This is a genomic window from Burkholderia sp. Bp9090 (genome assembly GCF_003857985.1).
In the GTDB taxonomy this organism is placed as follows: Bacteria; Pseudomonadota; Gammaproteobacteria; order Burkholderiales; family Burkholderiaceae; genus Burkholderia.
In genome coordinates, this window is sequence record NZ_QTPV01000024.1 from 1 (window position 1) to 108,753 (window position 108,753).

Genomic DNA, 108,753 nt, shown 5'->3' on the forward strand with positions numbered 1-108,753 from the left:
CGTCGCGGCGGCCGGGCGCGGCGTGACCGCGGTGCGCGGCGCGGCCGGTTGCTTCAGCGCGGCTGCGGCCGGTCGCGCGGCGGTCGGTTGCGGTCGAACGGGCTCGAACCCGGCCGGCAGCGGGGCCGGACTGGGGCGCGGCACCTGGCTGTTCGCGGCGGCGCGCGCGAGGCTGGCGGTGCTGCCGGTCGTCGGGGGCGGCATGGCGCTCGTCGCGCCCGGTGCGGGCGGCGGCATGCGATTGGCCGACGTCGGCTTCAGCCAGCCCGTCGGCGCGACCGGCTCGGCGAGCGGACGCGGCGCGGGCTTGCTGCGCGGCTTCGGCCGCGCCTGCGGATCGGGCTTCCACAACGTCGGGCGCGAATACCGGCCGTTCTGCCGCGGCGCCATCGAGTTGACGGTGTGGGCGGTGGTCGGCTGCACGATGTCGTCGTCGCGATGCAGCGCGCTGCGCGGCAGGTCGGCAACGCCGCGCACGTCGTCGTCGTCGACGTCGCGCGCGAGCTTGACGCCGAACGACGTGTCGACCCACGCGGCGAACTGCCGCCAGCCGATGCCGGTCAGCCACGGCAGGCCCGCGAAGAACAGCACGACCATCGCGACCGGCGTGCCGATCGGGCCGAGCACATGCGCGAAGCCGTTCGAGAACGCGTGGCCGAGCGCATTCGAGTCGGGGCCCGACAGCGGGCTCGTCAGCGCGCAGCTCGCGACAAACACGGCCGCGAAGCCGAGCCACAGGCGAATCGAGCCGCGGCCGGCGAGTCCGCCGCCGCCGGGCAGCATCGCCTGAACGAGACGCCAGATGAGAAGGAGGAACCAGACGGCGGAGATGCCGAACCAGCCGAAGACAACCGTGTGCATGCTTTGATGAAACAGGAAGAGGGCGGGGAGCGCGGTGCGCGACCCGCCGAGTTTAACCGGCCGACGAACAGGACTCTAAGGCAGTTTGAAGGCGTCGAAGCGCTTCCAGGCCGCGGGACGCATGCGTCCGGGATCCGCGCGCGGCGAAGGCGGCCGATCAGCCTTCGCCCGCGCGCTGCATCAGGGGCTCCGGCGCGTGAAGGTCAGCGTCGCGCCGGCTTCGGTCACGATCTGCAACTGCTGCGGCTCGCGCATCTGCACGCCGGTCTTCCCGATGTGCGCGAGCGCATCGAGGTACGCGTGCTCGAGCTGGCCGCCGAGCGTGTTCGTGCATGCCATGCGCGTGCCGGCGAGCGGCCCGAAGCTCAGCAGGCCGTTCTTCAGCGCATAGGTTCCCGTATAGCGGTTGCAGCCCGAAAAGCCGCTGGCGCGCCGGACGCCCGCTTCGGTGGACAGCGCGAGCTTGATCGGCTCGCCGTTGTCGCCGTGCGGAATCGTGCGCGGCGTGCCGTCGGCGTTCACCCAGCTCGTGAGCTCCCAGCTCGTGTCGTCGAGCAGCTGGACGGCGGCGGGGTTGTACGGGTCGGGTGCGGGGGCGGCGGAATCGGGGTGGGTCGGCATCGCGCAGGCGGCGAGAAGCGTGGCAAGCGTCAACGCGCAGAGCGGCGCGCGCAGCGGGCGAAGCAGGCCGGTGCGTGCGCGTGCGGCGGCGGACAGGTGGGACATGAGCCTCGTTCCTCATCGGATTCTGATCAAGGCGTAAGAGTAACGCACCCGCCCCGCGCGAGGCGAGCCGACACTTCGCGCGTGAAAACGTTCGCAATCCGCCCGCGAGCCTCGCGCTGCGGGGGGCGATGCGACGAAACCGGCCGGACCGGCGCGGGTGCGCGTGAGGTGTGCGTCGGGTGTGCGTGTTAACATCGAAGCCGTTTTCGTCCTCCAACAGAACCAGCGGGAAATCACATGCAGATCGGTCAGCGGCTCGGTACGCCGCTCTCACCCTCGGCCACGCGCGTCATGCTGCTCGGCGCGGGCGAACTCGGCAAGGAAGTCATCATCGCGTTGCAGCGGCTCGGCGTCGAAGTCGTCGCGGTCGACCGCTATCCGGACGCACCGGGCCACCAGGTCGCGCATCGCGCGCACGTGATCGACATGACCGACGCCGCCGCGCTGCGCGCGGTCGTCGAGGCCGAGCGTCCGCACCTGATCGTGCCGGAGATCGAGGCGATCGCAACCGATGCGCTCGCGGCGATCGAGGCGGCCGGCCTGGCCGAGGTGATCCCGACCGCACGCGCGACGCAGCTCACGATGAACCGAGAAGGCATCCGCCGTCTCGCGGCCGAGGAACTCGGGCTGGCAACTTCGCCGTACGCGTTCGCCGATTCGTTCGACGCGTTCAGCGCGGCCGTCGCGAAGATCGGCATGCCGTGCGTCGTGAAGCCGGTGATGTCGTCGTCGGGCAAGGGACAGTCGGTCGTGCGGACCGAGGCCGACGTGAAGCCCGCCTGGGACTACGCGATGGCGGGCGGCCGCGTGAACCACGGCCGCGTGATCGTCGAGGGCTTCGTCGATTTCGACTACGAGATCACGCAGCTGACCGTGCGCGCGATCGACCCCGCGACGCTCGAGACGCGCACCTACTTCTGCGAGCCGGTCGGGCACGTGCAGGTGGCGGGCGACTACGTCGAATCGTGGCAGCCGCAGCCGATGAGCGCCGTCGCGCTGGAAAAGTCGCGCGAGATCGCGCACAAGGTGACCGAGGCGCTCGGCGGGCGCGGGCTGTTCGGCGTCGAGCTGTTCGTGCGCGGCGACGAAGTCTGGTTCTCCGAGGTGAGCCCGCGGCCGCACGACACCGGCCTCGTCACGCTCGCGTCGCAGCGCCAGTCGGAGTTCGAACTGCACGCGCGCGCGATTCTCGGGCTGCCGGTCGATCCGGCGCTCGGCTCGCCGGCCGCGTCCGCGGTGATCTACGGCGGGCTCGACGAGCGCGGTATCGCGTTCGAGGGCGTGCGCGACGCGCTGGCCGTGCCGGGCGCCGACCTGCGCCTGTTCGGCAAACCGGAAAGCTTCGCGAAGCGGCGCATGGGCGTCGCGCTCGCGACCGGCGCGACCGTCGACGAAGCCCGCGAACGCGCGAAGCGCGCCGCGGCGGCCGTGCGGCCCGTGTCGGCACGCTGACCGGACCAGGAGAGCGCGATGGCGTCGACATGGCAGCGGATCGGACGGCTCGGCAAGCTGGGCGCCGCGCTGGCGCTGGTCGCGAGTCTCGCGGGGTGCGGCCTCGCGGCCGCGCCGTGCCGGGTCGCATCGGCCGGGCTGAAGATCGTGCCGCTCGTCGGCCACGTCGCGGCCGCGCCGACCGACGCGTGCGCCGACGTCATCGATCCCTGACGGGCGAACCCTCGATCCCTAACCAACGACAATCGCGCGTCCCGCGAGGGCGCGCTTCCACCCGTCTCGTGAGAGGAACTGCATGATTCGCCACACCCTTGCCGCGCTCGCGCTGGCCGGCACCGCCGTTTCCGTCGCGCAGGCCGCGCAACTGACCGTCGAGGAGATCGACGCCGATGCGCGCGTGCAGACCCTCTATCAGTGCGCGAACCAGAAGCAGCCCGTACGCGTGTCGTACTGGCGCGCGGGCAACGGCCAGAGCTTCGCGCTGGTGCCGGTCAACGGGCAGCAGCTGCTGTTCGTCGATACCGTTTCGGCGTCGGGCGCGCGTTACCAGGCCGGACGCTATACCTGGTGGACGAAGGGCAAGGAAGGGACGCTGCGCGACGAGATCGCCGACCAGAACGCGGCACCGCTGCTGGGCGACTGCGTGCAGGTCGAGAAGAAGAAAAAGAAGAAGGGTTGAACGCGGCGCGCGATCGGCTACGCCGCGCGGGCGTGCCGGTTGCCGCGATCGATGCGGGCAGCCGGGTTCGACCTCGGACCGGAACGTGGCGCCGGCGGCGCCCGGGCTCGCTGGCCGCCGGCTGATTCCTCGCGGCAGATGCCCCGCGGCAGATGCCCGAGATTCGACCCCGTATTTCCACCATCAGCCGATCGAGATAGCCCGATCGCACGACGCATCCGCCCCGCGCCGGCCTGTCGGCGCACGCCGCGAGCCGCCGCCGGGGCCGTTCGCGGCGTTGTCACGGACAGATTGCTGCGCAGTGCTACAATACGCCCCTTTCCGCCGGCATTCGCGCCGAACGGAGTCCGCACGGCCTGTGGCGCCCGATGTTCGAATTGAACCGGTCCCAAGCGCCAGAGCGGCGCCGCGCGGCGCGCCGCGGCTCCGTCTACTTCCGAAATGTGATGAGCGCAGGCCCGGCCGGCCTGACGCACGAAGTCCCCGCCGCGCCTTTTGAGCGAAACGCCACCATGTCCGATTCTGTCGCCAAGCCAGTCGACGCAACCTTCGATCAATTCGGCCTTGCCGCCGATATCCTGAAAGCCATTGCGGAGCAGGGCTATACGACGCCGACGCCGATCCAGGCGCAGGCCATTCCGGTCGTGCTCGCCGGCCGCGACGTCATGGGCGCCGCGCAAACGGGCACCGGCAAGACCGCGAGTTTCTCGCTGCCGATCCTCCAGCGCCTGCTGCCGCAGGCCAACACGAGCGCATCACCCGCGCGCCACCCGGTGCGCGCGCTGATCCTCACGCCGACCCGCGAACTCGCCGATCAGGTCGCCGCGAACGTGCATGCATACGGCAAGCACACGCCGTTGCGCAGCGCGGTCGTGTTCGGCGGCGTCGACATGAACCCGCAGATGGCCGAGTTGCGCCGCGGCGTCGAGATCCTGATCGCGACGCCGGGCCGCCTGCTCGACCACGTGCAGCAGAAGACCGCGAACCTCGGGCAGGTGCAGATGCTCGTGCTCGACGAGGCCGACCGGATGCTCGACATGGGCTTCCTGCCGGACCTGCAGCGCATCCTGAACCTGCTGCCGAAGGAACGCCAGACGCTGCTGTTCTCGGCCACCTTCTCGCCGGAAATCAAGAAGCTCGCGTCGACCTACCTGCGCAACCCGCAGACGATCGAGGTCGCGCGCAGCAACTCGACCAACGCGAACGTCACGCAGATCGTCTACGACGTCGCCGAAGGCGACAAGCAGGCCGCCGTCGTGCAGCTGCTGCGCGATCGCGGGCTCAAGCAGGTGATCGTGTTCTGCAACAGCAAGATCGGCGCGAGCCGGCTGGCCCGCAACCTCGAGCGCGACGGCGTGGTCGCGTCGGCGATCCACGGCGACAAGACGCAGATCGAGCGGATGCAGGCCCTCGACGCGTTCAAGCGCGGCGAGATCGAGGCGCTGGTCGCGACCGACGTGGCCGCGCGCGGCCTCGACATCGCCGAACTGCCGGCCGTGATCAATTTCGACCTGCCGTTCAACGCGGAAGACTACGTGCACCGGATCGGCCGCACGGGCCGCGCGGGTGCGACGGGCGATGCGCTGTCGCTGTGCAGCCCGAACGAGCGCAAGCAGCTCGCCGATATCGAAAAACTGATCAAGCGTCCGCTCGAGGTGCAGACGCTCGCGCTCGACAAGCCGGCGCGCCATCGTCACGACGATCGTGGCGGCGAGCGCGGGGGCGACCGTAGTGAGCGCGGTGATCGCGGCAGCCGTCGCGATCGCGACGAGCATCGCGGCGCGTCGGGGCGTCGTCCGGGCGGGTCCGAGCGCGGCCATCACCGTCGTCACGAGGCGCCGGTCGACGACTTCTTCCTGAAGCCGTACGAACCGTCGGCGCCGGCGAAGCAGCCGGAAGAGACGAAGTCCGCGCAGCAGCCCGAGAAGAAGGGGCCGAAGCGTCAGGTCGCCGCGCTGCTGGGCGGCTTCGGGATGCCGCGCAAGCCGTCGGCGTAAGCGGGCGGTTCACGCGGTCGGTGCGGCGCGCGAGCGCTGCCGCGGAAACGGGTGCATGCGATGAGCATGTGCCCGTTTTTCATTGGGCGAGACGATTCGTGAAGGAGCGGGCGGGATGGGCGGCGACTTGCCGCGTGGGGCGGGGGCAGCCTGCGGGACTACTCCGATGCCGTGTCGCCGGCGGGCGTTCCGTTCAGGCTGCCATCACGCTTGCATGCGACCGGACTCACCGCTGACGGACGCAGGAACGCGGTCGACACGAACGGGTGTCCCGCGAGCGCCTCAACCGGCGCGTGGCCCGAAGCGACGCGCCCACGCATCGGTCGCGGCCGCGTAGAACGCATCGAGCGTATCGATCGACGGATCGCCATTGGCCGACAGGCCGAGATGCTCGGCGGCGGCGCGCAGCGCCGGCAGCGGATCGTCGCGCTCGAGCGCGATCGCACCCGTCTGCTTGCTGAGCTTTTCACCGTTCGCGTCGACGACGACGGGCACGTGCAGGTACGCCGGCGTCGGCACGCCGAGACAGCGCTGCAGGTAGATCTGGCGCGCGGTCGAGTCGAGCAGGTCGGCGCCGCGCACGACGTGCGTGATGCCCGCGTCGGCATCGTCGACCACGACCGCGAGCTGATACGCCCATTGGCCGTCGGCGCGCTTCAGCACGAAATCGCCGACCTCGGTCGCGAGGTTTTGCGCTTGCGTGTGCTGCCAGCGGTCGTCGAACGTGACGAGCGCCGCGTCGCCGTCCGGCACGCGCAGCCGCCACGCGCGGGCGGGCTTGCCGTGCAGGCCGGTGCGGCAGGTGCCCGGGTAGGCGAGCGTCGTGTGGCGCTCGTGCGCGGCACGCAGCGAATCGGCGATTTCCTTGCGCGTGCAGCCGCACGGATAGACGAGCCCCGCGGCGACGAGCCGTTCGAGCGCGGCCGCATAGTCGGCCTCGCGCGTGCTTTGCCACACGGGCGGCTCGTCGGGCGTCATGCCGAAATGCGCGAGCGTCGCGAGGATGTCGTCGGCGGCGCCGGGCACCGTGCGCGGGCCGTCGATGTCCTCGATGCGCACGAGCCATGCGCCACCGTGCGCGCGCGCGTCGAGCCAGCTCGCGAGCGCGCCGACCAGCGAGCCGAAATGCAGCGGGCCGGTGGGCGACGGTGCGAAGCGGCCGCGGTAGCCGTTCATCGGGACGCGGTGCGACGCGCGCTTACGCGGCGCTGGCTGCCTGCGCGCAGGCCGGGCACGACTTGCCGGGCACGTAGCTCGGCGCTTGCTGGGCTTCCGGCGTGACGACCGCGCGGCACGCGAAGCACGTGACGTTCTCGGTCGGCTGCAGTTGCGGGTTCAGCGCGGTGCGGTAGTCGAACACGAAGCAGTCGCCGTGATAGTGCGCGCCGCCGACTTCCTCGAAGTACTTCAGGATCCCGCCCTCGAGCTGGTACACGTTCTCGATGCCGATTTCCTTCATGTGGATCGCCGCCTTCTCGCAGCGGATGCCGCCGGTGCAGAACGACACGACCGTCTTGCCCTCGAGATCGGCGCGGTTCGCGTCGATCACTTCCGGGAACTCGCTGAACTTGTCGATCCGGTAGTCGAGCGCGTCGTCGAACGTGCCGACGTCCACTTCGAACGCGTTGCGCGTGTCGAGCATCACGACCGGGCGGCCGGCGTCGTCGTGGCCGCGGTCGAGCCACGCCTTCAGCGTGTGCGCGTCGACCGACGGCGCGCGGCCGAGCTCCGGCTTGATCGCGGGCTTCTTCATCGTGATGATCTCGCGCTTCAGGCGCACGAGCATCCGGCGGAACGGCTGCGAGTCGGACAGGCTCTCCTTGAACTGCAGCGTCGCGAACTTGCCTTCGAACAGCGGATCGTGGCGGAGGTAGTCGATGAAAGCGTCGGTCGCGTCGCGCGGGCCGGCGATGAACAGGTTGATGCCTTCCGGCGCGAGCAGGATCGTGCCGCGCAGGCCGAGTTCGTTGCAGCGGGCGGTGACGAGCGGGCGCCATTGCTCGATCGCGTCGAGCGACACGAAGTGGTAGGCGGCAAGGTTGACGATGGTCATGGTGGTCCGACGGGAAAACGGCCGCGGCCGTGCGGCGGGCGCACGGCGGCCCCGCAAAAAAGGGTGCGAAGCCGGGGCGGTGATTCGAAAACCCGTATTATCCCGCAAACTGCACGTCTGCCGGCACCCGGCCGTTCGGCCGGCGTCGCGCGCATCGGCCGAACGGCCGGGCGCGGGGATTTTTTGGGCAGCCTGCGCGGCGACGCGGCTACAATAACGCCCATGTCAGATCCCCGCTTCGTCCATCTTCGCGTTCACTCCGAATTCTCGATTGCCGACGGCATCGTGCGTCTCGACGACATCGTCAAGGCGGCGGCCGCAGACGGCCAGGGCGCGCTCGCCCTCACCGATCTCGGCAACGCGTTCGGCCTCGTCCGTTTCTACCAGGAAGCCCGCGGCAAGGGCATCAAGCCGATCGCCGGCTGCGACGTCTGGATCACCAATCCGGACGATCGCGACAAACCGTCGCGCCTGCTGCTGCTGGTAAAGGACAAGACCGGCTACCTGAACCTGTGCGAGCTGCTGTCGAAGGCGTGGCTCACGAACCAGTACCGCGGCCGCGCGGAGCTCGACGCGAGCTGGCTCGACGGCGAGCTGTCGCAAGGGCTGCTCGCGCTGTCGGGCGCGCAGCAGGGCGACATCGGGCTCGCGTTCGCGGCCGGTAACGAGGAGGCCGCGCGCCGGCACGCCGAGCGCTGGGCGAAAGTGTTCCCGGGCGGCTTCTACATCGAGCTGCAGCGTTACGGCCAGCCGGGCGCCGAGGCGTACATCCAGCAGGCCGCGACGCTCGCCGCGTCGCTGAAGCTGCCGGTCGTCGCGACGCATCCGACGCAGTTCATGACCGACGACGATTTCACCGCGCACGAAGCGCGCGTGTGCATCTCGGAAGGCGACATGCTCGCGAATCCGCGGCGCCAGAAGCGCTTCACGACCGATCAGTACTTCCGCACGCAGGACGAGATGGTCGCGCTGTTCGCCGACCTGCCGTCGGCGGTCGCGAACACGGTCGAGATCGCGAAGCGCTGCAACCTGAAGCTCGAACTCGGCAAGCCGAAGCTGCCGCTGTTCCCGACGCCGGACGGCATGTCGCTCGACGATTACCTCGTCCAGCTGTCGAAGGAGGGGCTCGAGAAGCGCCTCGAACAGCTGTATCCGGATGCGGCGGAGCGCGACGCGCAGCGCGACACGTACTACAAGCGGCTCGAATTCGAGTGCGGGACCATCACGAAGATGGGCTTCCCGGGCTACTTCCTGATCGTGGCCGACTTCATCAACTGGGCGAAGAACAACGGCGTGCCGGTCGGTCCGGGCCGCGGCTCGGGTGCCGGTTCGCTGGTCGCGTACGCGCTCGGCATTACCGATCTGGACCCGCTGCGCTACAACCTGCTGTTCGAGCGATTCCTGAATCCGGAACGCGTGTCGATGCCCGACTTCGACATCGACTTCTGCCAGCACGGCCGCGATCGCGTGATCCAGTACGTGAAGGAAAAATACGGCGCGGATGCCGTGTCGCAGATCGCCACCTTCGGCACGATGGCCGCGAAGGCGGCCGTGCGCGACATCGGCCGCGTGCTCGATCTCGGCTACATGTTCACCGACGGCGTCGCGAAGCTGATCCCGTTCAAGCCGGGCAAGCACGTGACCATCGCCGACGCGATGAAGGAAGAGCCGCAGCTGCAGGAGCGCTACGACCACGAGGACGAAGTGCACCAGCTGCTCGACCTCGCGCAGCGCGTCGAGGGCCTGACGCGTAACGTCGGGATGCACGCGGGCGGCGTGCTGATCGCGCCCGGCAAGCTGACCGATTTCTGCCCGCTGTACACGCAGGGCGACGACGGCGGCGTCGTCAGCCAGTACGACAAGGACGACGTCGAAGCCGTCGGCCTCGTGAAGTTCGACTTTCTGGGTCTCACGACGCTGACGATCCTCGACTGGGCCGAGCGCTACATTCGCCGCCTCGATGCGTCGAAGGCCGACTGGTCGCTCGCGCAGGTGCCGCTCGACGATCCGGCGTCGTTCCAGATCCTGAAGAAGGCCAACACGGTCGCCGTGTTCCAGCTGGAAAGCCGCGGGATGCAGGGCATGCTGAAGGATGCGCAGCCCGACCGCTTCGAGGACATCATCGCGCTCGTGTCGTTGTACCGTCCGGGCCCGATGGACCTGATCCCGAGCTTCTGCGCACGGAAGCACGGCCGCGAGAAGGTCGACTATCCGGATCCGCGCGTCGAACCCGTCCTGAAAGAGACCTACGGCATCATGGTCTATCAGGAGCAGGTGATGCAGATGGCGCAGATCATCGGCGGCTACTCGCTCGGCGGCGCCGATCTGTTGCGTCGCGCGATGGGCAAGAAGAAGCCCGAGGAGATGGCCAAGCACCGCGAGATCTTCGCCGAGGGTGCGGCGAAGAACGGCCTGACGCGCGAGAAGTCCGACGAGATCTTCGACTTGATGGAGAAGTTCGCGGGCTACGGCTTCAACAAGTCGCACGCGGCCGCCTATGCGCTGCTCGCGTATTACACCGCGTGGCTGAAGGCGCACCATCCGGCCGAATTCATGGCGGCCAACATGACGCTCGCGATGGACGACACCGACAAGGTGAAGATCCTGTACGACGACTGCGTCGTGAACAACCTCGCCGTGCTGCCGCCGGACATCAACGCGTCGCATTACCGGTTCGAGCCGGTCGCCGAAGCCGACGGCAAGCGCTCGCGCACGATCCGCTACGGTCTCGGCGCGGTGAAGGGCAGCGGCCAGAACGCGATCGAGGAGATCCTGCGCGCCCGCGACGAAAAGCCGTTCACCGACCTGTTCGACTTCTGCGAGCGGATCGACCGGCGCGTCGTCAACCGCCGCACGGTCGAGGCGCTGATCCGCGCCGGCGCGTTCGATTCGCTGAACGCGAACCGCGCGCAGCTGATCGCGTCGGTGCCGCTCGCGATGGAAGCGGCCGACCAGGCCGAAGCGAACGCGATGCAGGCCGGGCTGTTCGACATGGGCGCCGAGTCGCCGCACGCGCATGCGCTCGTCGACGAACCCGCGTGGGACGACAAGCGCCGCCTGCAGGAAGAGAAGGGCGCACTCGGCTTCTACCTGTCCGGCCACCTGTTCGACGCGTATCGCGACGAAGTGCGCCGGTTCGTGCGGCAGAAGGTCGGCGACCTGAAGGAAGGGCGCGACAAGCTCGTCGCGGGCATCATCGCATCGCTGCGCACGCAGATGACCCAGCGCGGCAAGATGCTGATCGCGCTGCTCGACGACGGCTCGGGCCAGTGCGAGATCACGATCTTCAACGAGCAGTTCGAGGCGAACAAGGCGCTGTTCAAGGAAGACGAACTGCTGATCGTGCAGGGGCAGGCGCGCAACGATGCGTTCACCGGCGGCATCCGCTTCACGGCCGACACGGTGATGGATCTCGAACGCGCGCGTAGCCGCTACGCGCAGGCGGTGCGGCTCACGATGAACGGCAATGCGGATGCGGCGGCGCTGCGCCGCGTGCTCGAGCCGCACGTGTCGAAGGACGATTCGGCCGCGCCCGCGGTCGAGGTACCCGCGCCGCGCGGCGGCGGGCGCGACGGCGGGCGTCGCCCGCAGGCGCCGCTGCCGAACGGGCTCGCGGTCCAGGTTCACTACAGCAACGCGCGCGCGCAAGGGGAAATGCGTCTCGGTGACGCGTGGCGCGTGAAGCCGAGCGACACGCTGCTCGCGGAGTTGCGCGCGACGTTCGACGGCAGCATCGTCGAAATCACTTACTGACGGTCCCCGCCGGACGGTCGTTGCCTGCGCGGCCCGTCGCATCGCCATCGTGCGGTGCGGCGGGCCGTTTTCATGTCGGCGGATGCTTGGGGCCGTCATCCGGACGCTATACAATCCGTCGCGCGACGCCGATACGGCGCCGGTTGCGGTCTGTCCGCCGGCCGGCGGCGACATCGCGCGCGCGAATCAGACGGGGACGGTTCCGCGCGGCACGCGATGCGTCGCGGTGCCGCGAGCGACCACGCGACGAAGCCGGCACGGTAAAGAACGCCAGGATGCCGGCTGGTGCGCGACGATAAAAAATCGACAGCATCACAACAACGATGGCCAACGGGAAACCGACGGGGCGGATCCTCGTGATCCGGATTGATTTTCTGGGCGACATGCTGTGCACGACCGCTTTTCTCGGCGCGCTGAAACAGCGCTGGCCGGGCAAGGAGCTGCACGTGGTCGCGAACCGCTACAACGCGGCCGCGCTGGCCGGCAACCCGGACGTGCACACGGTCCATACCTACGTGTACAGCCGTCAGTGCGAGCGCAACGACCGCCCCGGACGGATGCGCGCGTTCTTCGACCGGCTGCGGCTCGTGCGCCGGCTGCGCCGCCTGCGGTTCGACCTCGTGGTCGTGCCGAACGGCGGCATGCATCGCAGCAGCATCCGGTTCGCGCGGCAGCTCGGCGTGAAGGATTGCCGCTGGCACGATGCCGATTCCGAATTCGACGACCGCAAGCCCGACCATGTCGCGTCGCGGCCGATTTGCCATGAAGCGCTGTCGGGATTCCGGCTCGTGCCCGAACTCGGCCGCGCCGATCTCGACGGTCTCGTGCTGTCCGTCCACCCGGACCGTGCGCTGCAGGACACGTGGTATCGGCTGCTCGGGCCTCGCACGAAACCGCGCGTCGGGCTGTTCGTGTCGAACAAGGCGGCCGAGCGGCGCTGGCCGGCCGAGCGATGGCGCGACCTCGGCCGGCGGCTCGCACCGTTCGCCGACGTGATCGTGTTCCGCGATTCCGCCGTGTCGGCCGAGGCCGCCGCCGACCGCGACGCGTGGCGGGACGTCAACGCCCGGCATGTCGCGCCGTCGTCGGTCGTCGAACTGGTGGCCGCCGCGAGCCTGCTCGACGCGATCGTGTCGGCCGACAGCGCCCCCGTGCATCTCGCGTCGGCGCTCGGCGTGCCGGTCGCCGCGCTGTTCGAGGACCGCCCCGAGAAATACCGGCGCTGGCATCCGCTCGGCGTGCCGCACATGATCCTGCGGGCCGGCGCGACGGTCGACGCGATCGGCATCGACGCGCTCGAGCGCGCGGTGCTTCATCTGTTGACGCAGGCCGGACAGCTCGACGACGCGATGGGGGGTGCGATGCCGCTCCCGGCCGCGACGCTCGCGGCACCCGCGGTCGGCGCGATCGTTTCGTAGCCCCCGGAAGGCCGGCGGCGCCTGCATTGCCGGCACCGTCATCGGACGCGCAAACGGGGCCAGGCGGCGCGGCGGCGGCAGGCCCCGCCGTGCGTCGTTGCCTGCGGTGTTGCCAACCGCCTGCCACCGGCTGCCGCTCACCGCCCACTGCCCACTGCTCACCGCTCACCGCTCACCGCTCACCGCTCACCGCCAACCGCCAACCGCGGCACTTCGCCGACGCCCGCACCCGACGCCACGCCACCGGCCGCAAAATCCTGTACATTGCGAGCCTTGTCCAGCCAGCTAGACGGAACGATCGCCGTGGCCCTGTTTTCTTCCGCCCGCCCGCCCCGAACCATCCTCGTCGCGGCCCCGCGCCGTATCGGCGACGTGCTGCTGACGACGCCGCTCGTGCGTTCGCTGAAGGCGCGCTGGCCCGATGCGCAGATCGACATGCTGGTGTTTCGCGGCACCGAGGGCGTGCTGGAGCACAACCCCGACGTGCGGCGCGTGATCGTCGTCGCGCAGCGCGCGGGGTTCCGCGAGCGGCTGCGCGATGCGCTGTCGATGTGGCGCCGCTACGATCTCGCATGCGCGGCACTGAGCTCCGACCGGCCGCGCTTCTACAGCTGGTTCGCCGGCCGCAAGCGCGTCGGTCTCGTCGATCCGAACCGCGTCACGTGGCTGACTCGAATGATGCTGAACGGCATCGCGATCAATCATCACGAGTCCGCGCATACGGTCGTCAGCACGCTTGCACTCGCGCCGGTGATCGGCATCGAGCCGGTATCCGAGGTGGTCGCGCCGGGCATCGGCGACGATCCCGCGCGGCGCGCGCGTTTCGACGCGTGGCTCGCCGAATCGCCCGCGATCCGCGACGGCAAGCCGCTCGTCGTGCTGCATCCGTATCCGATGTTCCGCTACAAGCAGTGGCGGCTCGAAGGCTGGGTCGAGATGATCGAATGGCTGCGCGCGCAGGGGTTTGCGATCGCGCTGTCGGGCGGCCCGGCCGATCGCGAGCGCGAGTACGCGGAGCAGGTCGCGGCCGAGGCGGGCGGCGACGTGCTGAACCTGGTCGGCCGCCTCACGTTCGGCGAAAGCGCGGAGCTGGTGCGGCGCGCGCGGCTGTTCATCGGGCCCGATACGGGCGCGACGCACGTTGCGGCCGCGACGGGCACCGACACGATCGCGCTGTTCGGTCCGTCCGATCCGGTGCGCTGGGGGCCGTGGCCGCAGCACTGGCCGGCGACCGAGAACCCGTGGGCGCTGCGCGGCTCCGCGCGGCACGGCAACGTATGGCTGCTGCAGGGCGAGGGCGATTGCGTGCCGTGCCGGCACGAAGGCTGCGAGCGCCATGTCGACAGCCACAGCGACTGTCTCGTCAATCTCGGCACGCAGCGCGTGAAGGCGGCGGCCGCCGAGATGCTCGGACTGAATCCGCCGGGCGCCGCCGACGCGGTCGTCGACACGTCGCGACTGCACCGCGCGCGCCCGGACTGACGCGCGAAAGCCGTACGTTTCCTGAGTCGAAAAGTGGGGAGTGGCGACGCGGCGCCGCCGCGCGGCCGTGCTTCCGACAAGCGGCACGCATGCGCCGCCACTGAAGCCACTGAAGCCGTAGAAGCCGTAGCAGCCGTAGCAGCCGTAGCAGCCGAACCGGCGGCAGGCGGCAACCCGCGCTGCCCGCCAGAGCGTCACATGATGCGTTACGCGCTGCGCCGGATCGCCGACGTTTCGCGCGGCAGCGCTTCCGTGCGCGTGCCGCAGCCGAGCAGGATCCCGGCAAGCAGCACCAGCAGGTGACCTTCGGCGAAATCGAGCAGCAGCGAATTCGCAAGGCTGCCGATCGCGAAGATCGCGAGCCACCCGAGCAGCACATGCCGCGAGCGCGGGTCGAGCGCGCGGCTGCCGCGCGCGATCTGCACGATCAGGTTCACGAACAGCAATACGCCGAGCGTGCCGAGCTGCACGGCCATCAGCAGGTATTCGTTATGCGGATTCGACGTGAGCTGGCCTTCGGCAGCCGTCTTGCCGGCCGTGAGCTTCTCGAACTCGAACTCGAGGCCGCCGGCGCCGTAGCCGATCACCGGGCGCTGGCGATACAGCTCGAGCCCCTTCTTGTACCACTCGAGACGCAGCCCGGTCGACGTGACCGCATCGGTCTGCCGATACTGCTGCACTTCCGACACGACCTTCACGAGCCGGCCGTTGTGCACCGTGCACGCGGCGACGACGAGCGCGACGCCGGCCAGGACCAGCGCCCCGGCGGCGAGCCCCGCGCGCAGCGCCGACTGGCGGCGCAGCAGCAGCACGAAGCGCACCGCGACGACAAGGATCAGCAGCAGCGCGATGACCTGCCCGGTGCGTCCCTGCAGCATCACGAACACGTTGATCAGCGACCATGCGGCCACGGTGGCATACGCGGCACGCGACAGCGCGGTGCGGGCCGACAGCGCGAGGTCGGCCGCCTGGTAGAACAGCAGCGCGCCGAACATGCCGGCCGCGATGTGGTTCTTGAACACCCAGGCGCGCGACAGCGGCAGTTCGCTCGAATGCGCGGGCCCGATCGCGGTCAGCCCGAGATAGTTGGTGGTCGACAGCAGCAGGATCACGCACAGCGTGCCGAACCAGGCGCGCCGCACGATCGGCGCCCAGTTCGAATGGCGGAAGGCCAGCACGGCAAACGGCAGCAGCAACAGCTTGTCGTACTTGGCGACCCAGTTCCACGCCTTCGGGTGCGGCGCGACCGTATAGGTGACGCTCGCGGCCAGTGCCGCGAGGATCAGGAGCGCCGCGAGCGACGCCGGTTCGGCGACGAACGTGCGCAGGTCGCGCCAGAATTCGGGGGAGATGACGAGCGCGGCCGCGAACAGCCCGCAGAACACGTTGGTCAGCGCGGTCGAGACGGGCACCATGCAGAGCGCGACGACGGCGAAGGCGCGGGCGGCGGTCAGGCGCCGCGAGGCGGGAGCGGAAAACGAAAGCATCGGAACCTGTCGAATGGACGAATGCGGCATGCGGGCACCGTGCTGCGCGCCGCGCGTCCCGGCGGCACCGCGCGGGACGAAGCGCGCAGTATACGCGAAGCCGCGGGCGTTTCCGTGCCGTTTCCGGGGTCGGGTCAGCTGAACGCGCGCTTGATCCGCGAGCGCAGCAGCGCACGCTTCAGGCGCCCTTCGACGGCCGGCGTGTCGAGCGCGACACGCGCGCCGGCCGGCTCGCCGCGATGCAGGTAATAGCGGTCGAACGTGGCCTGCGTCATGCCCCATTTGTTGAGGAACTGGCGGCGGCCGTCGTTCTTGACGATCTTGCCGGTGCTCTTCTGCTGGAAGTGATAGACGAGGCTGTCGCCCACGCCGAGGAAGATCCGGCAGCCGGCGTCCCAGAATTTCATCGAGAAGTCGTTGTCGCTGCTCATCCCCGGCGACAGCTCGCTGCTGTAGCCGCCGATGCGGTTCCACCAGTCGCGGTGCACGAGCGTCGGCGGCCAGGTCGAGCCGAGCCAGTCCGCGCGCGCGAGCCGCGGCGTGGCCGCGACGAGGCCGGCCGCGTCGAACTGTTCGGCGTCGCGGCCGAAGTTGCTGACGACGACGCACGGGTTGCGCGTGTCGACCGGCTCGACCATCGTGCCGGACAGCATGAACAGGTCGGTCGGCATCTGCTCGATGCGCCGCACGAGCGCCGCGTCCCAGCCCGGGCAGCAGTACATGTCGTCGTTCATGTAGACGACGTAGTCGCGCGTCGCGCGGGCGGCGGCCAGGTTCACCGCGTGGCAGATGCCGATGTTGGCCGGCGACGCGGTGTGCTCGATGCCTTCGCTGCGCACCCAGTCGAGCGTGCCGTCCGCGCCGTCGTTCACGTGCACGATGATCTGGTGGTCGTACGCCGAATGACGGCGCAGGCTGTCGACGACGAGCTTGAGGTACGGCAGGTTGTTCCAGGTCGGGATGATGATGGAGAACATGGCGGTCGGATTCGGTGGTCGTCGTATCGGCGGCGCGCAGCGCTGCGCCGTGTGCTCGGGCGCGCATGGCGCGCGGGCAGCCCGGCATTGTAACGCCGGGCCGGCCGCATGCCGGCGGCGTCAGGGTGGCGGCAGGGCGGGCGCGCTCAGCGGGCCGCTTCGTGGCCGAGCTTCAGGAACCGGTAGTAGACGGTTTCCGCGTTGAACACGGCGATCATGAAGCCCGCGCGGCCGTCGAGAAACCCGCGCCGCAGCACGTAGGTCCGCACGAACGCCCATGCGCCGCGCGCGAGCGCCTTGCCGAAGCCGCCGCGCTGGCCGGCCGCGCGGCGCTGGCGCGCGCCGGCCGTCGAATACGCATCGAGCTTGCGCACGACGGTTTCGAAATCCTCGTATGAATAGTGCATCAGCTTGCCCGGCAGCCGCTGCGCAGGGGTGTCGAAGACGAGCCGCTCGTGCACCAGGTCGTCGGAGAAGCGGGCGGTGCCGCGCCGGAACAGGCGCGGCACCCAGTCCGGATACCAGCCGCTATGGCGGATCCACTGGCCGCAGAAGCTCGATAGCCGGTCGAGCGCGTAGACCTGCGCGGCCGGCGTGCGGATGGCCGTGCGGATCGACTGCGCGAGTTCCGGGCTGACTACCTCGTCGGTGTCGAGCGACAGGATCCAGTCGGTGTCGAGCGCGTCGAGCGCGCGGTTCTTCTGCGGGCCGAAGCCCGGCCAGTCGCGCTCGACGATCACGCGCGCGCCGTGCGCGCGGGCGATCTCGACCGTATCGTCGGTGCTGCCGCCGTCGATCACGACGACGTCGTCGGCGAAGGTCAGCGCGTCGAGGCACTGCGCGAGCCGCGCGGCCGCGTTGAGGGCGATGAGGGCGACGCCGAGGGTGGGTTCTGCCATGAAATCGTCGAAAAGGCGGAGAAAACGGTGAGCGGCAGTATACCCGCGCGCAGGCAGGAGGCCGCTTCGGCGACGGCCATGCCGGCGGGGGCGGTCCAGCTATAATGTTGGGCCTTTTTCGGCACCCGCCGGACGGGGCGAATTCCGGGCAGTCACGCCCCGGGCGCCGCGTCGCGGCTCAAGAAGGATTGCCTTGGAAACCCAGAACACTCTTCGCAAACCGATGGACGGCACCGGTACCTCGCCGCTCACGGTCCTCAAGCGCCTGTGGCCGTACATCCGGCCGCTCATCGGCATCGTGCTGCTCGCCGTGATGACGATGGGCGTCGTCGCGGCCACGGAAGCCGGGATCCCGGCGCTGCTCAAGCCGCTGCTCGACCACGGCTTCGGCTCGCACGGCAGCGACAGCGCGAAATGGTACGTGCCGATCGCGGTGATCGGCCTCGCGCTCGTGCGCGGCGTGTCGCAGTACACGTCGAATTACCTGCTCAACTACGTATCGAACCGCATCCTGCTGCAGCTGCGGCTCGAGATGTTCCAGCGGATGCTCCACACCGGCGCGTCGTTCTTCCAGCGCGAGACCGCGAGCACGGTGATCAACGCGATCGTGTTCGAGGTCAACCAGATCCTGTCGGTGCTGACCGGCGTGATGGTCACGCTCGTGCGCGACTCGCTGACCGTGGTGTTCCTGCTCGGCTACCTGTTCTACCTGAACTGGCGGCTCACGCTGATCGTCGCGGTGATCCTGCCGGGCATCGGCTGGCTCGTCAGCAAGATCAACCGCCGCCTGCGCCGCCTGAACCGCGAGCACCAGACGCTGACCAACGAGCTGTCGTACATCGTCGAGGAGACGGTCGGCGGCTACAAGGTCGTCAAGGTGCACAACGGCGAAGCGTACGAGATGGACCGCTTCACGACGATGAGCAAGCGCCTGCGCGGCTACGCGATGCGCATGACGATCTCGGGCGGGCTCGCGCAGCCGCTGACGCAGTTCCTCGCGTCGATCGCGCTCGCGGTCGTGATCACGATCGCGGTCGTGCAGTCGACCAACGACCAGACGACGGTCGGCGGTTTCGTCGCGTTCGTCACGTCGATGCTGCTGGTGATTTCGCCGCTCAAGCACCTGATCGACGTCAACCAGCCGCTGCAGCGCGGGATGACGGCCGCCGAGCTGATCTTCGGGCTGATCGACGAGCCCGCCGAGCCACAGGGCGGCGGCCGGGCGCTCGCGCACGCGCGCGGCGAGATCGAATTCCGCGACGTGTCGTTCGACTATGGCGCCTCCGAGCGGCCGACGCTCGACCGCATTTCGTTCAAGGTCGCGCCGGGCGAGATGATCGCGCTCGCGGGGCCGTCCGGCAGCGGCAAGACGACCCTCGTGAACCTGCTGCCGCGCTTCTTCGATCCGACGGGCGGCGCGATCCTGGTCGACGGCGTGCCGGTGGCCGACTACGACATCCACGCGCTGCGCGGCCAGATGGCGATGGTCAGCCAGGACGTCGTGCTGTTCAACGACACGATCGCCGCGAACGTCGCGTACGGGCAGACGCCCGACCGCGCACGCGTGCAGGCGGCGCTCGAGGCCGCGAACCTCGCCGACGCGGTCGCCGCGATGCCCGACGGGCTCGACACGCTGGTCGGCGGCAACGGGATGCGACTGTCGGGCGGTCAACGGCAGCGGCTCGCGATCGCGCGCGCGATCTACAAGGACGCGCCGATCCTGATCCTCGACGAGGCGACTTCCGCGCTCGATTCGGAATCCGAGCGTCACGTGCAGGCCGCGCTCGAGCGGTTGATGGAAGGGCGCACGACGCTCGTGATCGCGCACCGGCTGTCGACGATCGAGCGCGCGGACCGGATCCTCGTGCTCGAAGCCGGCAAGATCGTCGAAGAGGGCAGCCACGAAGAACTTCTGCGCCACGGCGGGCTGTACGCGCACCTGCACCGGATCCAGTACCAGCAGCAGGCGGCGTGACACAAAGTCGGGTCGCACCCGTGTGCTAGTCTTGATCGGGCAAGTCCAGTTGTTTCCGGTTCGACGTGACAACACGGAGGGAAGGACGATGAGGAAGATGCACGGGATGATGCTGGCCGCGCTGGTTGCGGCGAGTTTCGCCGCGCCGGTCGCGATGGCGCAGGGGCACGGCAACGACGACAACCACGGTGACCACGGCAATCACGGCATGCACCGCGGCCACGGCCCGAAGCACATGCCGCCCGGCCAGGCGATGCATCGCGACGACGACGTACCGCCGCGCTGGGCCGACCAGCCGCGCCGCGACTGGCACAAGGGCGACCGGCTCCCGGACGAATTCCGCGATCGCCAGTACGTGGTCGACGACTGGCGCGGCTATCGGCTGAGCCCGCCGCCGCGCGGCTATCACTGGGTCGGCGTCGGCGGCGACTATCTGCTCGTGCAGATCGGCTCGGGCATCGTGCTGCGGGTCGGTCCGTAACACCGGCCACACCTGCCGCCGCTCATCGCTTCATCCGGATGCCGGGGCGTGCGTCCCGGCATCCGCGTCACTTGTCCTGGTCCGACTTCACCGCCCGGCGGAACCAGCGTCGCTCGATCCGCGACATTGCCCAGCACACCGCCAGCGCGCAGACGGTGCCGAGCGCGACTTCCCCGAGCCGCATCAGCGGAATGTCCCACAGCGGGCCGTTACCCGGAAACAGCAGCACGATCGTCGCGGTGACGCCGCCGAGACGCGCCGCGCTGCCGACGTTCAGGCACCAGCAGCCGACGATCGTGATCGCGACCGCGATCGCATAGGCGACGAGGCGATCGCCGCCGAGCGCGGCCCCCGCGAAGCCGACCACGCCGCCGATCATCGCGCCGATGAACTGGTCGCGCGACAGCGACATCGTGTCCGAATAGTTGTGCTGCGTGACGGCGATCGCGGTGATCGCCGCCCACACGGCCTGCTCGGTGTGCAACGCGCGGCCGATCGCGTATGCGAGGCACGCGCCGCACACGGCCTGCAGCGCCATCAGCGCGCCTTGCGTGAGGCGTTCGCCGAAAGTCAGCCCCTTGAACAGATCGAAGATCGACTGCTGGATCTGTTGGCGGGCTTCGTTGAGGGTCCTGATCGTATCCATCGTGTCGGCCAAGAAGCGGGGCGGCGGTGCGTGTGTCAGTGCGCCTGTTCGGACGAGGCGGCGGCCGGCGTGCCCTCGGGTGCGTCGCCGTTCTCGACGCGCGTTTCGGGCATCGCGAGCCAGACGAGCAGCACCGCGAGCGCGCCGGCAGCGGCGAGCCCGAAGAAGCTGATCGCATTGCCGAAGTGATCGGCGACATAGCCGGCCACGGCCGTGCTGAGCGTCGCGCCGATCCCGGCCGCGAGCCCGAACAGCCCGATGCACAGGTTGTAGCGGCCCTTGCCGCCCGCGACGTCGGCCGCGATCAGCGGCAGCATCACGCCGAACACGGCCGCGCTGATGCCGTCGAGCATCTGCACCGGCACGAGCAGGTACGGGCTGCTCACGCCGGCGAACAGCAGCGCGCGCACCGGCAGCGCGGAGAAGCCGAGCAGCAGGATCGGCCGGCGTCCCCAGCGTTGCGAGGAACGGCCGACCCACGGCGACAGCATCGCGACGATCGCCTGCGGCACGATGATGCACGCGGCGATCACGAGCTGCACGTTCTCGCCCATCCCGGCCGTCACTTCGCCGGCCGCGAGGTTGAGCATCGCCGCGTTCGACAGGTGGAACAGCACGACGCACGCCGCGAAGATCAGCATCCGGCGATCGCGCAGCAGTTCGAGCAGCGTCTCGCGGTGCTCGCCTTCGTCGTGATCGTCGGGTTTCGACGATTGCGGGATCACTTCGTGGGTCGGCTGGATCATCGCGAGCGCGAACAGCGCGGGCAATGCCAGCACGGCGGTCAGCCAGAACACCGCGCGCGCGGAGAAATACTCGCCGGTGAGCCCCATCAGGCCCGCCGCGACCGCGCTGCCGATCGACGCCCAGCGTGCGTTGCGGCCGAGCCGGTCGCCGAGATCGGCACGGCCGACCAGCGAGAACGAGATCGCGGCCATCGCCGGCACGAGCATGCAGCTCGCGAAGCCGTGGAACACCTCGGCCGCGATCACCGGCACGATCGTCGGGCTCGACGCGAGCAGCACCGCGGACAGGATGATGGCCGCGATCGCCCACGCGGCCGCGCCTTTCTTGTTCTTCAGCGCATCGACGGCCGCGCCGCCCGGCACCTGGCTGACCATCGCGCTGATCGTGCCGATCGACAGCACCATGCCGATCTCGCCCTGCGTCCACTTGTGCGACGCGAGGTAGGACGCGATGAACGGACCGAACCCGGTTTGAACGTTTGCAACGAAAAAGTTGAGCCAGTCGAGGGACCGCAGACTGCGCACGCTGACGGAATGCTTGATCGTCATCGGGTGGCACTCGCAGACGAAGCCGGCACCGGTGCCGGGGCAACGGGCGGGAAGACCGCGATGATCGGCTTGTCGGCCGCGTAGGGCGGCGACGCCTTGATCTGCGCATCGTTCAGGTCGAGCTGCGGATGCAGCGCCTTGTCGCGCGTGACGAAGCGCAGCGCGCCCCAGCTCGCGGCGATCGAGCGGCGGTCGGTGTTGACGAGCCCGCCGAGGTCGAGCACGACCGCCTGCGGCTGCGCGGCGCGGTCGATCAGCACGTCGACGATGCGGCCGATCTTCGTGCCGTTCGGGCGCTCGACATCGCTGTCGAGCATCGGCAGTCGCGTCGCGGGCGACGCCGCGGCCGAACCCGACAGCGGCACGGCCTTCGGCCGCGCGGCCGGAGGCAGGTCGCCCGACGGCACGTCGAGCACGATCGGCTCCTGTTTGCCGCCCGGCGTGAAGCGGAACACGTTCCACGGGAAGATGACCTTGCGGTCGCCGACACCCATGAAGCCCTGCAGGTTGACGATCATCTCGCGCGGCTTGCCGCTCGCGTCGGCCACCATGTCGACCGCGCGGCCGATCACCTTGCCGTTGCGGCGCGCGACCTCGCTGTCGAGCAGCGCATGGATCTGCGTGCGGTCGAGCGGGCGCGTCGCGACGATCGGGGCGGGCGGTGGTGGCGGAGGCGTCGGTGTTTCGGGGCGCTGCACGGGTTTCGGCCGCGTCACTTCGCGGTGCGGTTTCTTCGGTGCTTCCGGCGCTTCCGGCTGCGTCGGCGCCGGCACGGGCGGCATCGTCAGCGGTTCGCCGGCGGTTTCCTCGACGGGCTCGACGAGCGCTTCGCTGATCGGCGCGGGCGGATTCTGCGTCGGCAGCAGCCCGCAGCCGGACAGCAGCGCGGCGGCGAGAACGAGGAAGACCGTCGAGGACGGGAACGACATGCGGGATGCGGGAAACGGAAATCCGCCGCTCATTGACACTCACTCCATGGGTCGGGGGCCGGGCCCGGAGGCGCGCGGCTGGCGATGGATGGCGGGTGCGGGCGGCGCACCACGCGAGGTGAGAGTTTAACGTGTCTTCCTTTCAGGGCCGATTTCGATGGCTTGCTGGAGGCGGACTGTCGGGGAAAGGTAGGGATCGGCGGCCGTCGCGTCGCAGTCGGGCGACGGGGAAGGCCGGCGGATGAGGGGCGGCTCACACGGGTGCCGCCCCGGCCCGCCGCCGTCATGGCGGGCAGGCGCGGGCGCTGCATGAAGCAGGGAGAAAACGGAGCGTCAGGCGTCCGGATACCACGCGTCGGTGAATTCGCTGACCCGGACGTCGGTCAGCTCCGGACGTGCGGCCAGCCACGCCCGCACGTTCTCGCGGTCGGCGTCGGTGGTCGTGCCGCGCGGCGCGCCGGAGATCACGTAGGCGCCGATCCCTTCGTCAGCGGAGGCGACGGTCAGCAGCCCGTTCGCTTCGACGAAATCGATGAATGCATCGATCAGCTGGCCACGTTCGAGGTCGGACAGCTCGTTGCGGTATTGCGCGGCCGCGTTGAACGCGAGTTCCTGGAACTCGGCGATGTGGAGTTTCTTGCGCTGGCGGCGGTTGTGGCGTTGGCTCATGGTGTGTGGTGAGTGAATGTGAGGTGGGAAAGGATAGCGCGGCGGCCGCTGCGGGCACTGTCCCGACGTGCCGCGCGGTCCGGCCGGTCGCGAAAGGGGCGAGCGTTGCGTCGTCGCGATATCGTGCTGTCGCGCGGCCGATCAGAAAACCATCGTTGAACAATCGATCGACTTGGCTTTCGCGGTGCGGCTCGGCCGGCGGCTGATTGCACGCGTGACCGAATGATACAGGGATGGCGAGCGTCTTCGGCTTTGCCAGGGCCGGCGGCTTCGAGTCGAGCGATACGAACCAGCGAATCGGCGAAATGCAAAAAGCCCGCTTGCTGTCGCAAAGCGGGCTTCGATGTTTGGTTGCGGGGATAGGATTTGAACCTATGACCTTCGGGTTATGAGCCCGACGAGCTGCCAGACTGCTCCACCCCGCGGCGCGAATTATAGTGACACTGCTGCGGTGCGTCAAATGCTCAGTGACCAAAGTTGATATCAAGCGGCCGTGCTTCGCTCGCCAGCGGGCGCTTACGTTGCCCGAGCCCTCGAAGCTCGGCGTGCCAACTGATATTTTTGCTCGATGCCCGCGGCAAGGGGGGCGATCTCCCGATTCGGAGATCGCCGCGCATGACCTTACATCAGCACGATATCGTACTGTTCCTGGCTCAGGTTCGACTCGACCTGCAGCGACACCGGCTTGCCGATGAAGTCGATCAGCATCGCGAGATGCTGCGACTCCTCGTCGAGGAACAGGTCGATTACCTGTTGCGCGGCGATCACGCGGAATTCGCGCGGATTGAACTGGCGCGACTCGCGCAGGATCTCGCGCAGGATGTCGTAGCACACCGTGCGCGACGTCTTCACCTGGCCCTTGCCCTGGCAGGTCGGGCACGGCTCGCACAGCACGTGCGCGAGCGATTCGCGCGTGCGCTTGCGCGTCATCTCGACGAGCCCGAGCTGCGAGAAGCCGTTGACCGTCACGCGCGTGCGGTCGCGCGACAGCGCCTTCTTCAACTCGGACAGCACCGCGTCGCGATGCTCGGCGTTCTCCATGTCGATGAAGTCGATGATGATGATCCCGCCGAGGTTGCGCAGCCGCAGCTGCCGCGCGATCGTATGCGCGGCCTCGAGGTTGGTCTTGAAGATCGTGTCGTCGAAGTTGCGCGCGCCGACGTAGCCGCCGGTGTTCACGTCGATCGTCGTCATCGCCTCGGTCTGGTCGATCATCAGGTAGCCGCCCGACTTCAGGTCGACGCGGCGCGACAGCGCGCGCTGGATCTCCGTCTCGATGTTGTACAGGTCGAACAGCGGCCGCTCGCCGGTGTAGTGATGCAGCTTCGGGCTCACCGCCGGCGTGAATTCGTTCGCGAATTCCGCGAGGCGCTGGTATGTCTCGCGCGAATCGACCTGGATGCGCGTCGTGTCGTCGTTCGCGAAATCGCGCAGCACGCGCTGCGCGAGATCGAGATCCTGGTACAGCAGGCTCGTCGCCGGCAGCCGCTGCGCCTGGGCCACGATGGTCGTCCAGGTCTTGCGCAGGTAGGCGACGTCGCCGGCCAGTTCGTCGGAGGTCGCGTCCTCGGCGATCGTGCGCACGATGTAGCCGCCTTTCTCGTCCGGCGGGATCACGGCGGTCAGCCGCGCACGCACGGCCTCGCGCTCGGCCTCGCTCTCGATCTTCTGCGAGATGCCGATGTGCGGCTCCTGCGGCAGGTAGACGAGCGTGCGGCCCGCGATGCTGACCTGCGTCGACAGTCGGGCGCCCTTCGTGCCGATCGGATCCTTGATCACCTGGACCATCAGCGTCTGGCCTTCGAACACGGTCTTCTCGATCGGCTGGTGCGGCGCGCCCGACTGCGGCTCGCCCGCGAGGCGCGGATGCCAGATGTCGGCGACGTGCAGGAACGCCGCGCGCTCGAGACCGATGTCGATGAACGCCGACTGCATGCCGGGCAGCACGCGCACGACCTTGCCGAGGTAGATGTTGCCGACCCGCCCGCGCGACAGCGTGCGCTCGACGTGAAGCTCCTGCACCGCGCCTTGCTGGACGAGTGCGACCCGCGTTTCCTGCGGCGTGAGGTTGATCAGGATTTCTTCGTTCATGGTGCGATTCAGAAGGCGACGCGCGCGGTGCGCAGCAACGCGGCAGTCTCAAAAAGGGGCAGACCCATGATACCCGAATGGGAACCGTCGATTCGCTCGATGAATTCGGCCGCGCGTCCCTGGATCGCGTAGGCGCCCGCCTTGCCGAACGGTTCGCGGGTGTCGACGTAGCGCTCGAACGCGTCGCGCGGCGCGGCCGAAAAGCGCACCGACGAGCGCGACAGCGCGGGCGGCAGCAGTTCGCCGTCGGCGCCGACCACCGCGACGGCGGTCAGCACCTCGTGTTCGCGGCCTGCGAGGCGGGTCAGCATCGCGAGCGCGTCGTCGGCATCGGCCGGCTTGCCGAGGATCGCGCCGTCGATGGTCACCGTGGTGTCCGCAACCAGCACCGGCGCGGCCGGCTTGCCGCTCGCGACGAGACGCGCCCGCGCGGCCTCCGCCTTCGCGACGGTCACGCGCTGCACGTACGCATCGGCGGCTTCGCCGGGCAGCTCGGCTTCGAGCGCCTCCGCGTCCTCGTCGGGGCGCGGCAGCAGCAATTCGAAGCGCACGCCGATCTGCTGCAGCAGCTCCTGGCGGCGCGGGCTTTGCGAAGCGAGGTAAAGGGTCGGGAAAAGGGCAGGGGGCGTGCTGGACGGCATGGTGTCGTTATCTCGTTGAGCGCGCGCGGCGCGCGTCCCGAGGACGGCACGTCATGCGCGATGGTAGGGGTGATTCTGCGTGATGCTCCACGCGCGGTAAAGCTGTTCGGCGAGCAGCACGCGCACCATCCCGTGCGGCAGCGTCATGCTCGAGATGCGCAGCAGCAGGTCGGCGCGCGCCTTGAGTTCCGGATCGAGCCCGTCGGCACCGCCGATCACGAACGCGACGTCACGGCCGTCCTGCTGCCAGCCGGGCAGCGCCTGCGCGAGCTGCATGGTGGTCCAGTCGCGGCCGCGCTCGTCGAGCGCGACGATGCGCGCGCCCTTCGGCAGCGCGGCCTCGATCTTCTGCCGCTCGGCCGCCATCACGCTTTCCGCGCTGCGGCCGCCCGAACGCAGTTCGGGCTTGATCTCGCGCAGTTCGATGCGCAGCTCGGGCGGCATCCGCTTCGTGTATTCGTCGAAGCCGGACGCGATCCAGCCGGGCATCTTGTGGCCGACCGCGAGGATGAAAAGCTTCATCGGGACGACTCGCTGCGGCTCAGCGGCGGCGGGCAGCCGTCTTGCGCGCCGGGCGTGCGGGCGCTTCTTCCTCGTCGTCCTCTTCTTCGCTGGCGGTAGCGAGACCGTTCGGACCCTTGCCGCCGCCGAGCTTCATCCGCACGGGCTTGTCGCCCCAGATTTCCTCGAGGTTGTAGTACTGGCGCAGCGCCGGTTGCAGGATGTGCACGATCGCGTCGCCGCAGTCGACCAGCACCCATTCGCCGGTGTCTTCGCCCTCGGAGCTGACGATGTCGCCGCCGGCTTCCTTGACCTTGTCGCGCACGCTCGACGCGAGCGCCTTGGTCTGGCGGTTCGACGTGCCCGACGCGACGATCACGCGGTCGAACAGTTCGGTCAGGTGGCTGGTGTTGAACACCTTGATGTCTTGCGCCTTGATGTCTTCGAGAGCGTCGACGATCACGCGCTGCAGTTTGCGGATATCCATGGAATCAGGAATGGTAGAGACGATGTTGAAGAATATAGGCCCAGACGGCGGCCGGCACATGCTCGGCCGACGCATCGGGCATTTGCGCGCGACGCGCGATGCATTCGCGCAGGTGTGCGCGGATGTCGGTTGCGGCGATATCGAACGCCAGCGTCGTGTCGATCAGCAGGTGGCCGGCCGGCGTCGCTTTCAGCACGTCGGCACCGGCCTGCCGCCGCGCGATTTCCTGCGCGACGTCCGGCGGCGCCGCGCCGAGGTCGAAGCCCGGGCGCGTCGACGCGCACACGTGCGCGTAGTCGAACAGCTTGCGCCAGTCGCGCCACGTGTCGAGCCGCACCAGCTGGTCGGCGCCGATCAGCAGCGCCAGCGACGCATCGGGGCCGATCCGCTCGCGCCAGCGTGCGAGCGTCTCGACCGTATAGGTCGGCCCCGCGTGCTCGATCTCGTCGGTCGCGACGGTGACCGTCACGCCGGGCAGCGACAGCGAGCCGGCAGCGGCGCGCGTCATCGCGAGCCGATGTTCGGCGGCCGACACGTCGCGCTTCTGGTACGGCTGCCCGGCGGGCAGCAGCGCGAGTTCGGTCAGGCCGAGCACGTCGGCGAACCGGCGCGCGAGCGCGAGGTGGCCGTCGTGGATCGGGTCGAACGTGCCGCCCAGCAGGCCGATACGACGTGACAGCGGCTGCGGGGCGGGGCGGGTGGTGGTGTCCAGAAAAACGTGTCCTGTTCTTGAGGCGGCGGGGCGCGGCGGGCTCAGACCCAGTCGCGCGGCACGAGGAACTCGCTCAGGCGCGCTTCCGGCGAGCCCGGCTCGGGCTGCCAGTCGTAACGCCAGTGCGCGACCGGCGGCATCGACATCAGGATCGACTCGGTCCGGCCGCCGCTTTGCAGCCCGAACAGCGTGCCGCGGTCGAACACGAGGTTGAATTCGACGTAGCGGCCGCGCCGGTAAGCCTGGAAGTCGCGTTCGCGCTCGCCGTACGGCAGCGCGACACGGCGTTCGACGATCGGCAGGTACGCGTTCAGGAACGCGTCGCCGACGCTTTGCATCATCTCAAACGAGCGTTCGAATCCGGGCTCGGAGAAATCGTCGAAGAAGATCCCGCCGATGCCGCGCGTCTCGTTGCGGTGCTTCAGGAAGAAATACTCGTCGCACCACGTCTTGAAGCGCGGGTAGAGCTCGGCGCCGAACGGATCGAGCGCGTCCTTGCAGGTCTGGTGGAAATGCCGCGCGTCGTCCTCGAACGGATAAACCGGTGTCAGATCCATGCCGCCGCCGAACCAGAAGATCGGCGCCTCGCCGGGCTTCGTCGCGATCAGCATCCGCACGTTCATGTGCACGGTCGGGCAGTACGGGTTGCGCGGATGCAGCACGAGCGACACGCCGAGCGCCTCGAAGCCGCGGCCGGCCAGCTGCGGGCGCGCGGCGCTCGCCGACGGCGGCAGCGCATCGCCGGCGACGTCGGAAAAACCGATCCCCGCGCGCTCGAACACGCGGCCGCCTTCGAGAATCCGCGTGCAGCCGCCGCCGCGCAGGCGTTCCTCGGGCCCGCGCTGCCACGCGTCGGTCGCGAGCGGCGTGCCGTCGAGCGCGCCGAGCGCGTCGGCGATGCGTGTCTGCAGGCCCTGGAGATACGTGCGCACGCGCGCCACGTCGTAGGTCGAATCGGTCATGTCTGGACTGGCTGCCCCCGCGCGAAGCGGGGGCCGTAAAAAAGGCATCTGCCGGGCATTCTATCGAACCCCGGCAGAGGAGGCCGCCGTTTGCGACGGCAAAGCGGCGGTCAGGGTGTTACGTGCTCTTGCGATTCAGCGCGCGGAAGCCGATGTCGCGGCGGTACTGCATGCCTTCGAAATTGATCTGGTTGATCGTGTCGTACGCATGCTGCTGCGCTTCGCGCACCGAATCGGCGAGGCCGACCACGCACAGCACACGGCCGCCGGACGTCGTCAGCTTGTCGCCGTCGAGCGTCGTGCCCGCATGGAACGTCACGGCCTGCTCGGTCTCGGCCGGGATCCCGTTGATGCGGTCGCCCTTGCGCGGCGCGTCCGGATAGCCGTGCGCGGCCAGCACGACGCCGAGCGCGGTGCGGCGGTCCCAGTCGAGCTCGACCGTGTCGAGCGTGCCCGCGATCGCCTGTTCGACGACCTTCGAGAAATCGCTCTTCAGGCGGGCCATGATCGGCTGCGTCTCGGGGTCGCCCATCCGGCAGTTGAATTCCAGCGTGCGCGGATTGCCTTCCTTGTCGATCATCAGGCCCGCATACAGGAAGCCCGTGAAGCGGATGCCGTCCTTCTCCATCCCGCGCACCGTCGGCATGATGATTTCGCGCATCACGCGTGCGTGCATCTGCGGCGTGACGATCGGCGCGGGCGAGTAGGCGCCCATGCCGCCCGTGTTCGGGCCGCGGTCCTCGTCGAGCAGGCGTTTGTGGTCCTGGCTCGAGGCCAGCGCCAGCGCGTGCTTGCCGTCGACCATCACGATGAAGCTCGCTTCCTCGCCATCGAGGAATTCCTCGATCACGACGCGCGCGCCGGCGTCGCCCAGCTTGTTGCCCGACAGCATCATGTCGACCGCGGCATGCGCTTCTTCCAGCGTCATCGCGACGACGACGCCCTTGCCGGCCGCGAGGCCGTCGGCCTTCACGACGATCGGCGCGCCTTTCGCGTCGAGGTACGCGTGCGCGGCGGCCGCGTCGGAGAAGGTTTCGTAGTCGGCGGTCGGGATGCCGTGGCGCTTCATGAACGCCTTCGCGAAATCCTTCGAGCTTTCGAGTTGCGCGGCTTCGCGGGTCGGGCCGAATACCTTGAGGCCGCGCGCGCGGAACAGGTTGACGATGCCGGCCGCGAGCGGCGCTTCCGGCCCGACGAGCGTGAACGCGACGCCTTCGCTTTCCGCGAAATCGGCCAGCGCGTCGAGCGACGTGATGTCGACGTTCTTCAGACGCTCGTCCTGCGCCGTGCCGCCATTGCCGGGCGCGACGTAGACCATCTGGACGCGCGGCGACTGCGCGAGCTTCCACGCCAGTGCATGTTCGCGACCGCCGGAACCGACGACGAGTAGTTTCATGGGATTCCCCGCAGACTAGAAAACAGGGCGGCCGGCACGCTCAGGCGCGCCGGCCGCGAAATCGGTCGGGCCGCCGTCGCAACGCTGCGCACGGCGGCCGGCATCTCATTCCTCGACGATGACGGCGTTCGTATACACCTCCTGCACGTCGTCGAGGTTCTCGAGCGCGTCCAGGAGCTTCTGCATCTTCGCCGCATCGTCGCCGGTAAATTCGACTTCGTTCTGCGGCTTCATCGTCACTTCGGCGAGTTCGGCCTTGAAGCCCGCGGCTTCGAGCGCGTCCTTCACTGCCGAGAACGCCTGCCAGTCGCACAGCACTTCGATCGAGCCGTCGTCGTTCGTGCTGACGTCGTCCGCGCCGGCTTCGAGCGCCGCTTCCATCAGCGCGTCTTCCGACGTGCCGGGCGCGAACAGGAACTGGCCGACGTGATCGAACATGAACGCGACCGAACCGTCGGTGCCCATGTTGCCGCCGAACTTCGAGAATGCGTGACGGACTTCCGCGACCGTGCGGGTGCGGTTGTCGGTCAGCGTGTCGACGATGATCGCCGCGCCGCTGATGCCGTAGCCTTCATAACGGATTTCTTCGTAGTTCGCGCCGTCCGCGCCGCCGACGCCGCGGTCGATCGCGCGCTTGACGTTGTCCTTCGGCATGTTCGCGTCGGCCGCCTTGTCGACCGCGAGACGCAGGCGCGGGTTCGAACTCGCGTCGCCGCCGCCGAGGCGGGCCGCGACCTGGATTTCCTTGATCAGTCGGGTCCAGATCTTGCCGCGCTTCGCGTCGGCTGCTGCCTTCTTATGCTTGATGTTGGCCCATTTCGAATGACCAGCCATACCTTTCTCCGTGCCCGGGCGCGCTGCGCGGGCGATTGTGCCAATGTGTCGTTGAATCGGCGGCCGTCTGGGCGGGCATGAAGCCGCGGGGCCGCGCGTGTCGAGTGGAACGTGATTTTATCACGCGGCGACCGTCGCTTCGGGGCCGCCGCGCATGGCCGAACGGCCGGGCGGGCCGTTGCGGCGTGCCGGGCCGCGCGGCCCGGCGTCGTCGTATGTCAGTTCTTGGTGCCGAACAGGCGGTCGCCCGCGTCGCCCAGGCCCGGTACGATGTACGCATGCTCGTTCAGGTGCGAGTCGAGCGACGCGACGAACAGCTTCACGTCCGGGTGCGCGTCCTGGAACACCTGCACGCCCTCGGGCGCGGCGACCAGCGCGACGAACATGATGTTCGCGGCCGGCACGTTGCGGCGCTTGAGCACGTCGACCGCGTGCACGGCCGAATAGCCGGTCGCGACCATCGGGTCGCACAGGATGAAGATGCGATCCTCGAGATCGGGCAGGCGCACCAGGTATTCGACCGGGCGGTGATCTTCGGCGCGGTACACGCCGATGTGGCCGACGCGCGCGGACGGCACCAGGTCGAGCAGGCCGTCCGACATCCCGATGCCGGCGCGCAGCACGGGCACGATCGCGAGCTTCTTGCCCGCGATCACCGGCGCGTCGACCGCCACCAGCGGGGTTTCGACCCGCTTGGTCGTGATCGGCAGGTTGCGGGTGATCTCGTAACCCATCAGCAGCGTGATCTCGCGCAGCAGTTCGCGGAACGTGCGCGTCGACGTGTCCTTGTCGCGCATGTGGGTCAGCTTGTGCTGGATCAGCGGATGATCGGTGATGAAGAGATTCGGGAAACGGCTGTCCTGTTTCATGACGGGGTGCCTTGGCGGCAAAAGGGGATCGGGGGCGGCGCCGGCGCCAGGCCGGCCGCCGCTCATGGCCGCAATTTTACCAAGGCGCGCCACGTGATCCGGATATTATCGACGTCTCACGACAATCCGCGCGCCGTGTTCGCCCGCTCGCGACCGTTCGCGACCGTTCGCCCGCCCGGCGAACCGGCCTGCGACCCGTCGGCGACCGGCCCGTCCGGCGCGCGTCGCCATAAAGGAATCGACGATGGATCTCGGCATCGCAGGAAAGACCGCGCTCGTGTGCGCGGCGAGCAAGGGGCTCGGGCGCGGCTGCGCGGAAGCGCTGGCCGCCGAGGGCGTGAACCTCGTGATCGTCGCGCGCACGCGCGACACGCTGGAGGAAACCGCGGAGGAGATCCGCGCCGGGTCGAACGTGTCGATCACCGCCGTCGCCTGCGACATCACGACGCCCGACGGCCGCGCGGCCGCGCTCGCCGCGTGCCCGCAGCCGGACATTCTCGTGACGAATGCCGGCGGGCCGCCGCCCGGCGATTTCCGCGATTTCTCGCACGACGACTGGATCCGCGCGCTCGAGTCGAACATGCTGACGCCGATCGAGCTGATCCGCGCGACCGTCGACGGGATGATCGGCCGCGGCTTCGGCCGGATCGTCAACATCACGAGTTCGGCCGTGAAGGCGCCGATCGACGTGCTCGCGCTGTCGAACGGCGCGCGCTCGGGGTTGACCGGCTTCGTCGCGGGGCTGTCGCGCAAGGTCGCGGGGCAGGGCGTGACGATCAACAACCTGCTGCCCGGGCTGTTCGACACCGACCGGATCGCGACGACGCTCGCCGCGTCGGCGAAGGCGCAGGGCGTGAGCGTCGACGAGATGCGCGCGCGGCGCGCGAAGGAAATCCCGGCCGGGCGCCTCGGCACGCGCGCCGAATTCGGCGCGGCGTGCGCGTTCCTCTGCAGCGTGCATGCAGGCTATATCACCGGGCAGAACTGGCTGCTCGACGGCGGCGCGTATCCGGGCACGTTCTGACGCGCGCACCGCCGTTCACATATACGACAACAATCGACCCACGAAGGAAACGGAGATGAGCAAACCCCGCATCGCACTGATTGCGCACGACGCGAAGAAGGACGAGATCGTCGCGCTCGCGGGCCAGTACCGCGCGACGCTCGCGCAATGCCGGCTGGTCGCGACGGGCACGACGGGCGGCCGCATCGCCGCCGCGCACGGGCTCGAGGTCGAGCGCAAGCTGTCGGGGCCGCAAGGCGGCGACCTGCAGATCGGTGCGGAGCTGGCCGAAGGCCGCGTCGACATCGTCGTGTTCCTGCGCGACCCGATGACCGCGCAGCCGCACGACCCGGACATCACCGCGCTGGTGCGCGCATGCGACGTGCACGACGTGCCGGTCGCGACCAACGTCGCGACCGCGCGGATGCTGCTCGACGATCTGGCGCGCAACATGCAGGACGTTTGCTAGGCGTTCGGCACGCGTGAGTGTGCGTGCTTGCCGCCATCTGTCGTGTGGATGACATGTGACGGATGGCGGTGAGCGTTGATAGCGCCGAAACAGGCGCGGATTGCGATGCCCGAGATCGCGGCCGGTCGCTCATCGTAACGACCAGAACCACACGGTCGATGCAGCCCAGTAGCAATCCGAACTGCAGAGGGCGCGGGCGCCATCGATCAGGTCGATGTGTCCGCCGCGGCCGTTCATGTATCCGGGGATGTTCCAGAAGGCCACGATGCCCTTTCTGGCGGCAATGCCGGTCGTCGCATCGTCTCGCCGGAACACTTCAGCCTTGCCGAAATAGGCCGGCTCCGCCAGCATGTTGGCCAGCCTCACCTGGCCGGCTTCAATTCGCCGTCCGCGGTGCGCCCCTTCTGAATGACGAGGCCGCCGCGCAATGTCATTCCGCTCTTGACGAGTGCCAGGCTGATCCGAATGGCGCACGTATTTGCATACGCCGGATTGGCGACCAGGTCTTGCCAGCCGAGCTCCTCGTATAGCGCTTCCCTGGATACCGTCCTGTTGTCCGGATAGTGGCTGTTCAGTAATGAGAAGTGTGGTTTCAAGCAGATCGTCCCCGATCAACGGCACGGATATTTCTGCTGCAGGATGCGGGTGATCAGGCCTGCTGCGTTTGTGCGCAGCGCATCGTTCGGCAGTTTTCGAAGACCGCCGATCACTTCCGAATCGATCTCTCCGGATTTGAGGCGCCCGTTGTCGCACCAGTCCTTGCCTTCGGTCATGTCGGCCACGCCGGCCAGATAACCGGTCATGACGTGGCGCTCGGCGTCGGCGTACGGATTGTTGTCCGTACGGCTGATGCCGTTGAGCAGCCGCGCACCGTCGACGCGTGGGAGCGCGGCTCCGTTCACGATGCCGATACCTGCCGACAACGATGCGAAAACAAATGCATGGCGGATGCAAAGGGCGTTCATGGCATGGGGTTCGTGAATTCGGTGCAAAGCAAAATAGCACGCTCACCGTCCCGGGAATCTCCATGGACCGCATGATTTCGCGGGGGACCGCACGGTGCAATGGGTGGCGACGCTTTGCCATCGCTGAATGGACAGCCATTCGTCCGACCCGAAGATGATTCCTTGAACGTGGCGAAATGTTGCACGTGGGGCACGCACCGCACGCGAGACGAGCGCAAGGTCGCGACGGATCGGATGGCGCACCATCCGCCGGAATGCACGTCACGTGCCGATCGTCTTTCGCGAAGACCCTACGGTCGTGAAGGGATTGCCGCGGCGTGCAGCACGAGCGCGCGCGACGCGCGAAAATCACGCGCAGTGTCCCGCGTCTGCCCGCCTCGCCGTTCGGGGGCAGCGACGTATTTGCCGAACCGAATTTCCAGACAAGCGAGGAGCGAAACGATGCCGAAAGCAATCCGATACGACCAGGCAGGCGGCCCGGACGTGATGAAGTGGGTCGACGTCGAGGTCAGCGAGCCGCAGGCGGGCCAGGTCCGCGTCAAGCAGCATGCGGTCGGGCTCAACTATATCGACGTGTATTTCCGCACCGGCCTCTATCCGCAGCCGTTGCCCGCCGGGCTCGGGATGGAGGCGGCCGGCGAGGTGACGGCGGTCGGCGATGACGTGACCGCGTTCAAGCCCGGCGACCGCGTCGCCTATGTGTGGTCGTCGCCCGGCGCGTACGCGCAGGAGCGCGTGCTGCCCGCCGACCGCCTCGTCAAGCTGCCGGACGGCATCAGCTACGACGCAGCGGCGTCGGTGATGCTGCAGGGCCTGACCGCGCACTACCTGCTGCGCCGCACGTATCCGGTCAAGGCCGGCGACACGATCCTGATCCATGCCGCGGCGGGCGGCGTCGGCCTGCTGGTCTGCCAGTGGGCGAAGGCGCTCGGCGCAACGGTGATCGGCACGGTCGGCTCCGACGAGAAGGCCGAACTCGCGAAAGCGCACGGCTGCGACCACCCGATCGTCTACACGCGCGAGAATTTCACGCAGCGCGTGAGGGCGATCACGAACGATGCGCTCGTGCCGGTCGTCTACGATTCGATCGGCAAGGACACCTACATCGGTTCGCTCGACTGCCTCGCGCCGCTCGGGCTGTTCGTCAGCTTCGGCAACGCGTCGGGCCCGCTGCCGCCGATCGACTCGAAGGAGCTCTCGTCGCGCGGTTCGCTGTTCTTCACGCGGCCGACGCTGTTCTCGTACATCGCGAAGCGCGCCGATCTCGAAGCCGCGGCCGCCGAGCTGTTCGACGTGATCCTGTCGGGCAAGGTGAAGACGAGCATCAACCAGCGCTATCCGCTCGCGGAAGTCGGCCGCGCGCATGCCGACCTCGAGTCGCGCAAGACGACCGGCTCGACGATCCTAATTCCCTGACGCATCCCGTCGCGCCGGCACCACGCCGGCGCGCACCCTGGCGGGCGGCGACGGTCGCCGTCGGTCCAGTCTTCGTCTCGACCGACGTTCGGTCCGCTGTTCCGCCCGCTGTCCCGCCGCCGTTCCACCCGCCGTCCCCCGCCGTCCGCCGCCGTCCGCCGCCGTCCGCCGCCGCACGCGTTTACGCGTTTTTTATACTGGCCCGATGACCTTTGACCCGTCCTTTACGCGCGTTCCCATAAGGTTCTAGTCGTCCGATTTCGACGACGGAGAACACAAAAATGGATGGGGTTTTCATCGGCGCACTGGTGCTGTTCACAGCGCTGATCCTCGGTTTGCTTGCCGGTTGCGAGAAGCTCGCGCAATACGGCCGCGGGGGGCGCGCATGACCTGGATGCTTTGGCTGGCGGGTGCCTCGACGGCCCTGCTGTTCGCGTATCTCGTCTTTGCGCTGCTGCGCGCGGAGGACATCGAATGAACGCGAACAACCTGTTGCAGACGCTGCTGTTCATCGTCGTGCTGCTTGCGGCGGCCGTGCCGGTCGCGCGCTACCTGACGGCCGTGATGGACGGCAGCTCGCGCGTCGTGCGCGTGTTCGGACCGCTCGAGCGCGTGCTGTACCGCATCGCCGGCGTCGACGCCGGCACCGAGATGAACTGGAAGCGCTACGCGATCGCGACGATCGCATTCAACGCGCTCGGCGCGCTGTTTCTCTACGGCCTGCTGCGCCTGCAGGGTTTCCTTCCCGGCAATCCGCAGCAGTTCGGCGCGATGACGACTGACGGCGCATTCAACACGGCCGTCAGCTTCGTCACCAACACGAACTGGCAGGACTACACGCCCGAGCAGACCGTCAGCTACCTGACGCAGATGCTCGGCCTGACGGTGCAGAACTTCCTGTCGGCCGCGACCGGCATCGTCGTCGTGATCGCGCTGATCCGCGGCTTTGCGCGTCACACCGCGCAGACGATCGGCAACTTCTGGGTCGACCTCACGCGCGTGACGCTGTACGTGCTCGTGCCGATGGCGGCGCTCGTCGCCGCGCTGTTGATGAGCCAGGGCGTGATTCAGAACATGAAGTCCTACCAGGACGTGCCGGTGCTGCAGACGAGCACCTATGCTGCGCCGAAGCTCGACGCGCAGGGCAACCCGGTGAAGGACGACAAGGGTAACGCGGTCACGGTGCCGACGCAGCTGACGAAGCAGACACTCGCGATGGGCCCGGTCGCGTCGCAGGAAGCGATCAAGATGCTCGGCACCAACGGTGGCGGCTTCTTCAACGCGAACTCCGCGCATCCGTACGAGAACCCGACGCCGTTCGCCAACTTCATCCAGATCTTCGCGATCCTGATCATTCCGGCCGCGCTGTGCCTCGTGTTCGGCCGGATGATCGGCGACCGCCGGCAGGGCATCGCGGTGCTCGCGGCGATGACGGTCGCGTTTGCGGTCGCGATCGGCGTCGAGGTGAGCGCCGAGCAGGCCGGCAACCCGGCGCTCGCCGCGCTGCACGTCGACCAGTCGACGAGCACGCTGCAGCCGGGCGGCAACATGGAAGGCAAGGAAACGCGCTTCGGCATCGCGCAGACCGGCATCTTCACGGTCGCGACGACGGCCGCGTCGTGCGGCGCGGTCGACACGATGCACGATTCGCTGACGCCGCTCGGCGGTCTCGTGCCGATGCTGCTGATGCAGCTCGGCGAGGTGATCTACGGCGGTGTCGGGTCCGGTCTCTACGGGATGCTGGTGTTCGCGCTGCTCGCGGTGTTCGTCGCGGGCCTGATGATCGGCCGCACGCCGGAATACGTCGGCAAGAAGATCGAGTCGTACGAGATGAAGATGGTGTCGATCGTCGTGCTGCTCACGCCGCTGCTCGTCTTGGTCGGCACGTCGATCGCGGTGCTGGCCGACGCGGGCCGTGCCGGCATCGCGAACCCGGGCCCGCACGGCTTCTCGGAAATCCTGTACGCGTTCAGCTCGGCCGCGAACAACAACGGCAGCGCGTTCGCGGGCCTGACGGTCGGCACGCCGTTCTACAACTGGATGACCGCGATCGCGATGTGGTTCGGCCGCTTCGGCACGATCGTGCCGGTGCTGGCGATCGCCGGCTCGCTCGCCGCGAAGAAGCGCATCGCGGTGACGAGCGGCACGCTGCCGACCCACGGCCCGCTGTTCGTCGTGCTGCTGCTCGGCACCGTGATGCTGGTGGGCGCGCTGACCTACGTGCCGGCGCTCGCGCTCGGCCCGGGCGTCGAGCATCTGATGATGTGGCTGGGCGCATGACGCACGAGCGCATGGCGACACCTTGCAAAGACTGAAGAGATTGAAGAGATCGCAATGACTCAACATTCCGCAACACGGTCCATGTTCGATCCGGCGCTGCTGCGCCCGGCGATCGTGGATTCGTTCAAGAAACTCACGCCGCGCACGCAGTTCCGCAACCCGGTGATGTTCTGCGTGTACGTCGGCAGCATCCTGACCACGATCCTGTGGATCGCGGCGCTCGCCGGCCAGGCCGAGGCGCCGGCGGGCTTCATCCTCGCGATCGCGCTGTGGCTGTGGTTCACCGTGCTGTTCGCGAACTTCGCCGAAGCGCTCGCCGAAGGGCGCTCGAAGGCTCAGGCCGCGTCGCTGCGCAGCGCGAAGAAGGACGTGATGGCGAAGAAGCTCAACGAGCCGCATCCGAAGTCGCCGATCCGCATCACGACCGCGTCGGACCTGCGTAAAGGCGACGTCGTGCTGGTCGAGGCCGGCGACGTGATTCCGGCCGACGGCGAAGTCGTCGACGGCGTCGCGTCGGTCGACGAATCGGCGATCACCGGCGAATCCGCGCCGGTGATCCGCGAATCGGGCGGCGACTTCTCGTCGGTGACCGGCGGCACGCGCGTGCTGTCCGACTGGATCGTCGTGACGGTCACCGCGAACCCCGGCGAGGCGTTCCTCGACCGGATGATCGCGATGGTCGAGGGCGCGAAGCGCAAGAAGACGCCGAACGAGGTCGCGCTGACGATCCTGCTCGTCGCGCTGACGATCGTGATGCTGCTCGCGACCGCGACGCTGCTGCCGTTCTCGATGTTTTCGGTCGACGCGATGAAGGCCGGCCACGTGGTGACGATCACCGCGCTCGTCGCGCTGCTGGTGTGCCTGATCCCGACGACGATCGGCGGGCTGCTGTCGGCGATCGGCGTGGCCGGGATGAGCCGGATGATGCAGGCGAACGTGATCGCGACGTCGGGCCGCGCGGTGGAAGCGGCCGGCGACGTCGACGTGCTGTTGCTCGACAAGACCGGCACGATCACGCTCGGCAACCGCCAGGCGTCGATGTTCGTGCCCGCGCCGGGCGTGAGCGAGGAGGCGCTGGCCGATGCGGCGCAGCTGTCGTCGCTCGCCGACGAGACGCCGGAAGGCCGCAGCATCGTCGTGCTCGCGAAGGAACGCTTCAACATCCGCCAGCGCGACATGGCGCAGCTGCATGCGACCTTCCTCGGCTTCTCCGCGCAGACGCGGATGAGCGGCGTCGATCTCCCGGGTCGCGAGATCCGCAAGGGTGCGGCCGATGCGATCCGCCGCTACGTCGAGACGCACGGCAGCCGCTTCCCGGATGAAGTGCGCCGCGCGGTCGACGACGTCGCGCGCCGCGGCAGCACGCCGCTCGTCGTGGCCGACCTGCACGACGGCGTGGCGCGCGTGCTCGGCGTGATCGAGCTGAAGGACATCGTGAAGGGCGGCATCAAGGAGCGCTTCGCGGAACTGCGCAAGATGGGCATCAAGACCGTGATGGTGACGGGCGACAACCGGCTGACGGCCGCGGCGATCGCGGCGGAAGCGGGCGTCGACGACTTCCTCGCGGAAGCGACGCCGGAAACCAAGCTCGCGACGATCCGCGAGCACCAGGCGGCGGGGCGCCTCGTCGCGATGACGGGCGACGGCACCAACGACGCGCCGGCGCTCGCGCAGGCCGACGTGGCGGTGGCGATGAACACCGGCACGCAGGCGGCGAAGGAAGCCGGCAACATGGTCGACCTCGATTCGAACCCGACGAAGCTGATCGAGATCGTCGAGATCGGCAAGCAGATGCTGATGACGCGCGGGTCGCTGACGACGTTCTCGATCGCGAACGACATCGCGAAGTACTTCGCGATCATCCCGGCCGCGTTCGTGACGACGTACCCGCAACTGCGCGTGCTCGACATCATGCATTTGACGTCGCCGGCCTCCGCGATCCTGTCCGCGGTGATCTTCAACGCGCTGATCATCGTCGCGCTGATCCCGCTCGCGCTGAAGGGCGTCACCTACCGGCCGCTCGGCGCCGCGTCGCTGCTGCGCCGCAACCTGCTGGTGTACGGTCTCGGCGGCGTGCTGCTGCCGTTCCCGTTCATCAAGCTGATCGACATGACGCTCGCCGCGCTCGGCTGGGCCTGATGTGCCGCATTTGAAGGAACCCTCATGAAAACGTTGATTCGCCCGCTCCTCGTGATCTTTGTCGTCCTGACCGCCGTGACGGGGCTCGCCTATCCGGCCGTGATGACCGTGTTCGGCCAGGCCGTGTTTCCGTCGCAGGCGAACGGCAGCCTGATCGAGCAGGGCGGCCGCGCGGTCGGCTCCGCGCTGATCGGCCAGCAGTTCGACGCGCCGAAGTATTTCTGGGGCCGCCTGTCGGCCACGTCGCCGATGCCGTACAACGCGACCGGCTCCGGCGGCTCGAACCTCGGCCCGCTGAACCCGTCGCTCGCCGACCAGGTGAAGGCGCGCATCGCCGCGCTGCGCGACGCCGGCACCGACATGTCGAAGCCCGTGCCGGTCGACCTCGTGACGGCGTCGGCGAGCGGCCTCGATCCGGAGATCACGCCGGCCGCCGCCGCGTACCAGGTCGAGCGCGTCGCGAAGGCGCGCAACCTGACCGCCGACGCGGTCGCGCAGCTCGTCGCCGCGAACACGGCGGGCCGCCAGTTCGGCGTGCTCGGCGAGCCGCGCGTGAACGTGCTGAAGCTGAACCTCGCGCTCGACGCGGCGCAGGCCGCGCACTGAACGCGCGGCCGGGCTCCCGGCGCGGCAACCGGCGTGCGGCGCGGCCCGATCCGCGCCGCACGCGCTTGTCCGACGGCGCATGCGCCGTCTTTGCCTTTTGCGGCGATTTGGAACCACAATGACAGTACTCGTTCGCCATCCCGCGTTTCGCCTTCCTGACGCATGAACCGCCCCGATCCCGACCAACTCCTCGACAAGCTGCAGCGCGACGAAGAAAAGCAGCGGCGCGGCCAGCTGAAGATCTTCTTCGGCGCGTCCGCCGGCGTCGGCAAGACCTATGCGATGCTGCAGGCCGCGCGCCAGCGGCTGCAGGACGGCGTCGACGTCGTCGTCGGCATCGTCGAGACCCACGGCCGCGGCGAAACCGCCGCACTGCTCGACGGCCTCGACGTGCTGCCGCTCGCGCGCATCGAGTATCGCGGCCGCACGCTCGCCGAATTCGATCTCGACGGCGCGCTCGCGCGCGCGCCGCAATTGATCCTCGTCGACGAACTCGCGCATTCGAACGTGCAGGGCGCGCGCCACCTGAAGCGCTGGCAGGACGTCTACGAACTGCTCGACGCGGGCATCGACGTGTACACCACCGTCAACGTGCAGCACCTCGAAAGCCTGAACGACGTGGTCGGCGCGATTACCGGCATCCGCGTGTGGGAAACCGTGCCCGACCGCGTGTTCGACGCGGCCGACGAAGTCACGCTGGTCGACCTGCCGGCCGAGGAACTGCTCGAGCGGATGCGCGACGGCAAGGTCTATCTCGCGCAGCAGGCCGAGCGCGCGGTGCGCAACTTCTTCCGCAAGGGCAACCTGATCGCGCTGCGCGAGCTGGCGCTGCGGCGCACGGCCGATCGCGTCGACGCGCAGATGCGCGAGTACCGCGCCGACCGTTCGATCCAGCGCATCTGGCAGGCGCGCGAGCGGCTGCTCGTGTGCGTCGGGCCGGGCCCCGAGGCGCCGACGCTCGTGCGCGCGGCCGCGCGGCTCGCGGCGAGCCTGAAGGCCGACTGGATCGCCGTGTACGTCGAGACGCCGCGGCTGCAGCGGCTGCCCGACGCGCGGCGGCAGCGCACGCTCGACGCGTTGAAACTCGCGGCCGAGCTCGGCGCGGAGACGGCCACGCTCGCGGGCGACGACGCGGTTGCCGCGCTGATCGGCTATGCGAAGGTGCGCAACGTGTCGAAGCTCGTCGCGGGCGGCTCGCCGAAGGTCGGGCTCGCGCGCCGCTTCGCGCGGCCGTTCGGCGAACAGCTCGCCGAACGCGCGGGCGACGTCGACCTGATGCTGATCCGCGCGTCGGCGAGCGACGAGGTGCGCGCGGCGCCGCTCGACGCGCGCGCACGCGACTGGCGCGACGCGTTCGCGCAATTCGGGTTGCGGCGTTCGCCGCCGCGCCACTACCTGTACGCCGCCGCGATCTGCGCGGCGATCACCGGTGTCGCGAGCGTCGTGTCCGAGCGGCTCGACCTCACGAACCTCGTGATGCTGTACCTGCTCGGCGTCGTGTTCTCGGCCGTGCGGCTCGGGCGCGGCCCGGGCGTGCTGCAGTCGTTCTTGTCGGTCGCCGCGTTCGATTTCTTCTTCGTGCCGCCGCGCATGTCGTTCTCGGTCAGCGACACGCAGTACCTGCTGACCTTCTTCGGGATGCTGCTGACGTCGCTCGTGATCAGTCACCTGACGTCGACGCTGACGCGCCAGGCGAGCATCGCGCAGCGCCGCGAGCGCCGCACCGGCGCGATCTACGCGATGGCGCGCGAGCTCGGCGCGGCGCTGACGACCGAGCAGATCGTCGAGATCGGCAGCCGCCACGTGGGCGAGGTGTTCCGCGCGCGCGTCGCGTTCCTGCTGCCCGACAGCGCGGACCAGGTGCGGCAGAAGATCGAGGAACCCGACGCGGCCGTCACGCTGACGGGCGCGGATCTCGACAGCGACGTCGGCCAGTGGGTGTACGACCAGCAGAAGCCGGCCGGCCGCGGCACCGACACGCTGCCCGCCGCCGCCGCGCTGTACCTGCCGCTGAAGGCGCCGATGCGCACGCGCGGCGTGCTCGCGGTCGCGTCGCGCGAGCCGCGCGAACTCGAGGTGCCCGAGCAGCAGCGGATGCTCGACGCGTTCGCCGCGCAGATCGCGCTTGCGCTCGAACGCGTGCACTACGTCGAGATCGCGCGCGACGCGCTCGTCAACATGGAATCCGAGCGGCTGCGCAACTCGCTGCTGTCGGCGATCTCGCATGACCTGCGCACGCCGCTCACGACGATCGTCGGCTTTTCGTCGATGCTCGCGAACGGTCGCGCGGCCGCGCAGGACGGCGACGCCGCGGCGGCCGAACGCTTCGCGCAGCGCGAGGGCGAGCTGGTCGACGCGATCCACGACGAGGCGCTGCGGATGACGGGCATCGTCACCAACCTGCTCGACATGGCGCGGCTGCAGGCCGGCAGCCTGCAGCTCAAGCGCCAGTGGTCGCTGCTCGAGGAAACCGTCGGCGCCGCGCTCGCCGCGTGCAAGCGCGTGCTCGCGCGGCATCCGGCGCGCGTGTCGCTGCCGGCCGACCTGCCGCTCCTGCAGATGGACGCGGTGCTGATGGAGCGGCTGTTCACCAACCTGTTCGAGAACGCGGCGAAATACACACCGGCCGACGCGCCGATCGACATCGGCGCCGAACGCGTGACCGACGACGGCCAGCCCTTCGTGCGCGTGCACGTCGACGATCACGGCCCGGGCCTGCCGGCCGGGATGGAAACGCGGATCTTCGACAAGTTCACGCGCGGCGAGAAGGAATCGGCGACGCCGGGCATCGGGCTCGGCCTCGCAATCTGCCGCGCGATCGTCGAAGCGCATGGCGGTCGAATCGGCGCGCTCAACCGTACCGCGCCCGACGGCCGCGTGACGGGCGCGCGCTTCTGGTTCACGCTGCCGGTCGACACGCCGCCGGCCGTGCCTGCCGTACCCGACGACGAAATCGACGTGCCCGGCGCGTCGTCTCCCTCCGAGCCATTGCCAGACCATGAGTGAACCGAGCCTGACCGTCGTCCTGATCGAGGACGAAAAACAGATCCGCCGCTTCGTGCGCGCCGCGCTCGAAGAGGAGGACATCGCCGTGTTCGAGGCGGAGACGGGCAAGCAGGGATTGATCGACGCGGCGACCCGCAAGCCCGATCTCGTGATCGTCGACCTCGGCCTGCCCGACACCGACGGCCTCGACGTGATCCGCGAGCTGCGCGGCTGGTCCGAGGTGCCGGTGATCGTGCTGTCCGCGCGCACCCAGGAGGAGGAGAAGGTCGCCGCGCTCGATGCCGGCGCCGACGACTACCTGACCAAGCCGTTCGGCGTGTCCGAGCTGCGCGCGCGGATCCGCGCGCAACTGCGCCGGCGCAACCAGGGCGGCGCGAACGAGTCGCCGAAGGTGAGCTTCGGCACGGTGAGCGTCGATCTCGCGCTGCGCCAGGTGTGGCGCGACGGCGAGATCGTGCACCTGACGCCGCTCGAGTACCGGCTGCTCGCGACGCTCGTGCGGCACGCGGGGCGCGTGCTCACGCATCGCCAGCTGCTGCGCGACGTGTGGGGGCCGTCGCACGTCGAGAGCCATCACTATCTGCGCATCTACATGGCGCACCTGCGCCAGAAGCTCGAGCGCGATCCCGCGCAGCCCGAGCATATCGTCACCGAAACGGGCGTCGGCTACCGGCTCGTCGGCGCCGCGTGACGTCCGCGGCGCGCCGCGCGATGCGGCCGGAATGCAAGGCCGCACGCCGGTGAAGTTGCATCGGCGCGACATTGCCGCCGCATGCGCCGGCCGCGCACACCGGCCACGGATTCCCCGCTATGCTGACCGTTCCGCGAACGAAATCGAGGAGCGTGCAATGTCCGTCCGTCTGGTCGTCATCTGTGCGCTGGCGCTCGCTGCGCCCGGCGCGTTTGCCCAGCCGCTGCCGCCCGGGCAGCAGCCTTCGGCGCCGCAACAGGCGCTCGCCAATCCCGCGTCGGTCAACTGCGAGAAGCTCGGCGGCCGCCACGTGATCCGCAACCTGTCGAGCGGGCAGGTCGGCATGTGCGTGTTCAAGGACGGCCGGGTGTGCGACGAATGGGCGCTGTACCGCGACGACCGCTGCGTGGGCGGCGGCGGCGCCAAACGCGTGTCGAACTGAGACCGGGCGCGGCCGGGCGGCGGCGCGCGGGCCATGCGTCGCAGCGATCCCCCCGTTCGCCCCCGGCCGGCGCATCCGGCATGCCCGTAAGCGTCTTGTTATACTCGGCGCCGCCCGGGGACGACCCCGGGCCATTCGCTTCAACGGGGACGGCCCCATCCGATCCGGAGTACGTCGAGATGGCGTGGGTATGGTTGTTGATCGCCGGTTTGCTGGAAGTGGCCTGGGCGGCCGGCATGAAATCGTCCGAGGGTTTCACGAAGCTCGGACCGTCGGTGGTGACGATCGTGGCGGCGCTCGCCAGCTTCGGGCTGCTCGCGGTCGCGATGCGCCAGTTGCCGCTCGGCACCGCGTATGCGGTATGGACGGGCATCGGCGCGGTCGGCGCGTTCGTGTTCGGGATCGTGATGATGGGCGAGGCGCTCACCGCCGCCCGCGTCGCGAGCGCGTCGCTGATCGTGCTCGGGCTGATCGGCCTGAAGTTGTCGTCGGCTGCGTGACGCCGCCGCGCCGGCCGGCGCCCGCGCCCGGCCGTGACGCACTGCGGAATTGCGGCGGCCCGCCTGCCAGCCTGTCTATAATGGAACGCATTCGGGCCTGAATGCCGCTGCGCCGTTCCCGGCAGGCGGCACCGGTTGCCACGCGCCGCGCGGCCGGTCATACCGACTCGATCCGATCAATCGGCAAAGCGCACGGAAAGTGCAAGGAGAGGGCCATGATCGAAGCCATTTCGCTCGGCGCGGGGCTCGCGTGGGCGAGCGGGCTGCGCCTTTACCTGACGGTGCTGATCGCCGGCGTGCTCGCGCGGGTCGGCTGGCTCCATCTGCCCGACACGCTGGCGGTCCTGACGTCGCCGTGGGTCATCGGCGCCGCCGCCGTGCTCGCCGTCACCGAATTCCTTGCCGACAAGATTCCCGCGTTCGATTCGCTGTGGGACGCGGTCCACACCTTCATCCGCATTCCGGCCGGCGCGGTGCTGGCCGCCGGTGCGCTCGGCCATGCCGACCCGACCGTGCTCGCGGTCGCCGGGCTGGCCGGCGGCTCGCTCGCCGGTGCCGCGCACGTCGCGAAGGCCGGCACGCGCGCGCTGATCAACCTGTCTCCCGAGCCGATCTCGAACTGGGTCGCATCGTCCACCGAAGACGGCCTCGTGTTCGGCGGCCTCGCACTCGCGTTCTTCGTTCCGCTTGCGTTCCTCGTGCTGCTCGCGGCGTTCATCGCGGCATCGGCCTGGGCGCTGCCGCGTCTGTGGCGCGGCGTGTCGGGCGGCTTCCGCGGGATGGCGAACCACATGGTGTCGCGGCTCAACTCGATCGGGGGCAAGCGCGATTGAAGGCGCCGTCAACCGCCGAGCGGCAGCGTCCTGACCTTTCGCCGGCCGGGCGGCCCGGCCATGCCGGCCGCTTCGGCTGGCACGACCTGATCCGCCAGGCCGCACGGATGACCGCACGCGACTGGCGTGCCGGCGAACTGACGCTGCTGGTGCTCGCGCTGGTGCTCGCGGTCGCCGCGCTGACGAGCGTCGGTTTCCTCGCCGACCGGTTGCGCCAGGGGCTTGAGCGCGACGCGCGCCAGATGCTCGGCGCCGATTTCGTCGTGCGTGCCGACCATCCCGTCGATCCGTCGTTCGATCGCGAGGCGCGCGCACTCGGCCTGCGCACCGCGACGACCGCGATCTTCCCGAGCATGATCGCGTCGGCCGCCGGCCGGCAGGCGAGCGACGCGGCGCCCGCGCGCCTCGCGGCCGTGAAGGCCGTGTCGCCCGGCTATCCGCTGCGCGGCGCGGTCGAGATCGTGCCGGCCGGCACCGCCGCCGCGCACAAGGCGGCCGCGATTCCCGCGCCCGGCACCGTGTGGGCCGATCCCGCGCTGCTCGATGCTTTGCATCTGAAGGCGGGGGATACCGTGCGTGTCGGGTTGCGCACGTTCACGGTCGCCGCGTCGATCTCCCGCGAACTCGATCGCGGCTTCTCGTTCGTCAATTTCTCGCCGCGGCTGATGATGCGCGCGGACGAGCTTGCCGCGACCGGGCTCACCGGCTACGGCAGCCGCGTCACGTACCGGCTGCTGGTCGCCGGCGACCCGGCGGCCGTCGCGCGCTTCGAGGCCTATGCGCACGGGCGCGTCGACGGCGGCAAGCTGCGCGGCGTCGGTCTCGAATCGCTGCAGGAAGGCCAGCCGCAGGTGCGCCAGACGCTCGATCGCGCGCGCCATTTCCTGACGCTCGTCGCGCTCCTGACCGCATTGCTCGCGGCGGTCGCGATCGCGATGGCCGCGCAGCGCTACATGCGGCGCCATCTGGACGGCTGCGCGACGATGCGCTGCCTCGGCGTGAGCCGGCGCACGCTCGGCGCGCTGTTCGCGCTCGAATTCGCCGGCCTCGGCATCGTCTCGGGCGTCGCCGGCGCGGTGCTCGGCTACGGCGGCCACTGGGCGCTCCTGGCGGCGCTCGGCCGCCTGATCGACGTCGCGCTGCCGCCGCCGACGCTGTGGCCCGCGCTCGTCGGCATCGGCACCGCGCTCGTGCTGCTGCTCGGCTTCGCGTTGCCGCCGCTCGCGCCGCTCACGCGCGTGCCGCCGGTGCGCGTGTTGCGGCGCGACTGGGGGGACGCGTCGCGCACCGCGTGGGCCGCGTATGCGCTCGGTGTCGTGCTGTTCGCGGGGCTGCTGATCGTCGCGGCGGGCAACCTGAAGCTCGGGCTGATCGTCACGGGCGGGTTCGCCGGCGCCCTGGTCGGTTTCTCGCTGATCGCGCGGCTCGTGCTGTACGCGGCGGCGCACGCGGTGCGCGATGCGCGCGTGGCGGCGGGCATCGGCTGGCGCTATGCGCTCGCGTCGCTGCACCGGCGCGGCACGGCGAGCGCGCTTCAGATCACCGCGCTCGCGCTGGGCCTGATGTGCCTGCTGCTGATCGCGATCACGCGCAACGATCTCGTCGCCGGCTGGCGGCAGTCGATGCCGCCCGATGCACCGAACCAGTTCCTGATCGACATCCAGCCCGACCAGCGCGACGACGTCGCGGCGTGGCTCGCCGCGCACGGCGTGCGCGATGCGGTGCCCGCGCCGACGGTGCGCGGCCGGCTCGTCGCGATCAACGGCAAGCCGGTGAACCCGCAAGCGTATCCGTCCGACGAGGCGCGCCGGCTCGTCGATCGCGAGTTCAACCTGTCGTATACGACCGAGCTGCCGCCCGACAACCGGATCGTCGCAGGCGACTGGTTCGGCAATTCGGCCAGCCCGCAGATCTCGATCGAGGCCGGGCTGGCGCAGACGCTGAACGTGAAGCCGGGCGACACGCTGCGCTTCGACGTGACGGGGCTGACGGTCGATGCGCCGATCACCAGCGTGCGCAAGCTCGACTGGGGCACGTTCCGCGTCAACTTCTTCGTGCTGATGCCGCCTCCGGTGCTGAAGGATTTCCCGGCCGTCTACCTGACGAGCTTCCACCAGCCGGCCGAGCAGGCGGCGCTGCTCGATCCGCTGATCGCGCGCTACCCGAACCTGACCGCGATCGACATCGCGCCGATCCTCGCGCAGCTGCAACGGATGATGCTGCAGGTGGTCGGCGCGGTGCAGTTCCTGTTTGCGTTCACGCTCGCGGCGGGCGTGCTGGTGCTGTACACGGCGCTGGCGGGCTCGCGCGACGAGCGCGTGCGCGAGGCCGCGCTGCTGCGCGCGCTCGGCGCGTCGCGCGCGCAGGTCAATGCGGTGCAGCGCGCGGAATTCATCGTCGTCGGCGCGCTGGCCGGCGCACTGGCTGCGGCGGGGGCGATCGCGGTCGGCTGGGTGCTCGCGTCGCGCGTGTTCGAGTTCCGGCTCGCCGTCAATCCGTGGCTCGTGCCGGCCGGCATCGCGGCCGGCGTCGCGTGCGCCGGTGCGGCCGGCTGGCTGAGCCTGCATAATGTGTTGCGGCGCCCGGCGCTGCAGTCGCTGCGCGACGCTTGAGCGTCGCCGGCGGCCCCGACTATCCCGTTTCCGATTATCCGTATGACCGATGTGAATGATGAAGCGCCGTCGCAGCCGACGGCGTTCGAGCTCGTGGGCGGCGAAGCCCGCGTGCGCGAGATGGTGGACCGTTTTTACGACCTGATGGACCTCGAGCCCGAGTTCGCGGAGATTCGCGCGCTGCATCCGGCGTCGCTCGACGGCTCGCGCGACAAGCTGTTCTGGTTCCTGTGCGGCTGGCTCGGCGGCCCCGATCACTACATCAGCCGGTTCGGCCATCCGCGGCTGCGCGCCCGGCACCTGCCGTTCCCGATCGCGTCGGTCGAGCGCGATCAGTGGCTGCGCTGCATGGCGTGGGCGATGGAGGACGTCGGGTTGCCCGAGCCGCTGCGCGAACGGCTCATGCATTCGTTCTACGACACGGCCGACTGGATGCGCAACCGGCCCGGTTGATCGACCGGTACGCCGCAGTCCGGACGCCGGGCGAACTGCGTCTGGGCGGCCGGCGCGGTGCGGCGCGACACTGGTCGTTTCCCCATCGATACGAGGTTCGCCCGATGATGACCCAGGCCCTGTTTCGCGACGATGCCTATCTGACGCAGTGCGAGGCCGTCGTCGCGGCCGTCGGCGAAGACGGCATCCGGCTCGACCGCACCGTGTTCTATCCGCTCGGCGGCGGGCAGGCCGGCGACAGCGGCACGCTGACGCTGCCCGACGGCAGCACGATCGCGATCGTCGACACGCGCAAGGCGAAGTTCGAAGGCGCAACGCCCGACGATGCCGTGCACGTGCCCGAGGCGGGCCAGGAAGCGCGCGTCGCGGCGCTCGCACCCGGCGCGCGCGTGGTCGCGGACATCGACTGGCTGCGCCGCTACCGGCGCATGCGATTGCATACGGCCGCCCACCTGATGTGCGCGGTGCTGCCTTACCCGGTCGACGGCTGCAGCGTGACGGCCGACTACGTGCGGCTCGATTTCGCGACGTCGGACACGATCGACCGCGTCGACGTCGAGCGCCGTCTCGCGGAACTGGTCCACGGCGCGCATGCGGTCACGACCGAATGGATCACCGACGCGGAGATGGCCGAGCGCCCCGAACTCGTGCGCACGATGAGCGTGAAGCCGCCGCTGGGGCTGGGCCGCGTACGGCTGCTGCGCATCGAAGGTGTCGATCTGCAGCCGTGCGGCGGCACGCATGTGCGCAATACGTCGGAAATCGGCGACCTGCGGGTCGCCAGACTTGAAAAGAAGAGTGCGCGGACACGGCGCCTCGTGCTGGAGTTTGCATGACGATCGACAACCTGACGGACAGCGCCGCGGCGCTCGATCCGCAAGCGCGCGAGATTCTCGATTTCTGGTTCGGCGAACCGGATTCGGCGGCGTTCGGCCATGCGCGCAAGGTGTGGTTCAACGGCGGCGCGGCGTTCGACGACGTGCTTCGTACGCGCTACGGTGCGTTGCTCGACGCCGCGTGCGACGGCGCCTGCGATCACTGGGCCGACACGCCGCTCGGCGCGCTCGCGCTGATCGTGGTCCTCGACCAGTTCTCGCGCAACATTCACCGCGGCACGCCGCGCGCGTTCGCCGCCGATCCGAGAGCGCTGGCGCTCGCGCGGCGCGTCGTCGCGGCCGGGTGGGACGCGCAGTTGCCGAGCGGCCATCACCGCGCGTTTGCGTACCTGCCGTTCGAACATGACGAGTCGGACGCGAGCCAGCGCGAGGCCGTGCGCCTGTGCGCTGGCATTCGCGGCGAGGCCGGGTGTGCGAGCTATCACGACTTCGCGTTGCGTCATGCGGCCGTGATCGGGCGTTTCGGCCGTTTTCCGCACCGGAACGCGATTCTCGGCCGTGCATCGACCGATGCGGAGGCGGCATTCCTGCGCGAGCCCGGCTCGTCGTTTTGACGGGCGGGGGGGCGGGATGGCGGGCATGAAGCCGCGCTCGCGCGCCGCTTGCGCTGGTCTTCCGGACATGACGACGGCGCCGTTTTGCGGCGCCGCCTTGCATTACTTCGTTTCGTGCGCTTCGGGCGTGCGCACGTAGACGCGCAGCAGCTCCTCGTCGTCGCCCGGGCGGGCGCCGGTCCAGAACAGTTTCCATTCGCTGCCCGGTGCCGGATCGACGGCCCGCACGCCCTGGACGATCATCCACGTGCAGCGCGTCGTCTTCGCGTCGTCGATCGGCGTGTGCTGGATACCGGAGAAGTAGTACATCATCGGCGCTTCCGATTCGCCGAGCCCGTGCAGGCTCGCCATGCAGTCGCCGTCGCTCCACTCGAGCGCGAGATGCGCGTTCAGGTCGTCGAACACCGACCGGTAGCTCTTCGCGACGTCGAGCCACGGCAGCAGCAGCGTATAAACGAGACCCCACGCGACCAGCGCGCCGGCGCCCCACGACAGCGCACCGCGCCACAGGCCGGTCGTGCGCAGCTTCGGCAGCAGCGACAGCCAGCCGACCGTCAGCGCGAGCGCACCGATCACGAGCCCGGGCACGATCGGCATGGTCCAGTCGAGCGGCAGCCAGCGGCCGAGCACCGCGAGGTTCGCACGCGATGCACCGGGATCGGCCATGACCGCCCAGATCATCCACGCGAGCGCGACGACGGTGCCGAACAGCAGGCGGCTCAGGTAGTCCCATGCGAGATGCAGCCCGCGCGGCAGGCGGTCGATCGCCTGCGCGGCGACCAGCGCGAGCGGCGCGAAGAACGGCAGGATGTAGAGCTGGCGCGAGGTCGCGGACACTTGCAGCACCGCGAGGCCGATCCCGGCGAACAGCACGGGCAGCGCGATGCGCGGCGTGCGCCAGTCGCGCCATGCGCCTCGCGCCAGCGCGGCGATCGCGAGCGGCGCGACCGGGAAGCCGAGCAGCAGGAACGCACGCAGGATGAAGAACGGCTTGTCGTTTTCCGCGCCGAGTTCCGGCACCGAGAATCCGAAGAAGCGGCCGACATTGTTGTCCCAGAACCACGTCATGAACAACGTCTCGGAACGCAGGAACAGCGCGGTTGGCCAGATGAGCGCGAACGGTGCGAACACCAGCGCGGCGACGCCGAGCGAGCGTGCGAACGCGCGCGTACGGCAGGCGGGGTAGAGCACCAGCGCGCCCGTGAGCGTGGCCGCGAACACGAGCGGCACGAACAGCCCCTTCGCCATCAGCGCGATGCCGACGCCCGCGCCGAAGAGCGGCGCGGCCCAGCGGCCGGACGGCCGCACCGGCAGCCCGTGCCGCATCTGCCGCGCCTGCGCGACGTGCCGCATCACGAGCTCGAGCAGCCCGCAGAAGCCCATTGCGGTGCCGGCGAACAGCGCGACGTCCGTCATCATGTCGTGCACGTGCTTGATCACGACGAGCGTGCCCGCGCTCAGCACGACGGGGCCGATCACGCGCAGGTCGAGCCAGCTGTCGGCCCGGCCGGCACTGCGGGCCGCGCGAGCGATGAAGCCGAACGCGAGCGCCGCGAACAGCGCGCTCGCGAGCCGTGCCGCGTCGTGCAGCGGCATTACCCGCTGCAGCAGCCACGCGAGGCTCGTCGCGACCCATGCGTAGAGCGGCGGCTTTTCCATGAACGGCTGGCCGGCGCTGGTCGGCACGACGAAGTCGCCCGTCTCGAGCATGTGCTGGATGATGCCGAACGTATAGGTTTCGTCCTGCTTCCACGGATCGTGGCCGAGCACGCCCGGCAGCGTATACGCGCACACCAGCGCGGCAACCAGCAGCCAGACGCGCCAGCCGAGCCGGAGGACGCGATCGCGGGTGGCGTTCGGTGCGGCGGCGCCGGCCACGGCAGGCGTGCCGGCGCCATCGAGTGTCGCGCTGAGGTTGGGATCGGCGGCTGAGCGTGCGTGCGCGGCCGAAGCGGGCACGGCCGTGCGTCGCCGGCCGGGCGCTGCGGTTCCTGGCATGGAAAAGATCTCGGTCGGGTCAAGCCGGTCCGGCGACATGGGCCGGGACCAATAAGGGTCGCATCGAGGCGAAATGACAGCCGGATGACCGGCCGTTTTTGGCTTGGCGCTAGTAGAACACGGAACCGTTACGGATGTTTACTGAAACAGCCGCGATATTGTGGAGATTTGTGGTGTCGTGACCACGGACGCCCCTGGTCGGCCGTTTTTCCGCCTTTTGGGGCGGGATTACCGGCCGCCGCCGACGTCGAGCAGGGCGCCCGTCGTGTAAGACGCCGCGTCGCCGAGCAGCCAGACGATCGCTTCCGCGATCTCCTGCGCTTCGCCCGCGCGGCCGAGCGGCGTCTGCGCGCCGAGGCGTGCCGCGCGGCCCGGCTGGCCGCCGCTCGCGTGGATTTCCGTCTCGATCAGGCCGGGGCGCACCGCGTTGACGCGTACGCCGTGCGGGCCGAGTTCCTTCGCGAGGCCGATCGTCAGCGAATCGACCGCGCCCTTCGAGCCCGCGTAGTCGACGTACTCGTTCGGCGAGCCGAGCCGGGACGCGATCGACGACACGTTGACGATCGCGCCGCCGCGCCCGCCGCGATCGGTGGACAGCCGGCGCGCGGCTTCGCGCGCGCACAGGTAGGCGCCGAGCACGTTGGTGTCGAACATCCGCCGCAGCCGTTCGACCGGCATGTCGGCGAGCGGCAGCGACGGCGCGACGATCCCCGCATTGTTGACGAGCGCGTCGAGGCGACCGAACGCGGTCGCGACCGTATCGAACATCGCGATGACGTCCGCTTCGTTCGCGACGTCGCCGGCGACGACGCACGCGCGGGCGCCGGCGTCGCGAACGGCTTGCGCGGTCAGTTCGGCTGCCGCCGCGTCGCGCGCGTAGTTGATGCCGACGTCCCAGCCGCGCCCGGCCGCGAGCACGGCGGTCGCGCGGCCGATGCCGCGGCTCGCGCCGGTGATGAGGACGGCCTTGCGCTCGGACGGTGCGGGCATCGCGTGCGGCTCCTGATGAACGTTACTTGGCCGCGTCGGTTGCCCATTTGTCCTGGGCGAGCGGCTGGTAGCGGCGCAGCTGTTCGATCAGCGCGACCGGTTCGGCGTCGATGCACAGCGCGTCGAAGTAGGCCGGGCGCATGAAGCCCTCGTCGACCGTATGGCGCAGCAGCGCGATCAACGGATCGTAGAACGAATCGATGTTGTACAGCGCGACGGGTTTGCGGTGATAACCGAGCTGCGCCCACGTATAGACCTCGAAGAATTCCTCGAGCGTGCCGGCGCCGCCGGGCATCGCGACGAACGCGTCGGACAGGTCGGCCATCATCTTCTTGCGGTGGTGCATGTCGGGTACGACGTGCAGCTCGGACAGCCCGGTATGGCCGACTTCCTTGTCGACGAGCAACTCGGGGATCACGCCGACCGCACGGCCGCCGGCCGCCATCACTTCATCGGCGATCACGCCCATCAAACCGACGCGGCCGCCGCCGTAGACGAGCGTGAGGCCCGCATTGACGAGCGCGCGGCCGAATGCGCGCGCGGCGTCCGCATAGACGGGCCGCACGCCGGACGACGAGCCGCAGTAAACACAGACTGCCTTCATTGTTTCGTATCCTTCGCGGCGGGCTTGGCGGCGACCGGGCTGCCCGCGGGGCGGGGCGAACCGTCGCGCGGCGGCAGGTAGTCGGTGAACTGGCGCTTGGGCAGCTTGCCGGAGACGAGATCGTCGAACAGCTGGCGCGAACGGCCGCGCAGGTACGGGGCCATGATCGAGATCACGTGCATGCTCACCTGGTGCAGCTCTTCGCGGATCGCGTCCTGGTCGTTGTACTTGCGCGGGTGCATCACGTACTGATACGACAGCCAGTACGTCGAGATCACCGCCATGTTGGTGGCGATGACTTCGATCTCGGCGGGCGTCGCGACCATTTCGGCGTCGGACACGAGCAGTTCGCACATCTCGTGCGCGAAGCGCACCTTGTGGCTGATGATCTGCTTGAAGTGCGTCTCGAGCGTGCGGTTGCGCGCGAGCAGGTCGTTGAGGTCGCGATACAGGAACCGGTAGGTCCACATGAAATCGGCCATGTACTGCAGGTACGACCAGGTCTCGTCGATCGTCGGACGGTGATCTTCGGGGAAGCGCAGCCGCCGTTCGATCTGCTGCTCGAACTGCGCGAAGATGCTGTTGATGATGTCGTCCTTGTTGCGGAAATGGTAGTACAGGTTGCCTGGACTGATTTCCATTTCCTCGGCGATCGTCGTGGTCGTGACGTTCGGCTCGCCGATCTCGTTGAAGAGTTTCAACGACAACTCGAGAATCCGTTCGCGGGTGCGGCGGGGAGGTTTCGCTTCCATGTCGTCCGGCCCTGTGTGTGCCGGACTGGCGGGCGCTGCAATCGATGCTGCGGGATTCGTCCGGCGCGGGTTGCTGTTCTAAGTCTGGCGGACGATTATAAACCGCGGTTTCCTTGCATCGGGCGCATTTCGTGATCGCGATGCGTTCCGCGCATGGTGCGCCGCCGCACGCGGGCGGCGTCGCGGGGGGGGGGGCTAGAAGCCGAGCCAGCGGGCGATCACCGGCCCGAGCACGAAGCCCCACGTCGTCACGCACGCGAACAGCGCGACCGTGACCGCCGCGCTGCCGAGATCCTTCGCGCGCTTCGACAATTCGTGGCGCTCGAGCGAGATGCGGTCGATCGCGGCCTCGACGCTCGAGTTCAGCAGCTCGACGATCAGCACGAGCAGCACCGACGCGATCAGCAGCGCGCGCGATGCGGCGGGGACCGGTGAGAACGCACCGATCGGCAGCATCAGCGCGGCGAGCGTGAGCTCCTGGCGAAACGCGCTCTCCTCGCGGATCGCGACGCGAAACCCGTTCAGCGAATGCTTGAGCGCGTACCACGCGCGCGTGATGCCGCGGTGGCGCTTGTACGGGTTCGGCGGCAGCGGCGCCAGGCGATCGTCGGGGCCGAGCGGTTCGTGCGGGTGCACGTCCGCGTCGGCGTGCGGCTCTTCTTCGTCGAACGGACGATGCAGTGGCGCCGTGATGGCAGGGGACGGGGTCTTGTCGTTCAGGTCTCGTTTCAAACGGCGGCACCTTCGGCGGGCGAGTACGCAGTCTTCGGCAGCGGCTTCAGATGCGACGCGAACTGCTCGGACGCCGCGCGCCACGAGAAGCGTTCGGCCCACGCGCGGGCCGTCTCGCGTTCGATCTTCAGCGCCTCCAGGCAGGCTTCCTGCAGGTCTTCGTGCATCGCGCCGGCATCGCCCCCGCCCAGCACGTCGATCGGGCCCGTGACGGGGTAGGCGGCGACCGGCGTGCCGCACGCGAGCGCCTCCAGCAGCACGAGGCCGAACGTGTCGGTGCGACTCGGGAACACGAACACGTCGGCCGCAGCATACACCTTGGCGAGCTCGGCTTGCGACAGTACGCCAAGATAGTTCGCTTCCGGGTAGCGCGACTTCAGCTCGGCGAGCGCCGGACCTTCGCCCGCGACCCACTTCGAGCCGGGCAGGTCGAGGCGCAGGAACGCCTCGACGTTCTTCTCGATCGCGACGCGGCCCACGTACAGGAAGATCGGCCGGGCGGTGTTGAGTACCTTCGACTCCATCGGCCGGAAGATGTCGAGATCGACGCCGCGCGTCCACAGCACGACGTTCGTGAAGCCGAACTTCTCGAGGTCCTGCTTCACGACCGGGGTCGGCGCCATCACCGCGAGCGACGGCCCGTGGAACCAGTGCAGGAACTTGTAGGTCGCCGACAGCGGAATCCCGAAGCGCGCCTGCACGTATTCCGGAAAGCGCGTGTGATACGCGGTCGTGTACGGCAGCTTGCGCGCGCGTGCATAGCGTCGCGCGGCGAGGCCGAGCGGGCCTTCGGTCGCGATGTGCAGCGCGTCGGGTGCGAACGCATCGATCCGCGCGCGCAGCTTGCGGTACGGCAGGATCGACAGGCGGATCTCGGGGTAGGTCGGGCAGGGCACCGTGCGGAATTCCAGCGGCGTCAGCATTTCGACCCGGTGGCCGAGCGCGGTGAGTTCGCGGGTGGTGCTCTTCAGCGTGCGCACGACGCCGTTGACCTGCGGTTCCCACGCGTCGGTGACGATCATGATCTTCATCGCGGCATGTGTCCTGTAAGTGGAGTTGTGTCAGGCAGTGGCCTTGGCCTTGCGCGACGGGGCAGCGGACGGCGCGGTGCGCATCGCCGTCCAGTAGACGACCTTCAGTTCGCCTTCCATCGTCTCGACGAGCGCGGACAGGCTCTCGACCCAGTCGCCGTCGTTGCAGTACAGCACGCCGTCGATGTCGCGGATCTCCGCCTTGTGGATATGCCCGCACACGACGCCGTCGCAGCCGCGGCGGCGCGCCTCGTCGGTCATCACGGTCTCGAACTGCGAGATGAAGTTCACCGCGTTCTTCACCTGGTGCTTCAGGTACTGCGACAGCGACCAGTACTGGAACCCCAGCCGGCTGCGGATCCGGTTGAACCAGCGGTTCAGCACGAGGATCAGCGTGTAGAGCGTGTCGCCGAGATACGCGAGCCATTTCGCGTGCTGGATCACGCCGTCGAACAGGTCGCCGTGCACGATCCACAAACGTTTGCCGGCGAGCGTCGTGTGGAACGCCTCGCCGCGCACCTGGATGTCGCCGAATGCGAGGTCGCAGAACTGCCGCGCGCCTTCGTCGTGGTTGCCCGGGATGTAGACGACCTGCGTGCCCTTGCGCGCCTTGCGCAGTACCTTCTGCACGACGTCGTTGTGCGCCTGCGGCCAGTACCAGCCCTTCTTCAGCTGCCAGCCGTCGATGATGTCGCCGACGAGGTACAGGTATTCCGAATCGTTGTGGCGCAGGAAATCGAGCAGGTACGGCGCCTGGCAGCCGCTCGAGCCGAGATGGATGTCGGACAGCCAGATCGTGCGGTAGCGATGCGTGGACGGCTCGGGGTCGTCGCGCTGCGTGACGTGTGCGGCCGCCGGTTCGTGCGGCGAAAGGGCATCGGTCGCGGCCGAGCCGGACAGGAAGGCGGTGACGGCGCGGGCGCCGAGCGGTTGACGGAACAGGGAGGTCGCGGACGTTTTCTGGCCCATGCATGACTCGCGCCGGTTGACATTACCGGCATTGCGCCATGCGGGCGTGACCATGCCGTGACAGTCACGAGACGTTCTTATTACTGTCGTCGCGGCGTGTTTAGCAGTGAATGTGGCGGTGTTGCGTAATCTGCCGAACCGACTGGCCTGCGGTTACCGTGCATGCCTCGCGGGGCGGGCGTGTGGGCGGTTTCGAGTGGTTTTGTCTGATGAATGCGCGGATGCGCGGAGCCGTCCCGCGATCACGCGAACCGCGCGGTCAGCGCGGAATCGCGACGACGCGCGTGCGGGCGATGCGGTCGTGCGGAAACTGGCGATCGCTATGCAGGCGGGCGGCGCCGGCCCAGACGACGATCCATGCGGCGGCGAGCGCGAGCGTGACGGGCACCGACAGGCCGAGGAGCGGATGCAGTGCGAGCGGCGGCAGGAACCACAGCCAGCCGAGCGCGTAGCGGACGACCGCGTGGCCGGCGTTCAGCGGCCGGCCGCTCGACGATTCGAGCCGCAGCCGCCAGGTCTTCATCGGCAGCGTCTGGCCGCCATGGGTCCAGAACCAGACGAAGTACGCGCCGACGACGAGTGCGATCCACGCGGCGAGCAGGTTGTGATGGACGAGGCCGTTGCGCTGCTGCGTCGCGAGGCTGAAGGCGAGGGCGGCGAAGAATACGACGCCGAACAGCAGCACGGCTTCGTACAGCATCGCCGCGAGGCGCCGCCGCACGGACGGCGCGGCGGCGACGGCCGGGGCCTCGGGTGCGGGGGCGCTTGCCACGGCGGGTCAGGAACCCTTGAACATCGACGGCGCGTCGGCCGGCGACACGGGCGTGACGGTCGCGGGTGCGGGGGCGGTGCCGGACGTGGCCGATGCGGTCACCGGCGGCGCGCCGGCGCCGATCGATGCGGGCGCCGGTGCCGCAACAGGGTTGCTCGCCGGATGTTCGTGCGAATTGACGAGGCGGCGCACGTCGCGGTCGGCGACGGTCGGCGGCGCGCTGACGACGCTCGGCCGGCGCCGGCGCTCGGTCGCGGCGAGGCGCTGCTTCTGTTCTTCGGGCAGTTGCTGGTAGGCCTTCCATGCGCGCTCGCGCGCCTGCGCGGAAAGCTCCTTCGCGCTCTGGTAATTCTCGCGCGCGACGCGGCGCTGCTCGGGCGTCATCCGCGCCCACTCGGACATCCTGTCCTGCAGGTGCTTCTGCTCATCGGGCGTCAATTTCGCGAAACGGGACGCGATCTTCAGCCATTTGCGCTTGCGCGCATCGCTGAAGCCATCCCACTGATCGGCGAACGGCGCGAGTGCCGCGCGTTGCGCGGGCGTCAGGCGCGCCCACGAGAGCGGGCCGTTGGCGGCCGGCAGCGGCAGGGGCAGCGGGGCGAGTTCGGTGGTCAGGCCGGCCGCGGCCGAGGTCGGCGCGGGCGCGCTGCTGGCCGCGGCGGAGACCGTCGCGGGGGGCGGGTTGAATCGGGAATAGGTGGCGACGTAGGAAATGGCGATCGCGATCACGCATCCGAAAAATACGGCCAGGCCGCGTTTCTGACTCACCCGTGCGATCCCCTCGTTATTGTCTGTTTGTTAGCGTGTGTGCGAAAGATACGCGTTGAACCCGTGATCGAGATACGCGTTGAGCGGCAGGTCGTCGCTGAGCATCGCCGCGTCGATGTCGGCGAGTTCGGCGGTGCGCTGCATGTCTTCCCAGTACGCGATGCCGACGAGCCCCGCGAGCAGCAGCGCGAGCGGCCACGCGCGCAGCAGGCGGCGCGCGAACGACGTCTGCGGACGGCTCGCGGGCGGCGTGCCGTATGCGGCGGCGGCACCGGCGAAGGCGGGCACGAACACCGGCGCGGTGGCGGCTTCCGGCTTCTTGCGCGCGAGCGCGGCCCGGCGCGCGACGGCCAGACGATCGGTGGTCGCGGCAGGCAGCGCCGCGGCACGTTCGTCCAGTGCGCGGCGGACCTTCAGCGCGAATTCGTGTTCTCGATTTACGGGAGCGGAGCTCATAGCGTGATTCCTTTGGCCTTGAGCGCTTGCGCCAGGGCATGGGTGGCTCGCGAGCAGTGCGTCTTGACGCTGCCTTCGGAGCACCCCATTGCGGCGGCAGTCTCGGCGACATCCATATCTTCCCAATAACGCATCAGGAACGCTTCCCGTTGACGCGTCGGAAGTTTCTGGATTTCTTCGTCGATCAGGGCCAGAACCTGCTCCCGCTCGAGGCGGTGCTCGGTGCTCTCGACACCTGCATTGTCGTCCGCTGACTCGAGCGTTTCCAGTGGATCGAAGTCCTCGTCGTCCGTATTGTTGAGCGACGAGAACAGCGTGACCCAGGTATTGCGGACCTTCTGCCGGCGGAACCAGTCGTGGATCGCGTTCTGCAGGATCCGCTGGAACAGCAGCGGCAGTTCGGCCGCCGGCCGGTCGCCGTATTTCTCCGCCAGCTTGATCATCGCGTCCTGCACGATGTCGAGCGACGCATCGTCGTCACGCACGGCGTACGCAGCCTGCTTGAACGCGCGCCTTTCGACGCCCGCCAGAAAGTCGGCGAGTTCCTTGTCTGATGCCATTCCGTAAAGGTATGCGCTGCGGACTGCGGCGTGTGAAAGGTCGAAAAATTTCGTAAAACCCGCGGATGCTAACAAATTTTCGCGCGACTTGGCACCGGTTGCGGCTCGCCCCGTTGCATGCGAGCCGCGTCCGCGGCCCGCCGGGCGGGGCGCATGATGCGCTGCGGGATATTTTGCTTGACGACCCAATCATGACCCGCTATCGTCAGCGATTCGCAACATGAAGTGATGGTCTCATTTGAGGCTGGCCCAAGAAGCCCGCCCTTCAAACTGGACGCGCCGCTTGAACCCGAGCCACAAGCCCGGCAGAGAGCACCCGATCAATTTTTTGCCGAAAATTCGAAAGGTCAAAATGAACATGCCCAGCGCGGAATTCTCCACGTCGGAACCCCTTTCCCCTCCCGATAGCGACTCCATCGGCGCCACCGTGCTCATGAAGGCACTGGCCGACGAGAACGTCGAATTCATCTGGGGCTACCCCGGCGGCTCGGTACTCTACATCTACGACGAGCTTTACAAGCAGGACAAGATTCAGCACGTGCTGGTGCGCCACGAACAGGCGGCCGTGCACGCAGCCGATGCGTATGCGCGTTCCACCGGCAATGTCGGCGTCTGTCTCGTGACGTCCGGCCCCGGTGTCACCAATGCGGTGACCGGCATCGCGACGGCCTACATGGATTCGATCCCGATGGTCGTGATCAGCGGCCAGGTGCCGACTGCCGCGATCGGCCAGGACGCGTTCCAGGAATGCGATACGGTCGGCATCACGCGTCCGTGCGTGAAGCACAACTTCCTCGTGAAGGACGTGCGCGACCTCGCGGAAACCGTCAAGAAGGCGTTCTACATCGCCCGCACCGGGCGTCCGGGCCCGGTGCTGATCGACATCCCGAAGGACATCTCGAAGACGCCGTGCCAGTACGAGCCGGTCAAGAGCGTGTCGCTGCGCTCGTACAACCCCGTCACGAAGGGCCATTCGGGCCAGATCCGCAAGGCCGTGTCGCTGCTGCTGTCGGCGAAGCGTCCCTATATCTACACGGGCGGCGGCATCATCCTCGCCGATGCGGCACGCGAACTGAACCAGTTCGCCGACCTGCTCGGCTACCCGGTCACGAACACGCTGATGGGCCTCGGCGGCTATCGCGCGTCGGACAAGAAATTCCTCGGCATGCTCGGCATGCACGGCACCTACGAAGCGAACATGGCGATGCAGCACTGTGACGTGCTGATCGCGATCGGCGCGCGCTTCGACGACCGCGTGATCGGCGACCCGGCGCACTTTGCGTCGCGTCCGCGCAAGATCATCCACATCGACATCGACCCGTCGTCGATCTCGAAGCGCGTGAAGGTCGACATCCCGATCGTCGGCGACGTGAAGGAAGTGCTGAAGGAACTGATCGAGCAGTTGCAGACGGCCGAGCACGGTCCCGACACCGACGCGCTCGCGCAATGGTGGAAGGACATCGAAAGCTGGCGCGCGAAAGACTGCCTGAAGTTCGACCGCGACAGCGAGATCATCAAGCCGCAGTACGTGGTCGAGAAGGCGTGGGAGCTGACGGACGGCAACGCGTTCGTGTGCTCGGACGTCGGCCAGCACCAGATGTGGGCCGCGCAGTTCTACCGTTTCAACAAGCCGCGTCGCTGGATCAACTCCGGCGGCCTCGGCACGATGGGCTTCGGCCTGCCGGCAGCGATGGGCGTCAAGATGGCGCACCCGGACGACGACGTGCTGTGCATCACGGGCGAAGGCTCGATCCAGATGTGCATCCAGGAACTGTCGACCTGCCTGCAGTACGACACGCCCGTGAAGATCATTTCGCTGAACAACCGCTATCTGGGCATGGTCCGCCAGTGGCAGCAGATCGAATACAGCAAGCGCTATTCGCATTCGTACATGGATGCGCTGCCCGATTTCGTGAAGCTCGCCGAAGCGTACGGCCATGTCGGCATGCGGATCGAAAAGACCTCGGATGTGGAGCCGGCGCTGAAGGAAGCGCTGCGCCTGAAGGACCGCACCGTGTTTCTCGACTTCCAGACCGATCCGACCGAAAACGTCTGGCCGATGGTACAGGCCGGCAAGGGCATCACCGAGATGCTGCTCGGATCGGAAGATCTGTAACGGCGCGACGCGCGTCCAGGCCGGGAGCGGCCGCCTTCACGAAGGGCGGTGCGGCACCGGGCGGCGCGCGGCGCGAGTGAATCGACACGGACACATTCTGGAAGAAGCGAACATGAGACACATCATTTCCGTCCTGCTGGAAAACGAACCGGGCGCGCTGTCGCGCGTGGTCGGTCTGTTTTCCGCACGCGGCTACAACATCGAAACCTTGACGGTGGCGCCGACCGAAGACCAATCGCTGTCGCGGCTCACCATCGTTTCCATTGGCTCCGACGACGTGATCGAACAGATCACGAAGCATCTGAACCGCCTGATCGAGGTGGTGAAAGTGGTGGACCTGACCGACGGTGCACACATCGAACGCGAGCTGATGCTGATCAAGGTACGTGCAGTGGGCAAGGAGCGCGAAGAAATGAAGCGGATGTCGGACATTTTCCGCGGCCGCATCATCGACGTGACCGAAAAGACCTACACGATCGAATTGACGGGCGCGAGCGACAAGCTCGACGCATTCATCCAGGGGCTGGACGCCACCGCGATCCTAGAGACCGTGCGTACCGGCAGCTCCGGCATCGGACGCGGCGAGCGCATCCTGAAGGTGTGATGCCGAAATTGCCAAAGAGGCACGCCGGGTGCGCCGTCATGTCCCGGCCCGCAGTACTCCATCTGAACGAATTGTTGAATTTTTGAATTAGCGAAGGAACCATCATGAACGTTTTCTACGACAAAGACGCTGACCTCTCCCTCATCAAGGGCAAGCAAGTCACGATCATCGGCTACGGCTCGCAAGGCCATGCACACGCACTGAACCTGAAGGACAGCGGCGTGAACGTGACGGTCGGCCTTCGCAAGGACGGCGCGTCGTGGAGCAAGGCTGAAAACGCAGGCCTCGCGGTCAAGGAAGTCGCGGAAGCGGTGAAGGGCGCGGACGTCGTCATGATGCTGCTGCCGGACGAGCAGATCGCCGACGTGTACGCGAAGGAAGTGCACGCGAACATCAAGCAGGGCGCCGCACTGGCATTCGCGCACGGCTTCAACGTCCACTACGGCCAGGTGATCCCGCGCGCCGACCTCGACGTGATCATGATCGCGCCGAAGGCCCCGGGCCACACCGTGCGCGGCACGTACTCGCAAGGTGGCGGCGTGCCGCACCTGATCGCGGTTGCGCAGAACAAGTCGGGCGCGGCACGCGACATCGCGCTGTCGTACGCGGCAGCGAACGGCGGCGGCCGTGCCGGCATCATCGAGACGAACTTCCGTGAAGAGACCGAAACCGACCTGTTCGGCGAGCAGGCCGTGCTGTGCGGCGGTACCGTCGAGCTGATCAAGGCAGGTTTCGAGACGCTGGTCGAAGCCGGCTACGCGCCGGAAATGGCGTACTTCGAGTGCCTGCACGAACTGAAGCTGATCGTCGACCTGATCTACGAAGGCGGCATCGCGAACATGAACTACTCGATCTCGAACAACGCCGAGTACGGCGAGTACGTGACGGGCCCGCGCGTCGTCACGGAAGAGACGAAGAAGGCGATGAAGCAGTGCCTGACCGACATCCAGACGGGCGAGTACGCCAAGAGCTTCATCCTCGAGAACAAGGCAGGCGCCCCGACGCTGCAGTCGCGCCGCCGCCTGACGGCCGAGCACCAGATCGAGCAGGTCGGTGCGAAGCTGCGCGCGATGATGCCGTGGATCGCGAAGAACAAGCTCGTCGACCAGACGAAGAACTAAGCACCGCGTGCTGCTCCGGCCCTTCGAGTGGAGGGTCGGTTTCAAAAAGCCGTCCGAAGGCAGCAGTGCCCCGGGCGGCTTTTGCTATCCTACGGGCTTTGCAATTCACCGAACACCGAACGAACCCATGAACTATCCTCATCCGATCATCGCGCGCGAAGGCTGGCCGTTCATCGCGATTGCAGCCGTCATCGCGTTGTTGATCCACGCCGTCGGGGGCTTCGGCTTCGCGTGGCCGTTCTGGCTGCTGCTCGTCTTCGTCGTCCAGTTCTTCCGCGATCCGCAGCGCCCGATCCCGGCGCAGCCGAATGCGGTGCTGTGCCCGGCCGACGGCCGCATCGTCGCGGTCGAGACCACGCAGGATCCGTACGCGAACCGCGAAGCGCTGAAGATCAGCGTGTTCATGAATGTCTTCAACGTTCACTCGCAGCGTTCGCCGGTCGACGGCGCGATCTCCAAGGTCGAGTACTTCCCGGGCGCGTTCCTGAACGCGGCGATCGACAAGGCGTCGACCGAGAACGAGCGCAATGCGGTCGTGATCCAGACGGCGAGCGGCAAGACCGTCACCGCCGTGCAGATCGCCGGCCTCGTCGCCCGCCGGATCCTCTGCTACGTGCGCGCCGGCGAGCCGCTGTCGCGCGGCCAGCGCTATGGTTTCATCCGCTTCGGTTCGCGCGTCGACGTGTATCTGCCGCTCGGCAGCCGCGCGAAGGTGTCGATCGGCGAGAAGGTCTACGCGTCGTCGACGATCCTCGCCGAGCTCGAACAGTAAGCGGCGGGGCGCACGATGGCCGCATTCAAACCGCGTCGGCCGCGTAACGGCTCCGGCCAGACGCCACGTCCGTTCCGCCGCAACAAGGGAATGGCGCCCGATCCCGCGCCGCTCGAGAGCCGCCGCGCCGCGCGCCAGCGGTTCCTGAAGACGCGCGGCATCTACCTGCTGCCGAACGCATTCACGACCGCCGCGCTGTTCTGCGGCTTCTTCGCGGTCGTGCAGGCGATGAACGTGCGCTTCGAGATCGCCGCGATCGCGATCTTCGTCGCGATGGTGCTCGACGGGATGGACGGGCGCGTCGCGCGCATGACGCATACGCAAAGCGCGTTCGGCGAACAGTTCGACAGCCTGTCGGACATGGTGTCGTTCGGCGTCGCGCCCGCGCTCGTGATGTACGAGTGGGTGCTGAAGGATCTCGGTCGCTGGGGCTGGCTCGCCGCGTTCGTCTATTGCTCGGGCGCCGCGCTGCGTCTCGCGCGTTTCAACACGAACATCGGCAGCGTCGACAAGCGCTTCTTCCAGGGGCTGCCGAGCCCGGCCGCCGCCGCGCTGATCGCCGGCTTCGTCTGGCTCGCGACCGACAACCGCGTGCCGATGAAGCTCGGCTGGCTGCCGTGGGTCGCGTTCGCACTGACGATCTATGCGGGCGTGACGATGGTGTCGAACGCGCCGTTCTACAGCGGCAAGGCGCTCGACGTGCGGCACCGCGTGCCGTTCGCGGCGATCCTGCTGGTCGTCGTCGCGTTCGTGCTCGTGTCGTCCGATCCGCCGCTGATGCTGTTCTGCCTGTTCGTGCTGTACGGGCTGTCCGGCTACGTGTTCTGGGCCTACATGGCCGTGCGCGGACGGGCGAATCCCGCGCGCTCGTCGCAACGCGACCACTGACGCGCAACCTGTCCGGAAACGGCGGCCTCCGAGATGATTCCGGGCCGCCGTTTTCATTTGCCCCTTTTTCGTGCGTCGGAGCCCGGTATCCCGGGTGCCGTCCGATTGCGCACCCGGCGGAATGTCGCTATAGTCTTCGGCATGACTGCATTTCCCCGCCTCTCCCTCCTTCTAGCCGGTGCGCCGCTACGCGCGCTAGCTTTGGCGCGCCTGCCGCGCTGACCGTTCTCGCCCTCCGTCAAGCCTCGTCTGTTGTTGAGCGTCGCCAGCGGTGGCGCGATCTCATTACGTTCGATTCCCGTATAAAGAGCCCTGGAGCCCCCCATGACAGACAAGCTGATCATTTTCGATACGACGTTGCGTGACGGTGAACAATCGCCCGGCGCGTCGATGACGAAGGAAGAGAAAATCCGCATCGCGAAGCATCTCGAGCGGATGAAGGTCGACGTGATCGAGGCCGGTTTCGCGGCCAGCTCGAACGGCGACTTCGACGCGATCCACACGATCGCCGGTCTCGTGAAGGACAGCACGATCTGCTCGCTGGCGCGCGCCAACGACAAGGACATCCAGCGTGCGGCCGACGCGCTGAAGCCGGCCAACAGCTCGCGGATCCACACGTTCATCGCGACGTCGCCGCTGCACATGGAAAAGAAGCTGCGCATGACGCCGGACCAGGTGTTCGAGCAGGCGCGCCTCGCGGTGCGCTTCGCGCGCAAGTTCACCGACAACGTCGAATTCTCGCCGGAAGACGGCAGCCGTTCGGATCTCGACTTCCTGTGCCGCGTGCTGGAAGCGGTGATCGCCGAGGGGGCGACGACGATCAACATCGCCGACACGGTCGGCTACGGCGTGCCGGAGCTCTACGGCAACCTCGTGAAGACGCTGCGCGAACGCATTCCGAACTCGGACAAGGCGATCTTCTCCGTGCATTGCCACAACGATCTCGGGATGGCGGTGGCCAACTCGCTCGCCGGCGTGAAGATCGGCGGCGCGCGCCAGGTCGAGTGCACGATCAACGGTCTCGGCGAGCGCGCGGGCAACACGTCGCTCGAGGAAATCGTGATGGCCGTGAAGACCCGCAAGGACTACTTCGGCCTCGACGTCGGCATCGACACGACGCAGATCGTGCCGACCTCGAAGCTCGTGTCGCAGATCACCGGTTTCGTCGTGCAGCCGAACAAGGCGGTGGTCGGCGCCAACGCGTTCGCGCACGCGTCGGGCATCCACCAGGACGGCGTGCTGAAGGCGCGCGACACGTACGAAATCATGCGCGCGGAAGACGTGGGCTGGACCGCGAACAAGATCGTGCTCGGCAAGCTGTCGGGCCGCAACGCGTTCAAGCAGCGCCTGCAGGAGCTCGGCGTGTCGCTCGACAGCGAAGCCGAACTGAACGCCGCGTTCATGCGCTTCAAGGACCTCGCCGACCGCAAGGCCGAGATCTTCGACGAAGACATCATCGCGATCGTCTCGGAAGAATCGGCGCTCGCGCACGAGCAGGAGCACTTCAAGTTCGTGTCGCTGTCGCAGCGTTCGGAGACGGGCGAGCAGCCGCAGGCGAAGATCGTGTTCGCGGTCGAAGGCAAGGAAGTGACCGGCGAGGCACGCGGCAACGGGCCGGTCGACGCGACGTTCAATGCGATCGAGGGTGAAGTCGGCAGCGGTTCCGAACTGCTGCTGTACTCGGTGAACGCGATCACGACCGGCACGCAGGCGCAGGGCGAAGTGACGGTCCGGCTGTCGAAGAGCGGGCGGATCGTCAACGGTGTCGGCACCGATCCGGACATCGTCGCCGCGTCCGCGAAGGCGTACATCTCGGCGCTGAACAAGCTGCATTCGAAGGACGACAAGGTCAACCCGCAGCGCGCGTAAGCGCTGCGCGTCGAGCGCCCGAAGCACACGAAACGCCCCGAGCGGCCTCGCGCCGCGCGGGGCGTTTTTCATGCGCCGCTCATTCGGCGGCCGGCGCGCGGAACGACCAGCGGCGCGCGGCCGGGCGGGGCGCCGGGCTGCGGCGGCGGAATTCGACCGCGATCCCGCGCCGCGGCGCATCGGCGATGAACGCGTCGAGCAGTTCGAGCACGTCGTGGTCGATGTAGTCGGCGCGCGTCGCGTCGATGATCACGGCCGCGCGGTCCGGAATGTGCCGCAGGTGATGCTTGACCTGCACCTTGCCGAGGAACGACACGTCCTTGCGGAACGACAGCAGGAAGTGGTCGTCGTGCTGCGCGAGCGTGACGGGGCTCTTCAGGTTCGCCACCGCGACCGCCAGCACGCTGCAGGCGAGGCCGAGCGCGATGCCGAACAGCAGGTCGACCGCCAGCACGCCCGCGATCGTCGCGGCGAACGGCACGAACGCGGCCGGGCCCTGCTTCAGCACCGAGCGGAACAGCGCCGGTTTGGCGAGCTTGAAGCCGGTGTGGATCAGTATCGCCGCGAGGCTCGCGAGCGGGATCAGGTTGATCAGCCCGGTGAGCGCGAACACGCTGGCGAGCAGCAGGATCCCGTGCACGATCGCCGACATCCGGCTTTGGGCACCCGCGTTCACGTTGACCGAACTGCGCACGATCACCGACGTGATCGGCAGCCCGCCGACCGCGCCCGCGACGAGATTGCCGACGCCCTGGGCCTTGAGTTCGCGGTCCGGCTGGGTCGGCCGGCGCTTCGGATCGATCTGTTCTACCGCCTCCAGGCTCAGCAGCGTCTCGAGGCTCGCGACGACCGCGAGCGTGATCGCGACGCGCCACACGTCCGGATTGACGAGTTGCGCGAAGTTCGGGCCGAGCTCGGCATGCTTCAGCGATGCCGCGAGCGCCGCGAACGATTCGAGCTCCGGCAGCGTGACGCGATGCGCGGCGCCCGGCGCGACCGACGGTGCAACGACGCCGAGCACCAGCGTCGCGCCGATGCCGAACACGACGACCGCGAGCGGCGCAGGCACCGCGCGTACCCAGCCGAAGCGCTTGAGCGCGGGCGTGTCCCACGCGACCAGCAGCGCGAGCGAGATGAGCGCGATGGCCGTTGCGGCCCAGGCGGTCGGCAGGCCGGGCCATGATGCAAACGATTGCGCGGCCGGCCCGCCGATGCCGAATGCGAACGGAATCTGCTTCACGACCAGCAGCAGGCCGATCGCCGCGAGCATGCCCTTGATGACGGGCGACGGTACGTACGCGGCGAAGCGGCCGGCGCGCAGCATGCCGAAGCCGAACTGCAGCACGCCGGACAGCAGCACAGCGAGCAGGAACGCGGAAAAGCTGCCGAGTTGCGCGATCCCTTCGACGACGATCACGACGAGGCCGGCGGCCGGCCCGCTGACCGACAGTGACGAGCCGCTCAACAGCGCGACGATGATCCCGCCGACGATGCCGGACACGAGCCCGGCGAACGGCTCGACGCCGGACGCATTGGCGATGCCGAGACATAACGGCAGCGCGACGAGGAACACGACGATGCCGGCGACGATGTCGCGCGGCAGGGTGGACAGGCGGTCGTTCAGTTTCATGGTTGGGGTGATTTCATTGGCGTAGGGAGGGGCGGATCAGCCGAGAGCGACGGCCATGGCGGCATGCTCCGGTTCGGCTTCGGCCGGCGCTGTCGTGTAGCCGGAATCGAGTTCCTTCAGGCGGCCGTCGGCGAGCGAAAAGATCCAGCCGTGCACGAGCGGCGGCCGCTGCCGGCCATGCACGATCGGCGAAGCGCGCAGCAGCCGCACCTGTTCGAGCACGTTGAGTTCCGCCAGGCGGTCGGCGGCGGCCGTGTCGTCGAGTCCGTCGAGCGTGTCGCGATGGCGCCGTGCAAGCGCGCACAGCGGCGCGATGCGGCGCGCGACGTGCGGCAGGTCGGCCGGCGGCGGCAGCAGCGACGCGCGCACCCCGCCGCATCCGTAGTGGCCGCACACGATCACGTGGTCGACTTCGAGCACGCGCACGGCGTACTCGAGCACGCTCGCGGAATTGTCGTCGTCGGGATGGAACAGGTTCGCGATGTTGCGATGGACGAACAGCTCGCCGGGCACGCAGTGCGTGATGGTTTCGGCTGGCACCCGGCTGTCGGCGCAGCCGATCCACAGCACGCGCGGATTCTGGCCGCGCGCGAGTGCGTCGAAGAAACCGGGCGTGTGCTCGTGCGTCTCGCGGGCCCAGGCGATGTTGGCAACCAGCATGCTCTTGGGGCGATTCATGAGGACTCCTTTCTGATAAGGACAAACAAATACCGGACGAAGTGGAGCAATAGGATGCTTTCTAAATTGAAAGGTTCAATTTCATCCGATATTAGGGGTATGCCCTAACATCCGGTGCCAATGATACAAATTGTTTCAACTCGATCTGGCGAGGTGCACCGAATGCACCAATGCAACGCATGACATGTATCGTACATGCCTGTTTCCTCCTGGCGGCCGCGTGGCGCGGGGCTCACCGCGATGCTTTGGGCGCATATTCGATCGGAAAGGATTGCTGCTTCAATTCGAAATTAATCGAATATGACGGAAAAAATGAAATGGCCATTCACGCAGCAATTCGTGAATGGCCATTGTGAAAATTTCGCGTAAATGCGCAATCGATCCGATCAGAACAGATTGCGGCGGTCGGGATCGTGCAGCGGGTCCGGTGTTTTCTGCGTGGTGCGCAGGATGCCCTGCGGGTCGAAGTAGAAGCTGTACATCATGTACCAGACGTTGTCTTCGAGATAGCGGTAGGTCCATACCTCGCGCTTCATCAGCGGGAAGTAGGACGTCTCGACCGGGCGGCCGAAATTGACGAGCACGTCGGTCTTGGTCCACTTGCCGATATCCGCGCGATAGAACTCGCTCGGCTGCAGCACCTGGCGCACGTTGACGATCCGGTGGGCCGCGTCGACGTCGGCCGCGATGGTGATCTCGCCCATCGGCTGGGTCGGCCACATCAGGCGCTTGCCGCCGCCGGGCAGGTCGTAGATCTCGCGCGGCGGGCCCATGCGCGCGACGATCGCCGACTCGTCCTGGCCGGCCTGGTATTGCTGCCACGGTTGCGCACAGCCGGCGAGCAGCGCCGCCGCACAGGCGACCAGCACCGGCAGGCGCGCGGGAATGCGAATGCGCATGGGATCCTCCAGAACGCTCTAACCGTTCAGTTGTATCACGGACGGCGCGCGCCGGCGCATCGTGCCGAAAAAATCGGTGCGGATCGCCGGCCGGGTGTCGTCGGGCTATCGTTGCGCGCCGGGCTTGCGGCCGGCGCCGTCCGCGTCCTATGATCCGCGCTTCTCGGACGGGTTGAAGGGCAGGGAGCCGATGCAGCTGTGGAAACGGTACGCGCTCGCATGGAGCGCCGGGTGGATGCTGGCGTCGTCCGCGTTCGCGGCAGGCGAGCCGGTGCGGATCGCGCTGATCGAAGGGATGTCGGGCCCGTTCGCGAACGCGGGCGCGGCCGTCGAGCGCAACCTGCGCTTCGGCGTCGAGCGGGTCAACGCGGCGGGCGGCGTGAAGCTGCGTGACGGCGCGCACCCGCTCGAACTCGTCGTGCTCGACAGCAAGGGCAGCCCGGAGGAGGCGCTGGTGCAGTTGCGCGCGGCGGCGGACCGGCACATCGGTTTCGTCGCGCAGGGCAACAGCTCGGCGGTCGCGGCCGCGCTCGTCGCGGCGCTCGACAAGCTGAACGCGCGCAATCCGGACAGCCGGATGCTGTTCCTCAACTATTCGGCCGACGATCCGGCGCTGACCGGTGCGCGCTGCAGCTTCTGGCATTTCCGCTTCGACGCGCACGCGGGGATGCGGATGGCCGCGCTGGCGGACGTGATGGCGCGCGACCGCCCGCTGCGCAAGGTCTACCTGCTGAACCAGGACTACAGCTTCGGCCACGACGTCAGCGCGCTGGCGCGGCAGGCGCTGGCCGAGCGGCGCCCCGACGTGACGATCGCCGGCGACGAATTCCACCCGATCGGCCGCATCAAGGATTTCTCGCCGTACATCGCGAAGATCCGCGCAAGCGGCGCGGACGCCGTCGTGACCGGCAACTGGGGCAACGACCTCACGCTGCTCGTGAAGGCGGCGCGCGAGCAGGGGCTGAACGCGAAGTTCTATACGTTCTATGGCAACAGCCTCGGCGCGCCGGCCGCGCTCGGCGATGCGGGCGTCGGCCGGGTGGTCGCCGTCGCGGACTGGCATCCGAACGCGGGCGGCGCGCAATCGGACGGGTTCTACCGCGCGTACCGGACCCGTTTTCCCGCTGCCCCGGACGACTATCCGGTGCGACGGATGAGCCTGATGATCGAGATGCTCGCGGCGGCGATGAATCGCGCCGGCTCGTCCGACCCCGTCGCAGTGGCGCGCGCGCTCGAAGGGCTGTCGCTCGACGACGGCTTCCACGCGTCGTCGATGCGGGCGCAGGATCACCAGTTGATCCAGCCCCTTTATGTGATGGAAATGGACAAGGCCGGCACGCCGGGCGTGCGCTTCGACAACGAGGGCTCGGGATACGGTTTCCGGACCGTCCTCGCGGTGCCCGCGCAGCGCACGCAGATGCCGTCGACCTGCTCGATGACGCGCCCGTGACAGGAGGCGATGGAACGGCGTGCAGTTGTGCTACAATGCCCGCCGGTTGTAAGTCACGGCACGGCCATTCTTCCGTGTCCGCCTGTTAGTTAGCCAGTAGGAAACAAAGGAAATCTCATGTCTGTTGCAGATATCAAGAAGTCGGAAGTCGTTGCTCAGTTCGCCCGCGGTACCAACGACACGGGTTCGCCCGAAGTCCAGGTCGCACTGCTGACCGCACGTATCGTCGAACTGACGGGTCACTTCAAGACCCACGCGAAGGATCACCACAGCCGCCGCGGCCTGCTGCGCATGGTGAGCCGCCGCCGCAAGCTGCTCGACTACCTCAAGGGCAAGGATGCCGACCGTTACCGCGCGCTGATCGAGAAGCTGGGTCTGCGTAAGTAATCGAGGCGATTGCCGCCAGCAAGATGCCTGTGTCAGTCCGCTGATGCAGGCATTTTGTTTTTGCGCGGTGCGTAGCGTCACGCGCACCGCAGGTCGTCCGGCACGTGGGTGCCGGGCTGCCGGAACGGCTGATACCGGGGTCGGGATTTGTGTCATTCCAGCGCGCCGCTCGTCGAGCGGCGTGCTGGAATGGCATAAAAAACACACCTTGCTCCGGGTGATTCGGTCGGGACGCCGCCGCGCGGGATGGCCCGCACGGCGAATGAAATGAATGAATTCAAAGGAGCAACCATGTCCATGTTCAACAAGGTCGTGAAGGAATTCCAGTGGGGCCAGCACAAGGTGCGCCTCGAAACCGGTGAAGTCGCCCGCCAGGCGAGCGGTGCCGTGATCGTCGACGTGGAAGACACCGTCGTGCTGGCCACCGTCGTCGGCGCGAAGTCGGCGAAGCCGGGTCAGGACTTCTTCCCGCTGACCGTCGACTACCTCGAGAAGACCTACTCGGCCGGCAAGATCCCGGGCGGCTTCTTCCGTCGCGAAGGCCGTCCGTCGGAACACGAGACGCTGACGTCGCGCCTGATCGACCGTCCGCTGCGCCCGCTGTTCCCGGAAGGCTTCTACAACGAAGTCCAGGTCGTGATCCACGTGCTGTCCGTGAACCCGGAAATCCCGGCGGACATCCCCGCGCTGATCGGCGCATCGGCCGCGCTCGCCGTGTCGGGCCTGCCGTTCAACGGTCCGGTCGGTGCCGCGCGCGTCGCGTACATCGACAACGCCTACGTGCTGAACCCGACGCGTGACCAGATCAAGGCATCGAGCCTCGACCTCGTCGTCGCCGGTACGGAGCGTGCGGTGCTGATGGTCGAATCGGAAGCCGACCAGCTGCCGGAAGACGTGATGCTGGGCGCGGTCGTGTTCGGCCACGAGCAGATGCAGACGGCGATCGACGCGATCCACGAACTCGTGCGCGAAGGCGGCAAGCCCGAGTGGGACTGGCAGCCGGCACCGAAGAACGAAGCGCTGAACGCGCGCGTGACGGAACTGGCGCACGGCGACCTGCTCGCCGCTTACCAGCTGCGCGACAAGCAAGCGCGTTCGACGAAGCTGAAGGAAGTCTACGCGGCAACCTCGGCGAAGCTCGAGGAAGACGCGCTGGCGGCCGGCACGGTCGCGGCCGACAAGGCGACCGTCGGCAACATCCTGTTCGACATCGAAGCGAAGATCGTCCGTTCGCAGATCCTGAACGGCGAGCCGCGCATCGACGGTCGCGACACGCGCACCGTGCGTCCGATCGAGATCCGCACCGGCGTGCTGCCGCGCACCCACGGTTCGGCGCTGTTCACGCGTGGCGAAACGCAGGCGCTCGTCGTCGCGACGCTCGGCACGAAGGGTGACGAGCAGATCATCGACGCGCTCGAAGGCGAATACCGCGAGCGCTTCATGCTCCACTACAACATGCCCCCGTTCGCGACCGGCGAAACGGGCCGCGTCGGCTCGCCGAAGCGTCGTGAAATCGGCCACGGCCGTCTCGCGAAGCGCGCGCTGGTCAAGTGCCTGCCGAGCGCCGACGAATTCGGCTACTCGATCCGCGTCGTGTCGGAAATCACCGAATCGAACGGTTCGTCGTCGATGGCGTCGGTGTGCGGCGGCTGCCTCGCGCTGATGGACGCCGGCGTGCCGATGAAGGCGCACGTCGCGGGCATCGCGATGGGCCTGATCCTCGAGGGCAACAAGTTCGCGGTGCTGACCGACATCCTCGGCGACGAAGATCACCTTGGCGACATGGACTTCAAGGTGGCCGGCACGGAGCAAGGCGTGACGGCACTGCAGATGGACATCAAGATCCAGGGCATCACGAAGGAAATCATGCAGGTCGCGCTCGCGCAGGCGAAGGAAGGCCGCATGCACATCCTCGGCAAGATGACCTCGGCGGTCTCGGGTGCGAACACGCAACTGTCGGAATTCGCGCCGCGCATGATCACGATCAAGATCAACCCGGAAAAGATCCGCGACGTGATCGGCAAGGGCGGTTCGGTGATCCGCGCGCTGACCGAAGAAACCGGCACGACCATCGACATCTCCGATGACGGCGTCGTGACGATCGCGAGCACGAACAGCGAAGGCATGGCCGAAGCGAAGAAGCGCATCGAGCAGATCACGGCTGAAATCGAAGTCGGCCAGGTGTACGAAGGCACGGTGCTCAAGCTGCTCGATTTCGGCGCGATCGTGAACCTGCTGCCGGGCAAGGACGGCCTGCTGCACATCTCGGAAATCGTCAACGAGCGCGTGAAGGACATCAACGACTACCTGAAGGAAGGCCAGCAGGTGAAGGTCAAGGTGATCCAGACGGACGAGAAGGGTCGCGTGCGTCTGTCGGCGAAGGCGCTGCTGAACGAAGCAGCGGCGGCGTCGCATTCGGATACGCCGCCGCAGCAGTAAGCGGACAGGCGTGAGAACGGCCGGCAGTGCGAAAGCGTGCCGGCCGTTTTTTCTGTAGCATCGTTGTGCGGCGCAGCAGCGCCGGCGAGGCGCCCGTGCCGCGCACGGGTGCGCCACCCGATTCCGATCCTGGAGCGACCACCATGCAAGCCATCGAAATCACCGAATTCGGCGCCCCCGACGTGCTGAAGCTCGCGGAGCGTCCGCGCCCCGAACCGAAGCGCGGCGAAGTGCTGATCAAGGTGGCGGCTTCCGGCGTGAACCGGCCCGACGTATTCCAGCGCAAGGGCGCCTATGCGCCGCCGCCGGGGGCATCGGATCTGCCGGGCCTCGAGGTCGCGGGCGAGATCGTCGGCGGCGACCTGTCGGATGCGGCGCTGAACCCGTTCGGCCTGAAGCTGGGCGATCGCGTCTGCGCGCTGCTCGCGGGCGGCGGCTACGCCGAGTACGCGGTCGCGCCGCTGCCGCAATGCCTGCCGGTTCCCGATGGGCTGACCGACATCGAAGCCGCATCGCTGCCTGAAACGTTCTTCACGGTGTGGAGCAACGTGTTCGACCGCGCGCTGCTCGGCGCGGGCGAGGGCGGCGAGCAGGAAACGCTGCTCGTGCAGGGCGGCTCGAGCGGGATCGGCGTGACGGCGATCCAGATCGCGCACGCGCTCGGCTATCGCGTGTTCGCGACGGCCGGGAATGCCGACAAATGCCGGGCATGCGAGGCGCTCGGCGCCGAACGTGCAATCAACTACAAGACCGAGGACTTCGTCGAGGTCGTCAAGTCGCTGACGCACGATCGTGGCGTCGACGTGATCCTCGACATGGTCGCAGGCTCGTACGTGCCGCGCGAACTGTCCGCGCTCGCGGATGGCGGCCGCCTCGTGCTGATCGCGCTGCTCGGCGGGGCGAAGGCCGAGGTCAACCTGAACGAGATCCTGCGCCGCCGGCTGACGGTGACGGGCTCGACACTGCGTCCGCGTCCGGTCGAATTCAAGGCGCGCATCGCCGCACAGCTGAAGGCGCGCGTCTGGCCGCTGCTCGCGGACGGCCGCATCAAGCCCGTGATCTACCGCGTGCTGCCGGCCGGCGAGGCCGCGCAGGCGCATGCGCTGATGGAAAGCGGCGAGCACATCGGCAAGATCGTGCTCGATTGGGGTACGACCACCTGACGGCCGTGCGGCCGGACTTGACATGTGCGGTTTGACCGGTTCAAGCCGCGCGCAGTAAAATCGCGGGTTTGCTTCGCCAGATCCAACCTGACGGCCGGTTTCCGGTGCGTTAATGACAAGATAGTGACGAGACAGACACGATGTCGAAACAACGAACGAAGCGAGTGATCGGCAACTGGAAGATGCACGGCCGGCTGGCCGGCAACCAGGCATTGCTGAACGAAGTGGTGCAGGGCGCAGGCGCGGTGGCGGCCGAGACGTCGATCGGCGTGTGCGTGCCGTTCCCGTATCTCGCGCAGGTTCAGGCGCAGCTCGCCGGCGGCCGTGTCGCGTTCGGCGCGCAGGACGTGTCCGCGCACGAGCAGGGCGCGTTCACCGGTGAAGTGGCGGCCGCGATGGTGGCGGAGTTCGGCGCGCAGTATGCGATCGTCGGTCACTCGGAGCGCCGCGCGTATCACGGCGAGCGAAGCGAAACCGTCGCTGCGAAGACGCAGCGCGCGCTCGCGGCAGGCCTCACGCCCGTCGTGTGCGTCGGTGAAACGCTCGACGAGCGCGAAGCGGGTGCGACCGAGCAGGTGGTCGGTGCGCAGCTCGACGCCGTGCTGGCCGTGCTGACGGCCGACGAGGCGGCGCGCATCGTCGTCGCGTACGAGCCGGTCTGGGCGATCGGCACGGGCAAGAGCGCGACGTCGGCGCAGGCGCAGGACGTACACGCATTCCTGCGTGCGCGTCTCGCGGCAAAGGGGGCGGCGGACGTATCGGTGCTGTACGGCGGCAGCGTGAAGCCGGACAACGCGGAAGAGCTGTTCGCGCAGCCGGACATCGACGGCGGCCTGATCGGCGGCGCGTCGCTGAAGGCGGAAGATTTCCTGGCGATCTGCCGGGCCGCGCGTTGAGCGGTCCGGGGTCGAATTGAACCATGATGGCGGCCGGTCGGTCCGGTCGCCTGATCCAATCGGGTGGGTGTGATGCTGTTATTCAAGACGCTGATTATTGTCGTGCAGGTACTGTCTGCACTGGGTGTGATCGGGCTGGTGCTGCTGCAGCACGGCAAGGGTGCCGACATGGGCGCTGCATTCGGGAGCGGCGCGTCGGGGAGCCTGTTCGGGGCGACCGGCTCCGCGAACTTTCTGTCGCGCACGACGGGCATTCTCGCGACGATCTTTTTCGTCGCGACGCTCGCACTGACGTATCTCGGTTCGTACAAGTCGACGCCGTCGGCCGGCGTGCTCGGCACGGCAGCGACCGCGCCGGCATCGGCACCTGCAGCATCGGCACCGGCAGTCGCGGCGTCCGCCGCGGTTGCGGGGTCGGCCGCAAGCGCGCCGGGCCAGGACGTCCCGAAATAAAAAGTTAAATTTTTTGCGGTTGTGCGTTGAACAAATCTGGAACTCGGGTTAGAATTTAATTCTTGAAGCGATTCGCGGGAAACGAGCAGTACAACCCGAGTTGCATGCAGTGCCGACGTGGTGAAATTGGTAGACACGCTATCTTGAGGGGGTAGTGGCGAAAGCTGTGCGAGTTCGAGTCTCGCCGTCGGCACCAAAGTTACTCAATGCCAGCCGCTTCTAGTGGCTGGCATTTTTCATTTGTGGGGTGTGCCTTGCGATTGTCTTGTGATTGCACGCACTCCGAAATGATTCCTTCCGCCGGAAGTGGTATTCTCCGGACGCTCAGAACCAACCGATAGAGGATTGCCTTGAACCTCGCAGCCTATTACCCCGTCTTGTTGTTCCTCCTCGTGGGCACTGGTTTAGGTATAGCGCTGGTCAGCATCGGCAAGCTCCTTGGTCCCAACAAGCCGGACGTCGAGAAGAACGCACCGTACGAGTGCGGCTTCGAAGCCTTTGAAGACGCCCGGATGAAATTCGACGTCCGGTACTACCTCGTCGCCATCCTGTTCATCATCTTCGATCTCGAAACCGCATTCCTGTTTCCGTGGGGCGTCGCGCTCCGGGACATCGGCTGGCCGGGTTTCATCGCAATGATGATTTTTCTGCTCGAATTCCTGCTGGGCTTTGCCTATATCTGGAAGAAAGGCGGCCTCGACTGGGAGTGATGGGTTAATCGCCGGTTTGCATGGGCGGCCACGCTGGGCCGCTCGTCTGGAGTGGAAAGCAAATGAGTATCGAAGGGGTCTTGAAGGAAGGGTTTGTCACCACGACGGCTGACAAGCTGATCAACTGGACGCGTACCGGCTCGCTGTGGCCGATGACGTTCGGGCTCGCGTGTTGCGCCGTCGAGATGATGCATGCGGGCGCGGCCCGTTACGACCTGGACCGGTTCGGGGTCGTGTTCCGTCCGAGCCCGCGTCAGTCGGACGTGATGATCGTCGCCGGCACGCTGTGCAACAAGATGGCGCCCGCGCTGCGCCGCGTGTACGACCAGATGGCCGAGCCGCGCTGGGTGATCTCGATGGGGTCGTGCGCGAACGGTGGTGGCTACTACCACTACTCGTATTCGGTGGTCCGCGGTTGCGACCGGATCGTGCCGGTCGACGTCTACGTGCCGGGCTGTCCGCCCACGGCCGAGGCGCTGGTCTACGGCGTGATCCAGCTTCAGGCGAAGATCCGCCGCACCAACACCATCGCCCGTCAATAAAGCCCCGAGCGTCCCCTCAATATGGCAAGCAAAATCGAGACCCTCAAGGCCAACCTCGAAGCCGCGCTCGGCGCGCGCGTGGTGAGCCTCACCGAAGCGATCGGTGAACTGACGCTCGTCGTGAAGGCGAGCGATTACCTCGAAGTCGCAAAGACGCTGCGCGACGATCCGAAGCTCCGTTTCGAGCAGCTGATCGACCTGTGCGGCATCGACTATCAAACGTACGGCGACGGCGCCTACGACGGCCCGCGTTTCGCGGCCGTGTCGCAGCTGCTGTCGGTCACGAACAACTGGCGCCTGCGCCTGCGCGTGTTCGCGCCGGACGACGATCTGCCGATCGTGGCGTCGCTCGTCGACATCTGGACCTCCGCAAACTGGTACGAGCGCGAAGCGTTCGACCTGTACGGCCTCGTGTTCGAGGGTCACCCCGACCTGCGCCGCATCCTCACCGACTACGGCTTCATCGGCCATCCGTTCCGCAAGGACTTCCCGGTGTCGGGCTATGTCGAAATGCGTTACGACCCGGAAGAGAAGCGGGTCGTCTACCAGCCGGTGACGATCGAGCCGCGCGAAATCACGCCGCGCGTGATCCGCGAGGATCGCTATGGCGGTCTGAAACATTAAGGGGGCGTCATGGCAGAAATCAAGAACTACACCCTCAACTTCGGCCCGCAGCACCCGGCAGCGCACGGCGTGCTGCGCCTGGTGCTCGAGCTCGACGGCGAAGTCATCCAGCGTGCCGATCCGCACATCGGCCTGCTGCACCGCGCGACCGAAAAGCTCGCGGAAAGCAAGACCTTCATCCAGTCCGTGCCGTACATGGACCGTCTCGACTACGTGTCGATGATGGTCAACGAGCACGGCTACGTGCTCGCGATCGAGCGCCTGCTCGGCATCGACGTGCCGGAGCGCGCGCAGTACATCCGCGTGCTGTTCGACGAGATCACCCGCGTGCTGAACCACCTGATGTGGATCGGCGCGCACGCACTCGACGTCGGCGCGATGGCCGTGTTCCTGTACGCATTCCGCGAGCGCGAAGACCTGATGGACGTGTACGAAGCGGTGTCCGGTGCCCGGATGCACGCGGCGTACTACCGTCCGGGCGGCGTCTATCGCGACCTGCCTGACGCAATGCCGCAATACAAGGCGTCGAAGATTCGCAACGAGAAGGCGCTCGCGAAGATGAACGAAGCGCGCAGCGGCTCGGTGCTCGACTTCATCGACGACTTCTTCACGCGCTTCCCGAAGTGCGTCGACGAATACGAAACGCTGCTGACCGACAACCGGATCTGGAAGCAGCGTCTGGTCGGGATCGGCGTCGTCAGCCCGGAGCGTGCGCTGCAGATGGGCCTGACGGGCCCGATGCTGCGCGGCTCGGGCATCGCCTGGGACCTGCGCAAGAAGCAGCCGTACGAAGTGTACGACCGCATGGATTTCGACGTGCCGGTCGGCGTGAACGGCGATTGCTACGACCGCTATCTGGTGCGCGTGGAAGAAATGCGCCAGTCGGTCCGTATCGCGAAACAGTGTATTGAGTGGCTCCGCAAGAATCCGGGCCCGGTGATGACCGACAATCACAAGGTTGCGCCGCCGTCGCGCGTCGGCATGAAGACCAACATGGAAGACTTGATTCACCACTTCAAGCTCTTCACCGAAGGTTTTCACGTGCCGGAAGGCGAGGCGTACGCGGCAGTCGAGCATCCGAAGGGCGAGTTCGGCATCTACCTCGTGTCGGACGGTGCCAACAAGCCGTATCGCCTCAAGATCCGCGCACCGGGCTTCGCGCACCTCGCGTCGCTCGACGAAATGGCGCGCGGTCACATGATTGCCGACGCCGTCACGATCATCGGTACGCAGGACATCGTGTTCGGCGAAATCGATCGCTAATGGTTGCGCCGCTTGCGCGAGCGGGCGGCGAGCAGTCAGTCACACGCGAAGTCACATGCGGTATGCGCCGAGCCGGCGCGGCTTCGCAAGCTGTCAACAGTGAGCGCCAGGTCTGCCGTCCATGCACAGCAGTGCGGCAGGTTGTTCGTTCGGTAGGAATTGAAAGAGTCGTGTCTGAAAATGATCTCAGCTGAAGGCCTGAAGGAAATCGATCGAGCGTTGACGAAGTATCCCGCCGATCAGAAACAGTCCGCCGTGATGTCGGCGTTGGCCGTCGCTCAGGAAGAGCACGGCTGGCTGTCGCCCGAACTGATGCAGTTCGTCGCGGACTATCTCGGCATGCCGGCCGTCGCCGTGCAGGAAGTCGCGACGTTCTACACGATGTACGAGCTCAAACCGGTCGGCAAGCACAAGATCACGCTCTGCACGAACCTGCCGTGCCAGCTTGGCCCGCACGGCGGCGCGGAAGCGACGGCCGACTACCTGAAACAGAAGCTGGGCATCGGCTTCGGCGAGACCACGCCCGACGGCAAGTTCACGCTGAAGGAAGGCGAATGCATGGGCTCGTGCGGCGATGCGCCGGTGCTGCTGGTGAACAATCACAGAATGTGCAGCTTCATGAGCCGCGAGAAGATCGACCAGCTGCTTGAGGAGCTCTCGAAATGACGTCCCTCCACGACCGTCACATCAAACCGCTGATCCTCGCTGGTCTGAACGGCGAGAACTGGCATCTCGAAGACTACGTTGCGCGCGGCGGCTACAAGCAGCTGCGCCGCATTCTCGAAGAAAAGATTCCGCCCGAGCAGGTGATTGCCGACGTGAAGGCGTCGGGCCTGCGTGGCCGTGGCGGTGCGGGCTTCCCGACCGGCCTGAAGTGGAGCTTCATGCCGCGCCAGTTCCCGGGGCAGAAGTACCTCGTCTGCAACTCGGACGAAGGCGAGCCGGGCACGTTCAAGGATCGCGACATCCTGCGCTGGAACCCGCATGCGCTGATCGAAGGCATGGCCATCGGCGCGTACGCGATGGGCATCACCGTCGGCTACAACTACATTCACGGCGAAATCTTCGAAGTGTATCGACGCTTCGAGGCCGCGCTCGATGAGGCGCGCGCCGCGGGTTTCCTCGGCGACAACATCATGGGCTCGGAATTCTCGTTCCAGCTGCACGCGCACCACGGTTACGGCGCGTACATCTGCGGCGAGGAAACGGCGCTGCTCGAGTCGCTCGAAGGCAAGAAGGGCCAGCCGCGCTTCAAGCCGCCGTTCCCGGCGAGCTTCGGCGTGTACGGCAAGCCGACCACGATCAACAACACCGAGACGTTTGCCGCGGTGCCGTTCCTGCTGTCCATCGGGCCGCAGAATTACCTCGAGATCGGCAAGCCGAACAACGGCGGCACGAAGATCTTCTCGGTGTCGGGCGATGTAGAGCGTCCGGGCAACTATGAAGTGCCGCTCGGCACGCCGTTCGCGACGCTGATGGAACTCGCCGGCGGGATGCGCGGCGGCCGCAAGATCAAGGCCGTGATTCCGGGCGGCTCGTCGGCGCCGGTGATCCCGGGCGACATCATGATGCAGACCGATCTCGATTACGACTCGATCGCGAAGGCGGGCTCGATGCTCGGCTCCGGCGCGGTGATCGTGATGGACGAGACGCGCTGCATGGTGCGTTCGCTGCTGCGCCTGTCGTACTTCTACTACGAGGAATCGTGCGGCCAGTGCACGCCGTGCCGTGAAGGCACCGGCTGGCTGTATCGCGTCGTGAATCGTATCGAGCACGGCGAAGGCCGCCAGGAAGATCTGGACCTGCTGAACTCGGTTGCCGAGAACATCATGGGCCGCACGATCTGCGCGCTCGGCGATGCGGCGGCGATGCCGGTTCGCGGGATGCTCAAGCATTACTGGGACGAATTCGCGTACCACGTCGAGCACAAGCACTGCATGGTCGGCGGCCACGCGCACGCGGCGGCAGCCTGAAGCGAAGCACCGGTTGCGGAATTTGAGCGCACGGTCGGGCGAAGGCGCGAACGGGCGGAAATAGGTTAAGGACCATTCACCATCATGGTTGAACTTGAAATAGACGGCAAGAAGGTCGAGGTGCCCGAAGGCAGCATGGTGATCCAGGCTGCGCACAAGGCGGATACGTACATTCCTCACTTCTGCTATCACAAGAAACTGTCGGTCGCGGCCAACTGCCGGATGTGTCTCGTCGAAGTCGAGAAGATGCCGAAGGCCGTGCCCGCCTGCGCGACGCCCGTGTCGGCCGGCATGATCGTGCACACGCAGTCCGACAAGGCCGTGAAGGCGCAGCAGTCGGTGATGGAATTCCTCCTCATCAACCATCCGCTCGACTGCCCGATCTGCGATCAGGGCGGCGAATGCCAGCTGCAGGATCTGGCGGTCGGCTACGGCAAGTCGTCGTCGCGCTACTCGGAAGAGAAGCGCGTGGTGTTCCACAAGAACGTGGGCCCGCTGATCTCGATGGAAGAAATGTCGCGCTGCATCCACTGCACGCGCTGCGTCCGCTTCGGCCAGGAAATCGCCGGCGTGATGGAGCTCGGCATGCTGGGCCGCGGCGAGCACTCGGAAATCACGACGTTCGTCGGCAAGACGGTCGACTCCGAACTGTCGGGCAACATGATCGACCTGTGCCCGGTCGGCGCGCTGACCAGCAAGCCGTTCCGCTACAGCGCCCGTACGTGGGAACTGTCGCGCCGCAAGTCGGTGAGCCCGCACGATTCCGTCGGCGCGAACCTCGTCGTGCAGGTGAAGAACAACCGCGTGATGCGCGTGCTGCCGTTCGAGAACGAAGCGATCAACGAATGCTGGATCTCGGACAAGGATCGTTTCTCGTACGAAGGCCTGAACAGCGAAGAGCGCCTGACGAAGCCGATGCTGAAGCAGGGCGGCCAGTGGATCGAAACCGACTGGCAGACCGCGCTCGAATACGTCGCGAAGGGCCTGAAGGGCATCGCCGCGGATCACGGCGCGAATGCGCTGGCGATGCTCGCGAGCGCGCACAGCACCGCTGAAGAGCTGTTCCTCGTGAAGCAGCTCGCCAACGAACTGAAGACGCCGAACGTCGACTTCCGTCTGCGTCAGCAGGATTTCTCGGCGCCGGTCCAGGGCGCACCGTGGCTCGGCATGCCGATCGCCGACCTGTCGAACGTGGATGCCGCGTTCGTCGTCGGTTCGTTCCTGCGCCGTGACCACCCGCTGTTCGCCGCACGCCTGCGCCAGGCCGCGAAGAACGGCGCGAAGCTGCACTTCCTGCACGCGACCGCCGACGACTCGCTGATCCCGACCGCGAAGCGCATCGTCGCCGCGCCGTCGGCATGGCTCGACGAACTGGCCGGCGTGGCCGCAGCCGTCGCGCAACTGCGCGGCATCGCGCTGCCGGACGCGCTCGCGGGCGTCGCCGCATCGCCGGCTGCGCAAGCGGTCGCCCAGTCGCTCGCGAACGGCGAGCGCCGCGCGGTGCTGCTCGGCAACGCAGCCGTCCGTCATCCGCAATTCGCAAAGCTGCACGCCGTCGCACAGTGGATCGCCGACAACACCGGCGCCACGTTCGGCTTCCTGACGGAAGCGGCGAACACGGTCGGCGCGCACGTCGTCGGCGCACTGCCGGGCGAAGGCGGCCTGAACGCACGCGAAGCGTTCGCGCAGCCGCGCAAGGGTTACGTGCTGCTGAACGTCGAACCGGAATTCGACACGGTCGATCCGGCGCAGGCGCTTGCCGCGCTGAACCAGGCCGAGATGGTCGTCGTGATGTCGCCGTTCAAGCACGGCCTCGATTACGCCGACGTGCTGCTGCCGATCGCGCCGTTCACGGAAACGGCCGGTACGTACGTGAACGCGGAAGGCTCGGTGCAGAGCTTCAACGGCGTCGTACGCCCGCTCGGCGACACGCGTCCGGCGTGGAAGGTGCTGCGCGTGCTCGGCAGCCTGCTCGGCCTGCCGAACTTCGAATACGAAACGGCCGAAGAAGTGCGTCTCGCGGCGCTCGGCGACGCAGGCGTCGCGAACCGTCTGTCGAATCAGGCGTCGGCCGCACCGGCCCGCGTCGCGGCAACTGCCGCGAACGGCGGCTTCGAGCGCCTCGCCGACGTGCCGATCTATCATGCCGACGCACTCGTGCGCCGCGCAGGTGCGCTGCACCTGACGGCCGCCGCGAAGGTAGCGAACGCCGCAGCCCTGCCGGCCGCGCTGTTCGACAAGCTGGGCTTGAAGGAAGGCGACGCGGTGCGCGTGCGCCAGGGCGAGCGTGCGGTGCAGTTGCCGGCCGTGCGCGACGCGAATCTTGCGGAGACGGTCGTTCGCGTGTCGGCGGCAACGCCTGCCGGCGCAGCGCTCGGCAGCCTGTCCGGTGAACTGGTGGTGGAGAAGGCGTAAATGAGCTTGTTCGATACGATCAACGCGGGCGGCGCCCAGGTTCTCGGCGTCGCGTGGCCGACGGTGTGGGCAATCGTGCGCATCCTCGTCGTCTCCGTCGTCATCCTGCTGTGCGTCGCGTACCTGATTCTGTGGGAACGCAAGCTGATCGGCTGGATGCACGTGCGTCTCGGCCCGAACCGCGTCGGCCCCGCGGGCCTGTTGCAGCCGATCGCCGACGTGCTGAAGCTGCTGCTGAAGGAAGTGATTCAGCCGAGCGCCGCCAGCCGCTGGCTGTACCTGATCGCACCGGTCATGACCGTCGTGCCGGCGTTCGCCGTGTGGGCGGTGATCCCGTTCCAGGCCGAAGCCGTGCTCGCGAACGTGAACGCGGGCCTGCTGTACGCGATGGCGATCTCGTCGATCGGCGTGTACGCGGTGATTCTCGCCGGCTGGGCATCGAACTCGAAGTACGCGTTCCTCGGCGCGATGCGCGCCGCGGCGCAGATGGTCTCGTACGAAATCTCGATGGGCTTCGCGCTGGTGCTCGTGCTGATGACGGCCGGCAGCCTGAACCTGTCGGAAATCGTCGGCTCGCAGCAGCACGGCTTCTTCGCCGGCCACGGCGTGAACTTCCTGTCGTGGAACTGGCTGCCGCTGCTGCCGGCGTTCGTCGTCTACTTCGTGTCCGGCATCGCCGAAACGAACCGTCACCCGTTCGACGTGGTGGAAGGGGAGTCGGAGATCGTCGCGGGTCACATGATCGATTACTCGGGCATGGCGTTCGCGCTGTTCTTCCTCGCCGAGTACATCAACATGATCGTGATCTCGGCACTGGCCTCGACGCTGTTCCTCGGCGGCTGGGACGCACCGTTCGAATTCCTGTCGTTCATTCCGGGCATCTTCTGGCTGGTGCTGAAGGTATTCGCGCTGCTGTCGGTGTTCATCTGGGTGCGCGCGACGTTCCCGCGCTACCGTTACGACCAGATCATGCGTCTGGGCTGGAAGGTGTTCCTGCCCGTCACGGTGATCTGGGTGGTCGTGGTCGGCTTCTGGATGATGTCGCCGCTCAACATCTGGGTGAAGTAAAGATCGGACGAAATCATGACGGCAATCCAACACTTCTTTAAGACCTTCTTCCTGACGGAGCTGCTGAAGGGGCTCGCGCTGACCGGTCGTTACACGTTCCGGCGCAAGTTCACCGTGCAGTTCCCGGAAGAGAAGACCCCGATTTCGCCGCGGTTCCGCGGGCTGCATGCGCTGCGCCGCTACGAAAACGGTGAAGAGCGCTGCATCGCGTGCAAGCTCTGCGAGGCCGTGTGCCCCGCGATGGCGATCACGATCGAATCGGAAACGCGCGCGGACAACACGCGCCGCACGACGCGCTACGACATCGACCTGACGAAGTGCATCTTCTGCGGTTTCTGCGAAGAAAGCTGCCCGGTCGATTCGATCGTCGAGACGCAGATTCTCGAATATCACGGCGAAAAGCGCGGCGACCTGTATTTCACGAAGGAAATGCTGCTCGCGGTGGGCGATCGCTACGAGAAGGACATCGCTGCGGCCAAGGCCGCCGACGCGCCGTATCGTTGATTGTGTTTGCAGTGCCGGCCCGGCATGAACGGGCCGAGCCGCCGCGACGGGTGCGGCACGCGAGAGCGTCCCGCAAGCCGCGCCTGACTATGGCCTAACGATGAACCGGTAATCATGGAATTCACGACCGTACTGTTCTACATCTTCGCGCTGCTCCTGGTGGTATCAGGGCTGAAGGTGATCACTTCGCGCAACCCGGTGGCGTCTGCGCTTTTCCTTGTGCTGGCGTTCTTCAACGCCGCCGCGATCTGGATGCTGCTGGAAGCGGAGTTCCTCGCGATCCTGCTGGTGCTGGTGTACGTGGGCGCCGTGATGGTGCTGTTCCTGTTCGTCGTGATGATGCTGGACATCAACATCGATTACCTGCGCCGCGACTTCAAGCGCTTCGTGCCGATGGCGACCGTCGTCGGCGCGATCATCGTGGTCGAGACCGCGCTGATCCTGTGGCGCGGCTACGGCGACACGCACACCGTGCACGCGATGGCGACGGGCGCGATGGCCGACTGGTCGAACACGCGTCTGATCGGCAAGGTGATCTACACCGACTACATCTTCGCGTTTGAAATCGCCGGCCTGGTGCTGCTGGTCGCGATCATTGCCGCGATCGGGCTGACCGAGCGCAAGGGCAAGGACAGCAAGCGCCAGCGCGTGTCGGATCAGGTCAAGGTGCGCCGCGACGACCGCGTGCGCCTCGTGAAGATGGAAGCGGACAAGCCGCAGCCGGAAACGGCGCAGAGCGAAGCCGGTACGAGCACCAACGGCTAAGCGGAGGAAAGGAAAACCATGCTGACTCTTGCTCATTACCTCGTGCTCGGCGCGATCCTCTTTGCGATCGCGATCGTCGGGATCTTCCTGAACCGCCGCAACATCATCATCATCCTGATGGCGATCGAACTGATGCTGCTGGCGGTGAACACCAACTTCGTCGCGTTCTCGCACTACCTCGGCGACGTGCACGGCCAGATCTTCGTGTTCTTCGTGCTGACCGTCGCCGCAGCGGAAGCCGCGATCGGTCTCGCGATTCTGGTGACCCTGTTCCGTAAGCTCGACACGATCAATGTCGAGGATCTCGATCAGCTCAAAGGTTAATTTCAGGCAACGCTGTTATGTCAACGACACTCAATGAAAACCTGCTGCTGGCGATTCCGCTCGCTCCGCTGGCCGGCTCGCTGATTGCGGGGCTGTTCGGGAACGCAGTCGGGCGCAAGGGCGCACACCGGATCACGATCCTCGGCGTGATGATCGCGTTCCTCCTGTCGGCGAAAGTCTTCGCCGACGTCGTGATGGGCGGCGCGAGCTTCAACGCGACCGTCTACGAATGGATGCGGGTCGGCTCGCTGAAGCTCGAAGTCGGCTTCCTCGTCGATTCGATGACGGCGATGATGATGGTCGTCGTGACCTTCGTGTCGCTGATGGTGCACGTCTACACGATCGGCTACATGCAGGAAGAGGACGGCTACCAGCGCTTCTTCTCGTACATCTCGCTGTTCACGTTCTCGATGCTGATGCTCGTGATGAGCAACAACTTCCTGCAGCTGTTCTTCGGCTGGGAAGCGGTGGGTCTGGTGTCGTACCTGCTGATCGGCTTCTACTTCACGCGTGAGAGCGCGATCTACGCGAACATGAAGGCGTTCCTCGTGAACCGCGTGGGCGACTTCGGCTTCCTGCTCGGCATCGGCCTGCTGCTCGCGTTCGCGGGTTCGATGAACTACGGCGAAGTGTTCGCGAAGCGTGCCGAGCTCGCCAGCCTGCACTTCCCGGGCACCGACTGGGGCCTGCTGACCGTCGCCTGTATCTGCCTGTTCATCGGCGCGATGGGTAAATCGGCACAGTTCCCGCTGCACGTGTGGCTGCCCGACTCGATGGAAGGCCCGACTCCGATCTCCGCGCTGATTCACGCGGCGACGATGGTGACCGCCGGCATCTTCATGGTGTCGCGCATGTCGCCGCTGTTCGAACTGTCGGATACCGCGCTGTCGTTCATCACGGTGATCGGCGCGATCACGGCGCTGTTCATGGGTTTCCTCGGCATCATCCAGAACGACATCAAGCGCGTGGTCGCGTATTCGACGCTGTCGCAGCTCGGCTACATGACCGTCGCGCTCGGCGTATCCGCGTACCCGGTCGCGCTGTTCCACCTGATGACGCACGCGTTCTTCAAGGCGCTGCTGTTCCTCGGTGCGGGCTCGGTGATCATCGGCATGCACCACGACCAGGACATCCGCAACATGGGCGGCCTGCGCAAGTACATGCCGATCACGTGGATCACGTCGCTGATCGGCTCGCTCGCACTGATCGGCACGCCGTTCTTCTCGGGCTTCTACTCGAAGGATTCGATCATCGAGGCCGTGAAGGAATCGCATCTCGCGGGTTCGGGCTTCGCGTACTTCGCAGTGGTCGCAAGCGTGTTCGTGACGGCGCTGTACTCGTTCCGCATGTACTTCCTCGTGTTCCACGGCGAAGAGCGCTTCCGCAACCCGAAGCATCCTGAATCGCCGATGGGCATGGCGGCCGCGCACGGCCACGACGATCACGGCCACGGCCACGGTCACGACGACCACGCGCACGAACCGCACGAGACCCCGTGGGTCGTGTGGCTGCCGCTCGTGCTGCTCGCGATTCCGTCGGTCATCATCGGTGCGATCGCGATCGGCCCGATGCTGTACGGCAGCTTCTTCGAACATGGCGTGGCATTCGACAAGGTGATCTTCATCGGCGAAAACCACCCGGGCCTCGAAGAGCTGGGCAAGGAATTCCACGGCTGGGCCGCGATGGGCCTGCACTCGCTGACGACGCTGCCGTTGTGGCTCGCGATTGCCGGCGTCGTGGTCGCGTGGTTCCTGTACCTGAAGCGTCCTGAGCTGCCTGCCGTGATCCGCCGCGCGTTCGGCCCGATCTACACGCTGCTCGACAACAAGTACTACATGGACAAGATCAACGAAGTGGTGTTCGCCCGTGGTTCGGTGGCGATCGGCCGCGGCCTGTGGAAGGAAGGCGACGTCGTCGTGATCGACGGCCTCGTCAACGGCAGCGCCAAGTTCATCGGCTGGTTCGCCGGCGTGATCCGCTTCCTCCAATCCGGTTACATCTATCACTACGCGTTCGCCATGATCATCGGCATGCTGGGGCTCCTGACCCTGTTTGTAACGCTCGGCGGCAAATAAGGCGAGGGGACAAGAACAATGCACGCTTTTCCGATTCTCAGTACCGCGATCTGGTTGCCGATCGTTTTCGGCCTCCTGGTACTCGCGGTAGGTAACGACAAAAATCCGGGGACGGCCCGCTGGGTCGCGCTGATCGGCTCGCTGCTCGGTCTCGCGGTCACGGTCCCGCTGATCACGGGCTTCGACTCGAGCACGGCTGCGCTGCAGTTCGTCGAGCAGTCGACCTGGATCGAACGCTTCAAGATCTCGTACCACCTCGGCGTCGACGGCATCTCGATGTGGTTCGTCGTGCTGACCGCGCTGATCACGGTGATCGTCGTGATCGCCGCGTGGGAAGTGATCACCGAGAACGTCGCGCAGTACCTCGCGGCCTTCCTGATCCTGTCCGGGATCATGATCGGCGTGTTCTCGGCGGCTGACGGCCTGCTGTTCTACGTGTTCTTCGAGGCGACCCTGATCCCGATGTACATCATCATCGGCGTGTGGGGCGGCCCGAACCGCGTGTACGCGGCGTTCAAGTTCTTCCTGTACACGCTGGCCGGCTCGCTGCTGATGCTGGTCGCGCTGATCTACCTGTACACGCAGACGCATTCGTTCGACCTCGCGACGTGGCAGGGCGCCAAGATCGCGATGACGCCGCAGATCCTGCTGTTCATCGCCTTCTTCCTCGCGTTCGCGGTGAAGGTGCCGATGTGGCCGGTGCACACCTGGCTGCCGGACGCGCACGTGGAAGCGCCGACGGGCGGCTCGGTCGTGCTGGCGGCGATCATGCTGAAGCTCGGCGCATACGGTTTCCTGCGCTTCTCGCTGCCGATCACGCCTGACGCAAGCCACTTCCTGGCACCGGTCGTGATCACGCTGTCGCTGATCGCGGTGATCTACATCGGTCTCGTCGCGATGGTGCAGGCCGACATGAAGAAGCTGGTCGCGTATTCGTCGATCGCGCACATGGGCTTCGTCACGCTCGGCTTCTTCATCTTCAACCAGCTTGGCGTCGAAGGCGCGATCGTCCAGATGATCTCGCACGGCTTCGTGTCGGGCGCGATGTTCCTGTGCATCGGCGTGCTGTACGACCGCGTGCACTCGCGTCAGATCGCCGATTACGGCGGCGTCGTGAACGTGATGCCGAAGTTCGCGGCATTCGCGATGCTGTTCTCGATGGCCAACTGCGGCCTGCCGGGCACCTCGGGTTTCGTCGGCGAGTTCATGGTGATTCTCGCGGCCGTCCAGTACAACTTCTGGATCGCATTCGGCGCGGCATTCACGCTGATCCTCGGCGCGGCCTACACGCTGTGGATGTACAAGCGCGTGTACTTCGGCGCGGTCGCGAACGATCACGTTGCCAAGCTGAAAGACATCGGCCGTCGCGAATTCGTGATGCTGGCGGTGCTCGCCGCGTTCACGATGCTGATGGGCCTGTATCCGAAGCCTTTCACCGACGTGATGCACGTTTCCGTGGAAAACCTCCTCTCCCAAGTCGCGCAGTCGAAGCTGCCGCTGGCCCAGTAATCGCGAGCGGAGGAACTCAAGATCATGAACGCTCCTATGAATGTCCTGTTGCCTGACGCGCTGGTGATGGTCGCCATCGTCGTCGCATGGCTGAACGACACCTTTACCGGTGCCGCTGGCCGCCGCCTGACCTATCTGATCGCGGTGGTTTCGTCGGTCGTCGCCGGCGTGTGGTTCGCGGTGCAGGCGCTCGACCCGCAGCCGTACTACTTCTTCTCGCGGATGGTCGTCGTCGACTCGTTCGCGAGCATGATGAAGGCCGTCGTGTCGATCGGCTTCGCGGTCTCGCTCGTCTATTCGCGCAAGTACCTCGAAGACCGCGACATGTTCCGCGGCGACGTGTTCCTGCTGGGCATGTTCTCGCTGCTCGGTCAGCTGGTGATGGTGTCGGGCAACAACTTCCTGACGCTGTACCTCGGCCTCGAACTGATGTCGCTGTCGCTGTACGCGGTCATCGCGCTGCGCCGCGATGCCGCGCAGTCGAGCGAAGCCGCGATGAAGTACTACGTGCTGGGCGCGCTCGCGTCGGGCTTCGTGCTGTACGGCATCTCGATGCTCTACGGCGCGACCGGCTCGCTCGAGCTGGGCGAGGTGTACAAGGCGGTCGGCGGCAACACCGACGCGGCCGTGCTGATGTTCGGCGTGGTCTTCATCGTCGCCGGTATCGCGTTCAAGCTCGGCGCCGTGCCGTTCCACATGTGGGTGCCGGACGTCTACCAGGGCGCACCGACCGCGATGACGCTGTTCGTCGGCGGCGGCCCGAAGGTTGCCGCGTTCGCGTGGGGCCTGCGTTTCCTGGTGATGGGCCTGCTGCCGCTCGCACAGAACTGGCAGACCGCGCTCGTGATCCTCGCCGCGCTGTCGCTGATCGTCGGTAACATCACCGGTATCGTCCAGCGCAACATCAAGCGGATGCTCGCGTATTCGGCGATCTCGAACATGGGCTTCGTGCTGCTCGGCCTGCTCGCCGGCATCGTGAAGGGCGACGCGGCCGCACCGGCGAACGCATACAGCTCGGCGATGTTCTACGCGATCGTCTACCTGATCACGACGCTCGGCTCGTTCGGCGTGGTGATGCTGCTCGCACGCCGCGATTTCGAAGCGGAAACGATCGACGACTTCAAGGGCCTCAACAAGCGCAGCCCGGTGTTCGCGTTCGTGATGATGGTCATGATGTTCTCGCTGGCAGGTATCCCGCCGACCGTCGGCTTCTACGCGAAGCTCGCGGTGCTCGAGGCGACCGTCAATGCGGGTCTCACGTGGCTGGCCGTGCTGGCCGTGATCACGTCGCTGTTCGGCGCGTTCTACTACCTGCGCATCGTCAAGCTGATGTACTTCGATGCACCGCAGGATACGACTCCGGTCACCGGCGATTTCTGCAAGCGCACGATCCTCGTGCTGAACGGCCTCGCGGTCGTCGTGCTCGGCCTGATCCCGAGCCCGCTGCTGACGGCCTGCCTGCAGGCGATTCGTCACACGCTGCCGCTGTAATGTCGGCAGCCGGCTGGTTCATCGTGCTGTTGGCGCTCGTCTGCGCCAACCTGCCGTTCCTGAACCAACGCCTCTTCGCCGTCGTGCCGATCGGTGCGACGAAGAAGAACGCGTGGGTTCGGATCGGCGAGCTGATCGTGCTGTATTTCGTCGTCGGCGCGCTCGGCTTCTGGCTCGAGTCGCGCGCCGGCAACCGCTTCGAACAGGGCTGGCAGTTTTACGCGATCACGTTCAGTCTCTTTGTCGTGTTCGCGTTCCCCGGCTTCACGTTCCAGTATCTCGTCAAACGACGCTGACGGCTTCGGCCGTCGCGCTCATTCTTGGAGCCGCCGATGGCCGAACTACCCAATCACGACGCCGCGCTGACCGAAACCTGCCTCGAGAGCGAGGCGATTTTCGAAGGCTCGTTCCTCAAGCTGAAGCGCGATACCGTCCGTCTGCCGGACGGCAAGCAGGCCACGCGCGAATACGTCCAGCACCCGGGCGCGGTGATGGTGATCCCGCTGTTCGACGACGGCCGCGTGCTGATGGAAAGCCAGTACCGCTATCCGATCGGCAAGGTCATGGCCGAATTCCCGGCCGGCAAGCTGGATCCGAACGAAGGCGCGCTCGCCTGCGCGGTGCGCGAACTGCGCGAGGAAACCGGCTACACGGCACGCGAATACGTGTTCCTGGCCCGGATTCACCCGATCATTTCCTATTCGACCGAATTCATCGACCTGTATCTCGCGCGCGGCCTGACTGCCGGCGAGCGCAAGCTCGACGAAGGCGAATTCCTCGAAACCTTCACGGCGACGCTGCCCGACCTGCAGGAGTGGGTGCGCACGGGCCAGATCACCGACGTGAAGACGATCATCGGCACGATGTGGCTCGACAAGGTGCTGTCCGGCGCCTGGCCGCTGGGTCCGGTCGAGCAGCCCTGACGACGCGTCAGCGGCGGGTGGGGCGCCGCGTTACAATCGGGTGACGCGGTTGCTGGCCGGCCGCGCGATCCTGGTTTAGCACGATCGTTCACAAAAGCGCGTTTTGCGCTACACTCGTCACACGCCCTGATTCAGCATGAAGGTCCTCGATTTACAGTGCCCGCACGGCCATCGGTTCGAAGGCTGGTTCGCTTCCGCCGATGAGTTCGAAGCGCAGTTGTCCCGCAAGCTGGTCGAATGTCCGGTATGCGGGACGACCGAGATCAACCGGATGCCGTCGGCGCCTCGCCTGAACCTGTCGGGCGCGACGCAGGCACAGCCGGCCGATCCGCGTGCGCTGCAGGCGCAGGTGATGCGCGCGCTGCGCGAGGTGCTGGAGAAGACCGAGAACGTGGGCGAGCGCTTCGCCGAGGAAGCGCGGCGCATCCATTACAACGAGGCGCCGGCACGCAGCATTCGTGGCGTCACGACGCCGGAGGATGCGCAATCCTTGGCCGAAGAAGGCATCGACGTGATGCCGCTGCCGATTCCTGCCGCGCTGAAAGAACCGCTGCAATGACGTATGCAGTGTGTGTCCTTGGCCGGGGACGGCCGCGGTCAGGAGACACTGCGCATGGATCTGGATTATTCCCCCGCCGACGACGCGTTCCGCGTCGACGTCCGCGCCTGGCTCGAGGCCAATCTGCCTCACGCACTGCGCGCCAAGGTACTCGATCACAAACGACTCGACCGCGAGGATTTCGCGAGCTGGCACCGGATTCTCGGCCAGCGCGGCTGGTCCGCGCCCGCGTGGCCGGCCGAATACGGTGGCCCGGACTGGAACGCGACGCAGCGGCACATCTGGGATGAGGAGTGCGCGCGCATCGGCGCGCCGACGGTGCTGCCGTTCGGCGTGTCGATGGTCGCGCCGGTGCTGATGAAATACGGCAGCGAAGCGCAGAAGCGCCATTATCTGCCGCGCATTCTCGACGGCACCGACTGGTGGTGCCAGGGCTACTCGGAGCCGGGCTCCGGATCGGATCTCGCATCGCTGCGCACGCGCGCCGAACGCCACGGCGATCACTACGTCGTCAACGGCCAGAAGACCTGGACGACACTCGGCCAGTACGCGGACATGATGTTCTGTCTCGTGCGCACCGATCCGGCGGCGAAGAAGCAGGAGGGCATCTCGTTCCTGCTGATCGACATGAAGACGCCCGGCATCACCGTGCGTCCGATCATCACGCTCGACGAGGATCACGAAGTCAACGAGGTGTTCTTCGAGGACGTGAAGGTGCCCGTCGAGAATCTCGTCGGCGATGAAAACCGCGGCTGGACCTACGCGAAATACCTGTTGGGCCACGAGCGCACCGGCATTGCACGCGTCGGCGCGTCGAAGCGCGAGCTCGCATTCCTGAAGCGCGTGGCGTCGAACCAGCGCAAGAACGGCAAGCCGTTGCTCGCCGATCCCGTGTTTGCCGCGAAGATCGCGGCGCTCGAGGTCGAGCTGATGGCGCTCGAGGTGACGGTGCTGCGCGTCGTGAGCCGCGAGACGAGCGGCAAGGGGCCGGGCCCCGAGGCATCGATGCTGAAGATCAAGGGCACCGAGGTGCAGCAGGCGCTCACCGAGCTGATGTTCGAGGCGATCGGGCCGCTCGCCGCGCCATTCGATGTCCCGTTCCTCGAGGGCGAGCGCGAACACAGCAGCGCGGGCGACGACGATGCGGCGCCGCTCGCCGCGTACTACTTCAATTACCGGAAGACTTCGATCTACGGTGGTTCGAACGAGATTCAGAAGAACATCGTCGCGCAGATGATCCTGGGGCTGTGATCAGGGAACGGAGACAACCATGGATTTCAGCTTTACCGACGAGCAGCAACAGTTCGCCGACGCGCTGCGCCGTTATCTCGGCGAGCAATACGGTTTCGACGCGCGCCAGGCCATCGTGCGCAGCGAGGCGGGCGTGTCGGATGCACAATGGAGCGCATTCGCGGAGCTGGGCCTGACCGCGCTGCCCGTGCCCGACGCACATGGCGGATTCGGCGGCGGCCCGGTCGACATGCTGGTCGCGATGCAGGAGCTCGGCCGCGCACTCGTGGTCGAGCCGTATTGGGCGACGGCGGTCGGTATCGAGGCGCTGCGCATCGCCGGGTCCGGCACGGGCGACGATGCCGCGCTGCTGGAAGCGGTCGCACAAGGGCAGAAGCGCGTTGCCGTTGCATTCCACGAACCGCGGGCGCGCTACGACCTGTACGAACTCGAAACGCATGCGCGCGAGCAGGGCGGCACGTACCGGCTGACCGGCATCAAGTCGATCGTTCAGCACGGCGCACAGGCCCATGTGTGGATCGTGCCCGCGCGCGTCGACGGCGGCGGCATCGGCCTGTTCGTCGTCGATCGCGATGCCGCGGGCGTGAAGCTCGTCGACTACCGGACGATCGACGGCCAGCGCGCCGCGACGATCGAGTTCAAGGAAACGCCCGCGCGGCAGTTGACGGGCGGCGCACGCGATGCGGCCGCACTCGAGCAGATTGCCGATTACGCGACCTTCCTGCTCTGCGCGGAAGCGGCCGGCGCACTCGACGAACTGAACCGCGCGACGGTCGAATACACGAAGACGCGCGAACAGTTCGGCGTGCCGATCGCGCGCTTCCAGGCGCTGCAGCACCGGATGGTCGACATGCTGATTCACGCCGAGCAGGCGCGTTCGCTGACCTACCTGGCCGCCGTGCGTTACGCGGGCGGCGACGCCGACGCGCGGCGCAAGGCGGTGTCGGCCGCGAAGGCGCGGGTCGGCGCGGCCGCGCGCTTCGTCGGCCAGCAGGCCGTGCAACTGCACGGCGGCATGGGCGTGACCAACGAGGTCGCCGCCGCACACCTGTTCAAGCGGCTGTCGATCATCGAGACGACCCTCGGCGACACCGATCATCACCTTGCGCGCATCGCGGCCCTGCCGGATTTCGCGCAGACCGACGCGGCATGACGGCGACGCGCGAGCGCGCTACAGGAGATAGACAGTGGGTATCAGTTACGAAGATCTGGAAGTCGGCAGTACGACCGAAATCGGCCGCTATACGTTCGAACCGGACGACATCAAGGCGTTCGCGCAACGCTACGATCCGCAGCCGTTCCACCTCGACGAGGAAGCCGGCAAGGCCTCGCCGTTCGGTGGACTGGTCGCGAGCGGCTGGCATACGTGTTCGGTGTTCATGAGCCTGCTCATCAAGAAGCTCGGGCCGGATTCGACCAGCATGGGCTCGCCCGGCATCGATTCGATCCGCTGGCTCAAGCCCGTGCGTGCCGGCGACACGATCACGATGTACCAGAAGGTCCACGACAAGCGCGTGTCGGCGAGCAAGCCCGATCGCGGCATCGTGTCGACGGAGTGGATCGGCCTCAACGGTGCCGGCGACACGGTGATCACCGTGCATACCAAGGTGATCTTCGGGCTGCGCCATCCGCAAGGAGCGGGTGCATGACGGACGTGACATTGCCGCTGATCGCGTCGACGCAAGCGCTGCTCGAGCGGGTCGGCGCGGAACCGCTCGCGAGCGGCTGGGTCGAGATCGACCAGCGCCGGGTCGACGGGTTCGCCGACGCGACCGGCGATCACCAGTGGATTCACGTCGATCCCGAGCGTGCGCGGCGCGAGTCGCCGTTCGGCGGCCCGATCGCGCACGGCTTCCTGACGCTGTCGCTGATTCCCGCGCTGATGACCGATGCGATGCGCTTCGAGCAGAAGATGGGCGTGAACTACGGACTGAACCGCGTGCGGTTCCTGAAGCCGGTGCCGGTCGGCGCGCGCGTGCGCGCGCTGTTCGCGGTGAAGGAGGCCGCGCAGGCCGCGCGGGGCGGCGTGCAGGTGACGTGGTCGGTGTCGATGCAGGTCGAGCGTCCGGATGCGCCGTTGCTCGTTTGTTCGGCGGAATTCATTACGCTGCACTACTTCTGATGCGCGCGGCGGCAGCGACGGATGCCGCTGCGTCGCAGGGCGCGCGGTGCTTCAGTGCTTCGCGTATTGCGTCGCGCCGAACAGCATCTCGCGTGCCTTGTCGTCCTGCAGCGGCTTGCGCAGCGACGCGAGTACTTCGACGCCGCGCTGCACGGCGGCACGCGCGGCAATGGCTTCATGCCAGCGCTTCACGTTCGGCAGTTCGTCGAGCACGATGCCCTGGTTTTGCCACGAACGCGTCCACGGGAACGTCGCAATGTCCGCGATCGTGTACGTGTCGCCCGCGAGATAGGCGGATTCGCCGAGGCGCTTTTCCATCACGTTGTACAGGCGCTTCGCTTCGTTCGTGTAGCGATTGACCGCGTACGCGATCTTCTCCGGCGCATACAGCCGGAAGTGATGCGCCTGGCCGAGCATCGGGCCGACGCCGCCCATCTGGAACATCAGCCATTCGAGCGTCGCGTAGCGTGCGGCTGGCTCGGTCGGCAGGAACTTGCCGGTCTTTTCCGCCAGGTAAATGAGGATCGCGCCGGATTCGAACAGCGAGATCGGCTTGCCGCCGGGGCCGTCCGCGTCGACGATCGCGGGGATCTTGTTGTTCGGGCTGATCTTCAGGAATTCGGGCTCGAACTGGTCGCCCGCACCGATATCGACCGGATGCGCACGATACGCGAGGCCTGTTTCCTCGAGCATGATGTGTACCTTGTGGCCGTTCGGGGTCGCCCAGCTGTAGACGTCGATCATCGTCAACTCCTTTATTGCATGCGCGAAAACGGCGCCGACAGGGCGCCGCGACAGGCGGTCATTAGAGCATGGATCGATGCGGGCTGCAGGCGACGGCAACGTGCGGCCACGCGCCTGCGCGCGCGTGTCGCCGAGGCGGCGGAACCGGCGTTCGAGCGGTGGCCGCGCGCCGGATCAGCGCTTGTAGCGCGGCTGGCGTTTCTCGAGAAATGCGGTAATGCCTTCGAACGCGTCCGCGTGATGCAGTGACGCGACGAAGTGATCGCGCTCGGTGCCGAGGTGCGCATCGAGCGGCTGCGCGGTCGCATCGTCGAGCAATGACTTGATGCGTGTCAGCGCGTTCGGCGAGATGCCGGCAAGCGAGTCGGCCCACGCGAGCGCGTCGGACAGCGCGGCACCGGGCGCGGCGAGCCGGTTGACGACGCCGAGCGCATGCAGGCGTTCGGCCGCGACAGGCTTGCCCTCGAACAGGATTTCGGCGGCGAGCGCACGCGGCAGCGCACGTGCGAGGAACCACGAGCCGCCGCCGTCGGGCGTGAGGCCGACGCGTGCGTACGACATCACGAACTTCGCATCGTGCGCGGCAACGATCAGGTCGCACGCGAGCGCGAGCGAGAAGCCCGCGCCGGCCGCGGCGCCTTCGACGGCCGCGATCACGGGCTTCGTCGTTGCGCGCAGCGCCGTGATCCACGCGCCGAGCTGATCGATGCTGTCGGCCTGGTAGGACGGATCCTTCGAGCGGTTGTCGAGCAGCCGGTTCAGGTTGCCACCCGCGCAAAAGAAGCGATCGGCCCCCGTGAGCACGACCGCGCGAATCGCGGGATCGCGCTCGGCGGTGGCGAGCGCTTCGACGCCGGCCGCATACATGTCGGGATGCAGCGCGTTGCGCGCGCCGGGATTGGACAGCGTGAGGACGAGCGTCGATTCGCTTTCGGGCGGACGCGAGGCCAGCAGTTCAGCACTCATGCGAGTGTGTCTCCATCGAATGGCGGGGTTGCGGCGCCGCATGTTGCGCGGGCTTGCGCGCCTACCCGTGAGGGTGATGCCGCAGCGGATGTATCGTTGTCTTGACGGACGCGAAACTGCTTTAGACTAGCACGAACGTGCTTTTCAGCGCGACGCATCCCGATGTGGCCGGCATCACTGTGGCCGCGCCTCAGCAACGAAGGAGACTCCGATGCTACAGCTGTGCGGTATTCCGTTGTCCAACTATTACAACAAGGTGAAGTTCGTCCTGCTCGAGCATGGCATCCCGTTCGAGGAATCGGCATGCGGTCTGCCGATCAACGATCCGGCACTGCTTGCCGATTCGCCGCTCGGCAAGATTCCGTTCCTGAAGACGGAAGAGGGCGCGCTGTTCGAGTCGCAGGTGATCATCGAGTATCTGGCCGCGCGTTTTCCCGACAAGGCCATTTTCCCGGCAGGGCCGTTCGCGGCCGCGAAGGTGCGCGAACTCGTCGAGACGCTCGAGCTGTATCTCGAATGGACCGCGCGCGAGGTCTATACGGAAGCGTTTTTCGGCGGCAAGGTCAGCGACGGGATGAAGGCGCACGTCGAGAAGCGCCTGCCGCGCGCGATCGATGCGTTCAAGCGGATGACGCAGTTCTCGCCGTACGTGCTCGGTGACACGTTCAGTCTTGCGGACATTGCCGCAGCGATCCACCTGCCGGTGATCGGGATGGCGACGAAGGCCGTCTTCGGCCGCGATTTCCTGCTCGACGCCGGCATCGACTGGAAGGCGCACGCTAAGCTGGTCGGCGAGCGGCCGGCCGCGCAGCGCGTGGCGGCCGATCGCAAGGCCTACGTCGAGGCGGCGAGCGCCGCGCGTTCGTAAGCGCGGTGCGGGCGCGATGTCGTGCCGCGCCCGGCTGCCGAGGCAAGCCTTACAGGCGCGCGAGCCGTTCGAGTGCGGATGCGAGCGTGCCTTCCTGCTTTGCAAAGCAGAAGCGCACGACGCCCGACTCGTGCGGCTCGTGGTAGAACGCCGACACCGGAATCGCCGCCACGCCGATTTCCGATGTGAGCCACTTCGAGAATTCCGCTTCGGGCAGATCGCTGATCGCCGAATAGTCGACGCACTGGAAGTACGTGCCGGTGCACGGCAGCAGCTTGAAGCGCGTGCGCTCGAGGCCGGCGCGGAAGAAGTCGCGCTTCTTCTGGTAGAAGCCGGCCAGCGTCAGGTACGGCGCCGGATCGCGCAGGTAGTCGGCGAGCCCGATCTGCATCGGCGTGTTCACCGTGAACACGTTGAACTGATGGACCTTGCGGAACTCCGCGGTCAGCGCGGCAGGCGCCGCGACGTAGCCGACCTTCCAGCCCGTCACGTGGTAGGTCTTCCCGAAGCTCGACACGATGAAGCTGCGCGCGGCCAGGTCCGGGTAGCGCGCGACGCTCTCGTGCCGCGCGCCGTCGTAGACCATGTGTTCGTACACTTCGTCCGACAGGATCAGCACGTTGGTGCCGCGCACGATCTCCTCGAGCCTGCGCATGTCGGCCTCGCGCCACACGGTGCCGGTCGGGTTGTGCGGCGTGTTGATCATGATCATCCGCGTCTTCGGCGTGATCGCGGCGGCCAGGCGATCGAACGGGATCGCATAGTCGGGCGCTTCCAGCGTGACGAACACGGGTTTGCCGCCGGCCAGTTCGATCGAAGGCAGATAGCTGTCGTAGGTCGGTTCGACGACGATCACTTCGTCACCGGGATGCACCGCGCACAGGATCGCCGTCAGCAGGGCCTGCGTCGCGCCGGCCGTGACCGTGATCTCGGTGGCCGGATCGTAGCGGCGGCCGTAGACCTGCGCGATCTTGTCGGCGATCGCATCGCGCAACGGCGCGACGCCGGCCATCGGCGGATACTGGTTGTGACCGTTGCGCATCGCGGCCGCGACCGCGTCGACGATGCGCGGGTCGCAGTCGAAATCCGGGAAGCCCTGGCCGAGGTTCACGGCGCCTTTCTCGGCGGCGAGCGCGCTCATCACCGTGAAGATCGTCGTGCCGACGTTCGGCAGGCGCGAGGGGAAAACGGGAGTCGTAGGCATGTCGGTAGGAGCGTTCATCGATACGGTCGCAAGCGGGTGGCGCCGGGCTCGTCAGGCCGGCGTGGTGGTGGGGGCCGACGCGGCATCGAGCGCGCAGGCTTCGGTAAATGGCGCGGGCTGCGCGATCCGGAAGCCGAAGTCGCGTGCGGTGCGCTTCGCGAGCTTGAGCAGCGCACGGTCCTTCGACACGAGCCAGTCGGCCTGCGCGGCGCGCGCGAGCTCGAGAAACTTCTGATCGTCGCGGTCCTTGCACTTCGGCAGCGGCGGCGCGTCGGCGTCGACGGGCGGCGGCTCGACGAGGCGCGTCAGGCGGGCGACGGTCGCGAGCGCGTCGGCCTTGTCGATCGCGCGCGCCTGGAACTGCGGATAGTCGAGCACGAGCTCGAGTTCGTTCAGGCAGCGGCCGTCGATCACGGCGGCCAGCGTGCCGCGTTCGAGCGCAGCCCGGATCGGGCGGGTGGCCGGGTCGTCGAATACGAGTATGTCGATCCAGACGTTCGAGTCGAGCACGACGCGATGTGCGGCATGCGGGGCGAGGGAGCGGGTCATTCGTTACAATCGGTGGTTTTCGTCTGACCGCAAGGCACGGCGTGCCAGCGAGCCTCTATGATAATCGTTCTCTCCCCAGCCAAATCCCTCGACTACGATACGCCCGCCCACGTCCCGTCTTACACGAAGCCTGCATTCGTCGACGATGCGTCGGAACTGATCGACGGCCTGCGCAAGCTGTCGCCGCAGGATATCTCGACGCTGATGGACATCTCCGATCCGCTCGCGCGGCTGAACTTCCAGCGCTACGCGGACTGGTCGCCGACCTTCACGACGGCCAATGCGAAGCAGGCGGTGCTCGCGTTCAACGGCGACGTGTACGAAGGGTTCGATGCCAAATCGCTGTCGGCCGCCGATCTCGACTATGCGCAGCAGCATGTGCGCGTGCTGTCGGGCCTGTACGGGCTGCTGCGCCCGCTCGACCTGCTGCAGCCGTACCGGCTCGAGATGGGCACGCGTTTCGCGAACGCGCGCGGCAAGGATCTGTATGCGTTCTGGGGCGACCGCATCACGCGGGCACTGAACGAGCAGCTCGAGACGCGCAGCGGCGCGGCACGTGTGCTGGTCAACTGCGCGTCGACCGAGTACTTCAAGTCGGTCAAGCCGAAACTGCTGGCCGCGCCGATCGTCACGCCGGTGTTCGAGGACTGGAAGGGCGGCCGCTACAAGATCATCAGCTTCCATGCGAAACGCGCCCGTGGCCTGATGGCGCGCTATATCGTCGAGAACCGCATCTCCGAGCCGGCCGCGCTGAAGGATTTCGCGGTGGAAGACTACGCGTTCGATGCCGCTGCGTCGAACGATTCGACTTACGTATATCGCCGGCGAATCGGCGAGTGACCGAGCCGGCCGTTCACGAGACGGCCGGTGCATGCATGAGGCCGGACACGTGGCAGACCGCCCGCTCCGGTCGCAATTGGAGAGACAGATGACCCTTTCGATCACCAGCAATTTCGACGCAGGCGCCGTCGACGTCGTGTCGTGCGATAGCCCGGACGCGATCCGGCTGCGCATACGCGGCGACAACCGCTCGGAATTCGCGCAATGGTTCTACTTTCGCCTGACGGGCGCGCGCGGCGAGCGGTGCGTGATGTCGTTCGAGAATGCAGCCGAATGCGCGTATCCGTCGGGATGGCGCAACTACAGTGCAGTCGCGAGCTACGACCGGGTCGACTGGTTCCGCGTGCCGACGACATTCGACGGCAAGACGATGACCATCGACCATGCGCCCGAGTTCGACAGCATCTACTACGCGTATTTCGAGCCGTACTCGGAAGAGCGCCATGCGGCGTTCCTCGGCGCGGTTCAGCAATTGCCGCAGGCGAGCGTCGTCGAACTCGGCCGCACGGTCGAAGGCCGTCCGATGTCGCTGCTGACGCTCGGTACGCCGGAAGTCGACGGGGCACCGAAGAAGAAGGTATGGATCATCGCGCGCCAGCACCCGGGCGAGACGATGGCCGAGTGGTTCGTCGAAGGGCTCGTCAAGCGGCTGGCCGGATGGGGCGACTGGGCGGGCGATCCGGTGGCGCGCAAGCTGTACGACCGCGCGACGTTCTACATCGTCCCGAACATGAATCCGGACGGCAGCGTGCACGGCAACTTGCGCACCAACGCGGCGGGCGCGAACCTGAATCGCGAGTGGATGGAGCCCGATGCCGAGCGCAGCCCCGAAGTGCTGGCCGTGCGCGATGCGATCCATGCGATCGGCTGCGACATGTTCTTCGACATTCACGGCGACGAAGATCTGCCGTACGTGTTCGTTGCGGGTTCGGAGATGCTGCCGAGCTTTACCGAGCAGCAGGGCAGGGAGCAGACCGCGTTCATCGAAGCGTTCAAGGTCGCGAGCCCGGATTTCCAGACCGAGCACGGCTATGCGGCGAGCAAGTACAAGGAAGACGCGCTCAAGCTCGCGTCGAAGTACATCGGCCATCAGTTCGGCTGCCTGTCGCTGACGCTCGAGATGCCGTTCAAGGACAACGCGAACTTGCCCGACGAGCGGGTCGGCTGGAATGGCGAACGGAGCGCGGCGCTTGGCGCTGCAATGCTGGCGGCAATCCTGGTGCACGTCGAGACGTTCGCGTAAGCGCATCGTCGTCGATATGAAAAAGCCGGCGCATCGCATGATGTGCCGGCTTTTTGGCTTCTGTCGTTGCCGCTCCGCCGTATCAGGACTTCTTCGCGGTTTTCTTCTTCACGGCATTCTTCTGGCCGCTGGATTTTTTCGTTGCGACGGCTTTCTTGCCGGTGCGGCCGGATGCCTTGGCCTTCACCTTGCCGCGGTGTGACTTGCCGTTGAACTTCTTCGTCGACGACGACGGACGCTCGACGCGCGGCTTCAGCGGCGGCACGGGATCGTTCCAGCTGAACGCAAGCATTTGCTGACCGACGTAGCCGCAGCGGAATTTCAGCGGTGTCGGGTCGCTGCCGTCGCTGTGGACGCCAAGGCCATCCACGGTAACGATGTTGTCGACCTTCACGCGCTGCTTGCCCTGATCGAACGAATCGTTCCACGGCGTGATCGTCGCCTTGCCGTTTTCGAACGCGTTCGGCGCGAAGTCGACGCGATCGAAGGCCGACGACGTGCTGGCGATGAAGCTGCCGTGCGCCGCACAATCGGCGACGATCGGATCGGCGTGCATCTCGTTGACGAATTTGTTGATCAGTTCGGAGCGCTGGTCGAGGAGGTCGGCGAATACCGGTGCCGGAAGCGCAAGCGACAGGCCCGCGACACAGGCCGCCAGCTTGCCGAGCGCCCGGAAAATCCGGAGCGAGGCAGGTGAGCTGTCCATCTGGTTATTGGTGAGGAGCAAATGAGGCATCGGGCACGTATAGATGCCCGATGAAGATCAGGAGTTCAATCTTAGCGTAAAAAAGTTGTGCGGCAGTAGGCGTTGCACTCTCCCGCGCTGCGCAAACGGATCGCCGCGCGCACCGCTCGCATCGGGGCCGGCGCGTTCAGGCGCGCGGGCCGCCGAGGCGATAGCGCCGAACGTCGAACGTCGTGACCCACGCCGGACGATAGACAGCGATGAGCGCGGTGGCCATGCCGGTGAACCACGCTTCGCCGAGCGCGAGCAGCGCGGTGTTCAGCAGATAGCCGGCGGGAATCACGACGGGCACGCCGTCCGCGAGCGCGAGCTGGACACCGGCCGCGGCCGCGGCGACCGAGACGATCGCGATGGCCGGTGACAGGAACCCCTGGCCGATGATGAACGATGCGAGGTTGTGCGGGAGCCACGCGATCGCGGCGCGTTGCAGCAACGCGGACACGGCGACCGGTAGCGCGCCGTAGATCAGATAGGTGAGACCGATGCCTTGCCACGGCGCATCGAAGACGATCGCGGCGACGGCCGTGACGGCACCCATCGCGATCAGCGCAAGCGTCCAGTCGAACAGCGTGACGAGCAGCGTCGCGCCGAGCAGGTGCATGACGATGCCATCTTCGAGCCACGCATTCGAGGCCCACAGCACCGTGATCGCAGTGACGAGCGCGAGCCACACGTGCTGGAGCGTTGCGTCCTGCAGCCGGACGAAGGGACGATTCCAGAGCGCGAGCACGAGCAGCGCCACGGCGGCGATCCAGCCACCGATGCCAACCCAGAGCGGAAGCGGTGTGAAAAGAAAACCCATGGGTCCATATTACTCGTTGAGCATCAAAGGTGGGAATCCGCACATGTCGACCGTCGCAATATCGAGACTGTCCGATCAGCGGTCGCGCCGAAACCGCGCCCGCGGTTCGGCCGCGAGCGGCAGGTCGCGGGTGCTGGTGTCCGCGGCAGGCAGCGGGTATGGACGGTCGTTCCGTTGCTTGCGCAGGGGGACCGGGCCGCGTTCGCCGATGACGGGCTTGCTTGCACGATCGCGGTTCGCCAGCAGCACCTCGAGATGGGGCGACAGCCAGCCGTTGTAGATCGCGACTGCGGCAGCGCGGTTTGCCGCGCCCAGCTGCTGGAAGATGCTGGCGAGGTGGATCTTCACGGTGCCTTCGCTGATGCCGAGCGTGCGGGCGATCATCTTGTTGGTGCTGCCCATATGGACGAAGCGCATGATCTGCGCCTGTCTAGGCGACAGGAGGCTGCTTGGCGGGCGGCGCGGCAGCGATCCGGCGAGCGTCTGGAAATGGGCATCGTGACGCGCCGCGGCGGCGGAAGGCAGCAGGCTGAGCGCGATCGGCGGGATGTAATGGCCGCCCAGCAGAACCATTTCGAGCGCCCGCACGATCAGGTGCGGCCGTGTGGAGTGCGGGATCACGCCCGCGACGCCGTAGTTGTAGAAGCGCTGGATGGCCTCCGGCGTGGATTCGTCGATCAGCACCGCGGCGGGCGTCGGCGAGCAGGCGCTGCAGAGCGCCTGGAGTTCGCTGTGCCGCCCGACGTCCAGCCAGTCGATGGCAACGAGGTCGAAACGCTGGGTGCGCAGCAGCCGGCGCGCCTGGAAACCATCGGGTGCATCGTTGATGCGGGCGTGACGGTCGATCTGCCGCAGCAGGGCTTTCAGTCCGTCACGCCGTTCGGCGTCTGAGTTAAGCACCAGGAACCGCATATTCAACCTCCGTAAGGTGAGTCATTGAGCTGCCGTCGGCATGGGGTGGCTCCGATAATGACAAAAACCTTACACGATGTCTGCTTGGCTGAAAGGATTAGGAAAAGTCTGAAATTTCGCGTGAGGGAAATGCGGACGAAAAAAAAGCCGCTCCGGCAGGAACCGGGAGCGGCTTCGTTGGGCAGGCTCAGCGGGCCTGCCTTGCACGATCAGTGAAAGTGCGGCTGGGCGGGCGATGCGTCTTCCGGCATTTCCGCGTGGACGATCTCGCCGAGCGGATCCGCATAGAGCGGCACGCCGCAGTCGTCGCAGTACTCGGGCTCGAAGCGGCCTGCGTGCCGGCGGACGTCGGTTACGCCGCATTCCTTCAACAGACTCACGATCTCCTCGAGCGGCCCTTCGATCGGGGCTTCGCCTTCCAGCGTCGCGCTGTCGATCGACACGTCGCCGTTCTCGCGACCGTACAGCGGCCACACGACGCCATAGATCACGTCGTTGCTGGCACGTCGCGTGAAGCCGACGCGATACTCGTCGATCCGGCGCTCGCCGAAGCCCGCGACCACCGCGCGCAGCTCTTGCGGTGCCGCACCAAGTGTGTCGAAAAGATAACGGATGGCCGTTCGGACCGTGTGCGGACGGATGCGCTCGTCCGCATCGCGGCAGGCCGAGTAGTACGCGTCCGGAAGCAGGCATTCGAACTCGCAGCCGGGCAGGGCAGCCGACAGGTTCGGGCCGCCCTGGGCAGTCCATTGCTCGAGACACTGGCCGCGTTCGATCCGGTTGCCGTGTTCTTCCTCCTGCCAGCGAAACAGCGGTGCGCCGGCCGGCGCGGCGACGACGGCGAGCAGGAAGCGTGGGTCGGCCAGGATCGGTGAGGTTTCGGGCAGGTCGCCGAAGCTGAGCTTGGCTGCGTGCTGGCCGAGCGCCGCGTGTGCGAGCTGCTGGGCGAGCCGATAGGTCTCGACGTGGTGACGCGGCAACTGGTCGATGCTGTACAGGAACGGGGCCAGCCCGACGAGCGTGCCGGTGGCGAGCACGTGCGCCTGCAGGTGCGTGCGCAGTGCGTCGGCGACGTCGCCTTTCAGCGGGCCCGACGGGATCATGTAGCGCGTCCAGGCGAGAACGGGAACGGCGACCAGCAGCGCATCGTACGGCTGGCCGTCGTGTTCGATCACCATCGATTCGCTATGCGTCTCGGCCATGTCGGCGAGCGCGCCATAGGCGTCGGGGTGGTTCTGCTGCAGATGGTCGAGTGCTGCGTCGAGCGTGGTCTGGTTGCCGTTGCGAACAATCTTGGCAAGCAGCGCATCGAGCTTCGCTTCCCAGAAGCGATCCTCGATGCGACTGCCCGAGGCGAAGAGCGCAAGCGACAGGCCGACCAGTTTGTCGGCGTCGGGGGGGAGGCGTTTGGCGATTCGCTGGCGCATATTAAATACGTATAGAAAGAGGCGAAGAACCTCACATTCTAGTCCGTTCTTTGCGCCATAAGCGGTCTCGTGCTCCGGCATGGCCGGAAGGCCGAATCGGCGGGGATGAAAGAAAAATCCATCGAACCCCTTGCGCGATTGCCGGCAGGTGCTTAGAATCACGCCTCTTTCGCGCTAACGGAAACGCAGCGCGGGAGAAGA

The 108,753-nt window shown here is 67.2% G+C and carries 105 protein-coding genes, 2 tRNA genes and 1 pseudogene; 62 read left to right on the plus strand and 46 right to left on the minus strand.

Annotation, left to right across the window (positions count from 1 at the left end):
* Together DIE16_RS21270 and DIE16_RS21275 are read right to left on the minus strand one after the other, a co-directional pair.
* Window positions 1–861 (minus strand): annotated as a pseudogene (locus tag DIE16_RS21270) (DNA translocase FtsK); the annotation flags it as partial.
* Between the two features lie 180 nt (window positions 862–1,041).
* Entirely contained in the window at window positions 1,042–1,587 is a 546-nt protein-coding gene (locus tag DIE16_RS21275) for an META domain-containing protein (RefSeq protein WP_124487195.1), read from the minus strand.
* A 237-nt stretch (window positions 1,588–1,824) separates the two neighbouring features.
* Here DIE16_RS21275 and purT point away from each other — a divergent pair, with 237 nt between their 5' ends.
* The 4 genes from purT to DIE16_RS21300 all read left to right on the plus strand — a co-directional run bounded on the left by purT (window position 1,825) and on the right by DIE16_RS21300 (window position 5,715).
* Window positions 1,825–3,039, plus strand: a complete 1,215-nt coding sequence (gene purT / locus DIE16_RS21280; RefSeq protein ID WP_044844728.1) for a formate-dependent phosphoribosylglycinamide formyltransferase — start codon at window positions 1,825–1,827, stop codon at window positions 3,037–3,039.
* Between the two features lie 18 nt (window positions 3,040–3,057).
* Entirely contained in the window at window positions 3,058–3,252 is a 195-nt protein-coding gene (locus DIE16_RS21285; RefSeq protein WP_044844727.1) for a DUF6726 family protein, read from the plus strand.
* An 82-nt stretch (window positions 3,253–3,334) separates the two neighbouring features.
* Window positions 3,335–3,718: an MliC family protein gene (locus tag DIE16_RS21290; protein WP_124487197.1), complete on the plus strand. Its 384-nt coding sequence runs from the start codon at window positions 3,335–3,337 to the stop codon at window positions 3,716–3,718.
* A 446-nt stretch (window positions 3,719–4,164) separates the two neighbouring features.
* The gene (locus DIE16_RS21300) at window positions 4,165–5,715 is read left to right on the plus strand and encodes a DEAD/DEAH box helicase (protein WP_124893348.1); all 1,551 of its coding nucleotides are present in this window, start codon (window positions 4,165–4,167) and stop codon (window positions 5,713–5,715) included.
* A gap of 282 nt (window positions 5,716–5,997) precedes the next feature.
* Here DIE16_RS21300 and gluQRS read toward each other — a convergent pair whose 3' ends face one another.
* Both gluQRS and DIE16_RS21310 read right to left on the minus strand, forming a co-directional pair.
* Window positions 5,998–6,891 (minus strand): tRNA glutamyl-Q(34) synthetase GluQRS, encoded by an 894-nt coding sequence (gene gluQRS, locus DIE16_RS21305; protein WP_124893349.1) that lies wholly within the window; start codon window positions 6,889–6,891, stop codon window positions 5,998–6,000.
* A 22-nt stretch (window positions 6,892–6,913) separates the two neighbouring features.
* A complete protein-coding gene (locus DIE16_RS21310) occupies window positions 6,914–7,768 on the minus strand; it encodes a sulfurtransferase (RefSeq protein WP_124893350.1) in 855 nt (284 codons plus the stop codon).
* A 222-nt stretch (window positions 7,769–7,990) separates the two neighbouring features.
* On the opposite strand from DIE16_RS21310, the gene dnaE reads away from it, so the two are divergent.
* The 3 genes from dnaE to DIE16_RS21330 all read left to right on the plus strand — a co-directional run bounded on the left by dnaE (window position 7,991) and on the right by DIE16_RS21330 (window position 14,421).
* Complete coding sequence (gene dnaE / locus DIE16_RS21315; protein ID WP_044844722.1) at window positions 7,991–11,521, plus strand: DNA polymerase III subunit alpha; 3,531 nt, start codon at window positions 7,991–7,993, stop codon at window positions 11,519–11,521.
* A 323-nt stretch (window positions 11,522–11,844) separates the two neighbouring features.
* Entirely contained in the window at window positions 11,845–12,939 is a 1,095-nt protein-coding gene (locus tag DIE16_RS21320) for a glycosyltransferase family 9 protein (protein WP_124487201.1), read from the plus strand.
* A 303-nt stretch (window positions 12,940–13,242) separates the two neighbouring features.
* Window positions 13,243–14,421, plus strand: coding sequence for a glycosyltransferase family 9 protein (locus tag DIE16_RS21330; protein WP_124487202.1), 1,179 nt, complete (start codon window positions 13,243–13,245; stop codon window positions 14,419–14,421).
* Window positions 14,422–14,627: 206 nt separating this feature from the next.
* On the opposite strand, the gene DIE16_RS21335 is transcribed toward DIE16_RS21330, so the two are convergent.
* From DIE16_RS21335 to DIE16_RS21345, 3 genes are all read right to left on the minus strand, one after another.
* Complete coding sequence (locus tag DIE16_RS21335) at window positions 14,628–15,908, minus strand: O-antigen ligase (RefSeq protein ID WP_124893352.1); 1,281 nt, start codon at window positions 15,906–15,908, stop codon at window positions 14,628–14,630.
* Between the two features lie 134 nt (window positions 15,909–16,042).
* Window positions 16,043–16,885 carry a glycosyltransferase family 2 protein gene (locus DIE16_RS21340; RefSeq protein ID WP_044844717.1) on the minus strand — a complete coding sequence of 281 codons (843 nt, stop codon included), beginning with the start codon at window positions 16,883–16,885 and terminating at the stop codon, window positions 16,043–16,045.
* Window positions 16,886–17,031: 146 nt separating this feature from the next.
* On the minus strand, window positions 17,032–17,784 hold the full coding sequence (locus DIE16_RS21345) for a glycosyltransferase family 2 protein (RefSeq protein WP_124893353.1): 753 nt from the start codon (window positions 17,782–17,784) through the stop codon (window positions 17,032–17,034).
* A 223-nt stretch (window positions 17,785–18,007) separates the two neighbouring features.
* Here DIE16_RS21345 and msbA point away from each other — a divergent pair, with 223 nt between their 5' ends.
* Both msbA and DIE16_RS21355 read left to right on the plus strand, forming a co-directional pair.
* Window positions 18,008–19,759, plus strand: coding sequence for a lipid A export permease/ATP-binding protein MsbA (gene msbA / locus DIE16_RS21350; RefSeq protein ID WP_260426288.1), 1,752 nt, complete (start codon window positions 18,008–18,010; stop codon window positions 19,757–19,759).
* Window positions 19,760–19,847: 88 nt separating this feature from the next.
* On the plus strand, window positions 19,848–20,240 hold the full coding sequence (locus DIE16_RS21355; protein WP_124487206.1) for an RcnB family protein: 393 nt from the start codon (window positions 19,848–19,850) through the stop codon (window positions 20,238–20,240).
* 67 nt (window positions 20,241–20,307) lie between these two features.
* On the opposite strand, the gene DIE16_RS21360 is transcribed toward DIE16_RS21355, so the two are convergent.
* The 14 genes from DIE16_RS21360 to upp form a co-directional block, all read right to left on the minus strand.
* Window positions 20,308–20,886, minus strand: a complete 579-nt coding sequence (locus DIE16_RS21360) for an aromatic acid exporter family protein (protein WP_124893354.1) — start codon at window positions 20,884–20,886, stop codon at window positions 20,308–20,310.
* 35 nt (window positions 20,887–20,921) lie between these two features.
* Window positions 20,922–22,181, minus strand: a complete 1,260-nt coding sequence (locus DIE16_RS21365) for an MFS transporter (RefSeq protein ID WP_124487207.1) — start codon at window positions 22,179–22,181, stop codon at window positions 20,922–20,924.
* The gene (locus tag DIE16_RS21370; protein ID WP_124487208.1) at window positions 22,178–23,143 is read right to left on the minus strand and encodes a PRC-barrel domain-containing protein; all 966 of its coding nucleotides are present in this window, start codon (window positions 23,141–23,143) and stop codon (window positions 22,178–22,180) included. The genes DIE16_RS21365 and DIE16_RS21370 overlap by 4 nt, the downstream gene beginning before the upstream one ends.
* Before the next feature lie 300 nt (window positions 23,144–23,443).
* Window positions 23,444–23,779: a YggL family protein gene (locus DIE16_RS21375; RefSeq protein ID WP_044844709.1), complete on the minus strand. Its 336-nt coding sequence runs from the start codon at window positions 23,777–23,779 to the stop codon at window positions 23,444–23,446.
* A gap of 348 nt (window positions 23,780–24,127) precedes the next feature.
* Window positions 24,128–24,204 (minus strand) — tRNA-Met (locus tag DIE16_RS21380).
* A gap of 196 nt (window positions 24,205–24,400) precedes the next feature.
* A complete protein-coding gene (gene rng / locus DIE16_RS21385; protein WP_044844707.1) occupies window positions 24,401–25,870 on the minus strand; it encodes a ribonuclease G in 1,470 nt (489 codons plus the stop codon).
* A gap of 8 nt (window positions 25,871–25,878) precedes the next feature.
* The gene (locus tag DIE16_RS21390; RefSeq protein WP_124487210.1) at window positions 25,879–26,511 is read right to left on the minus strand and encodes a nucleoside triphosphate pyrophosphatase; all 633 of its coding nucleotides are present in this window, start codon (window positions 26,509–26,511) and stop codon (window positions 25,879–25,881) included.
* A 51-nt stretch (window positions 26,512–26,562) separates the two neighbouring features.
* Entirely contained in the window at window positions 26,563–27,033 is a 471-nt protein-coding gene (gene rlmH / locus DIE16_RS21395; RefSeq protein WP_044844705.1) for a 23S rRNA (pseudouridine(1915)-N(3))-methyltransferase RlmH, read from the minus strand.
* Window positions 27,034–27,052: 19 nt separating this feature from the next.
* Window positions 27,053–27,499, minus strand: a complete 447-nt coding sequence (gene rsfS / locus DIE16_RS21400; protein ID WP_044844704.1) for a ribosome silencing factor — start codon at window positions 27,497–27,499, stop codon at window positions 27,053–27,055.
* A 4-nt stretch (window positions 27,500–27,503) separates the two neighbouring features.
* Window positions 27,504–28,211 carry a nicotinate-nucleotide adenylyltransferase gene (locus DIE16_RS21405; RefSeq protein ID WP_124893355.1) on the minus strand — a complete coding sequence of 236 codons (708 nt, stop codon included), beginning with the start codon at window positions 28,209–28,211 and terminating at the stop codon, window positions 27,504–27,506.
* 41 nt (window positions 28,212–28,252) lie between these two features.
* Window positions 28,253–29,173: an oxygen-dependent coproporphyrinogen oxidase gene (gene hemF / locus DIE16_RS21410; RefSeq protein ID WP_124667534.1), complete on the minus strand. Its 921-nt coding sequence runs from the start codon at window positions 29,171–29,173 to the stop codon at window positions 28,253–28,255.
* 118 nt (window positions 29,174–29,291) lie between these two features.
* On the minus strand, window positions 29,292–30,569 hold the full coding sequence (purD, locus tag DIE16_RS21415) for a phosphoribosylamine--glycine ligase (protein WP_124487212.1): 1,278 nt from the start codon (window positions 30,567–30,569) through the stop codon (window positions 29,292–29,294).
* 105 nt (window positions 30,570–30,674) lie between these two features.
* Window positions 30,675–31,403, minus strand: coding sequence for a YebC/PmpR family DNA-binding transcriptional regulator (locus tag DIE16_RS21420; protein WP_044844700.1), 729 nt, complete (start codon window positions 31,401–31,403; stop codon window positions 30,675–30,677).
* Between the two features lie 218 nt (window positions 31,404–31,621).
* The gene (upp, locus tag DIE16_RS21425; protein ID WP_006478229.1) at window positions 31,622–32,272 is read right to left on the minus strand and encodes a uracil phosphoribosyltransferase; all 651 of its coding nucleotides are present in this window, start codon (window positions 32,270–32,272) and stop codon (window positions 31,622–31,624) included.
* Between the two features lie 244 nt (window positions 32,273–32,516).
* On the opposite strand from upp, the gene DIE16_RS21430 reads away from it, so the two are divergent.
* Together DIE16_RS21430 and DIE16_RS21435 are read left to right on the plus strand one after the other, a co-directional pair.
* Entirely contained in the window at window positions 32,517–33,296 is a 780-nt protein-coding gene (locus DIE16_RS21430; protein ID WP_044844699.1) for an SDR family oxidoreductase, read from the plus strand.
* 55 nt (window positions 33,297–33,351) lie between these two features.
* On the plus strand, window positions 33,352–33,744 hold the full coding sequence (locus DIE16_RS21435) for a methylglyoxal synthase (RefSeq protein ID WP_044844698.1): 393 nt from the start codon (window positions 33,352–33,354) through the stop codon (window positions 33,742–33,744).
* Between the two features lie 129 nt (window positions 33,745–33,873).
* Here the strand turns inward: DIE16_RS21435 and DIE16_RS36915 are convergent, their stop codons facing one another.
* Genes DIE16_RS36915 through DIE16_RS36675 form a run of 3 tightly spaced genes read right to left on the minus strand, consistent with a single transcriptional unit; the run spans window position 33,874 to window position 34,709 of the window.
* A complete protein-coding gene (locus tag DIE16_RS36915; RefSeq protein WP_221625275.1) occupies window positions 33,874–34,110 on the minus strand; it encodes a T6SS effector amidase Tae4 family protein in 237 nt (78 codons plus the stop codon).
* On the minus strand, window positions 34,107–34,340 hold the full coding sequence (locus DIE16_RS36920) for a type VI secretion system amidase effector protein Tae4 (protein ID WP_221625276.1): 234 nt from the start codon (window positions 34,338–34,340) through the stop codon (window positions 34,107–34,109). Before DIE16_RS36920 ends, DIE16_RS36915 begins: the two co-directional genes overlap by 4 nt.
* Before the next feature lie 15 nt (window positions 34,341–34,355).
* A complete protein-coding gene (locus DIE16_RS36675; protein ID WP_185735494.1) occupies window positions 34,356–34,709 on the minus strand; it encodes a Rap1a/Tai family immunity protein in 354 nt (117 codons plus the stop codon).
* Window positions 34,710–35,150: 441 nt separating this feature from the next.
* On the opposite strand from DIE16_RS36675, the gene DIE16_RS21445 reads away from it, so the two are divergent.
* The 14 genes from DIE16_RS21445 (at window position 35,151) to DIE16_RS21510 (ending at window position 51,137) form a co-directional block, all read left to right on the plus strand.
* Complete coding sequence (locus DIE16_RS21445; protein WP_124487215.1) at window positions 35,151–36,125, plus strand: quinone oxidoreductase; 975 nt, start codon at window positions 35,151–35,153, stop codon at window positions 36,123–36,125.
* 385 nt (window positions 36,126–36,510) lie between these two features.
* Window positions 36,511–36,603 (plus strand): K(+)-transporting ATPase subunit F, encoded by a 93-nt coding sequence (gene kdpF, locus DIE16_RS21450; RefSeq protein WP_006752209.1) that lies wholly within the window; start codon window positions 36,511–36,513, stop codon window positions 36,601–36,603.
* Window positions 36,600–38,405, plus strand: a complete 1,806-nt coding sequence (gene kdpA / locus DIE16_RS21455) for a potassium-transporting ATPase subunit KdpA (protein ID WP_124893357.1) — start codon at window positions 36,600–36,602, stop codon at window positions 38,403–38,405. The genes kdpF and kdpA overlap by 4 nt, the downstream gene beginning before the upstream one ends.
* A 54-nt stretch (window positions 38,406–38,459) precedes the next feature.
* Entirely contained in the window at window positions 38,460–40,544 is a 2,085-nt protein-coding gene (gene kdpB, locus DIE16_RS21460) for a potassium-transporting ATPase subunit KdpB (protein ID WP_124522472.1), read from the plus strand.
* 24 nt (window positions 40,545–40,568) lie between these two features.
* Entirely contained in the window at window positions 40,569–41,150 is a 582-nt protein-coding gene (gene kdpC, locus DIE16_RS21465) for a potassium-transporting ATPase subunit KdpC (protein WP_124893358.1), read from the plus strand.
* A 162-nt stretch (window positions 41,151–41,312) separates the two neighbouring features.
* Window positions 41,313–44,156, plus strand: coding sequence for a sensor histidine kinase KdpD (locus DIE16_RS21470; protein WP_044844691.1), 2,844 nt, complete (start codon window positions 41,313–41,315; stop codon window positions 44,154–44,156).
* Entirely contained in the window at window positions 44,149–44,847 is a 699-nt protein-coding gene (kdpE, locus tag DIE16_RS21475; protein WP_040127870.1) for a two-component system response regulator KdpE, read from the plus strand. The genes DIE16_RS21470 and kdpE overlap by 8 nt, the downstream gene beginning before the upstream one ends.
* Before the next feature lie 157 nt (window positions 44,848–45,004).
* On the plus strand, window positions 45,005–45,289 hold the full coding sequence (locus DIE16_RS21480) for a DUF333 domain-containing protein (RefSeq protein WP_044844690.1): 285 nt from the start codon (window positions 45,005–45,007) through the stop codon (window positions 45,287–45,289).
* 179 nt (window positions 45,290–45,468) lie between these two features.
* Window positions 45,469–45,789 carry a quaternary ammonium compound efflux SMR transporter SugE gene (gene sugE, locus DIE16_RS21485; protein WP_044844689.1) on the plus strand — a complete coding sequence of 107 codons (321 nt, stop codon included), beginning with the start codon at window positions 45,469–45,471 and terminating at the stop codon, window positions 45,787–45,789.
* 215 nt (window positions 45,790–46,004) lie between these two features.
* Window positions 46,005–46,622 carry a DUF4126 domain-containing protein gene (locus DIE16_RS21490; protein ID WP_040144699.1) on the plus strand — a complete coding sequence of 206 codons (618 nt, stop codon included), beginning with the start codon at window positions 46,005–46,007 and terminating at the stop codon, window positions 46,620–46,622.
* Window positions 46,619–49,234 carry an FtsX-like permease family protein gene (locus DIE16_RS21495; RefSeq protein WP_185735495.1) on the plus strand — a complete coding sequence of 872 codons (2,616 nt, stop codon included), beginning with the start codon at window positions 46,619–46,621 and terminating at the stop codon, window positions 49,232–49,234. The genes DIE16_RS21490 and DIE16_RS21495 overlap by 4 nt, the downstream gene beginning before the upstream one ends.
* A gap of 42 nt (window positions 49,235–49,276) precedes the next feature.
* Window positions 49,277–49,687, plus strand: a complete 411-nt coding sequence (locus DIE16_RS21500; protein WP_044844686.1) for a group II truncated hemoglobin — start codon at window positions 49,277–49,279, stop codon at window positions 49,685–49,687.
* Between the two features lie 104 nt (window positions 49,688–49,791).
* Window positions 49,792–50,523, plus strand: coding sequence for an alanyl-tRNA editing protein (locus DIE16_RS21505; protein ID WP_124487219.1), 732 nt, complete (start codon window positions 49,792–49,794; stop codon window positions 50,521–50,523).
* A complete protein-coding gene (locus DIE16_RS21510; protein ID WP_044844684.1) occupies window positions 50,520–51,137 on the plus strand; it encodes a DUF924 family protein in 618 nt (205 codons plus the stop codon). The genes DIE16_RS21505 and DIE16_RS21510 overlap by 4 nt, the downstream gene beginning before the upstream one ends.
* 102 nt (window positions 51,138–51,239) lie before the next feature.
* On the opposite strand, the gene DIE16_RS21515 is transcribed toward DIE16_RS21510, so the two are convergent.
* The 11 genes from DIE16_RS21515 to DIE16_RS21565 form a co-directional block, all read right to left on the minus strand.
* Window positions 51,240–53,135 carry a glycosyl transferase gene (locus DIE16_RS21515; RefSeq protein ID WP_124487220.1) on the minus strand — a complete coding sequence of 632 codons (1,896 nt, stop codon included), beginning with the start codon at window positions 53,133–53,135 and terminating at the stop codon, window positions 51,240–51,242.
* A gap of 228 nt (window positions 53,136–53,363) precedes the next feature.
* Window positions 53,364–54,125, minus strand: coding sequence for an SDR family oxidoreductase (locus DIE16_RS21520; RefSeq protein ID WP_124522480.1), 762 nt, complete (start codon window positions 54,123–54,125; stop codon window positions 53,364–53,366).
* A 22-nt stretch (window positions 54,126–54,147) separates the two neighbouring features.
* Window positions 54,148–54,729: a TIGR00730 family Rossman fold protein gene (locus tag DIE16_RS21525; RefSeq protein WP_124893359.1), complete on the minus strand. Its 582-nt coding sequence runs from the start codon at window positions 54,727–54,729 to the stop codon at window positions 54,148–54,150.
* The gene (locus DIE16_RS21530) at window positions 54,726–55,481 is read right to left on the minus strand and encodes a TetR/AcrR family transcriptional regulator (protein ID WP_044844681.1); all 756 of its coding nucleotides are present in this window, start codon (window positions 55,479–55,481) and stop codon (window positions 54,726–54,728) included. The genes DIE16_RS21525 and DIE16_RS21530 overlap by 4 nt, the downstream gene beginning before the upstream one ends.
* Before the next feature lie 195 nt (window positions 55,482–55,676).
* Window positions 55,677–56,213: a diacylglycerol kinase gene (locus DIE16_RS21535; protein WP_044844680.1), complete on the minus strand. Its 537-nt coding sequence runs from the start codon at window positions 56,211–56,213 to the stop codon at window positions 55,677–55,679.
* Window positions 56,210–57,244, minus strand: a complete 1,035-nt coding sequence (locus DIE16_RS21540; RefSeq protein ID WP_124522482.1) for a glycosyltransferase family 1 protein — start codon at window positions 57,242–57,244, stop codon at window positions 56,210–56,212. The genes DIE16_RS21535 and DIE16_RS21540 overlap by 4 nt, the downstream gene beginning before the upstream one ends.
* Window positions 57,245–57,274: 30 nt before the next feature.
* Complete coding sequence (locus DIE16_RS21545; RefSeq protein WP_044844678.1) at window positions 57,275–58,213, minus strand: UDP-2,3-diacylglucosamine diphosphatase; 939 nt, start codon at window positions 58,211–58,213, stop codon at window positions 57,275–57,277.
* Window positions 58,214–58,472: 259 nt separating this feature from the next.
* The gene (locus DIE16_RS21550) at window positions 58,473–58,985 is read right to left on the minus strand and encodes an RDD family protein (protein WP_124893360.1); all 513 of its coding nucleotides are present in this window, start codon (window positions 58,983–58,985) and stop codon (window positions 58,473–58,475) included.
* A gap of 6 nt (window positions 58,986–58,991) precedes the next feature.
* Window positions 58,992–59,753 carry a DUF3106 domain-containing protein gene (locus DIE16_RS21555; protein WP_124893361.1) on the minus strand — a complete coding sequence of 254 codons (762 nt, stop codon included), beginning with the start codon at window positions 59,751–59,753 and terminating at the stop codon, window positions 58,992–58,994.
* A gap of 30 nt (window positions 59,754–59,783) precedes the next feature.
* Window positions 59,784–60,209: a DUF3619 family protein gene (locus DIE16_RS21560; RefSeq protein ID WP_044844675.1), complete on the minus strand. Its 426-nt coding sequence runs from the start codon at window positions 60,207–60,209 to the stop codon at window positions 59,784–59,786.
* Complete coding sequence (locus DIE16_RS21565; protein ID WP_040144687.1) at window positions 60,206–60,769, minus strand: RNA polymerase sigma factor; 564 nt, start codon at window positions 60,767–60,769, stop codon at window positions 60,206–60,208. The genes DIE16_RS21560 and DIE16_RS21565 overlap by 4 nt, the downstream gene beginning before the upstream one ends.
* Before the next feature lie 352 nt (window positions 60,770–61,121).
* On the opposite strand from DIE16_RS21565, the gene DIE16_RS21570 reads away from it, so the two are divergent.
* The 6 genes from DIE16_RS21570 to DIE16_RS21600 all read left to right on the plus strand — a co-directional run bounded on the left by DIE16_RS21570 (window position 61,122) and on the right by DIE16_RS21600 (window position 68,139).
* Complete coding sequence (locus DIE16_RS21570; protein ID WP_044844674.1) at window positions 61,122–62,885, plus strand: acetolactate synthase 3 catalytic subunit; 1,764 nt, start codon at window positions 61,122–61,124, stop codon at window positions 62,883–62,885.
* A 112-nt stretch (window positions 62,886–62,997) separates the two neighbouring features.
* Entirely contained in the window at window positions 62,998–63,489 is a 492-nt protein-coding gene (gene ilvN / locus DIE16_RS21575; RefSeq protein WP_034207977.1) for an acetolactate synthase small subunit, read from the plus strand.
* A 104-nt stretch (window positions 63,490–63,593) separates the two neighbouring features.
* On the plus strand, window positions 63,594–64,610 hold the full coding sequence (gene ilvC / locus DIE16_RS21580) for a ketol-acid reductoisomerase (protein ID WP_044844673.1): 1,017 nt from the start codon (window positions 63,594–63,596) through the stop codon (window positions 64,608–64,610).
* A gap of 127 nt (window positions 64,611–64,737) precedes the next feature.
* Window positions 64,738–65,382 carry a phosphatidylserine decarboxylase gene (locus DIE16_RS21585; RefSeq protein ID WP_039370565.1) on the plus strand — a complete coding sequence of 215 codons (645 nt, stop codon included), beginning with the start codon at window positions 64,738–64,740 and terminating at the stop codon, window positions 65,380–65,382.
* 15 nt (window positions 65,383–65,397) lie between these two features.
* Window positions 65,398–66,270 (plus strand): CDP-diacylglycerol--serine O-phosphatidyltransferase, encoded by an 873-nt coding sequence (gene pssA / locus DIE16_RS21590; protein ID WP_044844672.1) that lies wholly within the window; start codon window positions 65,398–65,400, stop codon window positions 66,268–66,270.
* 324 nt (window positions 66,271–66,594) lie between these two features.
* A complete protein-coding gene (locus DIE16_RS21600) occupies window positions 66,595–68,139 on the plus strand; it encodes a 2-isopropylmalate synthase (protein WP_044844671.1) in 1,545 nt (514 codons plus the stop codon).
* Window positions 68,140–68,218: 79 nt separating this feature from the next.
* Here the strand turns inward: DIE16_RS21600 and DIE16_RS21605 are convergent, their stop codons facing one another.
* From DIE16_RS21605 to DIE16_RS21615, 3 genes are all read right to left on the minus strand, one after another.
* Window positions 68,219–69,769, minus strand: a complete 1,551-nt coding sequence (locus DIE16_RS21605) for a SulP family inorganic anion transporter (RefSeq protein ID WP_124522484.1) — start codon at window positions 69,767–69,769, stop codon at window positions 68,219–68,221.
* A gap of 36 nt (window positions 69,770–69,805) precedes the next feature.
* Complete coding sequence (locus tag DIE16_RS21610) at window positions 69,806–70,447, minus strand: carbonic anhydrase (RefSeq protein WP_044844669.1); 642 nt, start codon at window positions 70,445–70,447, stop codon at window positions 69,806–69,808.
* A gap of 386 nt (window positions 70,448–70,833) precedes the next feature.
* Complete coding sequence (locus DIE16_RS21615) at window positions 70,834–71,346, minus strand: hypothetical protein (protein WP_124487226.1); 513 nt, start codon at window positions 71,344–71,346, stop codon at window positions 70,834–70,836.
* A 190-nt stretch (window positions 71,347–71,536) separates the two neighbouring features.
* On the opposite strand from DIE16_RS21615, the gene DIE16_RS21620 reads away from it, so the two are divergent.
* The 28 genes from DIE16_RS21620 to DIE16_RS21760 all read left to right on the plus strand — a co-directional run bounded on the left by DIE16_RS21620 (window position 71,537) and on the right by DIE16_RS21760 (window position 98,252).
* Entirely contained in the window at window positions 71,537–72,796 is a 1,260-nt protein-coding gene (locus DIE16_RS21620; protein WP_124487248.1) for a branched-chain amino acid ABC transporter substrate-binding protein, read from the plus strand.
* A 117-nt stretch (window positions 72,797–72,913) separates the two neighbouring features.
* Window positions 72,914–73,183 (plus strand): 30S ribosomal protein S15, encoded by a 270-nt coding sequence (gene rpsO / locus DIE16_RS21625; protein ID WP_006398792.1) that lies wholly within the window; start codon window positions 72,914–72,916, stop codon window positions 73,181–73,183.
* A 291-nt stretch (window positions 73,184–73,474) separates the two neighbouring features.
* Window positions 73,475–75,622 carry a polyribonucleotide nucleotidyltransferase gene (pnp, locus tag DIE16_RS21635; RefSeq protein WP_124571639.1) on the plus strand — a complete coding sequence of 716 codons (2,148 nt, stop codon included), beginning with the start codon at window positions 73,475–73,477 and terminating at the stop codon, window positions 75,620–75,622.
* 143 nt (window positions 75,623–75,765) lie between these two features.
* Window positions 75,766–76,785, plus strand: coding sequence for an NAD(P)H-quinone oxidoreductase (locus DIE16_RS21640; protein ID WP_044844666.1), 1,020 nt, complete (start codon window positions 75,766–75,768; stop codon window positions 76,783–76,785).
* 140 nt (window positions 76,786–76,925) lie between these two features.
* Window positions 76,926–77,681: a triose-phosphate isomerase gene (tpiA, locus tag DIE16_RS21645; protein WP_124522488.1), complete on the plus strand. Its 756-nt coding sequence runs from the start codon at window positions 76,926–76,928 to the stop codon at window positions 77,679–77,681.
* Window positions 77,682–77,753: 72 nt separating this feature from the next.
* Entirely contained in the window at window positions 77,754–78,134 is a 381-nt protein-coding gene (gene secG / locus DIE16_RS21650; RefSeq protein WP_042977371.1) for a preprotein translocase subunit SecG, read from the plus strand.
* A gap of 111 nt (window positions 78,135–78,245) precedes the next feature.
* A tRNA-Leu gene (locus DIE16_RS21655) sits at window positions 78,246–78,330 on the plus strand.
* A gap of 154 nt (window positions 78,331–78,484) precedes the next feature.
* Window positions 78,485–78,844, plus strand: a complete 360-nt coding sequence (locus DIE16_RS21660; protein ID WP_006398798.1) for an NADH-quinone oxidoreductase subunit A — start codon at window positions 78,485–78,487, stop codon at window positions 78,842–78,844.
* A 62-nt stretch (window positions 78,845–78,906) separates the two neighbouring features.
* The gene (locus tag DIE16_RS21665) at window positions 78,907–79,386 is read left to right on the plus strand and encodes an NADH-quinone oxidoreductase subunit B family protein (protein ID WP_006398799.1); all 480 of its coding nucleotides are present in this window, start codon (window positions 78,907–78,909) and stop codon (window positions 79,384–79,386) included.
* 21 nt (window positions 79,387–79,407) lie between these two features.
* Window positions 79,408–80,010, plus strand: coding sequence for an NADH-quinone oxidoreductase subunit C (locus tag DIE16_RS21670; RefSeq protein ID WP_044844664.1), 603 nt, complete (start codon window positions 79,408–79,410; stop codon window positions 80,008–80,010).
* A gap of 9 nt (window positions 80,011–80,019) precedes the next feature.
* Complete coding sequence (locus DIE16_RS21675; protein ID WP_044844663.1) at window positions 80,020–81,273, plus strand: NADH-quinone oxidoreductase subunit D; 1,254 nt, start codon at window positions 80,020–80,022, stop codon at window positions 81,271–81,273.
* A gap of 180 nt (window positions 81,274–81,453) precedes the next feature.
* Window positions 81,454–81,939, plus strand: coding sequence for an NADH-quinone oxidoreductase subunit NuoE (gene nuoE / locus DIE16_RS21680; protein WP_006478266.1), 486 nt, complete (start codon window positions 81,454–81,456; stop codon window positions 81,937–81,939).
* Window positions 81,936–83,246, plus strand: coding sequence for an NADH-quinone oxidoreductase subunit NuoF (gene nuoF / locus DIE16_RS21685; protein ID WP_006756904.1), 1,311 nt, complete (start codon window positions 81,936–81,938; stop codon window positions 83,244–83,246). The genes nuoE and nuoF overlap by 4 nt, the downstream gene beginning before the upstream one ends.
* An 84-nt stretch (window positions 83,247–83,330) precedes the next feature.
* Window positions 83,331–85,661 (plus strand): NADH-quinone oxidoreductase subunit NuoG, encoded by a 2,331-nt coding sequence (nuoG, locus tag DIE16_RS21690; RefSeq protein ID WP_124571637.1) that lies wholly within the window; start codon window positions 83,331–83,333, stop codon window positions 85,659–85,661.
* Window positions 85,662–86,729: an NADH-quinone oxidoreductase subunit NuoH gene (gene nuoH, locus DIE16_RS21695; RefSeq protein ID WP_044844661.1), complete on the plus strand. Its 1,068-nt coding sequence runs from the start codon at window positions 85,662–85,664 to the stop codon at window positions 86,727–86,729. It begins immediately after the preceding gene.
* A gap of 15 nt (window positions 86,730–86,744) precedes the next feature.
* Window positions 86,745–87,233, plus strand: coding sequence for an NADH-quinone oxidoreductase subunit NuoI (nuoI, locus tag DIE16_RS21700; protein WP_011885529.1), 489 nt, complete (start codon window positions 86,745–86,747; stop codon window positions 87,231–87,233).
* A 114-nt stretch (window positions 87,234–87,347) separates the two neighbouring features.
* Window positions 87,348–87,998 (plus strand): NADH-quinone oxidoreductase subunit J, encoded by a 651-nt coding sequence (locus tag DIE16_RS21705; RefSeq protein ID WP_044844660.1) that lies wholly within the window; start codon window positions 87,348–87,350, stop codon window positions 87,996–87,998.
* A gap of 18 nt (window positions 87,999–88,016) precedes the next feature.
* Complete coding sequence (gene nuoK / locus DIE16_RS21710) at window positions 88,017–88,322, plus strand: NADH-quinone oxidoreductase subunit NuoK (protein WP_004185739.1); 306 nt, start codon at window positions 88,017–88,019, stop codon at window positions 88,320–88,322.
* Between the two features lie 17 nt (window positions 88,323–88,339).
* Window positions 88,340–90,397, plus strand: coding sequence for an NADH-quinone oxidoreductase subunit L (gene nuoL, locus DIE16_RS21715; RefSeq protein WP_124487230.1), 2,058 nt, complete (start codon window positions 88,340–88,342; stop codon window positions 90,395–90,397).
* A gap of 18 nt (window positions 90,398–90,415) precedes the next feature.
* Window positions 90,416–91,906: an NADH-quinone oxidoreductase subunit M gene (locus DIE16_RS21720; RefSeq protein WP_044844658.1), complete on the plus strand. Its 1,491-nt coding sequence runs from the start codon at window positions 90,416–90,418 to the stop codon at window positions 91,904–91,906.
* Between the two features lie 36 nt (window positions 91,907–91,942).
* The gene (gene nuoN / locus DIE16_RS21725; RefSeq protein ID WP_185735496.1) at window positions 91,943–93,397 is read left to right on the plus strand and encodes an NADH-quinone oxidoreductase subunit NuoN; all 1,455 of its coding nucleotides are present in this window, start codon (window positions 91,943–91,945) and stop codon (window positions 93,395–93,397) included.
* On the plus strand, window positions 93,397–93,693 hold the full coding sequence (locus DIE16_RS21730; protein ID WP_044844656.1) for a DUF2818 family protein: 297 nt from the start codon (window positions 93,397–93,399) through the stop codon (window positions 93,691–93,693). Before nuoN ends, DIE16_RS21730 begins: the two co-directional genes overlap by 1 nt.
* Before the next feature lie 36 nt (window positions 93,694–93,729).
* Window positions 93,730–94,320 (plus strand): NUDIX domain-containing protein, encoded by a 591-nt coding sequence (locus DIE16_RS21735; protein ID WP_044844655.1) that lies wholly within the window; start codon window positions 93,730–93,732, stop codon window positions 94,318–94,320.
* A gap of 136 nt (window positions 94,321–94,456) precedes the next feature.
* Window positions 94,457–94,879 carry a DUF1178 family protein gene (locus DIE16_RS21740; RefSeq protein WP_006756910.1) on the plus strand — a complete coding sequence of 141 codons (423 nt, stop codon included), beginning with the start codon at window positions 94,457–94,459 and terminating at the stop codon, window positions 94,877–94,879.
* A gap of 54 nt (window positions 94,880–94,933) precedes the next feature.
* Window positions 94,934–96,130, plus strand: a complete 1,197-nt coding sequence (locus DIE16_RS21745; protein WP_124893363.1) for an acyl-CoA dehydrogenase family protein — start codon at window positions 94,934–94,936, stop codon at window positions 96,128–96,130.
* Between the two features lie 19 nt (window positions 96,131–96,149).
* Window positions 96,150–97,283: an acyl-CoA dehydrogenase family protein gene (locus DIE16_RS21750; protein WP_124893364.1), complete on the plus strand. Its 1,134-nt coding sequence runs from the start codon at window positions 96,150–96,152 to the stop codon at window positions 97,281–97,283.
* A gap of 34 nt (window positions 97,284–97,317) precedes the next feature.
* Window positions 97,318–97,779: a MaoC family dehydratase gene (locus tag DIE16_RS21755; protein ID WP_044844653.1), complete on the plus strand. Its 462-nt coding sequence runs from the start codon at window positions 97,318–97,320 to the stop codon at window positions 97,777–97,779.
* The gene (locus tag DIE16_RS21760; protein ID WP_124487235.1) at window positions 97,776–98,252 is read left to right on the plus strand and encodes a MaoC family dehydratase; all 477 of its coding nucleotides are present in this window, start codon (window positions 97,776–97,778) and stop codon (window positions 98,250–98,252) included. Before DIE16_RS21755 ends, DIE16_RS21760 begins: the two co-directional genes overlap by 4 nt.
* A 51-nt stretch (window positions 98,253–98,303) precedes the next feature.
* On the opposite strand, the gene DIE16_RS21765 is transcribed toward DIE16_RS21760, so the two are convergent.
* Together DIE16_RS21765 and DIE16_RS21770 are read right to left on the minus strand one after the other, a co-directional pair.
* The gene (locus tag DIE16_RS21765) at window positions 98,304–98,996 is read right to left on the minus strand and encodes a glutathione binding-like protein (RefSeq protein WP_124522498.1); all 693 of its coding nucleotides are present in this window, start codon (window positions 98,994–98,996) and stop codon (window positions 98,304–98,306) included.
* Between the two features lie 174 nt (window positions 98,997–99,170).
* Window positions 99,171–99,962: an oxepin-CoA hydrolase, alternative type gene (locus DIE16_RS21770; protein ID WP_124522500.1), complete on the minus strand. Its 792-nt coding sequence runs from the start codon at window positions 99,960–99,962 to the stop codon at window positions 99,171–99,173.
* 211 nt (window positions 99,963–100,173) lie between these two features.
* Here DIE16_RS21770 and DIE16_RS21775 point away from each other — a divergent pair, with 211 nt between their 5' ends.
* On the plus strand, window positions 100,174–100,830 hold the full coding sequence (locus DIE16_RS21775) for a glutathione S-transferase (RefSeq protein WP_124487238.1): 657 nt from the start codon (window positions 100,174–100,176) through the stop codon (window positions 100,828–100,830).
* 49 nt (window positions 100,831–100,879) lie between these two features.
* Here the strand turns inward: DIE16_RS21775 and DIE16_RS21780 are convergent, their stop codons facing one another.
* Window positions 100,880–102,052 carry a pyridoxal phosphate-dependent aminotransferase gene (locus DIE16_RS21780; RefSeq protein ID WP_124487239.1) on the minus strand — a complete coding sequence of 391 codons (1,173 nt, stop codon included), beginning with the start codon at window positions 102,050–102,052 and terminating at the stop codon, window positions 100,880–100,882.
* 33 nt (window positions 102,053–102,085) lie between these two features.
* Window positions 102,086–102,583, minus strand: coding sequence for a putative toxin-antitoxin system toxin component, PIN family (locus DIE16_RS21785; protein WP_124893365.1), 498 nt, complete (start codon window positions 102,581–102,583; stop codon window positions 102,086–102,088).
* 57 nt (window positions 102,584–102,640) lie between these two features.
* Here DIE16_RS21785 and yaaA point away from each other — a divergent pair, with 57 nt between their 5' ends.
* Together yaaA and DIE16_RS21795 are read left to right on the plus strand one after the other, a co-directional pair.
* On the plus strand, window positions 102,641–103,423 hold the full coding sequence (yaaA, locus tag DIE16_RS21790; protein WP_059703381.1) for a peroxide stress protein YaaA: 783 nt from the start codon (window positions 102,641–102,643) through the stop codon (window positions 103,421–103,423).
* A gap of 88 nt (window positions 103,424–103,511) precedes the next feature.
* Window positions 103,512–104,666, plus strand: a complete 1,155-nt coding sequence (locus tag DIE16_RS21795) for a M14-type cytosolic carboxypeptidase (protein ID WP_124487242.1) — start codon at window positions 103,512–103,514, stop codon at window positions 104,664–104,666.
* 82 nt (window positions 104,667–104,748) lie between these two features.
* Here the strand turns inward: DIE16_RS21795 and DIE16_RS21800 are convergent, their stop codons facing one another.
* The 4 genes from DIE16_RS21800 to DIE16_RS21815 form a co-directional block, all read right to left on the minus strand.
* Window positions 104,749–105,402, minus strand: a complete 654-nt coding sequence (locus DIE16_RS21800; protein WP_044844645.1) for a BspC domain-containing protein — start codon at window positions 105,400–105,402, stop codon at window positions 104,749–104,751.
* A 136-nt stretch (window positions 105,403–105,538) separates the two neighbouring features.
* Window positions 105,539–106,213: an energy-coupling factor ABC transporter permease gene (locus tag DIE16_RS21805; RefSeq protein ID WP_044844644.1), complete on the minus strand. Its 675-nt coding sequence runs from the start codon at window positions 106,211–106,213 to the stop codon at window positions 105,539–105,541.
* A gap of 75 nt (window positions 106,214–106,288) precedes the next feature.
* Window positions 106,289–107,125 (minus strand): response regulator transcription factor, encoded by an 837-nt coding sequence (locus DIE16_RS21810; protein ID WP_044844643.1) that lies wholly within the window; start codon window positions 107,123–107,125, stop codon window positions 106,289–106,291.
* A 209-nt stretch (window positions 107,126–107,334) separates the two neighbouring features.
* Complete coding sequence (locus DIE16_RS21815; RefSeq protein WP_044844642.1) at window positions 107,335–108,552, minus strand: DUF2863 family protein; 1,218 nt, start codon at window positions 108,550–108,552, stop codon at window positions 107,335–107,337.
* Between the last annotated feature and the right edge of the window lie 201 nt (window positions 108,553–108,753).

Coding starts and splice junctions, on each gene's coding strand:
- DIE16_RS21275 (WP_124487195.1), bottom strand. CDS start 1,587: ATGTCCCACCTGTCCGCCGCCGCACGCGCACGCACCGGCCTGCTTCGC.
- purT (WP_044844728.1), top strand. CDS start 1,825: ATGCAGATCGGTCAGCGGCTCGGTACGCCGCTCTCACCCTCGGCCACG.
- DIE16_RS21285 (WP_044844727.1), top strand. CDS start 3,058: ATGGCGTCGACATGGCAGCGGATCGGACGGCTCGGCAAGCTGGGCGCC.
- DIE16_RS21290 (WP_124487197.1), top strand. CDS start 3,335: ATGATTCGCCACACCCTTGCCGCGCTCGCGCTGGCCGGCACCGCCGTT.
- DIE16_RS21300 (WP_124893348.1), top strand. CDS start 4,165: ATGAGCGCAGGCCCGGCCGGCCTGACGCACGAAGTCCCCGCCGCGCCT.
- gluQRS (WP_124893349.1), bottom strand. CDS start 6,891: ATGAACGGCTACCGCGGCCGCTTCGCACCGTCGCCCACCGGCCCGCTG.
- DIE16_RS21310 (WP_124893350.1), bottom strand. CDS start 7,768: ATGACCATCGTCAACCTTGCCGCCTACCACTTCGTGTCGCTCGACGCG.
- dnaE (WP_044844722.1), top strand. CDS start 7,991: ATGTCAGATCCCCGCTTCGTCCATCTTCGCGTTCACTCCGAATTCTCG.
- DIE16_RS21320 (WP_124487201.1), top strand. CDS start 11,845: ATGGCCAACGGGAAACCGACGGGGCGGATCCTCGTGATCCGGATTGAT.
- DIE16_RS21335 (WP_124893352.1), bottom strand. CDS start 15,908: ATGCTTTCGTTTTCCGCTCCCGCCTCGCGGCGCCTGACCGCCGCCCGC.
- DIE16_RS21340 (WP_044844717.1), bottom strand. CDS start 16,885: ATGTTCTCCATCATCATCCCGACCTGGAACAACCTGCCGTACCTCAAG.
- DIE16_RS21345 (WP_124893353.1), bottom strand. CDS start 17,784: ATGGCAGAACCCACCCTCGGCGTCGCCCTCATCGCCCTCAACGCGGCC.
- msbA (WP_260426288.1), top strand. CDS start 18,008: ATGGACGGCACCGGTACCTCGCCGCTCACGGTCCTCAAGCGCCTGTGG.
- DIE16_RS21355 (WP_124487206.1), top strand. CDS start 19,848: ATGAGGAAGATGCACGGGATGATGCTGGCCGCGCTGGTTGCGGCGAGT.
- DIE16_RS21360 (WP_124893354.1), bottom strand. CDS start 20,886: ATGGATACGATCAGGACCCTCAACGAAGCCCGCCAACAGATCCAGCAG.
- DIE16_RS21365 (WP_124487207.1), bottom strand. CDS start 22,181: ATGACGATCAAGCATTCCGTCAGCGTGCGCAGTCTGCGGTCCCTCGAC.
- DIE16_RS21370 (WP_124487208.1), bottom strand. CDS start 23,143: ATGAGCGGCGGATTTCCGTTTCCCGCATCCCGCATGTCGTTCCCGTCC.
- DIE16_RS21375 (WP_044844709.1), bottom strand. CDS start 23,779: ATGAGCCAACGCCACAACCGCCGCCAGCGCAAGAAACTCCACATCGCC.
- rng (WP_044844707.1), bottom strand. CDS start 25,870: ATGAACGAAGAAATCCTGATCAACCTCACGCCGCAGGAAACGCGGGTC.
- DIE16_RS21390 (WP_124487210.1), bottom strand. CDS start 26,511: ATGCCGTCCAGCACGCCCCCTGCCCTTTTCCCGACCCTTTACCTCGCT.
- rlmH (WP_044844705.1), bottom strand. CDS start 27,033: ATGAAGCTTTTCATCCTCGCGGTCGGCCACAAGATGCCCGGCTGGATC.
- rsfS (WP_044844704.1), bottom strand. CDS start 27,499: ATGGATATCCGCAAACTGCAGCGCGTGATCGTCGACGCTCTCGAAGAC.
- hemF (WP_124667534.1), bottom strand. CDS start 29,173: ATGACCGATTCGACCTACGACGTGGCGCGCGTGCGCACGTATCTCCAG.
- purD (WP_124487212.1), bottom strand. CDS start 30,569: ATGAAACTACTCGTCGTCGGTTCCGGCGGTCGCGAACATGCACTGGCG.
- DIE16_RS21420 (WP_044844700.1), bottom strand. CDS start 31,403: ATGGCTGGTCATTCGAAATGGGCCAACATCAAGCATAAGAAGGCAGCA.
- upp (WP_006478229.1), bottom strand. CDS start 32,272: ATGAAACAGGACAGCCGTTTCCCGAATCTCTTCATCACCGATCATCCG.
- DIE16_RS21430 (WP_044844699.1), top strand. CDS start 32,517: ATGGATCTCGGCATCGCAGGAAAGACCGCGCTCGTGTGCGCGGCGAGC.
- DIE16_RS21435 (WP_044844698.1), top strand. CDS start 33,352: ATGAGCAAACCCCGCATCGCACTGATTGCGCACGACGCGAAGAAGGAC.
- DIE16_RS36675 (WP_185735494.1), bottom strand. CDS start 34,709: ATGAACGCCCTTTGCATCCGCCATGCATTTGTTTTCGCATCGTTGTCG.
- DIE16_RS21445 (WP_124487215.1), top strand. CDS start 35,151: ATGCCGAAAGCAATCCGATACGACCAGGCAGGCGGCCCGGACGTGATG.
- kdpF (WP_006752209.1), top strand. CDS start 36,511: ATGACCTGGATGCTTTGGCTGGCGGGTGCCTCGACGGCCCTGCTGTTC.
- kdpA (WP_124893357.1), top strand. CDS start 36,600: ATGAACGCGAACAACCTGTTGCAGACGCTGCTGTTCATCGTCGTGCTG.
- kdpB (WP_124522472.1), top strand. CDS start 38,460: ATGACTCAACATTCCGCAACACGGTCCATGTTCGATCCGGCGCTGCTG.
- kdpC (WP_124893358.1), top strand. CDS start 40,569: ATGAAAACGTTGATTCGCCCGCTCCTCGTGATCTTTGTCGTCCTGACC.
- DIE16_RS21470 (WP_044844691.1), top strand. CDS start 41,313: ATGAACCGCCCCGATCCCGACCAACTCCTCGACAAGCTGCAGCGCGAC.
- kdpE (WP_040127870.1), top strand. CDS start 44,149: ATGAGTGAACCGAGCCTGACCGTCGTCCTGATCGAGGACGAAAAACAG.
- DIE16_RS21480 (WP_044844690.1), top strand. CDS start 45,005: ATGTCCGTCCGTCTGGTCGTCATCTGTGCGCTGGCGCTCGCTGCGCCC.
- sugE (WP_044844689.1), top strand. CDS start 45,469: ATGGCGTGGGTATGGTTGTTGATCGCCGGTTTGCTGGAAGTGGCCTGG.
- DIE16_RS21490 (WP_040144699.1), top strand. CDS start 46,005: ATGATCGAAGCCATTTCGCTCGGCGCGGGGCTCGCGTGGGCGAGCGGG.
- DIE16_RS21500 (WP_044844686.1), top strand. CDS start 49,277: ATGACCGATGTGAATGATGAAGCGCCGTCGCAGCCGACGGCGTTCGAG.
- DIE16_RS21505 (WP_124487219.1), top strand. CDS start 49,792: ATGATGACCCAGGCCCTGTTTCGCGACGATGCCTATCTGACGCAGTGC.
- DIE16_RS21510 (WP_044844684.1), top strand. CDS start 50,520: ATGACGATCGACAACCTGACGGACAGCGCCGCGGCGCTCGATCCGCAA.
- DIE16_RS21515 (WP_124487220.1), bottom strand. CDS start 53,135: ATGCCAGGAACCGCAGCGCCCGGCCGGCGACGCACGGCCGTGCCCGCT.
- DIE16_RS21520 (WP_124522480.1), bottom strand. CDS start 54,125: ATGCCCGCACCGTCCGAGCGCAAGGCCGTCCTCATCACCGGCGCGAGC.
- DIE16_RS21525 (WP_124893359.1), bottom strand. CDS start 54,729: ATGAAGGCAGTCTGTGTTTACTGCGGCTCGTCGTCCGGCGTGCGGCCC.
- DIE16_RS21530 (WP_044844681.1), bottom strand. CDS start 55,481: ATGGAAGCGAAACCTCCCCGCCGCACCCGCGAACGGATTCTCGAGTTG.
- DIE16_RS21540 (WP_124522482.1), bottom strand. CDS start 57,244: ATGAAGATCATGATCGTCACCGACGCGTGGGAACCGCAGGTCAACGGC.
- DIE16_RS21545 (WP_044844678.1), bottom strand. CDS start 58,213: ATGGGCCAGAAAACGTCCGCGACCTCCCTGTTCCGTCAACCGCTCGGC.
- DIE16_RS21560 (WP_044844675.1), bottom strand. CDS start 60,209: ATGAGCTCCGCTCCCGTAAATCGAGAACACGAATTCGCGCTGAAGGTC.
- DIE16_RS21565 (WP_040144687.1), bottom strand. CDS start 60,769: ATGGCATCAGACAAGGAACTCGCCGACTTTCTGGCGGGCGTCGAAAGG.
- DIE16_RS21570 (WP_044844674.1), top strand. CDS start 61,122: ATGAACATGCCCAGCGCGGAATTCTCCACGTCGGAACCCCTTTCCCCT.
- ilvN (WP_034207977.1), top strand. CDS start 62,998: ATGAGACACATCATTTCCGTCCTGCTGGAAAACGAACCGGGCGCGCTG.
- ilvC (WP_044844673.1), top strand. CDS start 63,594: ATGAACGTTTTCTACGACAAAGACGCTGACCTCTCCCTCATCAAGGGC.
- DIE16_RS21585 (WP_039370565.1), top strand. CDS start 64,738: ATGAACTATCCTCATCCGATCATCGCGCGCGAAGGCTGGCCGTTCATC.
- pssA (WP_044844672.1), top strand. CDS start 65,398: ATGGCCGCATTCAAACCGCGTCGGCCGCGTAACGGCTCCGGCCAGACG.
- DIE16_RS21600 (WP_044844671.1), top strand. CDS start 66,595: ATGACAGACAAGCTGATCATTTTCGATACGACGTTGCGTGACGGTGAA.
- DIE16_RS21605 (WP_124522484.1), bottom strand. CDS start 69,769: ATGAAACTGAACGACCGCCTGTCCACCCTGCCGCGCGACATCGTCGCC.
- DIE16_RS21610 (WP_044844669.1), bottom strand. CDS start 70,447: ATGAATCGCCCCAAGAGCATGCTGGTTGCCAACATCGCCTGGGCCCGC.
- DIE16_RS21615 (WP_124487226.1), bottom strand. CDS start 71,346: ATGCGCATTCGCATTCCCGCGCGCCTGCCGGTGCTGGTCGCCTGTGCG.
- DIE16_RS21620 (WP_124487248.1), top strand. CDS start 71,537: ATGCAGCTGTGGAAACGGTACGCGCTCGCATGGAGCGCCGGGTGGATG.
- rpsO (WP_006398792.1), top strand. CDS start 72,914: ATGTCTGTTGCAGATATCAAGAAGTCGGAAGTCGTTGCTCAGTTCGCC.
- pnp (WP_124571639.1), top strand. CDS start 73,475: ATGTCCATGTTCAACAAGGTCGTGAAGGAATTCCAGTGGGGCCAGCAC.
- DIE16_RS21640 (WP_044844666.1), top strand. CDS start 75,766: ATGCAAGCCATCGAAATCACCGAATTCGGCGCCCCCGACGTGCTGAAG.
- tpiA (WP_124522488.1), top strand. CDS start 76,926: ATGTCGAAACAACGAACGAAGCGAGTGATCGGCAACTGGAAGATGCAC.
- secG (WP_042977371.1), top strand. CDS start 77,754: ATGCTGTTATTCAAGACGCTGATTATTGTCGTGCAGGTACTGTCTGCA.
- DIE16_RS21665 (WP_006398799.1), top strand. CDS start 78,907: ATGAGTATCGAAGGGGTCTTGAAGGAAGGGTTTGTCACCACGACGGCT.
- DIE16_RS21670 (WP_044844664.1), top strand. CDS start 79,408: ATGGCAAGCAAAATCGAGACCCTCAAGGCCAACCTCGAAGCCGCGCTC.
- DIE16_RS21675 (WP_044844663.1), top strand. CDS start 80,020: ATGGCAGAAATCAAGAACTACACCCTCAACTTCGGCCCGCAGCACCCG.
- nuoE (WP_006478266.1), top strand. CDS start 81,454: ATGATCTCAGCTGAAGGCCTGAAGGAAATCGATCGAGCGTTGACGAAG.
- nuoF (WP_006756904.1), top strand. CDS start 81,936: ATGACGTCCCTCCACGACCGTCACATCAAACCGCTGATCCTCGCTGGT.
- nuoG (WP_124571637.1), top strand. CDS start 83,331: ATGGTTGAACTTGAAATAGACGGCAAGAAGGTCGAGGTGCCCGAAGGC.
- nuoH (WP_044844661.1), top strand. CDS start 85,662: ATGAGCTTGTTCGATACGATCAACGCGGGCGGCGCCCAGGTTCTCGGC.
- nuoI (WP_011885529.1), top strand. CDS start 86,745: ATGACGGCAATCCAACACTTCTTTAAGACCTTCTTCCTGACGGAGCTG.
- DIE16_RS21705 (WP_044844660.1), top strand. CDS start 87,348: ATGGAATTCACGACCGTACTGTTCTACATCTTCGCGCTGCTCCTGGTG.
- nuoK (WP_004185739.1), top strand. CDS start 88,017: ATGCTGACTCTTGCTCATTACCTCGTGCTCGGCGCGATCCTCTTTGCG.
- nuoL (WP_124487230.1), top strand. CDS start 88,340: ATGTCAACGACACTCAATGAAAACCTGCTGCTGGCGATTCCGCTCGCT.
- DIE16_RS21720 (WP_044844658.1), top strand. CDS start 90,416: ATGCACGCTTTTCCGATTCTCAGTACCGCGATCTGGTTGCCGATCGTT.
- nuoN (WP_185735496.1), top strand. CDS start 91,943: ATGAATGTCCTGTTGCCTGACGCGCTGGTGATGGTCGCCATCGTCGTC.
- DIE16_RS21730 (WP_044844656.1), top strand. CDS start 93,397: ATGTCGGCAGCCGGCTGGTTCATCGTGCTGTTGGCGCTCGTCTGCGCC.
- DIE16_RS21735 (WP_044844655.1), top strand. CDS start 93,730: ATGGCCGAACTACCCAATCACGACGCCGCGCTGACCGAAACCTGCCTC.
- DIE16_RS21740 (WP_006756910.1), top strand. CDS start 94,457: ATGAAGGTCCTCGATTTACAGTGCCCGCACGGCCATCGGTTCGAAGGC.
- DIE16_RS21745 (WP_124893363.1), top strand. CDS start 94,934: ATGGATCTGGATTATTCCCCCGCCGACGACGCGTTCCGCGTCGACGTC.
- DIE16_RS21750 (WP_124893364.1), top strand. CDS start 96,150: ATGGATTTCAGCTTTACCGACGAGCAGCAACAGTTCGCCGACGCGCTG.
- DIE16_RS21760 (WP_124487235.1), top strand. CDS start 97,776: ATGACGGACGTGACATTGCCGCTGATCGCGTCGACGCAAGCGCTGCTC.
- DIE16_RS21765 (WP_124522498.1), bottom strand. CDS start 98,996: ATGATCGACGTCTACAGCTGGGCGACCCCGAACGGCCACAAGGTACAC.
- DIE16_RS21770 (WP_124522500.1), bottom strand. CDS start 99,962: ATGAGTGCTGAACTGCTGGCCTCGCGTCCGCCCGAAAGCGAATCGACG.
- DIE16_RS21775 (WP_124487238.1), top strand. CDS start 100,174: ATGCTACAGCTGTGCGGTATTCCGTTGTCCAACTATTACAACAAGGTG.
- DIE16_RS21780 (WP_124487239.1), bottom strand. CDS start 102,052: ATGAACGCTCCTACCGACATGCCTACGACTCCCGTTTTCCCCTCGCGC.
- DIE16_RS21785 (WP_124893365.1), bottom strand. CDS start 102,583: ATGACCCGCTCCCTCGCCCCGCATGCCGCACATCGCGTCGTGCTCGAC.
- yaaA (WP_059703381.1), top strand. CDS start 102,641: ATGATAATCGTTCTCTCCCCAGCCAAATCCCTCGACTACGATACGCCC.
- DIE16_RS21795 (WP_124487242.1), top strand. CDS start 103,512: ATGACCCTTTCGATCACCAGCAATTTCGACGCAGGCGCCGTCGACGTC.
- DIE16_RS21800 (WP_044844645.1), bottom strand. CDS start 105,402: ATGCCTCATTTGCTCCTCACCAATAACCAGATGGACAGCTCACCTGCC.
- DIE16_RS21805 (WP_044844644.1), bottom strand. CDS start 106,213: ATGGGTTTTCTTTTCACACCGCTTCCGCTCTGGGTTGGCATCGGTGGC.
- DIE16_RS21810 (WP_044844643.1), bottom strand. CDS start 107,125: ATGCGGTTCCTGGTGCTTAACTCAGACGCCGAACGGCGTGACGGACTG.
- DIE16_RS21815 (WP_044844642.1), bottom strand. CDS start 108,552: ATGCGCCAGCGAATCGCCAAACGCCTCCCCCCCGACGCCGACAAACTG.